Genomic DNA, 112,218 nt, shown 5'->3' on the forward strand with positions numbered 1-112,218 from the left:
AGCGATCAAACCACCCTGCGGACGGTTGCTGAGATCGATGCGGCCGCCATGGCTGTCGACCACGCGCTTGACGATGGCCAGGCCCAGCCCGGCGCCGCCGGACGGCGCGCCCTCGCCACGGGCGAAGCGCTCGAACACGCGTTCGGCATCGGCGGCGGCAATGCCAGCACCGTGGTCGGCGATGGTCAGCACGGCCTGCCCGCCTTCCACGGTCAATGCGATCTGCAACGGACCGTCGCCGCCGTACTTGAGTGCATTGTCGACCAGGTTCTTGATCGCCTCGCGCAGCAGCAGCGCATCGCCATGCACCTGTACCGGCTCGGCGGTCATCGCCAGCTGCACGCGCGGCGCCGGGCCGGCCTGCGGCAGCGCTTCATGCAGGGCCTGGTGCACGGTCTCGGCCAGATCCACTGCAGCAAAGCGCTGCAGATGCGAACGATGGATCACGCTGGCATCGCTGAGCAACTGATTCAACAACCGGCTCATGTGGGTGGCGTTGCGCTCGATCGCCTGCAGGCTGCGCCGCATGTCTTCGGGATCGTCGTCATCCAGCGCCAGCTGTGCCTGCGCACGCAATGCCGCCAACGGCGTGCGCATCTGGTGCGCGGCCTCGGCCATGAACGCACGCAAGGTCTCGTTGCTGCTGGACAGGCGTTCCATGAAGCGGTTCAACGCCGCCACCATCTGGTCCATCTCGCGCGGTACACGGGCATCCAGCGGCTTCAGGTCAGAGGGCTCGCGGCGTGACAGCTCGCGTTCCACCCGCACCAATGGCCGGAATGCGCGATGCACGCCAAAGGCCACCAGCGCCAGCAGCAGGCCGGACAGCACACCGATCGCCAGCAGTGCGCGGTTGACCATGTCCTGCGCGACCGCTTCACGCGCACGCCGGGTCTGGCCGACCTGCACCTGTACTTCGCCCTGCGCCGAGGCGGCGGCGAAACTGCGGCCGACCACCACGAAGCGCACGGTCTCGCCACTGTACGCCGCATCAAACAGCTGCGGTTGCGTGCCGGGCCGGCGCGGCGGCGCCGGCAGGTCTCCATAGCCGGTGATCAGGTTGCCACGGCTGTCGGCGACCCGATAGAACACGCGGTCTTCCGGGGCCATCGCCAGCAGGTCCAGCGCCGCATAGGGCAGATCGACCTGCCATTGGCCATCGACCAGGGCCACCGAATCGGCAATGGACAACGCCGAGGACACCAACAGGTGATCGTAGGAACGGTTGGCGGCGCGCTGGCCATAGCCGCGCGCGGCAAACAGCAGGGCCACCGCGAACACCGCCAGCAACGCGCCGAGGTAGACCAGCAGCGTGCGCCGCAGCGAGCCCGGTGCGGCATTCGCGGTACGCGCGTCAGCCATCGGCGTCGGCGCTGCCGTCACTGGCTTCCAGCAGGTAGCCAACGCCGCGCACCGTGGTGATGCGCAGCGGTGCGCCTGCCAGCTTCTTTCTCAGGCGACCCACATACAACTCGATGGCATTCGGGCCGGCTTCGTCGTCGAAGCCGAACAGGCCGTTGCCGATTTCGTCCTTCCCAACCACCTGGCCAATGCGCCCGACCAGGATTTCCAGCAACCGATATTCGCGGTTGGGCAGTTCGATCGGTTCACCGTCGAGGCTGACCCGGTGCGCGGCATTGTCGAACTGGAAGCCACCGATCTGCACCACTTCGCTGGCCTGGCCGCGCGCGCGTCGCAGCAGCACGCGGCAGCGCGCTTCGAACTCGCGGAAATCGAACGGCTTGCCCAGGTAATCGTCGGCGCCGACGTCCAGCGCCTGCACACGGTCTTCGATGCCGTCGCGCGCGGTCAGCATCAGCACCGGTGTGCTGTCGCCGCGCTCGCGCATGCCGGCCAGCACGCGCAGGCCATCGAGCTTGGGCAGGCCGATATCCAGAACCACCAGGTCGAAGCTCTGGTAGCGCAGCACGCTGGCGGCCGCCAGGCCATCGGCCTGCCAGTCCACGGCGTGCCCACTGCGGCGCATGCGGCGGATGATCGCATCGGCCAGATCCGGGTTGTCTTCGACCAGCAGCAGGCGCATGGGCACGGGGGTGGGAGGGGAAACGAATGCTACCGCATGCCGCCGCCGCGCTTGCCGGGCGTGGCCCAGTGAGCGCAGTGGCCGGTTTTACGCTGCACCGCACAATCCGTTGACAGGACGATGACAGCTACGGCAACCCAGACTGCGGCCGCGCACCGTCCGGTGCCCACGATTGCCGCGCGCCTGGCGCGCACCTGGGAGGGTTTGTGGAATTCACGTTTGCCTGGCGGCGCCCTGCCGCCATGATGGCGCTGGCTGCCCTGTCGGCGCCGGCCTTTGCCGCCGAAGACGATCGTCCGGTCACGGCCTCGCTCGGAGGCCGCCTGCACCTGGACTTCGCCACCTTCGACAACGACAACCGCGGTACGCCGAACAAGGATGACACCGAGATCCGCCGTGCCTGGGTCGATGTGTCCGGCAAGTTCTTCGTGGTCGACTACAAGCTGGAAGCCGATTTCTCCGGCGACCGCGTCGAGGCCAAGGACGTGTACCTGGCACGCAGCTTCGGCAAGGCCGGCAAGCTCACCGTGGGCCAGTTCAAGCAGTACTTCTCGCTGGATGACCGCACCAGCTCCAACTACGGCAGCTTCCTGGAGCGCGGCAACGCCGGCACCACGCTGGCGCCGCTGTATCGCCTGGGCGCATCGTGGCAGGCCAACCCCGGCGACTTCACCTGGGCGGCCAGCATCTACAGTCTGGAAAGCATCGACGCCTGGCAGGTGAAGGGCCGCGCCGCCGGTGGCCGCGTCACCTGGGCGCCCTCGCCCAGCGATGGCGACGTGCTGCACCTGGGCCTGTCGCTGGCCCGTGAGGCCTACGACAACCCGGGCGCCAACGGCGTCCCGGGCCTGAAGATCCGCCCGCGCCCGGCCGGCCACCTGTCCGACGAGAGCCGCCTGACCCTGGTCGACTTCTCCGCTGGCCGCGATACCGACGTCAACAAGTGGTCGCTGGAATACGCGCAGGTGCGCGGCCCGCTGTCGTGGCAGGGCGAGTTCAGTGGTGCCACCTTCGATGACGGCGCGCAGCGCGGTGACGTGATGGCCGCCTACGGCATGCTCAGCTGGTTCGTCACCGGCGAAAGCCGCGCCTACGACCGCAAGACCGGCCGCTTCGCGCGGGTGAAGGACATCCGCCACAAGGCCGGTGCCTTCGAAGTGGCACTGCGCTACGACCAGATGTGGGGCGCACAGCACCTCGACGGTGCAGCCGACCTGCGCCGCGGCAGCACCGAAGCGTGGACGCTGGGTGGCAACTGGTACCTGCGCGACAACCTGCGCTTCATGCTCAACGTGATCGAAAGCCGCAACCGCGACCGCCTCGCCGGGATCACGGTGGACCGCACGCGTGCGGTCACCGGCCGCCTGCAGTACGACTTCTAGACCTGATGTTCCGGGCATGCCGCCCGGGCCCCTTCCACTCCCCCACGTCCTGTTTTCGCAAGGAGTCCGCAGATGATGCTGAGCATCCTCGGCTTTGGCATGGTCATTACGTTCATGTACTTGATCATGAGCAAACGCCTGTCGCCGCTCGTCGCCCTGATCACCATCCCCATCCTGTTCGCGCTGATCGGCGGCTTCGGCGCCAACATCGACGAGATGATGCTGGAGGGCATCAAGAAGATCGCGCCGACCGGCGTGATGCTGATGTTCGCCATCCTCTACTTCGGGGTGATGATCGACGCCGGCCTGTTCGATCCGCTGGTGCGGGTGATCCTGCGCTTCGTGAAGGGCGATCCGATGAAGATCGTGCTCGGCACCGCGGTGCTGGCGATGCTGATCTCGCTGGACGGTGATGGCTCGACCACCTACATGATCACCGTCTCGGCGATGCTGCCGTTGTACCAGCGGCTGGGCATGAACGCGCTGAACATGACCTGCGTGACCATCCTCGCCGGCGGCGTGATGAACCTGACCCCGTGGGGCGGCCCGACCGCCCGCGCGGCCACCGCGCTGCACGTGGACCCCGCCGATGTGTTCGTGCCGCTGATCCCGTCGATGGTGATCGCCTGTGCTGGCGTGCTGCTGCTGGCCTGGTACCTGGGCCTGAAGGAACGCCGTCGCCTCGGCGTGGTGACCCTGCCCAAGGGCGACAGCTGGATGGACAACAGCGTGTCCGACGACAGCAACCCGCTGCCGACCGTGGAAGACGCCGAGGACATCAAGCGTCCGAAGCTGCTGTGGGTCAACCTGGCCCTGACCGTGGCGCTGATGACGGCGCTGATCATCGGCGTGCTGCCGATGCCGGTGCTGTTCATGGTCGGCTTCGCCATCGCCCTGGTGATCAACTACCCGAACCTGGCCGAGCAGCGCCGCCGCGTGGTCAACCACGCCGGCAACGTGCTGTCGGTGGTGTCGCTGATCTTCGCCGCAGGCATCTTCACCGGCATCCTCAACAACACCGGCATGGTCGAAGCGATGTCGCACAGCTTCCTGGCGGTGATCCCGGAATCGTGGGGCCCGTACCTGGCGGTGATCACCGCAGTAGCGTCGATGCCGTTCACCTTCTTCATGTCCAACGACGCGTTCTACTTCGGCGTGCTGCCGATCCTGTCCGAAGCCGCCGGCAACTACGGCATCACCCCGGTGGAAATGGCGCGCGCCTCGCTGGCCGGTCAGCCGGTGCACCTGCTCAGCCCGCTGGTGCCGTCCACCTACCTGCTGGTTGGCCTGGCCAAGGTCGAGTTCGCCGATCACCAGAAGTTCACCCTGAAGTGGGCCATCGCCATCTCGATGCTGCTGATGGTCGGCAGCCTGCTGTTCGGCCTGTACCCGCTCGCGGCCTGACCCCTTACCAAGGAGCCTTCTGCAATGACGCTTCGAATCGCTTACGTCACCAGCGGCATGGGCAGTGTCGGTACTGCCATCTGCCAGAGCCTGGCCCGCAGCGGCCACACCGTGGTTGCCGGTTGCGCGCCGAACTCACCGCGCAAGGCCAACTGGCTGCGCGAGCAGCGCGAACAGGGCTTCGACTTCATCGCCTCCGAAGGCAACGCGACCGACTGGGCCTCGACCAGCGCGGCGTTTGCCAAGGTCCGCGCCGAAGTCGGTGAAGTGGACGTGCTGGTCAACAACTCCGGTGGCAGCCGCGACCTGCTGTTCCGGCAGATGACGGTGGAGGACTGGAACGCGGTGATCGCCTCCAACCTCAATGCGCTGTTCAACCTCACCAAGCAGGTGGTCGATGGCATGGCCACGCGTGGCTGGGGCCGCATCATCAACATTGGTTCGGTCAGCGCCCACAAGGGCCAGATCGGCCAGGTGAACTACGCCACCGCCAAGGCCGCGATGCATGGTTTCAGCCGTGCGCTGGCCGCCGAAGTGGCCTCACGCGGGGTCACCGTCAACACGCTGTCGCCGGGCTACATCGCCAGCCAGGCGATCAGCAGCTTCCCGCCGGACGTGCTGGACCGGCTGGCCGCCTCGGTGCCGGTGCGACGCCTGGGCCGTCCGGAAGAAGTGGCCGGCCTGTGCGCATGGCTGGCCTCGGATGAAGCCTCGTACGTGACCGGCGCCGATTATCCGGTCAACGGTGGCCTGTACATGGGGTAAAGCCCTCGTCCACGCAGTACGTGGACCGCCTCCCCCACGGAGTGCGCGGGGCCGGTGAACCTTCGCTTGCGAGGGGGATCCGGCCCCTTTTTGTTTCTGCATTTCTGAGACGCACTTCCCGATGCATCGGCAGAACCGGTGCTATACCTGCCACCGCTTGCCGCGCCCAATGGACGAACGGCTGACATCGCGGATCAAGGAGGTTGGCATGCGTGCAATGCTGATTGCGCTTCTTGCGGTCGCCACCACGCCACTGGCGGCCACCCCACCCGCTGCCACTGCAGAAGAGGCGGACGCAACCTGGCGGCTCGTGGAGCGCTGGTCCTTCCAACTGGCACGCTCTGACCTTGTCGCGCAGCTGTCACCACTGGCTCCGGCCGGCTCGCGTTCGGAAGCAGGAAGGGGCCGGGGCGACAGCGCCACCATCGATCTGGCGCCATTCGTGGTCGCCGGAAGGATCAAGGGGCCTTCTGGCCAGATCCACACCGACGCGTCGGGGCGAATCATCAAAGGCATTACGCTGTCGCTGGGCGGCGCCTGCATCTCGCGAAAGCAGATGGGTCGTCGCTACCCCGACTTCAACGTCCTTTCCGTCCCGTCAGGGCATAGTCTGGACGAGTCGACGGTGTTCGGCACGGTACTGAACGGCATCCAGATCGGGTTCTCATTCTCCGAACATGATCGTGACTGCATGGACCAGCTCAAATTCAGCTGGCCCGGTGAGCGCTTCTGATTCTCTCCGGCATACCACCATGACGAACAGGTTGCAGGACGCACACGACTGCCCTGCACCGTTCGTTGGTTTTCCGTAAAGAAGGTTTCATGTTCCGTTCGCATAGTGGCCATGCACCGCGCACCCGTGCCGGTGACCACCCCCAATGCAACGGACCACCATGCAGACCCGACACCTGACGATCGCCGTGGCGATCGCGCTTTCCGCCGCCGCCAGCGCCCATGCTGCCACCGCCGCCGATACCGGCGCCAGCACCGATGCCGCGCTGAGCGCGCAGACGCTGGATACCGTCTCCGTGATCGGCCAGGGCGAGACCCGCCAGGTGCAGCGCATCACCGCCGTCGACAAGCAGGTGCTGCCGCCGGGCACCAGCGGCCAGAAGATCCTCGATCGCCTGCCGGGCGTGTCGGTGCAGTCCAACGACGCCTTCGGTGCCAACGAGGAATCGCAGACCATCAGCCTGCGTGGCTTCGACAAGAGCCGCCTGGGCTACACGCTGGACGGCATCCCGCTGGGCGACAACAGCTACGGCAACTACAACGGCCTGAGCATCGCCCGCGCGATCATCGCCGAGAACCTGGCCGGTGCCGAGCTGTCGCAGGGCATCGGTTCGCTGGGCGTGGCCTCGACCAGCAACCTGGGCGGCACCATCCAGTACTTCTCGATGGACCCGTCCACCGAATTCGGCGGCCGCGCCAGCGTCACCGTTGGCGACAACAGCCAGCGCCGTGGCTACCTGCGCGTGGATACCGGCGACATCAACGGCTTCTCGGCCTACGTGTCCGGCGTGCACCAGGACCAGGACATGTGGGCTGCGCCGTACCAGAACCAGACCACCCGCCAGTTCAACGCCAAGGCGGTGTGGAACGTGGGCGACCATCGTTTCGGTGCGTTCGTGGCCACCTCGCGCGCCAGCCAGGCCAACTACGCCTACCTGTCCAAGGACATGCTGGCCCGCGGCCTGGGCTATGACTGGAACATCTACGCACCGGACTGGGATCGAGCCGTGGCTGCTGCGTACTGCGCGCCGGGCACTCTGGACCGCAGCAAGTGCAGGTTCAGCGGTGGCGTCACCAGCATCGACGATGCGTACTACCAGAGCCGCGCACTGCGTGACGACAACCTGTACTCGGTGGATGCCGACCTGCGCCTGGGCGAGCAGGGTCGCCTGAAGCTGCTGGCCTATCACCACGACAACCGTGGCCAGGGCCACTGGTGGGCACCGGGCCAGCCGTCCTACCCGGGTACCGACAAGATGCTGCCGATTTCGATCCGCAGCACCAACTACACGATCAACCGCGATGGCCTGACCGCCGCGCTGTCGTGGACGGTGGGCATCCACGAACTGGAAGCCGGCCTGTGGTACGAGCAGAACGACCATAACGTTTCGCGCAACTTCTACTACATCAGCGGCCCGTTCCTGGACGACCTGTACCTGAAGAACCCGGACCGCCTGCTGTTCAACCAGGACTTCGACATCCGCACGCGCCAGTTCTACGTGCAGGACCGCATGCGCTTCCTGGACCAGCGCCTGACCGTGGACGTGGGCATCAAGAGCCCGAACACCCGCATGCGCGCCACCGCCAACCCCGGCGTGGAAACCAGCATCGCCTCGGGCACGCTGACCGCCAAGGAATCGGTGCTGCCGCAGGTGGGCCTGGGCTTCAAGCTCAACGCCAACAACGAGCTGTTCGCCTCCTACGCCGAGAACATCGCCGCCTTCGTCGGTGGTGGCAGCGGCGGCCCGCTGCAGGTGTCGCCGGAATCGTTCGCGGCCAGTGCCGGGCTGGAGCCGGAGAAGTCCAAGAGCCTGGAAGCCGGCTTCCGTACCTTCGGTGAGAAGTACCAGGCGTCGATCGCGGGCTACAACGTGAAGTTCGACAACCGCCTGCTGTCGCTGAACCCGTGCTCGAGCATCGAAGTCGGCACGCGTCCGGAGTGCGTGACGCGCTTCATCAACGTCGGTTCGGTGAAGAGCTACGGCGCGGAACTGACCTTCATCCTCAAGCCGATCGACGGCCTGCAGTGGTACAACGCGCTGTCCTGGAACAAGACCACCTACGAGGACGACTACCTGTCCGGCGGCGCGGTGGTGCCGGTGGCCGGCAAGATCACCGTGGATACGCCGCAGCGCATGGCCTCCAGTGAAATCAGCTGGAACCGCGATGGTTTCTTCGCCAGCCTGCGTGCCAAGTACACCGGCAAGCGCTACTACACCTACACCAACGACCAGTCGGTGCCGGGCGTGACCACCTTCGACGCCGGTGCGGGCTACGATTTCGGCCCGGGCCTGGGCCTGCGCAATGTGCGGGTGTCGTTGAACGCGACCAACCTGACCAACAAGCGCTACGCCGGCCAGCTGAGTTCGTTCGCACCGACCGATCCGGAGGGCAAGCGCTATGCGATCCATGCGAGCGCGCCGCGGCAGTTGTTCATGACGGTGGCGGCGGAGTTCTAAATCGAAAGCGGGCGCTGCGGCGCGTTGATTGTTCCTGCATAGCGTGGGTAGGCAGGCCCATGCAGGACACGCCGTAAACCCATCCATGGGGGCTCGATCGGCGCATCCATGCGCCTCACGGTCCTGCATGGGCCTGCCTACCCACGCTGGACAGTTCCCCGCGCCGGCGCGGAGGCAATTGAAAGCAAGAGCAAAAGCAAAAGCAAAAGCAAAAGCAAAGAGCCGGGCACTACCCGGCTCTTTGCTTTTCAAGCGCAATCCCTTCGGCGCGGTGATGTGCTGCCGCCCGCGCGGGAAACTGTCTGGCGGCGGTGGGGCACCCTGGCCAGGACCGTGAGGCGCATGGATGCGCCGATCGAGCCCCCATGGATGGGTTTACGGCGTGTCCTGGCCAGGGTGCCCCACCGCCGCCCAGCGATATCAATCGAGGCGCCAGCGCATCATCCCGCCAACGCATTTCATTCCGGCGCCAGCTGGTCCATCCGTATCCGGTTGGCGAACAGCGAGAACGCCAGCATCCCGGCCAGGCCATTCGCCCGGCTCATCCAGTGCGGCAGCCAGCGCGGCGGCTTCAACACCCTCGCCTCGAACAACGGCGCGAACGCGATCGCGTCGGTCAGGCTCATCTTGCCGGCAAACAACCAGCGGCAGACCTGCAACCGGTCCTCGGCCAGCATGTGGCGGAAGAACGTGTGCACCGACACCAGGCCGCGCAGGTACACCGTGTCCTTGGTGAAGGCCAGGCCGCCACTCGGCGGTACCCCACGGAACACGCGCTGCGCCGAAGCGAAACTCTCTTCCGCGTTCTGCCCGGCATCGCAGAAATAGCGGAACACTTCGATGAAATCAGCACCTTCGCGGGCCATCGCAATCGCTTCGGTACGCAGGCTGATGCGCTTGAGGCGCTCGATGTCGATGCTGCCGGTGATCTGCTCGGCGAAGGTGGCCAGCCCTTCCTGGGTTGCCGTCACCCGCGGCGAGGACAGTGCCAGGCTGGGCAGCACCGGCTGCTCGCGGCCGTTCAGGGCGGTCAGCGAATGCACCAGCGCTTCATGGTGGAACAGCTGCGCGCGGTCGTAGGCGCTGAAGCGTGCACTGGTGCGCAGGCGGATGCGGGTCGGGCCGGCGGCGGCCTTGGACACCAGCTCCGGGTCGAGCTGTACCTGGATGATGCGCGATTCGAAGAACGCGTCCAGATCGTTCTGCAGCTGCAGTTGCAGCGCGATGGCCGAGACCGGCACCTGTTCTTCCGGTGCCAGCAGTTCGTGCTCCAGCTCGGCGGCGATCTGGATGAAGTGGCGCGCCGCTTCGCGCGTGCTCGGGCCATTGCCCGGCAACGGCTGCTCGGGGGCGCCGAACAGCTGCACCGAACAGGTATCGACTGCAGCAGTGCCCAGCCCTTCCAGCAGCTGTGCGGCCAGGTCCCAGCTCTGCGCCGACTGCCGCACGTAGTGGCCCAGCGGGTGGCTGTCGTCGCAGTCGGCGGCGATCGCGGCCAGCGCGCGGCGTTCTTCGCTGAAGTCCAGCTTCGGGTAATCCACCTTCGGCAGTACCGGCTGGCCACGCGCCACGCTGTCCAGGAACGGTGCCTGCACCGTGGCTGGCCAGCTGGTCAGGCCCAGCAGGCGGATGCCTCCCACGGCCTCGACCAGGCGCGCATCGAGCGCTGCATGGTGGGCCACGTCACGGTCCAGCGTCGCAGTCGGTTCCATGCGCGGACTATAGCGCTCTGCCCGCACGTTGGTAGGTGCAATGGATCGGGTAGCTGCCAACCTTGGTTGGCATCCGCCGAAGGCGGACTTCGGATACATCCGTGCCAACCAAGGTTGGCACCTACCAGGAGCGGGCAGAGGCGGGCTTCGGATACATCCGTGCCAACCAAGGTTGGCACCTACCAGGAGCGGGCAGTTGGCACCCACCCGAAGCAGGCAGACGCAGGTTCATTGCAGGGGGCAGAGCCCATTGCGGTGCAATGGGATCCGACCCCGCGATACCGATCAACGCCTGCGCGGCTTGCCGGCCGGGCGGAACTGCTGGCCCTTGCCCTTCTTGCCGCCGCGTTCCTGCGCGGTTTCGGCCTGGCGGACCGCCAGCTTGGCGGCAGCGGCGGCCACTTCTTCCTTCAGCTTGAAGTAGTTCAGCAGCCGGCTCTCTTCAATCTCGCCAGCCTCGATCGCTGCACGCACGGCACAGCCCGGCTCCTGCTGGTGCTTGCAGTCGTTGAAACGGCACTGTGCGGCCAGCGCTTCGATGTCCGCGAACCCACCCTCGGACAGGGTCTCTTCGCCGGTCGGCTTCAGCTCGCGCATGCCGGGGGTGTCGATCAGGCAGGCGCCGGTCGGCAGCGGCATCAGCGCGCGGTGCGTGGTGGTGTGGCGTCCACGCGAATCGTTGGCGCGCACTGCGTTGGTCTTCATCCGCTGCTCGCCGAGCAGGGTGTTGGTCAGCGTGGACTTGCCGGCACCGGAGGAACCGACCAGCACCACCGTGCGGCCCGGGCCCAGCCACGGCTGCAGCACCGCCACGCTGTCGGCATCCAGGCCGTTGATCGCATGCAGCGCGATGCCCTGCATCTCCAGCTCTTCCAGCACCGCCAGCGCATCCTCGCTGTACTCGGTCTGGTCGGCCTTGGTCAGTACCACTACCGGTTCTGCACCGCCACCACCGACCAGCAGCAGGTAGCGTTCGATGCGGCGCGGATTGAAGTCGGCATCCAGGCCACAGACGATGAACACCGTATCGATGTTGGCGGCGATCACCTGCTGGTGGTAATGCTCGCCGGCCGCACCGCGCTTGATCGCGGTACGCCGCGGCAGCAGGGCGACGATGCGGATGCCATCGAGCAGCACCCAGTCACCCACCGCTGGCCGTTCATGGCTGGGGAAGCGCGGGCGCTGCCATTCCGGCAGCGACTCGGCCTTGATCGACGCATCCGGGCCATCGGCCACCACATAGTGGGTGCGGTGCTGTTCGATCACCCGCGCCGGGCGGGCCTGCGGGTGAGCGGCCATGGCGGCCTGCCAGTCGGCCTGCTGCGCCGGGCCCGGCCAGGGCCAGCCGATGGTCTGCAGGGCGATGAAATCGGGGGTCTGGGTCATCACTGCCATTCTACCTGTGCCGGCGCCCTGCCAGCCCAGCAATGACGGGCCCGGAGCCCTTGCCATGCATTGCAGCAATTCCGGTAGGATGGAAGCCCCATGCCTTTTGACGGCCCAGCTCCCATGTCCACCAACTCGCCCAAGCCCCTGGCCATCCGCGAGCGCCTTTCCGAAGTGCGCTACGAAATCCGCGGAGAACTGGCGCGGCGAGCCCGGGAGCTGGAGGCGCAGGGCCGCAAGCTGATCAAGCTCAACATCGGCAATCCCGGCGCCTTCGGTTTCCGCGCGCCGGAGCACCTTCAGCGTGCGATCGCCGACGACATGGGCCGCACCGACCCCTACACGCACCAGCAGGGCCTGCCGGTCGCGCGTGAAGCCATCGCCAGCTACTACGCCCGCCGTGGCGCGCCCGATGCGCACCCGGACCGCGTCTTCCTCGGCAATGGCGTCAGCGAACTGATCGACCTGTCGCTGCGTGCGCTGCTCAATCCCGGCGACGAAGTGCTGGTGCCCTCGCCCGACTACCCGCTGTGGTCGGCCTCGACCATCCTCAACGATGGCCGCCCGGTGTACTACCGCTGCGCACCGGAGAACGGCTTCCAGCCGGACCCGAGCGAGATCGAGACGCTGGTGTCCTCGCGCACCCGCGCCATCGTGCTGATCAACCCGAACAACCCCAGCGGCGCCAGCTACCCACGCGAACTGCTGGAGCGCGTGGTGGAGATCGCGCGCCGCCACAACCTGCTGTTGCTGGTTGATGAGATCTACGACCAGATCCTGTACGACGACGCGGTGTTCCAGCCGGTCGCGCCGCTGGCCGGTGATCATCCGTGCCTGACCTTCAGCGGCCTGAGCAAGGTGCACCGCGCCTGCGGCTGGCGCGTGGGCTGGGCCCACCTCAGCGGCGACGATGCCCGCCTGGGTGACTTCCGCGCAGCGCTGGACCTGCTCGGTGCGCTGCGCCTGTGCGCCAACGTGCCGGGCCAGTACGCCATCGAGGCCGCAGTGAACGGCCCGGACACCATTTCCGGGCTGTGCACGCCGGGCGGCCGCCTGTACGAAACCCGCCGTGCGGTGATCGAAGCCTGCGAAGCCAGCGAACACCTGTCGCTGGTCGCGCCGGCCGGTGCGCTGTACGCGTTCCCGGCCGTGGTCGGCGCTGCGGCAAAGGGCTTCGACGACCACAACTTCGCGCTGGACCTGATGAACAACGAGGGCGTGCTGGTGGTGCCGGGCTCGAGCTTCAACGTGCCCTACCGCCACCATTTCCGCGTGACCCTGATGCCGGAAGCCTCGGTGATGCGCGATGTATTCGCGCGCATTGACCGTGCCCTGGCCCGCCGTGCCGAGGACGCGACCAAGGTCGTGCCACTGAAGCCGCGCCGTTCGGTGGCCTGACCTGTGACCCTGTCCTACCTGGCGCTGGGCGATTCGTACACCATCGGTGAAGCGGTTGCAGTCGAAGGCCGCTGGCCGCACCAGCTGGCTGCCGCGCTGCGTGCACAGGGCACTGAGCTGTCCGATCCGCAGACCATTGCGACCACCGGCTGGACCACCGACGAACTCGATGCGGGCATCGATGCGGCCGCGCCGCAGGGGCCGTTCGATTTCGTCAGCCTGCTGATCGGCGTCAACAACCAGTACCGCGGGCGTCCGCTGGACGAATACCGCAGCCAGTTCCAGGCGCTGCTGCAGCGGGCGATCGGCTTCGCTGGCGGTGACGCCGGCCGCGTGCTGGTGCTGTCCTTCCCCGATTGGGGTGCGACCCCGTTCGGCGCCGGCAGTGGCCGCGACCTGGCCGCCATCGAGATCGAGACCGACGAGTTCAACGCGGCTGCCGAGGTGATCAGCACCCAGCAGGGCGTGGCCTTCGTCGACATCACCGATATCAGCCGCGCGCAGGGCGAAGACCCGACGATGATTGCCGAGGACGGCCTGCATCCTTCAGCGCGGATGTATGCGCTGTGGAGCGCGCGCGCTCTGCCGGTGGCCGCGCATCTGCTTGGCGGCACGGACTGAGGCGATGGACGGCACGCCACGGAACGGCCCGCCCCTGCCCTGCACGCCCCTGACCGCCCCGCAGGCCCGCTTGATCGCAGAAGCATTCCGGCCAGCGCAGGCCTGGGGCAGCCGCCGCGACTACTACTACACCCGCGGCAAGCTCGGCAGCGATCCGCTGTACGACGGCGTGCTGCAGCATCTGCCTGACGATGGGCAGCCTGTGCTGGACCTGGGCTGCGGGCTGGGCCTGTTCGCCCATGTGCTGCGCCAGCGCGGCGGTACCCAGCATTACCTGGGCGTGGACGTGGATGCCGGCAAGATCACCCGCGCGCAACGTGCTGCCGCCGACCTGCAGGACGTGCGCTTCGACTGCGTGGATGTGCAGGCGCCGCTGCCGGCGCAGGCCGGGCACGTCCTGCTGCTGGACGTGCTTCAGTATCTGGACGCGGGCCCACAGCAGGCCCTGCTGCGCGCGGCCAGCGCGCAGGTGGCCCACGGCGGCTGCCTGCTGCTGCGTACACCGCTGGCCACCGGCGATGGCCGCGACCGCACCACACGGGTGGCCGACCGGCTGGCCTGGCTGATCGGCTGGATGGGCACACGACCGCGCCACTATCCCGATCCGCAGGTGCTGCAGGCGACATTGATCGAGGCCGGATTGCAGGTGACGTCGCCCCGGCCGCTGCACGGGCGTACCCCGTTCAACAGCTGGCTGCTGGTGGCGCACCGCATCCGGTAGCGCCGGGCCATGCCCGGCGGATTCCATCCATGCCACCGCGCTCGCCGGGCGTGGCCCGGCGCTACCGGTTATCCGGCCGGCAGCTGCGCCTTCAGCCCGCGCTCGTCCAGCGCCTGCAGCACGCGCTCGATGATCACCAGGTTGTGCCCATGGGCGGCACCTTCGTGCAGCAGCACGATCGCGCCCGGGCGCAGGTCCGGCAGCAGCCGTGCCAGCACGCCGTCCGGCGTGCAGCCGACGCCGTCGTAGCCGCGCGCGCTCCAGCCCACCCGGACCAGCCCCAACCGCTGCAGCACCGGCGCCACGAACGGATTGGTCATGCCCACCACCGAGCGGTACCAGCGCACCGGCTGGCCGCTTACCGCCTGCAGGGCATGCTGGCAGCCCTCGATCTCGGCGCGCATCGCCGCCGGGCCCAGCCGCCAGAAGCGCGCCTGCGGGTGGCTGTGGCTGTGATTGCCCAGGTCGTGGCCACGGCGCAGGATCTCGGCGACCAGTTCCGGCTGCGCCAGCGCACGTTCGCCCACCAGGAAGAAGGTGGCGCGCGCCTGGTGGCGGTCCAGCAGGTCGAGCACGGCGCGGGTTTCCGGGCCAGGACCGTCATCGATCGTCAGCCATACCGTGTTGCCGGCCTCCGGCAGCCGGCTCAGCACCGGCGCATAGAAGCGGCTGTTGGGCAGGAACACCGGCACCATGAACAATGCGTGGCTGGCCACCATCAGTGGCAGCCCCCAGTGCCAGCCGGCCAGGGCCCAGACCAGGATCACGGCCAGCTGCGACGCCACCAGCCAGGGCAGCCAGCGCCAGGGGCGGGCCGGGATGCGATGCAATGTTCCTGCGTTGCTCATCCCCCATGATGCCATGGGGGTTAGAATTGATGATTCGAATTCCCGGAAACCCGACGTCCATGTCCCTCGATCCCGCCCTGCGTTCGCGCATCGAATCCATCCTCAACGCCAACCGCGTCGTGCTGTTCATGAAGGGCCAGCCGTCGATGCCGCAGTGTGGTTTCTCGGCCAAGGCCGTGGGCGCCCTGCAGGACCTCGGCGTCGAGTTCGCCCACGTCAACGTGCTGGCCGACCAGGAAATCCGTGAGGGTATCAAGGCCTACGGCGACTGGCCGACCATCCCGCAGCTGTACATCGACGGCGAACTGGTCGGCGGCAGCGACATCGTGCTGCAGATGGCCGCCAGCGGCGAGCTGAGCAGCGTGCTGGGCCTGGCTGCGCCGGACCGTACCCCGCCGAGCATCACCGTCACCCCGGCAGCCGTGGAAATGCTCAAGGGCGCGCTGGCCGATGCCCCGGGCGCGGCCCTGCAGCTGTCCATCGACGCCGGTTTCCAGCCGAACTTCCAGCTGGCCCCGCACGACGAAGGCGCGATTGCCGCCGAGTCCAACGGCCTGCGCGTGCAGTTCGACCTGGCCAGCGCCCGTCGCGCCAACGGCATCACCATCGACTGGGTGGACGACATCCGCGGCAAGGGCCTGGCCATCGACAACCCGAACGCGCCGAAGCCGGTACAGGAAATCAGCGTGCGCGATGCCGACGACCTGGTGCGCGCCGGCAACATCACCCTGGTGGACGTGCGCCCGGCCGACGAGCGCGCCATCGCAGCCGTCGGCGTACCGTTCAAGAGCTTCGACGGCAACGGCCGCGCCGCGCTGGAAGCCCTGCCGAAGGACACCGCACTGGCCTTCATGTGCCACCACGGTGGCCGCAGCGCGCAGGCCGCCGAGCAGTTCCGCGCCCTCGGCTTCACCAAGGTGTTCAACGTCACCGGCGGCATCAACGCCTGGTCGGAAGACGTGGACAACGGCGTGCCGAAGTACTGATCGGCACTGAAAAAGGGGACGGAGGGGATTAAGTCGTTTGTGCCTCAAACGACTTAATCCCCTCCGTCCCCTTTTTCTTAGCCGGCGAACCCGCCTTCGGCCAGGTAATCCAGTTCTTCCGGCGTGGGGATGCGGCCCAGCACGGCGTTGCGATGCGGGAAGCGCCCGAAACGGCGGATGATGTCGCGGTGCAGTTCGGCGTACTGCAGGTATTCCTTGTCACCCAGCACGTCGAACATCGCCACCGAGCGGTCCTGGTCCAGCGGATCCTCGGAGTGCTCGAACGGCAGGTAGATGAAGGCGCGCAGCTTCGGCACCAGCTGCAGGTCCAGGCCCTCCTCGATGGCACGCATGGCGTAATGCCGGGCCAGGCCATCGGTGGCGTAGGAATGGGCAGAGCCCCGGAAGCAGTTGCGCGGGAACTGGTCCAGCAGCAGCATCAGGGCCAGCGCCCCTTCGGCACTGCCCAGCCAATGCTCGCGCCCGCGCGAAGCGGCGGCGAAATGCTCATCCAGAAACAACTGGCGGAACTGCGCGTCGAACGCGTCGTCGCGGGCGAACCACTTCGCAGGGCCCGCCTCCTTCCAGAATTCCACCACTTGCGCGGCAACGTCCATTACCTACTCCCAGGCCCGGACGCCCCGCGCCCGGCCTTCATCATCATTCGTCGAAGCGCAGGTGGCGGACCGACTTGCCGTTGCGCCGGATAAGCTTAAGCGCCTCGATGCCGATCTGGATATGGTTTTCCACGAACTGGGAGCTGACCTTGGCATCGGAGGCCTCGGTCTTGACCCCGTCCGGGATCATCGGCTGGTCCGAAACCAGCAGCAGCGCGCCGCTGGGGATGTGGTTGGCGAAGCCGGCGGCGAACACCGTGGCCGTTTCCATGTCGATGGCCATGCAGCGCATTGCCCGCAGCCGCTCCTTGAAGGCCTCGTCGTGCTCCCAGACCCGGCGGTTGGTGGTGTAGACGGTGCCGGTCCAGTAATCGTGGCCGAGGTCGCGGATCATGGTCGAAACCGCACGCTGAAGCGCGAAGGCCGGCAGCGCCGGTACTTCCGGCGGCAGGTAGTCGCCCGAGGTACCCTCGCCACGGATCGCCGCGATCGGCAGCACCAGGTCGCCCAGCTGGTTCTTGCGCTTGAGACCACCGCACTTGCCCAGGAACAGCACCGCCTTGGGCATCACCGCCGACAGCAGGTCCATGATGATCGCGGCATTGGGACTGCCCATGCCGAAGTTGATCATGGTGATGCCATCGATGGTGGCACTGGCCATCGGCCGGTCCAGGCCGATGACCGGCGCGCCGGTCAGCTCGGAAAACGTATGCAGGTAGCCGCCGAAGTTGGTCAGCAGAATGTGCTGGCCGAACTGGTCCAGCGGTACGCCGGTATAGCGCGGCAGCCAGTTGTCGACGATTTCCTGCTTGCTCTTCATGGGCAGTCCGGTACGGCGGGGGACCGGGTATTTTCAGCCACCCGGCCGGTGCCGTCGAGCCACCGCCGGCAGGCCTGTGAAGAAGGTCACTTGGCAAGCCCGCTGCCTCCGGGCTAGCGTCGACGGTTGGACCAGCTGCAAGGGGAACTGCATGGCATCGACGTTGTTGCGCGCCGGGGTAGCCCTGGCACTGCTTTCATTGAGCACGGCTCCGGCGGTGGGCGCCTCGCGCTTCGTCGCCGATCCCTACCCCAGCACCTACCAGGCGCATCCCGATGCGCCGGTGCTGATCCAGAACGCCACCGTGCTGACCGGCACCGGCCAGCGCCTGGACAATGCCGACGTGCTGCTGCGCGAGGGCCGCATCGTCGCCGTTGGCCGCCAGCTGCAGGCCGATGCCGGTGTCACCCGCATCGATGCGCAGGGCAAGTGGGTCACCCCTGGCCTGATCGACGTGCACTCGCACCTGGGCGTGTACCCCAGCCCCGGCGTCGGCGCGCACAGCGACGGCAACGAGATGACCGCGCCGGTCACCGCCAACGTCTGGGCCGAGCACTCGGTGTGGCCGCAGGACCCGGGCTTCGCCACCGCACTGGCCGGCGGCGTGACCAGCATGCAGGTGCTGCCGGGCTCGGCCAATCTGGTGGGTGGCCGCGGCGTGACCCTCAAGAACGTACCCGCGGTGACCTACCAGGCGATGAAGTTCCCCGGTGCACCCTGGGGCCTGAAGATGGCCTGCGGCGAGAACCCCAAGCGGGTCTATGGCGAAGGCAAGGGCGTGACCCCAGCCACGCGCATGGGCAACGTGGCCGGCTACCGCGCCGCCTTCATCGATGCCGCCGACTACATCGCCAAGAACAAGCCGAAGCCGGCCAAGCGCAAGGGTTGGTTCGGCAGCGACAAGGGCGACAGCGCCGGTGATGCCGGCGGCAAGCGCGATCTCAAGCTGGACACGCTGGCCGGTGCGATCGAAGGCGACATCCGCGTGCACATCCACTGCTACCGCGCCGACGAGATGGCCACCATGCTCGATCTGGCCAAGGAATTCGGCTTCAAGGTAGCCGCCTTCCACCACGGCGTGGAGGCCTACAAGCTGGCCGACCGGCTGGCCGCCGACGGCGTCTGCGGTGCGCTGTGGGCCGACTGGTGGGGCTTCAAGATGGAAGCCTTCGACGGTATCCCGGAGAACATCGCGCTGGTCGACCGGCCGAAGAACAGCTGCGCCATCGTCCACTCCGACTCACCCGAAGGCATCCAGCGCCTGAACCAGGAAGCGGCCAAGGTGATGGCGTCCGCGCGCCGCGCGCGCATGCCGGAGATCACGCCCGAACATGCCATCACCTGGATGACCGCCAACGCCGCCAAGGCACTGGGCATTGAAGGCCAGACCGGCACCCTGGAGGTCGGCAAGATGGCCGATGTGGTGGTCTGGAACGGCAATCCCTTCAGCTCGTACGCGCTGGCCGAGCAGGTCTTCATTGATGGCCGCAGGTTGTACGACCGCAGTGCACCGGCAGCGACGCCGCGTTCCGATTTCCAGCTTGGCCAGGAGGTGCGCTGATGGGCGTGTTGAACAAGCGTCGCCGGGCATGGCACGGCGCTACCCTGGTGGCGTTGCTGTTGCTGGCAACCACGGCATCGGCGCAGGACCTGCTGGTGCGCAACGCAACGGTGCACACCGCCAGCGCACGTGGCAGCCTGCAGAACGCGGACGTGCTGGTGCAGGGCGGCATCATCCGTGCGGTGGGCAACGGCCTGTCGGCGCCGGCCGGCGCCAGCGTGGTCGAGGCCAATGGCCGTCCCCTGACACCGGCACTGTTCGGTGGCATCACCGAGACTGGCATCGAAGAAGTTTCCGGTGAATCGAGCACGGTGGACAGTTCTCTGAAGCTCGGTGAGCAGCCACTGCGGCCGGAATTCGACGTCACCCTCGCCTACAACCCGGCCTCAGTGCTGATTCCGGTCACGCGGCTGGAAGGCATCGGCTTCACTGCGCTGGGCGCTGCCACCGGCGGTGGTTTCGTGGCCGGCCAGGGCGGCGTGATGCGGCTGGACGGCAGCGCCGACCCGATCGGCCCGCGTGCCCTGTTCCTGCGCATCGGCGCGGCCGCCTCCGAACTGACCGGGCATTCGCGCGCCGCGCAATGGATGCTGTTGCAGCAGATGATCGACGAAGCACGCGGACAGGTGGCTGCGGACTCGCCGCACGCGCTGCTGACCCCGGCCGGACGCCGCACACTCAGTCGCTACCTGGCCGGCCAGGGCCGCATCGTGGTGGAGGTGGATCGCGCCTCCGATATCCGCCAGCTGCTGCGCTGGGCCACCCGCGAAAAGGTGAAGATCGCCATCGCCGGTGCCAGCGAAGCCTGGCAGGTAGCCCCAGAGCTGGCCGCTGCGCACGTACCGGTGTTCGTCGACGTGCTGGCCAACCTGCCGGCCAGCTTCGACCAGATCGGCGCCACCCTGGAAAACGCCGCGCGCCTGCAGCGTGCCGGCGTGCCGGTGTCGTTCGTGCAGCGCGGCGACGCCACCCACAACGCGCGCAAGATGCGCCAGCTGGCCGGCAACGCGGTGGCCAACGGCCTGCCGTGGGCCGATGGCCTGGCCGGGCTGACCCGGGTGCCTGCACAGGCGTTCGGGGTGGCCGACCAGATCGGCAGCATCGAGCCCGGCAAGCGCGCCGACCTAGTGCTGTGGGAGGGCGATCCGCTGGACGTGGCGCACTATGCCGAGCAGGTCTGGCTGGGCGGCCGTGCGATGCCGATGCGCTCGCGCCAGACCGAACTGCGTGACCGCTACCTGCAGCGCAACGCGCAGCCCTGACCGCACACGAGGACACACCGATGGCGACACTGCGCTGGTACTTCGACCTCATCTCGCCCTACTCCTACCTGCACTGGCAGAAGCTGAAGCAGCTGCCGCAGTTCGCGCAGATCCAGACCGTGCCGATTGCCTTCGGTGCGGTGCTGCATCACCTGGGCAACCTCGGGCCGGCCGAGATTCCGGCCAAGCGCCGCTTCATCTACCGCCAGCTGTTGTGGACCGCGCAGGCCGAGGGCACACCGCTGCGATTCCCGCCCGGCCATCCGTTCAACCCGCTGCCCGCCCTGCGCCTGTGCCTGGCCGCCGGTGCCAGCGTGCAGGCGGTGGACGTCCTGTTCGACTGGATCTGGCGCGACGGCAACGCGGCCGACAACCCTGACGCCCTGCGCGAACCGGCCGCACAGCTGGGTATTGACGATGTCGCCAGCGCCATCGCCGACCCGGCGGTGAAGGAGCAGCTACGCCGTAACACCGAGGCCGCAATTGGCGCCGGGGTGTTCGGTGTGCCGACCCTGGCTATCGATGAGGAGCTGTTCTGGGGCAACGACGCGCACCCGCTGATGGCGGCGGTGCTGGCCGATCCGGGCCTGCTGCGGCAGCCCGAATGGCAGCGCCTGGCCACCCTGCCGGTGGCGGTGCAGCGCAGTCGCTGAACAGGGCGTGGCGCGTTTCCCTCGCGCGCCCGGCTGGGATTTGAGATAGATTTCACGTTTCCGAACCTACAACCGCCCTGGAGGGGGAGCCGCGGATGCGCATCGGAATCGTCGTCGACTCGGCCTGCGACCTGCCGCCGGACTTCATCGCCACCCACAACATCGTGCTGCTGCCGATCACCGTACGCATCGGCGAAGCGGTGCTGGCCGATCATCGCGATGAACAGGCCACACTGAGCTTCCTGCACGCGCACGTGGCCGAACACGGTGCTGAAGCGGAAACCATCCCCTTCAGCGTCAACCAGATCCGCGACCTGTTCCTGCAGCAGCTGGTGATCGATTACGACCACGTGTTCTGCATGACCATCACCAAGACCCGCAGCCCGATCCATGACAACGCGCTGCAGGCCAGCTTCGCCATCCTCAACGACTACAAGCCGGTGCGGCAGGCAGCGGGTTACAACTCGCCGTTCGCGCTGCGCGTGCTCGACACCCAGAACCTGTTCGCCGCGCAGGCGGTGACCGCAGTGGAAGCGGTGCGCCTGCGCGACAGCAACGCCAGCGTGCAGCAGATCCGCGAGCGGCTGGAGGAGCTGGCCAGCAACGTGCACGGCTACATGGTCACCCGCGACCTGTACTACATGCGCGCGCGTGCGCGGCACAAGGGTGACCGCAGTGTCGGCCTGCTCAGCGCCGCACTGGGCAGTGCGCTGGACATCAAGCCGGTGCTGCACGGTTACCGCGGCGAGACCGGACCGGTGGCCAAGATCAAGGGCTTCGACAACGCCGTGCAGAAGTTGTTCGCGGTAGTTGGCCAGCGCGTACGCGCCGGGCTGATGACACCGACGGTGTGCGTCAGCTACGGCGGTGAGCTGGAAGAGCTGCGCACCTTGCCCGGCTATGCACAGCTGAAAGAGGTCTGCGCCACCCATGGCGTGACCGTGTACGAATCGGTGATGAGCCTGACCGGCATGGTCAACGTCGGCAAGGGCGCGGTCACCGTGGGCTTCGCCGATGGGCCGCATCGGTTCGAGTGAGGCCCCGACGCGGCGCGGATCTGCACATCGATTCCACCGCGGTTGTGCCAGTCTTCCCGCACTTCAAGGAGAACTCCATGCCTGCGCAGTACCACATCAGCCTGCCCGACCCGTCCAAGGCCCGCGGCAATGACCCTGACCTGTCCTTCCATTCGCAGGGCGCCGCCGGTTTCGCCGAAGAGCTGCAGGATGCGCTGCGCAATGGCAGCCTGTTCGAGCGCTGGAAGGCCAAGCAGCCTGACCCGGACGCGGTGGAACCGCAGTGGGGCGTGACCGATCCGGATGCCACCGTGACCGGCGAGCAGAAGGACCTGCGCATCAACCTGGTGGCCACCACCCGCATCGACAGTGACGTGTTCAAGCAGCGCCTGCGCCTGCTGGCCGGCCACCATTGGGAACTGCGCGACGTACGTTAAGGCCCCGCTCTGGTAGATGCCAACCTTGGTTGGCGCTTCCTAAAAGAGCTGCCAACCAAGGTTGGCAACTACCGGGGCACACGGTAGTGCCGGCCGCTGGCCGGCAACCGCAACATCCATGGAGGTGCCGGCCAGCGGCCGGCACTACCAGCCGCCGCCCAGCGCGCGGTAAAGCTCCACCCGCGCGATCGCGGCCGTGGCCTGGCTGTTGGCCAGCGCGGCCTGGTTGTCCAGCGCGATGCGCTGGGTGGTCAGCACATCCAGCATGTCGACCACGCCAGCCTGGTACTGCCGGCGCGCCGCGCCCAGTGCGCTCTCGCTCTCGTCCACCGCCACATGCAGCTGCACCGTGCGCTGCTGCTCGGCGGCATAGCCATCGATGGCGTCGTCCACTTCATGCCAGGCCCGCAGCACGGTACGGCGGAACTGCAGCGCCGACTGTTGCTGCTGCAGCCTGCTCAGCGCGAGGTTGGCCTTCAGCCGCCCGCCCTGGAAGATCGGTACGCTGATGGACGGCCCGATGCTGAAGCGGTGCGCGTTCCACCCATCCAGATCATCCAGCTGCTTGGCCTGGAACCCAGCGTCGCCATTCAAGGTGATGCGCGGCAGGAAACTGGCCTTGGCCACGCCGATGCCGGCGGTTGCCGCATGCAGTGCCGCTTCGGCACGACGGATGTCCGGGCGACGCTCGGCCAGTTCGCTGGGCACCCCCACCGCTACGGCCGGCAGCGCCGGCCAGTCGCGGCGTGCATCCTGCAGCTGCGCGTCCAGCGCCTGCGGCGGCTGCGCCAGCAGGAACGCCAGCGCATTGCGCAGCTGCGATTCACGATGCCGCAGCGGCGCGATGCGGGCCTGCAGCGATGCCACCTGCGCGGACGCGCTGGACACCTGCAGCGTGCTGGCCACGCCCTGTTGCTGGCGTGCCTCGGTCAGGCGCTTCATGTCGAGGGCAATGCTGAGGTTGTCCTCGGTGATCGCCAGCAGCTGCCGCGTCGCGCGCAGCTGCAGGTAATCACGCGCGGTTTCCGCCAGCAGCGCGATGCGCACCGCGTGTGCATCCTCCTCGGCGATCTGCACGCGTGCGTCGGCCGCTTCCACCTGGCGGCGCACACGCCCCCACAGGTCCAGTTCCCAGCTCAGGCCGATGCCGGCCTGGAACAGCCCGTAGTCATCACGGCCGCCGTTGCCGGACGGATCATTCAGGCCCACCTCGCTGTTGCGTGCACGCACGCCACTGGCGCTCGCGCTGACGCTGGGCAGGCGATCGGCGGCGGTGATGCCACGCGCGGCGCGGCTCTGCTGCACGCGGTTGGCGGCCAGCTGCAGGTCCAGGTTGGCCGCGAGCACCTGGCCGGCAAGCTGCCCCAGCAGTGGATCGTCGAAGCCGGCCCACCAGGCCGCGTCCTGGTCGATGGCGTTGCCGGCGACCGCCTCACCCTGCCAGTGGCTGGGCAGTTCCGCCTGCGGGCGTACGAAGTCCGGACCCATCGTGCAGGCAGCCAGGGCCGTGCACAGGCTGGCCGCAACGAAGGTGCGGAACACGGTGACTGCGCTCATGCACCCTCCCCGCTCTTGTGGCCCGGACTGTGCTGCACGCTCTGCGCGCGCGCGCGGCTGCCCAGGTCAACACTGGCTTCCACCGACATGCCAGCACGCAGCTGGTCCAGCAGCGGCTGGCCCGGTTCCAGCACGATCTTCACCGGAATGCGCTGCACCACCTTGGTGAAGTTGCCGGTGGCGTTTTCCGGTGCGACGGCGGCGAAGGTGACGCCGGTAGCCGGTGCGATGCTGTCGATGTGCCCGCGCAGCGGCTTGCCCGGGAACACGTCCACCTTCAGTTCGACCTGTTGGCCGGCCTGCATGCGGGTCATCTGCGTTTCCTGGAAGTTGGCGACCACGAAGGCGCGCTTCAGCGGTACCACCGCAGCCACCGGCGTACCCGGGGTCAGGTACGCGCCCACGCGTACCGCACGGCGGCCGACCATGCCGTCGATCGGCGCGCGCAGCACGGTGTGCGACAGGTCCAGTTCGGCACGCGCCTGCGCCGCTTCTGCACGCTGTACCGCCGCCTGCGCGGCCTGCACGCCAGCGCTGAGGATGTCGGTGCGCTGGCGTGCGGTCGACAGCGCGGCCTGGCCCTGCTGCAGATGCGCACTGGCCACGGCCTGCTTCGACTGCGCCTGCTGTGCGTTCTGCACGGTGCCGGCGCCATCACGGGCCAGTTCGCGGTAACGCTGCTGGTCGGCGCTGGCCAGGGTCAGTTCGGAACGGCTGACATCGACGCTGGCCCTGGCCTGTTCGATCAGCGAGTCCTGCTGGGCCAGTGCGGCCTGCGCGTTGGCCAGCTGTGCACGGGCGTTGGCGAGGTCGGCACGGGCCGCCTGCAGGGCCACCTGGTAGTCGCGGTCGTCGATGCGGGCAAGCACGTCGCCCGCCTTCACCGACTGGTTGTCCTCTACTTCCACGGCACTGACAAAGCCGGGAATCTTCGGCGCAACCAGCGTGTAGTCGGCAACGACATAGGCATTGTTGGTGGTCTGGTGACCGCCGTCGCGCAGCAGCAGCCAGGCACCGATGGCCAGGGCCAGCACGCCCAGGCCCAGGCCGGTATTGAGAGTGGTTCGATTGATCGTCATGAGGGGGTTCCTGCGAAAGGTTCAGGCCACGGCACGTGGCGGATGGATGCGGGTGGGCATCCAGGCAATGAGGGGAATGAAGGCCAGCGCCACCAGCGCGACCACCCAGTACAGGTCGGCCGAGGTCAGCGCCTGCACCTGCGCATGCAGGCGCGCGCCCAGCTGCGGGCCCTCGGCCAGCCACGGCTGCTCGCCAAGGCGGTCGACCAGCACGGTGGAATGGAAATGACGGCGGCCCTGGGCGACGGCATCCAGCACGCCGCTGGCGAGCACGGCAGCAAAGCCCTTGACCGTGTTGAACCACGCCGAGGCGAACGGACCGTCCTGCGGTGCCAGCCCGCCAGTGGCCAGCATCAGCAGCGGCAACACCGCCATCGGCTGGGCGAATACCTGCAGCAGCTGTACCCACAGGAAGTTGTCGCGGATCCAGGCCACATCCAGGTGCGAGCCCAGCCAGCAGGCCAGCGCCAGCATCGCCAGGCCGGTGGCCTGCACCCAGCGGCAATCCACTGCGCGGATGTTCAACAACGCCGCCACCAACGGCAGTGCGATCACCTGTGGCAGCGCCACCCACAGCAGCATCGGTGCGGTCTGCAATGGCCGGTAGCCCTGCACGCTGGCCAGGAATCCGGAGGGAATCGAGATCACCGCCAGCAGCACGAACAGCACGCCGCCCAGCGTCACCAGCGAGTAGCTGAGGTTGCGGTTGGCCAGCAGCTGCAGCTTGAAGAACGGCAGCGGGTGGAACCATTCATTGATCATGAACAGCACCATCAGGCCGGCGCCGCCACCAATCATCAGGGTGATCATCGGCGAGTCGAACCAGTTCAGGCGCGGGCCCTGCACCAGGCCCAGCACCAGCAGCACCAGCGCCGGCAGGCCCAGCGCCAGGCCCACGCCATCGAACTGGGCAAAACGCTCCAGCCGCAGCGGGTCCTGCGGCAGGCCCCAGCTGACCATCGCCATGGCAGCCAGGCAGTACGGCACGATCTGCCAGAACGCCCAGTGCCAGCCCACCTGCTCGACCCAGAACGCGGCCAGCGGCGTGCCCATGCTCGGGCCGAAGGTAGCGGTCAACGCGTAGCCCGCCAGGCCATACAGCTTGATGCCGGGCGGCAGGAAGCGCAGTGCCACGCTCATCAGCAGCGGCGGCAGCGCACCACCACACAGCCCCTGCAGCGCGCGCAGCAGCAGGAACACCTGCAGGTTCGGCGCAAGCGGGCAGAGCACGCCCAGCACCATGAAGCCACCGATCATCGCCAGCGCGAAGCGGCGCAGCGAGAAGGTGGCGGCACACCACGGGGCGAAGGCCATCGCGCTGACCGACATCGCGCTGTAGAGGGCGACGATCCAGCTGCCGTCATCGACGCTGAAACCCATCGCACCGCGGATGTCGGCCAGGGCGACCTTGGTGATGTTCTCGTTGAAGCCCGACACCAGCACCGTCAGCAGCACGCCACACAGGCCGACCAGAACGCGGCGGTCGAGCCCGGGGGCGGCGGCAGGACGGGGCGCAGCAGCGGCCGGGACAGCGGCGGCCGGCGTACTCATCGCCGGGCACCGATCCGTGCAGTGCACGGCATGTTGGGGGTCATTGGAATGCGCTCAGTGAAACTCCGGGGAGCGCAGTCTAGGGAGCTGGTACCCTGCGAAAAATGGCGCAACCCGCATCCCAGGCGTGCGTCACGCGCACGCATGAAAGTGTCAGCGCGGAGCCTCCCCTGCGCTTTCGCACATGGTCTTGATCGAGCGCCGCAGCCACTGGTGCGCAGCATCGTTGTCCAGCCGCGGGTGCCAGGCCTGGACGATGGCGGCGGTGCGCACCGGGATCGGCAGCGGGAACAGGCGCAGCGGCAGGCGCATGCTGACGATCCGCTCCAGCATCACGCTCGGCATCTGCGGCAGAATCAGGTCCGACTCGGCGGCAGCGAAGATCGCGCCGTGGAAGGTCGGGCTGATCAGCGCCACCCGCCGCTGCAGGCCCAGCGTGGCCAGGTCGTCATCGATCGGGCCACGCGGCAGCCCCCGCCGCGACACCGCGATGTGGTCGCAGGCAGCAAAACGCTCGGCGCTGATCTCCTCATCGAACAACGGATGATCTTCGCGCGCGGCGCCCATGAACGAGGTACTGAACAGGTTCTGCACCTTGGTATCGGGTGCATGCTTGCCGGCGGTGCTGATGTACAGGTCGATCCGGCCCTGCGCCATCGCGTCGTCGTCGGTATCGCCCTCGGGCACGAAGCGCAGCACCGCGCGCGGCGCCTGCTGGCGGAACAGTTCACGCAGGCGTCCGCCGAATCCACCGATGAAGACATCATTGGCGCGGACATTGAAGGTGCGCTCCAGGGTGCGCAGGTCGATCTCACGACCGGCGTTGAACACACGGTGGGCCTGCTCGATCACATCGCGGACCTGCTCACGCAGCTGCAGCGCGCGGGGCGTGGGGGCCAGACCGCGGCCGGCACGCACCAGCACCGGGTCGCCCAGCGCGGTGCGGATCCGGCCCAGGGTACGGCTCATCGCCGGCGCGCTCAGGTTCATCCGCCGCGCGGCGGCGGCCACGCTGCATTCGTCAATCAGCACGTCCAGTGCCAGCAACAGGTTCAGGTCCGGCAGGGGCATGACAGTCTCCAGTAAATCAGATGAATCTACGACACTTGTAACCACAGCGGATTGCGTTTTACGCATTCATTGACTGCCGCGCACGGCATGGGTGCGCGCAGTGACATCGGCGACCATCCCCGGCCTGCCAAGGAGACATCCATGTTCAATACCCTGCTGGTCGCCCTGGACGGTGGCCCCCAGCACGCACGCGTGCTGGACCTGGCCGCAGCCATCGCCGGCCCCCACAGCCGCCTGCACCTGCTGTGCGTGCTCGACCCCGAATTCGCGCTGGCGGCCGATGCCAGCGAAGCCGACCGCATCGAGTACCCGGAAGCCGCCCGCCAGCGCTCGCGGGCCGAAGCGGTGCTGGCCGAAGCCCTGGCCGAGCTGCGCGAGCGCGGCGTCGACGCCATCGCGCAGATTCCCTCGGGTGACCCGGGCGAAGTGATCAGCGAGCAGGCCCGGCGCCTGAAGTGCGACCTGATCGTCATCGGCCACCGCCACCTGTCCCGCCTGGAACGCCTGTTCGAACCCTCGATCGGGCAATGGACCATCGACCACGCGCCCTGTCCCGTGCTGGTGGAAACCCGCGACCCACAACCCTAGCAACCATGGCCTCCCGTTCCCCGTTGTTTCCCACCCGCGTCAACTACCGCGCCTTCGGCCGCCAGTTCGGCCGCGGCGAACAGGCACTGCTGGCGGCGATACGCCAGCTGCACGATCCTGATCAACAGGCCGATGGACTCGCCCAGCTGAGCAGCCTCGGTATTGATCCCGAAGGCTGCGACGCGTTCGTCGGCCTGCTGCCGCTGCTGGCCACGCCCACCGCCCCGATCGACCTGCTGCCCGCTGGCTCACCGTTCATCGCGGCCAGCGAACTGGACCTGCTGGTCTGCCTGCTGCGCATCGCCCAGTGGCGGCATGCACGCCCGCGCGAAGATGACACGCTGGCACCGTTGCGCCAGCAGCTGGCGCGCTGTGCGATGGCCGTGCAGGCGGCAAACCTGCCGTTGCGCCAGCGCTCGTTGTCACCGGTCGGGCTGAGGCTGCTCGATCCCACTGGCTGGTTGCGGCAGCGCTGACCCGGCCGCGCCGCCCGTGCGCAATCACGCACGGGGACCGGGCACCTGGCGCGCTCAGCAATCCATCCTGCCGTGCGCACTGCCTTCATCGTCGAGCACGTGCGCATGCAGGATCACCTGGTTGCGACCGGCACGCTTGGCGGCGTACAGGCCGGCATCGGCATCCGCCAGCAACTGGTCGGCGCTGGCCAGAGCCGGCGGGTGCAGGTAGCCCACGCCGATGCTGATACTGACCGACCCTTCGGGCAGTGGCAGCGCCGCCACCGCCTCACGCAGGCGCTCGGCCAGCGCCAGCACGCCCGACAGCGGGCTTCCGGGCACGATCACCGCAAATTCCTCGCCGCCGTAACGGGCAACACTGTCACCGGCACGGCCGGCACTGATCTTCAGGACCGTGGCCACGGCCTGCAGGCAGCGGTCCCCGGCCGGATGTCCGTGGCGGTCGTTGAAGACCTTGAAATGGTCGATGTCCAGCAACAGCAGCCCCAGCTCGCTGCCGCTGCGCCGCGCACGGTTCCATTCCGCCAGCAGCAGTGCATCGAACTCACGCCGGTTGGCCACACCGGTCAGGCCATCCTGCCGAGCGAGCTGGTCCAGCGATGCCTGCCGTTCCATCAGGTCCACCTGCAACAGGATGCTGCGCACGCCGAAGCCCAGCGTTGCCACCACGAAGCCAGTGACCGCCAGCGGCCGCGCATGGTCGACCACCAGGGTACCGACCACCAGCAGCAGCAATGGCAGGATCATCGGCCCCGCCGCCTGCACCGTTCTGCCCAGCCTCGGGTGCATCACGAACGTCGGCGCTGGCGCCTGGCTCATCGCCAGCAACGCCAGCAGCAGGAACGGCAGGTCGATCAGCAGATCGTTGTAGGCACCGAAGGACTGTTCCGAGGTGTAGTGGTTGATGTAGTACGCCACCATCAGGTAGCCCACCGCGTAGATCGCCAGCGCGCGGAAGAAGTTGCGCCGCTCCGGAACGTCGCCCACCAGCCAGCGCACCACCGCGAACCCGGCAATGCACAGATTCTGGATATCGAACATGCGCTGCATGTTGGACAACGCGTGGTCGTCGATGTCGACGCGCGCGGCGAACGACTGCGCATGCACGAAGAACAGCACGCCCAGCAACGCGGCCATCGCCGCGTCGATCAGGCTGATGCTCAGCCGCTCGCGGCGTGCACGGGCCAGGATGAACACCAGCGGCACGCCGTACAGCACATACAGGAACAGGCTGGCCTGCGGCGTGACATCGGCACGGCCGGCACCGAGCGCATCGATCATGTTGACGGCCATGCCACCCGCCCAGAGCAGCAGCGCCAGGGCGGTGGCGCGCCAGCCGAGCGCGGCACGGTCGCGGCGCGCCCGCCGCAGGCAGGCCGCCGCCGCCAGCAACGGGGCGCCCGTGAGGAACACGAAGGAACCCGCACCGGCCGGACCCGGCCACAGGGCCACGACCAGGCCGTGGCACAGCACATACAGCAGCGCCAGCACTACCGGCATGCATCCCCCGATCCGCAAGGCCGTATGGACGCACGATAGCCCCGCCCGCGCCACGGCCACGTGATCCAATACGGCAATACGACACTTCGCGTGCCCCGCCATGGCAGTGCCGGCCGCTGGCCGGCAATCCCGGGGAATCACAGGGCTGCAGGTTGCCGGCCAGCGGCCGGCACTACCTGAACGCCGTCAGCCGTGCAGGGCGCGGGCGTGGTGGGCGATGTGCTCGCCGATGAAACTGGCGATGAAGTAGTAGCTGTGGTCGTAACCAGGCTGCAGGCGCAGGGTCAGCGGATGGCCGGCGGCATCACAGGCCTGCTGCAGGCGCTGCGGTTGCAGCTGGGTCTGCAGGAATTCGTCCGCCTCGCCCTGGTCGACCAGCAACGGCAGGCGCTCAGTGGCCACGGCGACCAGTTCGCTGGCATCCCACTGCGCCCAGTCCGCCGGGTTGTCGCCCAGGTAGGCGTGGAAGGCCTTCTGCCCCCACGGCACGTGGCTGGGCGCAACGATCGGCGAGAACGCCGACACGCTGCGGTAGCGCCCCGGGTTGCGCAGCGCGATCACCAGCGCACCGTGACCGCCCATCGAGTGGCCGCTGATGCCGCGCGCATCGGTGACCGGGAAATTCGCCTCGATCAGTGCCGGCAGTTCCTGCGCCACGTAGTCGTGCATGCGGTAGTGCTTCGCCCACGGTGCACGGGTGGCATTGAGGTAGAACCCCGCCCCCTTGCCCAGGTCATAGCCCTCGGCATCGGCCACGTCATCGCCGCGTGGGCTGGTATCGGGCGCGACGATGATCACGCCATGCTCGGCCGCGTAGCGCTGCGCGCCCGCCTTGGTGATGACGTTCTGCTCGGTGCAGGTCAGCCCGCTCAGCCAGTACAGCACCGGCAGTTTCTGCGTTTCCCCCTGCGGCGGCAGGTACACGGCGAACTGCATGTCGCAGCCCAGCGTGGTGGAATGATGCCGGTAGACGTCCTGCCAGCCGCCGAAACAGGCGCGGTGTTCAATACGTTCCATGGTGCTCTCCTGCGCGGCGCGTCAGCGCACGCGTGCTTCTGGTAGATGCCGACCTTGGTCGGCTTATCCACGCGCGGCGTGGATGCCTTTGTTGATCCGTTCATCCAGCTGCGCCAGCAGGCGCAGCAACGATTCGACGCCAGACTGGCCATCAAGATTGCGCCAGGCCGCCACGGCCACATCGCTGCGCGGCGGCCACTGTCCGGCTGCGCGCGCTTCATGAAGGCGCGGCAGGAATACCTGCGCAAGCCACTGCTCGAACGGCATGCCATCGTCGCTGCCGAAGGCCGAGGTCACCGCACGCGGTGGCCCCACCTCCCCCACTACCCAACCCAGCGCACGCAACGCCTGCTCGATCGGAACCACCAGGGCCGCGCGCGGGTCTTCCGCACGCGGCCTGCGCAGGGCATCGAACCAGCCCATGCCGCGGCTCAGTAGTGGACCACCGACCGGATCGACTTGCCTTCGTGCATCAGGTCGAAGGCTTCGTTGATCTTGTCCAGGTCCATGGTGTGGGTGACGAACGGTGCCAGTTCGATATCGCCCTTCATCGCGTCCTCCACCATGCCCGGCAACTGGCTGCGGCCCTTCACGCCGCCGAAGGCGGTGCCCATCCACTTGCGCCCGGTCACCAGCTGGAACGGACGGGTGGAGATCTCCTGGCCCGAACCGGCCACGCCGATCACCACGCTCTGGCCCCAGCCACGGTGCGCGCATTCCAGCGCCGCGCGCATCACGTTGACGTTGCCGATGCACTCGAAGCTGTGGTCCACGCCCCAGGTGGTCATCTCGACGATGACCTGCTGGATCGGCTTGTCGTAGTCCTTCGGGTTGATGCAGTCAGTGGCGCCGAATTCGCGCGCCAGTTCGAACTTGGACGGGTTGGTGTCCACCGCGATGATGCGGCCGGCCTTGGCCTGGCGCGCACCCTGGATCACCGCCAGGCCGATGCCACCCAGGCCGAACACCGCCACGCTGTCGCCTTCCTGCACCTTGGCGGTGTTGTGCACCGCGCCGATGCCGGTGGTGACGCCGCAACCGAGCAGGCAGACGTGCTCCGGGTTCGCGTCCGGGTTGATCTTCGCCAGCGAGACTTCGGCCACCACGGTGTACTCGCTGAAGGTCGAGCAACCCATGTAGTGGTACAGCGGCTCGCCGTTGTAGCTGAAGCGGCTGGTGCCGTCGGGCATCACGCCCTTGCCCTGGGTGGCACGCACCGACACGCACAGGTTGGTCTTGCCGCTCTTGCAGAACAGGCACTCGCCACACTCGGCGGTGTACAGCGGAATCACGTGGTCGCCGGGCTTGACGCTGGTCACGCCCTCACCGACCTCCACCACGATGCCGGCGCCTTCATGGCCCAGCACCACCGGGAACAGGCCTTCCGGATCATCGCCGGACAGGGTGAAGGCATCGGTATGGCAGACACCGGTGTGGGTGATCTTGACCAGCACCTCGCCCTTCTTCGGCGGGGCGACGTCGATCTCGACGATCTGCAGCGGCTGGCCGGGACCAAAGGCGACGGCGGCACGGGACTTCATGGTGGCTTCTCCAGGATCAGGCGGAAAGGGAATGGCAGGATGATCGGCGCGATATGGCGCCGATGCTTATTTCAGGTACGAGCGGATCAACGCGCTCATGTCGCGCACGCGTTCGGCGCGTTGTTCGTCGGAGGCCGCGGGTTGCCCGAACTCCTCGCGCAGATGGGCCTCCATCACCTCGGACATCAGGCCGTTGACCGCGCCACGGATGGCGGCGATCTGCTGCAGCACCGGCCCGCAGTCGGCACCGGCTTCCAGCGCGCGATCCAGCGCATCGCACTGGCCGCGGATGCGGCGCACGCGGGCCAGGACCTTCTTCTTCTCTTCGGGGGAGTGCGGCATGACGGGGCCACCTCGGAACTATACTGGGGGATAGTATACACATAGGGGCAAATGAAGCCATCTGGTGCTGCCGAGGCATGCTCCAGGGACAGATCACCCCTGAATATGAATGAATAATAAATAGATTCATTTGTTACTTTTTCATGACGTAGGGTGCCTGCCTTCCGCCCGCGTTTACCCCCGAGTCACATTGGCGTGACCAGGGAGAAATCATGTACCGACCGTTGTTCGCCCGCAGTCGCTTGTCTGTCGCGCTGGGTTCGGCATTGGTGCTGGTGGCCGCCGCACCGGCCATGGCGCAGCAGGCCGCCACGCAGGAACAGAAGGCCGAGCCCGCCAGCAGCAAGACCCCCGTGCAGCTGGACCGGATGACCGTCACCGGCTCGCGCATCTACCGCGCCGGTTTCGACACGCTCGAGCCCGCCGCGGTGGTCAGCCGTGAATCGATCGAGAACTATGGCGACACCAACCTCATCGATGCCCTGACCCGGATTCCCGGGGTCAGTGCCGGCGTCAGTTCGCGCGGCGACCAGGCCGGCTTCGGTGCAGGCGTCAACTTCGCCAGCAAGTTCGGGCTGGGCAGCAATCGCCTGCTGACCCTGGTCAATGGACGCCGCTTCGTCACCTCTACGCCGCCCACCATCTTCGGAGCCGGCGGCGGCTCGGGCATCCAGGTCGACATGAACGCCATTCCCAGCGTCATGGTGCAACGCATTGAAAGCCTGAGCGTTGGCGGTGCCCCCACCTATGGCTCGGATGCGATCTCCGGCGTCAACAACATCATCCTGCGCGACCGGTTCGAGGGTGCCGAAGTCGAACTGGGCTACGGCAGGACCAGCAAGAACGACAACGAGCGCTACTCCTGGTCGGCCATCTTCGGTACCGACTTCGCTGATGGCCGTGGCCACATCGTGGTTGCCGCCGAGCTGGACAACGCCGATGGGGTGAACGCGCTGCAACGCGATTTCTACCGCCAGGGCTACAGCCTGCAGGCCAATCCCACGGCGGCCAATGCCACTGCCCAGCCCCTGCGCCGGCCGACCAATGATGGCCGCATCGACGGCAGCATTCCGTTCAACACCGGGCCCCGCGATGGTATCCCCGACCAGGTCTGGATCCGCAACCGGCGCATTGCCAGCATGACCTTCGGTGGCCTGGTGATGCCGGCAACCGGCAGCTACACGCGCAACGGCCTGGGCGACATCCTTGGCTTCGGCCCGAACAAAGACAAACTGTGGCAGTTCAACAACGAGGGCAAGCTGGTCGAGTTCAATCCCGGCACCAGCTACGCGGGCGGCAACGCCTCCGGCGGTGACGGCCTGAACCTGTTCGAGACGGTGCCGCTGATCGCCGACCTCGAACGACGCTCGGTATTCTCCACCGGCAGCTTCGACTTCACCGACAACGTGCGCGGCTTCTTCGAACTTTCGCGATACGAAGCGACCGCCCGCGAAACCCTCGACCAGAACGTCTACAACGCGGTGTCCTTCGGCAATGCGCGCCTGGACGGCGGCGGTACCGCCAGCGGTGCACTGACCTTCAGCGCCAGCAATCCGTTCCTCAGTGCGGAAACCCGCAAGATCCTCGCCGACAACGGCATCACCTCGTTCCGCCTGTCGCGATCTTCGCGCGACCTGTCGATGAACAACGCCAGCACCGAGACCCGCCTGACCCGTGCGGTGCTCGGCCTGAACGGCTTCTTCGAGGTCGGAAAGCGCAGCTTCAACTGGGAAGCCAGCGTCACCCACGGCCGCGGTGACTTCGACTACCTCGGCACCGGCCTGATCCAGCAGAACTTCATCAATGCGATCAACGTCACCACCGACGCCAGCGGGCGCATCATCTGTGATGCCACCCGCCCGGGCACCACGGCCGATGCGAACTGCCGCCCGCTGAATCTGTTCGGCGAGAACCAGGCGTCGCGCGAAGCCCTGGACTATGTCTCCACCCGGACCGTGGCCAAGGCGCAGACCCGCCAGACCGTCATCAATGCGTCGGTATCCGGCGGCCTGTTCGATCTTCCCGGCGGCGAGCTGTCCGCGGCGGCCGGCTTCGAGCACCGCCGCGAAGAAGGCTCCTTCACCCCCAGCGAGTACCAGCGCCTGGGCCAGGGCCGTTCGGTGCCGACCCAGGCGGCGGAAGGCAAGTACCACACCAATGAAGTGTTCGCCGAAGTGCTGGCACCGCTGTTCAATCCCGACTGGGATATCCCGGGCCTGCATCGCCTGGACCTGACCGCCAAGTTCCGCCGCGTCGACAACTCCGTCGCCGGCGCGTTCAATGCGTTCACCTACGGCATCCAGTACGAACCGATCGCCGGCCTGCAGCTGCGCGGCAACAAGACCCAGTCACTACGCGCGCCCTCCATCGCCGAGCTCTACACCACCCAGCAGCCGGCCTACTACAACATCCCGGAAGTGTGCTCGCTGGACAACATCAGCGGCGGCTCAAATCCGGCGGTGCGTCGCCGCAACTGCGAGGCGTTCTTCGCCGCCTACCCGGGTGCCGATCCGAACACCTTCCGCCAGCAGCCGACCAATACGCTGGGTTCGACCAACGGCAGCACCCGCCTGCAGAACGAAACGGCGAAGTCGTGGACGGCCGGCATCGTGTTCGCCCCAGAATGGATCCCGGGCCTGCGCGTCGCCGCCGACTGGTATGACATCAAGATCAACAACGTGATCACGTCGCTGAGCGCCAACGACATCATCACCGGTTGCTTCGACACTGCCGACTTCAACGCCGCCAACGTGCCCAACGCCAACCGCTTCTGCAGCCTGGTGACGCGTGATCCGAACACCGGCGTGGCTACCAGCATCAAGACCGAGTATGGCAACGGCCCGGTGCTGATGTTCCGTGGCTGGACCGCCGAAGTCGGCTACCGTTGGGACCTGTCGCGCTTCGGCGTACTGGACCTGGACTTCTACGGCTACATGCCGAAGAACCGTGGCCAGGCCGCGAACCGGGACGTGCCGTTCGTCGAACAGGCGGGCAGCTTCAACGAGCCCAAGCGCCAGTTCCGTTGGACGGCCCAGCATCGCATCGGCAACTGGAACTACGGCGTGGCCTCCAACTACACCAGCCGCGCCCAGTACACGATGACCGATACCCCGGAAAGCCGTCAGTACTTCTACCGCGACAGCTGGACCACCTGGGACGCCAACGTCACCTACCGCATCACCGACGCCGCGCGCGTGACGTTGTCGGTGATCAACGTGGGCGATGACATCGGGCCGTTCCCGTATGTACTGGATGCACTGGGCCGTCGCTACATGGCCAGCCTGCGCTACAACTTCAAGTAGGCCTGGCGCAGCGTTTCCACAGGCGGGGCCCGGTGTACGGGCCCCGCCTTTTTTCAGTTCGCCCTTGGATTCTGCAATGTTTCGTATGGACGTCCCCCTCTAGCGGGGCCGACCATCAAGGGAACATCACGCGGAATGAAAATCGATGAAGCACCACCAGAAGATCGCCTACATTCTGCCTGCAGCTCCGGCGAGTCATTGGGGTTCACGCGCATGACAGTCGGCATCCGGCTTGGACAGATCACCGATGAGATAGGAAGTTCCAGCTTCCTGTACGCGTTCTTCTCAACCATCTCCGGGAATCTCGAACCGGATGGATGGGGAAGCCGATTCCCTATCCTCATGAGGCAGCTATATGCCGGCAGACTGCAGCAATCAGATGCTGCCGACGCACTGGCCGAACTGCATATGGTTCGACGTGAGCTGGCCGATCTGCCGCCAGCCCGTGTCATCTGGTCGCTCGATGATCGAACCCAGCATCCACCGTGGGGAGACGATATCGCTCCCGACATCGACAGCCTGGCGACCTACTTCGTGACCGCACATGGACGCGATCTGATTGCTCTTCTGGCTGAGGTATTTGAAGCACTCCAGGAAGGCGAAGACACGTCCGCCCGGATCGTCGACTACTGATACCCAGCTCAGTCAAACACGCCCTCACCCGCCAACCGGGTCAGCTCATCCACCACGTAGCGCACCTTCGGCCGCAGGTGGCGCGTCGGTGGCCACAGCGCATGGATGTCGATGTGCCGCTGCATGTGTTCGTCCAGCACCGATTGCAGCACGCCGGAATCGAGATGGCGGCGCACCAGTGAAATGGGCATCTGGCAGATGCCGAGGCCGGCGATGGCCGCTTCGATCACCGCGTCGCCATCATTGAGTTGATAGGGCGCACTGGGAATGAACGTTCCCTCGTCCTCCTCGCTGCCGATCCGCCACCAGATCGGTTGCCCGTGGCGGAAGCCGACGATGCTGCGGTGCTGCGCCAGTTCCTGCACCGTGCGCGGCACGCCATGCGCCTGCAGGTACGCCGGCGATGCGCAGGTGACCAGGCGCTGGCGCCCCAGCCGGCGCGCGACCAGGTGCTCGGCCTGGTGCAGCCCACCGAAACGGATCAGCAGGTCGATGCCCTCTTCGACCGGATCGACGAAGTGATCGGTGAAGGTCATCGTCAACTGCAGGTCCGGATACTGGCGGCACAACCGCAGCAGCACCGGCAGCACCACCAGCCGCCCGAACGAGGACGGCATGTCGATGCGCAGCCGCCCGCTGGGCAGGCCCGCCGAACCCAGACAGGCCTCGGCCGCGGAGATTTCTTCCAGCGCCGCCGCACAGGAGGCGTAGTACGCCTCGCCATCAGTGGTCAGTGCGATGCGCCGCGTAGTGCGATGGAACAGGCGCACCCCCAGCCGCGCTTCCAGACGGGCGATGGCCTTGCCCACCGCCGAGCGCGAGATGCCCAGCGCGTCTGCCGCCTCGGTGAAGCTGCCCGAGCGTGCGGTCGTGACGAACGTCACCAGGCCATTCAAGGATTCCAGCGGCAGCATCGTTCGCACCCCATTGGGGACAAATAGTCCCCCACCAAGGGAGATCGAAGCGCTTTATGCGCCCACATGTCAACTCCATCCTGTGTGCATCGCGCCGCTGGCGCTCTTCCCCGCACCGAGATGACCAACATGACCGCCGCCCTGTTCCGTCCGTTCGACCTGACAGGCATCGCCCTGCGCAACCGCATCGCGATGGCCCCGATGACCCGTGCCCGCAACCCCGGCTCGGTCGCCAATGAGCTCACCGCGCAGTACTACCGGCAGCGTGCCAGCGCCGGCCTGATCATCAGCGAAGGCACGCCGGTCTCGCCGCAGGGCCAGGGCTACATCGACGTGCCGGGTATCTGGTCGGCCGAGCAGGTGGCCGGGTGGAAGCTCGTCACCGAGGCGGTGCATGCCGCGCAGGGCACGATCTTCGCCCAGCTCTGGCACGTCGGCCGCATGTCGCATTCCTCGCTGCAGCCTGAGGGCGGACAACCGGTCAGCGCCGGTACCCGCCCGGTGGCCAGCGCACCGAAGAACACCTCGTTCGTCTATCTGGACGACGGCAGCCGCGGCCATGCCGATCCCACCCCGGCACGTGCACTGGAGACTGCGGAGATCCCCGGCATCATCGACGACTTCGTACGCGGGGCGGACAACGCCATTGCCGCCGGCTTCGACGGCATCGAACTGCATGCCGCCAACGGCTACCTGTTCGAGCAGTTCCTCAACCCGCTCATCAACGAACGCGAGGACCGCTACGGCGGCTCGCTGCCGAACCGCGCGCGATTGATCCTGGAGACGGTGGATGCGATGGCCCAGCGCATCGGCGCGCACCGAATCGGCGTACGCCTGGCACCGAACAACCTCACCTTCGACATGCCGTTCTACCCCGACAACGAAGCCACCTATCTGTACCTGGCCGAGGAACTGGGCAAGCGCGGGCTGGCCTATGTGCATCTCAACGACAACCTGCAGGCGGGGCAGTCGGTGCTGGGCGAGGCGTTCCTGCAGCAGTTCAAGCAGGTCTACGGTGGCACGTTGATCCTGGCCGGTGGCATGACCCGCGAACGCGCCCTGCAGCTGGTCGAGGCCGGCACCATCGACCTGGCCGCATTCGGCCAGCCGTTCATCGCCAACCCGGATCTGGTCGAACGCCTGCAGCACAACGTCGCGCTGGCCACGCCCGACCGCAATACCTATTACGGTGGCGGCGAGGCAGGCTACCTCGACTACCCGCGCGCGCAGTAGAGCCACGCGATGCGTGGATGCGGGCGTACACTGCCCACCCGCATCCACCGGATCTGGCCATGGATACGCCCACCGCATCGTTCATCGTCAACCTCGATGTCCCCGATCTTGCCGCTGCCGAGGACTTCTACATCCGAGCCTTCGGCCTGCGCATCGGGCGCCGTCTAGGCCCGGGCGCCGTGGAGCTGCTCGGTGGGCCAACGCCGCTGTACCTGCTGCAGAACGAGGCCGGCAGCGCCGCCACCGAAGACGGCGACGTGCGCGACTACGAGCGCCATTGGACGCCGCTGCACCTGGACTGGGTGGTGGATGACATCGAAGCCGCACTGGTCCGTGCGGTTGCGGCCGGGGCGACGCTTGAGCAGTCCGTGCGCGAGCGCCGCTGGGGGCGCATCGCCGTGCTGGCCGATCCGTTCGGCCACGGCTTCTGCCTGATCCAGTTCAGTGGCGAAGGCTACGACGCGCTGGCCGAGTGACCGGCGCATCGTTCACCACGGCAATGGCGCCGCTTCACCGTTGGCGCGCTCACCGTAGTACAGCGACGGCAGCAGGCGCGAGAGGAAACTGAACTCCGTGTAGCAGTGCTTGAGCAGGCCCAGGCCGACCGCATCGCCGGCATCGCAGTGCGGATCGGTGCTGTCCAGGCCGAGCACGAAGCGGCTGCGCAGCACGCAGCCAAACGGCGTATCGCGCGCGACATGCAGCATCTGCCCGTCGCAGGGATCACCGTTTGCATCCAGGCGTACGTGATCTCCGAAGCCGATGCGCGCGGCGATCACCGCCGACACATCGCCTGCATCCTGTGCCACCTGCAGGCGCTCGGGCACCAGCAACGTGCGCGGGTCATGGAACTTCAGGCGCGCCGCCACCGGCGGAATGTCAGCCAGCGATTCCACGGCGTGGATGCTGGCACCGTGGTAGCTGCGTCCACGCTGCCAGGCCGCGTCCCAGCCGCGATGCTCGACATGATCGACCGGATGCCACCAGCGGATGTGCTGTGTGGTCTCGAAGAAGGTGAACCACCAGTCCAGCATGCGGCCCTTGCAACCGTGCAGATCGGTACGCACCGCCACCAGCAGGGTGCCATCTTCGCGGCGCTGGATGCCGGTTTCCAAGCGCATCGGTGCGGGGTCGAGCAGATCGTGGTGGTCCAGCCAGGCGCGGGCGTTCACAGCGGTATCCATCGGGGTCTCCTGCATGTCGGGAGACCTGACAATACGGAAACGCTCTTCGTTTCGCAATTATCCGAATGCGGTAAGATGGGCGCAATGAACAGCACCACCCTGCCCGAGCCACCCTCACCAATCCGCCGCCGCGGCCGCCCTGCGCGGCCGGAAGCCGAAGTCCGCCACGCCGTGCTGCAGGCCACGCTGGAGCTGCTGCTGGCACAGGGTTACGAGGCCACCACCATCGAAGCGGTGGCGGCGCACGCCGGGGTAGCGAAGAAGACCGTGTACCGCCACGCCAGCAACCGCGAAGAACTGGTCGGGTTGGCCGTGCGCGAGTGGACCGACGGCTTCGCGCCGCAGTTGCAGCGCGATGCGCACGACGCCGATGAGGTGATGCCGTTGCTGCAGGCCATCCTGCACGCGGTGTGCGCGCAGGCACTGTCGGCGCAGGCAGTGCAGGTATTCCGGCTGCTGGCCACCGACTTTCCCGGCAAGGACGCGCTGCTGCAGGCCTATCTGGACAATGGCATCGAACGCGGCCGTGCGCTGCTGGCCGACTGGCTGGCGCGTCAGCAGCAGCGCGGGCTGCTGCGCGAGGGAGATGCCGCGTGCATGGCACGGCTGATCCTGGCGATGGCCGTGGCCGAGCCGCTGCGCGAACGCGTGATCGGTGTGGTGGCCGAGGATGCGCCGGTAGAGGTGCATCTGCGTGAGTGCATGGCGTTGTTGGGGCCGGTGTTGCAGGCGCCGTAGTCAACCAGTAAGCCGCAGCTGTGTGCCACGCATTCAGGCGAAGCTACCTCGCAGGGCTCTTTGCAACTTCTTGTATGGCCTACTGGAAAGACTGCAGGGACTATTCGTGGTCGATCTCTTCGGCGCGGTCACATGCGATATCTCTTTTCCGAACTCTGCAATCTCCTGGGGCAACGAATCGATAGCGATCCGGTCCTTTCCATTGCCGAACGCATCGGAGCGAAGGAACCGAAGCCGACTTCCTTCGCGTACTCCAACTCTGTTGGCGGAATGTCTCACCGCCCCACGGGCCTGGAAATCAGCTGGAGTCACGAGGTTCTCGCACCCGAGTACTACCCGCCCCGGAAATCGGGCCGCCACTTCGTCTGCTGGGTAGACTCGATCTGGTTTGATCCGGCAACAGTAGACAACCTGCCTTTGCAGTTGTCTCCGACCTCCCTCGCTGAGGATTTGGTTGAGGCGGCTCCTCAACTCATTGTTGAAGATATGCCCAAGAGAACGGCCGCGATGCTCACAACTCGTCCAGACTGCGTGCTTGCCCTCCCCAGCACGCCTCGGCGCTGGCAGATCAAACTTGCACAGATGCACCGCTACTCCTTGCCAAGCTACGCTGCGGCTGGAAATGATCGTCCAGGGCAGAATGCCAATTCAGACAGGTGGGAATATTGGGATCAGGCTACCGCCTTCTTTCTCTACTGGTGCATTCTCAGAGGCTTCGCAAGCGAACGACATACCTGTGATCACGGCGCAGAAATCCAGAATCTACATCAGCAGCGCATGTCCGTGATGGACTACATCCGTGCGAACTGTTTTGAAGGCGAGCTGTGGAGCTGGGATATCCGCGAGCCCGTGCGCCATTTTACCTACATCTACTTTCATGCTCTCTGCAATCGCAACTCAGCACATCCTGGAATTGGAAGACCGGACAGGTGCCATCCCAACGACGATCTGAGCGCGGTGGTGAACCACCTGTCGAAGCGCGGGGTACCAAACGTAGATGACGAATGGCGGCTGTTCCGCCATTTCTCAACGATGCTGGACGCACGCTGGAAGGACTATCTTCTGACAGGACTTCAGACAGAAGTAAGCCGCCGCCAGACCGTCCAGCTCACGGCAATGTATCGGAAGATGGTGGACAACCTCTCCGCGGCCTCTGAACTGTCGTAGAAGTCCGAGTATTCATCGGTCCCCACGTATTGCGCGGAGATTCCTGGAGAGGCATCCACGCATGGCGTGGATCTACTGGTCTGGTCCTGGTGGACGCCATCCCGGTAGGTGCCGACCGTTAGTCGGCACCACATCATCCACCGCGATTCACTCGCGCAGCATATCCACGAACGCACGCAGCGCACCGGGCATCTGCCGCTGCTTCGGGTAGTACAGCGCGAAGCCGGCGAACGGCTCGCTCCAGTCTTCCAGCACCGCCACCATCTGCCCCGATTCGATGTAGGGCCGCGCGGTGTCTTCCAGCACGTAGGCCAGGCCGATGCCATCGAGTACCGCGCCGACCACGGTGCCCTGCTCGCCCAGCGTCAGCCGTCCGGGCACGTCGATTTCCAGCGCGTGCCCAGCGCGCTCGAACTGCCACTTGTACAGGTGCCCGCTGGCGAAGCGGAAGCGGATGCACTCATGCATGGCCAGGTCACGCGGATGCTGCGGGGCCGGACGTCGGCGCAGGTAGTCCGGCGAGCCGACAATCAGCCCGCGCAGTGGTGGCCCCATCGGCACTGCCACCATGTCCTCGGGCACGAACTCGTGCAGGCGCACGCCGGCGTCGTAGCCCTCGGCGACGATGTCGACCAGGCCGTCGTTCTCGGTCAGCTCCACCCGCACGTCGGGATGGGCGTGCAGGAAGCGCGCCAGCCGTGGTCCCAGCTGTGTCGCCACCGCAGCACGGGTGGCGTTGATGCGCAGCAGGCCAGCCGGGACAGCACGGAACTGGTTCATCTCCTCCAACGCATCGTGCACCTGCCCCAAGGCCGGCTGCAGGCGCTCCAGCAGGCGCTGCCCGGCCTCGGTCAGGGCCACGCTGCGGGTGGTGCGATGAAACAGGCCCACCCCCAACCGTTCTTCAAGCGCGCGGATCGCATAGCTCACCGCCGAGGTCGACAGCGCCAGCTCGGCGCCGGCACGGCGGAAGCTGCGGTGGCGGGCGACTGCGGCGAACGCAGCCAGGTGGGAGAGATTGTCAGTGGCCATGATTGTGCAGTTTCACTTGATGAATCATGCCGATATCCGGGCTTTCTGCCGTTGGGTACGGGGCGTATTGTAAAGCGCCTTTCGACAAACCCTGCCAAGGATTCCCCATGTCCCTCGCCCGTGGTTACGCCGCCTATTCACATACCGACCCGCTGATCCCCTACGAGTTCGAACGCCGCGCGGTCGGCCCGGACGATGTACGTATCGAGATCCTCTACAGCGGCATCTGCCACTCCGACCTGCACCAGGCCCGCGACGACTGGGGTGGCTCGATCTACCCGATGGTGCCGGGCCACGAGATCATTGGCCGCGTCACCGAGGTCGGCAGCAACGTCACCCGCTTCAAGGTGGGCGACCACGCCGGCGTGGGCTGCATGGTCGACTCGTGCCGCCACTGCGACGCCTGCGAGCACGACCTGGAGCAGTACTGCGCCGAAGGCGCGACCTGGACCTACAACGGCCGTGAGCGCGAAAGCGGCGCGCCGACGTATGGCGGCTATTCCGACCACGTGGTGGTCGAGCAGCGCTTCGTGGTGAAGGTGTCCGACACCCTCGACCTCAAGGCAGCCGCGCCGCTGCTGTGTGCCGGCATCACCACCTGGTCGCCGCTGCGCCACTGGAAGGTCGGCCCGGGCCAGAAGGTCGGCGTGATCGGCCTCGGTGGCCTCGGCCACATGGGCGTGAAGTTCGCCAAGGCCCTCGGCGCGCACGTGGTGATGATCACCACCACGCCGGAAAAGGGTGCCGACGCCAAGCGCCTGGGTGCCGATGAAGTGCTGGTCTCGCGCGATGCCGTGCAGATGAAGGCGCATGCCGGCAGCTTCGACTTCCTGCTCAACACTATTCCGGTTGGCCATGACACCAACCCGTACATGGGCCTGCTCAAGCGTGAGGCCACCATGTGCCTGGTCGGCGTGCTGACCGAACTGGATCCGCCGCTGACCGGCGGCAGCGTGATCTTCGGCCGCAAGCACCTGACCGGCTCGGCGATCGGCGGCATGGCCGAAACCCAGGAAATGATGGATTTCTGCGCCGAGCACGGCATCGTCAGCGATGTCGAGATGATCGACATCAAGAACGTCAACGAAGCCTGGGAGCGCATGGCGAAGAACGATGTGCGCTACCGCTTCGTGATCGACATGGCGACGATGAAGAACGCCGCCTGATCGATCGGCGACTGTGAACGAAGAACCCCGGCACTGCCGGGGTTTCTTGTTTGCGTTGCACGGCCCGTCCGCCGGGCCATGCCCGGCGAGCGAAGCGGTTGCCTCCCTCCTTGGGCATGACGAAGATCAAGGACCCGGCCAGCAGCCGGGCGCAGACTCGCTGCATGGCCCGCCTACCCTCCCCTGCGATGCTGATGCGCGCGCCGCACCGGCTGCTGTTCTTCATCGGCGCCAGCAACCTGCTGCTGGCAATGCTGTGGTGGGCGTTGTGGCTGGGCGCATTGCGCGGGTTGTGGACGCCGCAGCCACCGCCGCTGCCTCCGGCCTGGCTGCACGCGCTGCTGATGCAGTACCTGGTACTGCCCAGTTTCATCTTCGGCTTCCTGCTCACCGTGTTCCCGCGCTGGATGGCACAGCCGGAGCTGCCACGCAGCCGTTATGCGCCGGTCGGCATCGGCCTGTTTGGTGGGCAGGCGTTGCTGATTGCCGCCGCCTGCGGGTGGACACCCGGGCTGTGGCCCGGCCTGCTGCTGGCACTGGCCGGCTGGAGCGCCGGACTGATCGTGCTGGGACGCGTGCTCAAGGCCGCCGGTCCCAACCGCAACTGGCATGCGCGCGCCTGCTATGCCGCACTGCTGCTGGGCTGGCTGGGGCTGCTGCTGTTCATGGCGGTGGGGCGCGGACACGCCACGCTGATGCCGGTCACGGTGGCACTCGGCACCTTCGGCCTGCTGCTGCCGGTCTACCTCACCGTCGCGCACCGGATGATCCCGTTCTTCGCCAACAACGTGGTGGATGGCTATGTGGCGTGGCGCCCGCTGCGCTGGTTGGCTGCGATGTGGGCGCTGCTGATGCTGCGCCTGCTGTTGAGCGCGTTGCAGATCGACCACCTGCTGTGGCTGGCCGATGCGCCGCTGCTGATGTTATCGCTGCAGGCGCTATGGCACTGGTGGCCACGCGGGCCGATGCCGGGCCTGCTCGCGGCCCTGTTCCTGGCACTGGCGTGGCTGCCGATCAGCTTCGCGTTGTATCTGCTGCAGGACATCGGCCAGATGCTGGGCCATCCGCAACTGCTCGGCCGCGCGCCGCTGCATGCCCTCGCCGTGGGCCTGTTCGGCAGCCTGCTGGTGGCGATGGTGACCCGGGTCACCCAGGGCCATTCCGGCCGACCGCTGGTGATGCCGGCAGTGGCCTGGTTTGCGTTCGTCGCGCTGCAGGCGGTGGCGATCATGCGCATCGCTGCCGAACTGATGCCCGACGCCTATGCGTGGCATTTCGCCGCAGCCATCGGCTGGTTGCTGGCCCTGGCACCGTGGGTGGCACGGCTGGGCTGGATCTACCTGAGCCCACGGCGCGACGGCAAGCCGGGCTGACATCGACGCCGGGCATGGCCCGGCGCTACCGCAATCGAATCAATACGCGAATTCGCGGAACACCGGATCAACGTCGCCGTGCCAGCGGCCATGGAACAGCGCCAGCTTGCGTTCGGCCGGGGTCAGGCCGGACTCGACGATCTCCTGCAGCACGTCCAGGAACTTGCTCTCGTCCTGGCCGTCGGCATTGCGCGCCGCGCGGCGCTTGAGGCCTTCGACGGAAATCTTCACCGCTTCACGGGCCAGGTCGCGCACGCTGCCAGTGCGGAACGGCAGGTTCATCGCATGCTTCGGCACGCCGTCGCGCAGTGCATGGCGCTCGGCCAAGGTAAAGTCACGCACCAGGTCCCAGGCCGCATCCAGTGCGGTGTCGTCGTACAACAGGCCCACCCAGAATGCCGGCAGCGCACACAGGCGGCTCCACGGGCCACCGTCGGCACCGCGCATTTCCAGATACTTCTTCAGGCGCACTTCCGGGAACGCGGTGGTCATGTGGTCCGACCAGTCGCGCAGCGTCGGCAGCGCGCCCGGCAGCACCGGCAGCTTGGCCTGCATGAAATCGCGGAAGCTCTGCCCGCTGGCGTCGTGGTAGATGCCATCGCGGTAGGAGAAATACATCGGCACGTCGAGCAGGTAATCGACATAGCGCTCGTAACCGAAGCCATCCTCGAACACGAAGTCGAGCATGCCGGTGCGGTCGGCGTCGGTGTCGGTCCAGATATGCGAGCGGTAGCTCAGGTAGCCGTTCGGCTTGCCTTCGGTGAACGGCGAATCGGCGAACAGCGCGGTGGCGATCGGCTGCAGCGCCAGCGACACGCGGAACTTCTTCACCATGTCCGCTTCGGTGGCGTAGTCCAGGTTCACCTGCACCGTGCAGGTGCGGGTCATCATGTCCAGGCCCAGCGAACCGACCTTGGGCATGTACGCGCGCATGATCTTGTAGCGGCCCTTCGGCATCCATGGCATCTCATCGCGCTTCCACTTCGGCTGGAAGCCCATGCCGAGGAAGCCGAGCTGCAGCTCACCGGCCACCTGTGCCACTTCGTTGAGATGGGTGCCGGTCTCCACGCAGGTCTGGTGGATGGTCTCCAGCGCCGCGCCGGACAGTTCCAACTGACCGGCAGGTTCCAGCGTGACCGAGGCACCATCGCGCAGCAGGGCGATGGTGTTGCCGTTCTCCTGCACCGGCTCCCAGCCGAAGCGGACCAGGCCGTTGAGCAGTGCCTCAATGCCGCGCTCGCCCTCGAAGGTCGGCGGGCGCAGGTCATCCAGGCGGAACCCGAACTTCTCGTGCTCGGTGCCGATGCGCCACTGCGCGCGGGGTTTCTCGCCGGAGGCGATCACCTCCACCAGCTGCGAGCGGTCGGTAATGGGTGTATCGGCGACGTGGCTGGGGCTCGACAAGGGGAAGGCTCGCTGGACAGTGGCGGGGGATGTGGGGCCCGGGGCCTTCCATCGCAAGGGCGCACTATAGCGTGGCGACCCGTTGCGTCATGCGACGGAGACGGTTTTCAGCATCCTACCGACGCCCTCTTGACCCTCGTACACTCGGGGCCATGAGCCGCCATTCACGACACCCCGAACTGCACCGCTCCGAGCGCGTCGGCTGGCTGCGTGCCGCCGTGCTGGGGGCCAACGATGGCATCGTCTCGGTGGCCGGCCTGGTGGTCGGCGTGGCCGCCAGCGGCGCCTCCGTGGCGACCATTCTGGCCACCGGCGTGGCTGGCACCGTGGCCGGCGCGATGTCGATGGCTGCTGGAGAGTATGTCTCCGTGCAGACCCAGGCCGACACCGAAGACGCCGACCTGGCGATGGAAAAGCGCGAACTGCACGAAGATCCGCACAGCGAGCTGGAAGAGCTGGCCGCGATCTACCGCCACCGCGGCCTGGAGCCGGCGCTGGCGCGGCAGGTGGCCGAGCAGCTCACCGCCCACGACGCACTGGGCGCCCACGCCCGCGACGAGCTGGGCATCACCGATACCCTGCGCGCGCGCCCGCTGCAGGCAGCGCTGGCCTCGGCCGGCGCCTTCACCTGTGGTGCGGCACTGCCGGTGCTGACCGCGCTGCTCGCGCCGGTCGACAAGGTCGCGATGATGACCACCGCCAGCACTCTGCTCGGCCTGTGCCTGACCGGCGCGATGGCGGCCCAGGCCGGTGGCGCACCGCCGGTACGCGGCGCGATCCGGGTGATGTTCTGGGGCGCGTTGGCGATGGCCGCGGCCGCCGGCGTCGGTCGCCTGCTCGGCGCACACGTGACATGACCGCCATGCTGCCCCCGGCCACCGCACTGCTGGCCGAGATGGCCAGTCTGGCGGGCTGTGAGCGCGCCGAAGGCTATGCCTGCATCACCGCCCGTCGCGAGCATGGCGCCAGCTCGGTGGAGATTCCGCAACCGCAGTTCGCGATCCTGCTGGAGGGCCGCAAGCAGGTGCGCACCGCGCACCAGTCGCTGGAATTCATCCCCGGCGACATCCTGCTGCTGACCCAGCGCTGCCGCATCGATGTGGTCAACACGCCCGACCCGGGGACCGGCCGCTACCTCAGTGCCATCGTGCCGCTGTGTGCCGAAGTGCTGGCGGCCGCACGCACGCTGTGGAGCGAGGACCTTCCCGCCCCTGGCCAGGCGATGGCACGTCTGCCGTTGATCGACCATGGCCCGGTGCTGCGCCAGTGGCGGCAATCGCTGCAGGACGGCCGTTACAGCGAGGCACGATTGGCCCTGGCCTCGCTGGTATTGACCCTGTGCCGGCAGGGCCACGGCAACCTGCTGCTGCCGCAGGCGCCGAGCCTGGGCGAACAGATCCGCGACCGCATCGCCGCCGAACCGGCACGCGACTGGCAATCGCGTGATGTGGAAGAACAGTTCGCGCTGAGCGGTGCGACCCTGCGTCGTCGTCTCGCCGCCGAGGACACCAGCCTGCGCCAGCTGCTTACCGAGGCCCGGCTGGCGCATGGCATGCAGCTGCTCTACACCACGGACCTGCCATTGAAGACCGTCGCAGCACGCGCGGGCTACCGGTCTGCGGCGAGTTTCAGCAAGCGCTTCGCCGAGCAGTACGGACTGGCTCCCACAGACATTTGAAGGGGGTTCGGCAGGGCTGCGCCCTGCACCCGCAGAGGCAACAGCAACGTCCGAAGCAACAGCAACAGCGGCTATCCGAGGGATGGCGGGGCGGTGTGGGTGGGCAGGACACGCCGTAAACCCATCCATGAAGTGACCCCCGGGAGTTGGACACCAGATCCAACCCCGAGGGATACATGAACAAATACGACGCGCGTTTCAAACTGCAGGTCGCCAAAGAGGCCTGCAAGACCTCCACATCGGTCAAAGCCATTGCCCGTCGCCACGGCCTGGAGTTCTCCACGGTCAGGCGCTGGGTGGCGACCTATCGGCTGCATGGTAGGCGGGGATTTCATCGCCAGGCCCGGTCCTATGACCTCCCGTTCAAACTGGCTGTCCTGGAGAAGATGAGCCAGGACGGCTTGTCCGGGCGGGAGGCCACCACCTACTTTCAAATTGGCGATGCCGGCGCGGTGGGACGATGGCGGCGCCTGTATGCTCAAGGTGGTGCCCAAGCGTTGGCACCCCCTCCGCCGCCGCCCCGAAAGCCGATGAAAAAGACCCGTTCGTCCAAGCCGCCTGAAGATATGAGCCGCGATGAGCTGCTCAAGGAAGTCGCCTATCTGCGTGCGGAGACCGACTACCTAAAAAAACTCGATGCCTTGATCCGGGAAGAGCAGGCGGCGCAGGACGCAAAGCGCAAGCCGTCCAAGGATTGAGGCAGGTTCATACGCTGTCGCTTCTGCTTGAAGCAGCTGAGCTGTCACGCAGTACGTTCTATTACCAGAACCATGTCCTGGCCCATCCGGATCAGGATGAGGCAGCCCTGTGCGAGCGCATCCGTGCAATCTACGATCAAAGCCAAGGGCGCTATGGCTATCGCACGGTGACGCTGGAATTAGCCAATCAGGGTCATCGGACCAATCACAAGCGGGTTCAGCGCCTGATGGGGGAGATGGGACTGAAATCGCGGGTGCGTGTGAAGCGCTACCAGGCCTTCAAGGGGGCGGCCAATGTTGTGGTTGGCAATGACCTCAATCGCCAGTTCCATGCCGAGCGGCCCAACCAGAAGTGGGTGACTGACGTGACCGAGTTCAAGGTGCAGGGTATGAAGCTGTACCTGTCGCCGATCATGGACCTCTACAACGGCGAAATCGTGGCTTATCAGATCAAGCGTCGGCCCGTATTTGATCTGGTGGGTCAAATGCTGGAGGAGGCCATCAAGAAGCTTTCCCCGGATGAGCGCCCCATGATCCACTCCGACCAGGGCTGGCAGTACCAGCATGAAAACTACCGGCACATGCTGGAAAAGCACTCGTTGAAGCAAAGCATGTCCCGGCGCGGCAACTGCCTGGACAATGCGGCGATGGAGAGCTTCTTTGGAACGCTGAAGTCGGAGTTCTTCTACCTGAACAGCTTTGACAGCCTCGAGAGTCTGGAGGCTGGGCTGGTGGAATACATCCAGTACTACAACGAAGAACGCATCAAACTGAAACTGAAAGGTCTGAGCCCGATAAAGTACCGGGAGCAGGCCCAATCGGCCGCCTGACCCCGTCCAAGTCTCGGGGGTCACCTCACCATGGGGGCTCGATGGCGCCATCCATGGCGCCAACGGTCCTGCCCACCCACACCACCCCGCCTCTGACAGATTCCGTGTGCTGTTGGTAGGTGTCGACCTTGGTCGACACATCTGTCAGATATCGAATGATCCATCCACGCATGGCGTGGATCTACTGTGTCGACCAAGGTCGACACCCACCAGAGCAGTTTGCCGTTCCGACAGATCGCAGAAAACTGTCGAAGGCGGGGTGGGTCCGGTTGCGGGGGCGTGAGCCGCATGGGCCCGAGGCATGCCTCGGGCGGGTTGGGCAGGACGCCCAACCCCGGTCTTGCCGTGTGCGCAGGACTGCGCACACGAGCAAGCGGCGACCGAGCTTACATGGGTGAGGGCGCTTTGCTTGCGAAGCATTGCTTCGCAAGCGCCCGAACGCACAGCCGCCAGCGGCTGGGCCGGGCCCCGGAGGGGTACTTGCAGCGGCCCCCCGCAACCGGACCCACCCCGCCATCCCACGGATAGCCCGCTGTTGCTGTTGCTTCGGCTGTTGCTGTTGCTTCGGCCGTTGCCGTTGCCTCTGCGGGTGCAGGGCGCAGCCCTGCAGACAACACCCCTTCCCTGAGCATTCCGCGTAGTGGTTTGAGCGCCGCACACACGTCGGCCACGGCACGCTATGCGGCAACGGAACCACCCGTCGTCCACCGAGAACCATCATGTCCCTGCGTCCCCTGCCGCTGCACCACGCCCTGCTGTTGGCCCTGTCATCCCTGCCACTGGCCGCGCTGGCCGAAACCACGTCGCCTGCCCCCACCCAGCAGGTCCCCGGCGTCTACCACCAGCGCGTCGGTGCGCTGCAGGTCACCGCTCTGTTCGATGGCGTGGTCGCGCTGGGCCGGCAGGAAGTCGTGGGCGTGCCGCCGACGCTGGTCAGCCGCCTGCTGGAAGGCCGTTACGTGCCCGAAGACAAGAAGGGCCTGCAGACCGCGATCAATGCTTTCCTGGTGCGCCAGGGCAACCACCTGACCCTGGTCGATACCGGTACCGCGCAGTGCTTCGGCCCCGGCCTGGGCCAGGTGCTGGGCAACCTGCGCGCCTCCGGCGTGGACCCGGCCGAGGTGGATGAGGTGCTGCTGACCCACGCCCATCCGGACCATCTGTGCGGCGTGCTCGACGCGCAGGGCAAGCCGGCCTACCCGAATGCCACGGTGTGGCTGTCCAAGGCCGATGCCGACTACTGGCTCAACCCGGCCAGCGAGGCCACCGCGCCGAAGGGCGTGCGCTTTGCCTTCCCGCTGGCGCGCAACGCGGTAGCGCCCTATCAGGCCAGCGGCCACCTGCGCACCTTCAGTCCCGGCGATGCCCTGCCCGGTGGCGCGGTGGCGATGGACACCCATGGCCATACGCCTGGCCATGTCTCCTACCGGTTCGACAGCCAGGGCCAGTCACTGCTGGTGTGGGGCGATGTGCTGCACTTCCACGCGGTGCAGTTCGCGCACCCGGAGGCGGCCTTCGAGGCCGATTCGGACCGCAAAGCGGCCATCGCCAGCCGTCGCGGCCTGCTGCAGCAGGCCACCGCCAACGGTTGGTGGGTGGCCGGTGCGCACCTGCCGTTCCCCGGTCTGGGCCATGTACGTGGCGAGGGCAAGGCCTATGCGTGGGTGCCGGCGGAGTACTCGCCGTTGAAATGAGGTATTGCCGACCAGTGGCCGGCACTACCCGGAAGCAGACCGCTAGGGCCGGGTCATGCCCGGCCCTAGCGGCCGGGTGCCAGACGCGGCGCGTCTCGTAGTTCGTCCAGGTACGGCAGCAGTTCCTGCAACGCCAAGTACGAACCCGCTTGCCGCGCGTCCATACGGATCGCCTGCCACTGCGCGTGTTCGAAGATCCGGGAATCAGAACAGTTGAGCGAGGTCGCATCGAGCTCAGCGCAGGATGCGCGAAGCCTCAGCAGCGCCTGCTGGCCCAATGGCGGCACCTGATCGGCCAGACCGTCCATGACGACCACCAGAGGCATCAGGACCGATGACTGGACCTCACAGGCAAGACACTGCGGCAGCCTTGCGGCTTGGCCCAATGCGTCCTGCTGGAGGAAATCGAGGGCAGAGAGCAAGGTGCAGGCCGCTTCGACGCGAGCACCGTCACCCGCCCCGTGCCGTTGCCAGAGCGTTGCAGCAAATCCTTCCATCCGTACACCCCGACGAAAAGGCAGGCCGACCGCAGGCCGCCTTACTCCAGCCCCAGCCAGCCGCCGATCACGCCGCGGGCTTCGTCCACGCCGGTACGGTCTTCGCCGGAGAACACCTGCACGCTGACGCTGTCGCCGTATGCCGACTGCAGCTCCTTGCGCACCTTCTGCAGGGACTGCATCTGCTGGCTGCGGCTTAGCTTGTCGGCCTTGGTCAGCAACGCATGCGCCGGCAGGCCACGCTGCACGGCATAGGCCAGCATCTGCCGGTCGTAGTCCTTCAGCGGGTGGCGGATATCCATCACCACCACCAGGCCCTTGAGGGCTTCGCGGGTGCGGAAATACCTGTCGATGAAGGCCTGCCAGTGCGCCTGCAGGTCCAGCGGCACCTTGGCGTAACCGTAACCGGGCAGATCGACCAGATGGGCTTCCGGGGTGACCTGGAAGAACACCAGCTGCTGGGTGCGGCCGGGCGTCTTGGAGACACGGGCCAGGGCGTTCTGGCGGGTCAGCGCGTTGAGCGCACTGGACTTGCCGGCGTTGGAGCGGCCGGCGAAGGCCACTTCGGCCCCTTCGTCGGGCGGCAGCTGCCGCACGTTATGGGCCGAAAGGTGGTAACGGGCGCGTTCGATGAGCAATGACATGTGCCTAGGATCGCATGTTGCGGCGCCGCGCGCCCGTGCCGGCGGCCTTTGCGGGCATTTTGCTGCACTGCTGCGTTGACCGTGCGCGGAAACGGCGTTGATAATCCGGGCGATGCCGGCGGCCACCGCCCGGCCCGGTCCATACGGAGCTTTAGCATGCGCCACGCTCGCGTTCTTGCCGTATCCGCCCTTGCCACTGCCGTAGTTGTTGCCGCTGCTGCGTTCGCGCAGACCACGTTGACCCCGCTGCCCGACAACGGGCCGATCAACACCGCCTCGCTGGAGGTCGATTTCAGCAAGACCCACTGGGGCGATGCCAAGGCCGGCCAGACCAAGGCCTCGGCCTGCGCGGCCTGCCATGGCGCCGACGGCAATTCCACGGTGGAGATGTACCCGTCCATCGCCGGCCAGAGCGAACGCTACGTCGCCCAGCAGATGGCCCTGATCGCCAACGGGCAGCGCAGCTCCGGCGCGGCGGTGGCGATGGTGCCGTTCGTACAGAACCTCACCCCGCAGGACATGCGCGACATCGGCGCGTTCTTCGCCACGCAGAAGGCCACTGCCGGCATCGCCGATGACACGGCGGTCACCGACGGCCCCTACAAGGGCATGAAGTTCTACGAGATCGGCCAGCAGCTGTACCGTGGCGGCGATGCCAAGCGTGGCCTGCCGGCCTGCATGGCCTGCCACGGCCCCAGTGGCGCCGGTAATCCGGGCCCGGCCTATCCGCACATCGGCGGCCAGCACGCCAGCTATGTCGCGCGCCGCCTGCAGGAATACCAGGCCGGCCAGACCAACGAGACCGACAAGGCGCACTTCCAGATCATGGCTACGGTTGCGCAGAAGCTGAGCGAGCAGGAGGTGCAGGCGCTGTCGAGCTACCTGCAGGGCCTGCACAACAAGGCCGACGACGTGGCCGTTGCCACCGCGCCGGCACAACCGGCTGCCGCCCCCTGACCACCACTGGTCGGCCCGGGTCGCCACGCCGGCCCGCGGCTGCGGTATGTTTCCTTCACGCCGGCGACCGCGCCGGCGTTGCTTTTTTCAACGGAGATGCGTGTCGATGAGGTTGATTTCCCGCCTGCTGTTGTCTGTGCTGGTGCTGCTGCCGCTGGTAGCCTGCGCCGCCACCCCCGCCAATGCCCCGCTGGTCGAAGGCAAGGACTACGAGCGCATCGCCCAGCCGGGCCCGTTCCAGCCGCTGGCCGGCAAGATCGAGGTGGTCGAGGTCTTCGGCTACACCTGCCCGCACTGCGCCCGTTTCGAACCGCAGCTGGAAGCCTGGGCAGCCAAGCTGCCGGCCGATGTGCGCTTCACTCCTGTTCCGGCAGCCTTCGGCGGCGCCTGGGATGCCTGGGCACTGGCCTACTACGCCGCCGACGAAGTCGGCGTGGCCAAGCGCAGCCATGGCGCCGTGTTCAAGGCCCTGCACCAGGACGGCTCGCTGCCGATGCAGAACGTCTCGGCCGATGAGCTCGCCACCTTCTACAAAGCCTATGGCGTGACACCGGACCGTTACCTGCAGGCCCTGCGCGGCGATGCCGTACAGAAGAAGGTCGATGCCGCCCGCGCGTTCGCCCAGCGCACCAAGATCCCCGGGACCCCGGCGCTGATCATCAACGGCCAGTACCTGGTCCGTGGCGACAGCTTCGACGACCAGCTGCGCATCGCCTCGGCGCTGATCGCCCAGGCCCGCGCCGCCCGCGGCCGCTGAACCAACACCCACCACCGACACGGCGCTGTCGCCGCCGCGTGTCATCATTTCCCCCTGGCCGGCGCATGACGCCGGCCCCACCTTTCCAGATGCTGGAGACGTTTCCATGAAGATCCGTTACGCCCTCGCCCTCGCAGCGCTGCTGCCGATCCTGGCGGCCTGCAAGGCCGACGACGGCAGCACCAACACCACCGCGGCCCCGGCCGAACCGGCTGCAGCTCCGGCGACCACCGAACCGGCCGCTCCGGCAGCGGGTACCGAAGGCGCCGCCCCGGCCGCTGCCGAAGGCGAGAAGGCCGCGGCTGAATCCGCCCCGGCCGCTGCACCGGCCCCGACCACCACCGCACTGACCGGCCCGGCCCCGGTGGAAGGCGCCGACTACCAGGTGATCCCGAACGGCCAGCCGTTCCAGCCGGCCGCCGGCAAGATCGAAGTGACCGAGATCTTCGGCTATGTCTGCCCGGCCTGCGCCGCGTTCCAGCCGCTGGTCGGCCCGTGGAAGGCCGGCCTGCCGAGCGACGTGAACTTCGTCTACGTGCCGGCCATGTTCGGCGGTACCTGGGACAACTACGCCCGTGCCTTCTACGCCGCGCAGACCCTGGGCGTGCAGGAGAAGACCCACGAAGCCCTGTACGCTGCCATCCATTCGCAGAAGACCCTGCAGGGCGAGCGCGGCACCGATTCGGTTGACGACATCGCCAAGTTCTACGGTGCCTACGGCGTGGATCCCAAGCAGTTCGCCGCCACCATGGGCAGCTTCGCGGTGAATGCCAAGACCAACTCGGCCAAGCAGTTCGCCCAGCGCAGCCAGATCAGCGGCACCCCGTCGATCATCGTCAACGGCAAGTACCTGGTGAAGGGCAAGAGCTTCCCGGACATGCTGCGCATTGCCGACCACCTGATCGCCCGCGAACGCGGTGCGGCCCAGGCTCACTGATCCAAGAGAAGCGTTTCCCGGCCGTGAATTCCCCCCGTACACGGACCCTGCGCTTGCTGACGGCCAACATCCAGGCCGGCTCAAGTACCCGCCGCTACAGCGACTATGTGACCCGCAGCTGGTCACATGCGCTGCCGGCGGGCCGCAAGCGCAGCAGCCTGGACGCGATCGCCACCCTGGCGCGCGAACATGACATCGTCGGCCTGCAGGAGGCCGACCCGGGCAGCCTGCGCTCGGGCTTCACCAACCAGACCCACTACCTGGCCCAGCGTGCCGGCTTCAACTACTGGAGCCACCAGCCGAACCGGCGCATGGGCGGGGTCGCCTCCAGCGCCAACGGCCTGCTGAGCAAGCTGGAACCGGTGGAAGTGCAGGATCACGCCCTGCCCGGCCGCATCGGCGGGCGCGGCGTGCTGCTGGCCAAGTTCGGCGACGGCGCCGATGGCCTGGCGGTAGCGGTAGCCCATCTGTCGCTGGGCGCGGGTTCGCGGATGTCGCAGCTGGGCTTCATTGCCGAGCTGCTGTCCGACCATCCCAACGCCGTCCTGATGGGCGACTTCAACTGCCTGGCCGAACGCCCGGAAATGCAGGTGCTGTACCAGAAGACCCGGCTGCAGCCCCCCGGCTGCATCGTGCCGACCTTCCCCAGCTGGCGCCCCGATCGCGCCATCGACCACATCCTGGTCAGCAGCGGCCTGCAGACCCGTACCGTGGAAGCCGTACCGGCCGCGTTCTCCGATCACCTCGCCCTGGCGATGCAGATCGACGTCCCGGCCGACGCCCTGCGCTGAAAAAAGGGGACGGAGGGGATTAAGTCGTTTGTGGCACAAACGACTTAATCCCCTCCGTCCCCTTTTTTCATGCGGTGACCGGCACCTTCAGCCGCCGCGCGGTCATCGTGCTGCCCACCGAGGCCAGCACCGTGCAGCCGATCGCCAGCCACTGCAGCCCATGCAGGTGCTCGTGCAGCAGCAGCATCGCCCACAGCGCGGCCACTGCCGGCTCCATGCTGATCAGGATGCCGAAGGTCTCCTTGGGCAGGCGCTTGAGCGCCATCATCTCCAGCGACATCGGAATCGCGCTGGACACCAGCGCCACCAGCAGGCCGGCCGCCAGGATCTTCGGATCGAGCAGTGCGGCGCCGGCATGCACCACGCCCACCGGCACCACCACCAGCGACGCCGCCAGCAGCCCCAGCGACACCGAATGCCCGGCGTGCAGATGGCCGGCACGCTTGCCGAACACGATGTACAGGCCCCAGCACGCCGCCGCACCCACGGCATACAGCACGCCGGCCGGGTCCAGCGCCGGGCCGCCACCGATCGGCAACAGCAACAGCAGCCCCATCGCCGCGCAGCCTACCCACAGGAAGTCGATCGGTCGTCGTGATGACAGCATCGCCACCGTCAGCGGCCCGGTGAACTCGATGGCCACCGCGATGCCGAAGGGAATCGTGCGCAGGGCCATGTAGAACAGCAGGTTCATCAGGCCCAGGGTGAGCCCGTAGCGCAGGATGGTGATCGCATCCACGCGGCTGGTCTTCCAGCGCCATGGCCGCCAGAACAGCAGCAGCAACAGCGCCGAAAAGCCCACGCGCAGCGCGCTGGTGCCCTGGGCACCGATCAGCGGGAACAGGTGTTTTGCGTAGGAGGTGCCGATGGCCAGCGAGGTGACCGAGCCGAGCACCGCCAGCGCCGGCAACATCGGCGCGAGTCGTGAGGTCTGCATGCGCAAAGTCTATTGCGCCGGCGCCGAGCACTTGGCTCAATTGACGGCCCGTTCGTGCAACTTCTGCTCGCCATGGCCACCGCCCCCGTGCTCGACAGTTTCGACCGCGCCATCCTCGACCTGCTGCAGCGGGACAACACCCTGCCGCAGCGCGAAATCGCCGAGGCCGTGCACCTGTCCACCCCGGCCGTGCAGCGCCGCATCAAGCGCCTGCAGGACAGCGGCGTGATCGCGGCCAATGTAGCGGTGGTCGCCGCCGCCAAGGTCGGGCGGCCGCTGACCATCATCGTCGAGGTGCGCGTGGTCAGCGAGCAGCGCGAGCGGGTGGCGCCGTTCAAGCGCCGCGTACAGGACGACCCGGCCGTGCAGCAGTGCTACTCGATCACCGGCGATGGCGATTTCCTGCTGTTGCTTTCGGCGGCGTCGATGGAGGAGTACGAGGCGATCACCGAGCGCTTGTTCGGTGGCGATGACAACATCGAGCGCTTCCGTACCTCGGTGGCACTGGGCACCTTGAAGCGGAGTTTCGAGGTCCCGCTGGCACCGGTTCTGTAGCGTCGAGCCATGCTCGACTGCGCTTTTACCGCAGAGCAACAGCCGTCGAGCATGGCTCGACGCTACAGTCGGAGACCATGAGCACTCCGTCCTCTCCTGCCGGTCGCCTGCGCCGCTGGCTGCTGCGCGGTCTGTGGCTGGCCATTGCCGTCGTTGCCGCGATGGCGCTGTGGAACAGTCCCTGGGCCGCCGCACCAAAGATGCTGTGGACACTCGCGCAGATGCCGCCGGCCACCGAACTCCCGGTGCCGGTGGAGGGTGTGCGCCCCCGCCAGATCGCCGATACCTTCGGCGCGCCGCGCGGCCGCGACCGCTCCCACGCCGGCATCGATATCTTCGCCCAGCGCGGCACGCCGGTGCGCAGCGTCACTGCCGGCGTCATCGCGGATGCCAGCGAACGCGGCCTCGGTGGTCGCCAGGCCTGGGTGATCGGGCCCGGGCGGGAACGCTACTACTACGCGCATCTGGAAGGCTGGGCCGAGGGCCTGGCGCGCGGCCAGGTGGTCCAGGCCGGTGACCTGCTCGGCCACGTGGGCGACAGCGGCAATGCCAAGGGCACGCCGCCGCATCTGCACTGGGGCATCTACGGCACGAACGGCCCCCGCAACCCGTTGCCGTTGCTGCGCTGATCGCCACGGCGCACCCGCGCACCGAACCGTTCATGATTTGTAAATAGGAATAGTTCGTATTACCATTTCTTTCGTTTCCGGTGGTGCCAGGACGGCCTGCCCGCCCTTCCCCTACCCGTAGCGCCTCGCCTCCTGGATGCCGGCCGAACGCGCGTGCTCGTCCAGGACCCCCATGACCCGTCCCGCCTTCCGTACCCTGCAGCCGCAGCGGCTGTCCGTTGCCGTGCTTGCCGTTCTCTGCGCCGTGGCCCCGGCCGCCTTCGCCGACACCGCCGCCGATCCGACCACGCTGGACAAGGTGGTGGTCAAGGGCGAACGTGCCGAAGGCTATTCGGTGCGCCGCACCTCGGCCGGTACCCGCTTCGATCTGGCACCGCGCGAGATCCCGCAGTCGGTCAGCATCATCAGCCACCAGCGCATCGAAGATCAGAAGCTGGACGACATCATCGACGTGCTGGCCAACACCACCGGCGTGACCAGCACCCAGTCCGACAGCGAGCGCACCGAGTTCTACGCGCGTGGCTTCTACATCGATGCCTACCAGTTCGATGGCCTGCCGACGCAGATGGTGCAGAACTGGAGCTACGGCGATTCCGGCCTCGATCTTGCGCTGTACGACCGCGTGGAAGTGGTACGCGGCGCTACCGGCCTGCTCAGCGGTGCCGGCAATCCGTCCGCCTCGGTGAACCTCATCCGCAAACACGCCGACAGCGCAGAACTGACCGGCAGCGTCTCGGTGAACGTCGGCAGTTGGGGCCGCACGCGCACCACCGTGGACGTGGGCACCGCGCTGAACGCCAGTGGCACGGTGCGCGGCCGGGTGATCGGCAGCTACCTGGACACCGATGGTCAGATGGACCGCTACAACCAGCGCAAGACGCTGGGTTATGCCGTCATCGACGCCGACCTGACCCCGGACACGCAGCTCAGCGTGGGCTACGACTACCAGCAGAAGCGCGCCAACGGCGCGACCTGGGGCGGCTTCCCGATGTGGTACGCCGATGGCAGCCCGACCAACTATCCGACCTCGTTCAATCCGTCGCCGGACTGGACCTACTGGGACACCACCAGCAAGCGTGCGTTCGCCACCCTGCAGCATGCCTTCAGCAACGGCTGGAAGTTCAAGATCGGCGCCACCCACGACCGCACCAAGGCCGACGACAAGCTGTTCTATCCGGCCTACACCGCGTTCAACAAGACCACGGGCGCCGGCATCACGCCGATGGCCGGCTTCTACAACACCGAGCGCAAGGTTGATGGCATCGATGGCTACATCGATGGGCCGTTCCAGCTGTTCGGCCGCGAGCACCAGTTCATGGCCGGCCTGAGCTACAACAAGCGTGAGTTCGCCAACTATGGTGATTTCCAGCCTGACTTCAACGATCCGAATGCACAGTACCTGCCGCTGGCCAGCTACTTCGGCTGGACCGGTGATTTCCCGCAGCCGAACTGGCGACCGCTGAAGCTTGCCAGCCAGGGCACCATCACCCAGAAGGCCGGCTATGCCGCCGCACGCCTGTCGCTGGCCGATCCACTGAAGCTGATCATCGGTGCGCGCTACACCGACTGGAAGAGCGAAGACGAAGGCAACGACCGCTCGCACAAAGTGACCACGCCGTATGCCGGCCTGGTCTACGACATCAACGATACCTACTCCGCCTACGCCAGCTATACCGAGATCTTCCAGCCGCAGACGCTGCGCAACAAGCAGGGCAGCTACCTCGATCCGGTCGATGGCAAGAGCTACGAAGTCGGCGTCAAGGGCGCGTGGTTCGACAACCGGCTGAATGCATCCGTGGCAGTGTTCCGCATCGAGCAGGACAACGTTGGCCAGGAAACCATGGACAAGGTCGACGGGCAAATGAACGAGACCGCCTACATCGCTGCACGTGGCACCGTCAGCCGCGGCTTCGAGTTCGAAGTGAACGGCGAACTGGCACCGGGCTGGAACGCGACCTTCGGTGCTTCACGTTACGTGGCCAAGGACATCAACGGCGCCGACATCAACACCAACCTGCCGCAGACCGCGCTGAAGCTGTTCACCAGCTACACCCCGCAATCGCTGCAGGAACTGACCGTCGGCGGCGGTGCCAACTGGCAGAACCGCATCTACTACGCTGCGCCGGTAGTGGGCCGCTTCGAACAGGAAGGCTACGCGCTGGTCAGTGCCTTCGTGCGCTACCGCATCTCGCCGGAGTTCAGCGTGCAGGCCAACCTCAACAACCTGCTGGACAAGAAGTACTACTCGCAGATCACCGGCTACGGTGCCTACGGCGACGGCCGCAATGGCTCGCTGACGTTCACCTGGGCGTTCTGATCCAACCGGCCTTGTAGCGTCGAGCCATGCTCGACTCGATCACACGGGGTCGTCGAGCACGGCTCGACACCACAACGGGGGCGCCCAGCGCCCCCGTTGCCGCGCTGCCCTTGCAGGTGTAGCGTCGCGCAGACGGATACCTCGCGCCTTCCCCCTCCAGGACGACCGGCCATGCGCACCCGCACGAAACTCGGTCTATCGCTCGTGGCCCTGTTCTCTTCGCTGCCGCTGATGGTCGCTACAGGCAATGGCTACTTCATCCTGCTTCTGCTGATCGGCCTGCCCGCAGCGATCCTGTTCTGGTTCGATCTGGGCCGTGAACTGCGCGCCATCCCCACTCCCACCCGCTCCGAGCGCGCGCTGGGATTGGCAATGGGCATTCCACAGGTGCTGTTCGGACTGTTGTGCGCGGGGATCGGCCTGATCCTGGTGGCCTGGATCCTGTACAACCTGCTGGTCCAAACGCTGCCACAGTTCCGCATTCCCTCACTGCCCGCCTTCGCGGTCGGGCCGATGATGATCGTGGCCGGACTGGGATGGGCACGCACCGCGTTCCGCCGTGCCAGCCTTGAACAGGATGGCCCGGAACAGGACATTCCGGATTGACCGCCTTCATGGAGTCGAGCATGGCTCGACGCTGCAACGGCGCCGGGCTGAGCCCGGCGCCGTCCCTTCATCAGAAACGCAGGTCCGCGCGCAGGTACCAGTAGCGGCCACGCGGGATGTCATAGGTCGAAGCGTCGTAACCGTTCAACGAGCACGACAGGCAGATCGGCGGATCCTTGTCGAACACGTTGTTCAGGCCAGCGGTCAGCTGCAGCCCCTTCATCCAGTCGATCTTGTAGCCCACCTGCATGTCATGGAAGGTGGTGGCCGACAGCGTATTGGTGCCTGCGGCCTGGTTGCTGCAGACCGGGAATACAGAGGCGTCACCGCAGTTCTCGGTCAATTCGGAGATATGCCGAACGGTCCAGTTGGCACTCCAGCGGTCCAGCGTCCAGCCGATGCTGGCATTGCTGGTCCATTCCGGAATCGAGCTGTCGGCCACTTCCACGCCCGGCTTCTGCGGCTGCTTCTGGCCCGCCGCACCGGTGGCCTCGTAGCGGCCGACGAACGTGTTCTTCCAGCCCAGCTTGAACTGGCCGATCGAGCTCTGCGGCAACGTCCAGAACAGATCCACGTCCCAGCCATCGGTCTTGATCGAGCCGAGATTGGTCAGGCGGTTGTTGAAGCTGCTCACTGCACCGGTATTGGCGCGGGTGATGCCATCGCAGTAGATCGGATCCAGCGTTTCCACGCACAGGTCCAGCTGGGTCTGCGCGTTGATTGCTTGGATCGCGCCATCGATGGCATGGCGATAGAAGGTCACCTCCACGTCGAAGCGCTCGGACCACGAGGTGTTGTTGCCAAACCACGGGCTCCACACGAAACCGGCACTGAAACTGCGCGAGCGCTCCGGATCCAGCTCGCGGTTGCCGCCGGTGGTCACCGAGATCTGCGAGTTGGCCTGCTGGAAGCCGGCCGGCACGCCCAGCGCGGCACAGTTGGCGGCGCTGCCGCGCGGCGGCGTACCGCCCAGGCCCACCGAGCATGGATCGAACAACTGCAGGTCGGCACGCGCGGCCGAACCGTACAACTCACCGATCGACGGTGCACGGAAGCCCTCGGCATAGGTCGTGCGCAGCACGAAATCGTCGGTCACCTGCCAACGCAGGCCGTACTTGGGCGTGAATTCGCCACCGAAGGTGGAGTAGTCCGAATAGCGGCCGGCCAGGCTCAGGTCCAGCTTCTTGCCGAATGAAGAGTCGGCGAAGATCGGCACGCTCAACTCCAGATAGGCCTCGTTGACGTCATACGAGCCGGACGTCGGCTGCGAAGGCACGCCGTTGTAGTGGCCCGCCACCGTCAGCGGATCGGGCTGGTACGAACCCTCGTACTTGCGATACTCGAAGCCGGTAGCGAACGACACCGGGCCGGCCGGCAGCGTGAACAGGTCGCTGGACAGGTTGGCGGTGAACAGGCTCAGTTCGTTCTGGCTGCGGTCACGCACCACCGGCTGGATCCACTTCAGCATGTCCGGCGTGATCGAACCGGCACCGCCGAAGATGTTCAGCGGCACGCAGCCCGGCGTCGCCGCACAGACGGACGGATCGCCCAGCGCCATGTTGACGTTGTAGATGTTGTAGCTGCCGTAGTTGGTCTGTTCGGCCTTGTTCTTGCTGTACATGCCGTTGACGTCCCAGTACCAGCTGCGGTCAGCCGCCTGGAAGTTGCCGACGAAGCCGGTGGCGAAATACGTGGTGTCCACTTCCTGCTTGAACACGCGCGCGCCGCCTTCTACTGGACGGCGACCGATCAGGCTCAGGTTGTCACCCGAGACCAGGTCGAAGCCGAACGGGTTGTACGGGTTGAGTGCAGACACGGTGATGTTGTCGGCCAGCGGATTGCCGGTGGCGCCATCGGGACCGAAGAACAGCGGCTCCGGGCCGGCCTGGTTGGTCGACTCACGGCGGTTGCCCAGTGCCTTGACGTACCACTGCACGTTGTCGGTGATGTCGAAGCGGAACTGACCGAACAGGCCCTTACGCTCCGACGGTGTCAGCACCATGTTGTATTCGGCGAAGTTGAAGCGATCAGCACTGGTGAAGCAGTGATAGTCATCGGTGCGCGCGCAGCCGGCACTGCCGTCGTAGCGCGGGTTGCTCACGCCGGTATTGGGCACGATGTTCTGCACCGCACCGGTGTTCGGGTCGGTGAACATGAAACGGCCCTGCGGAATGCCACCGCTGCCGAAGGCCAGGCCGGTGCCGGGAATCGGGAAGCGCGACTGCTCGCGGTCCTTGGCGAACACCGGATCCTGCTTGGTCCAGCTGGCGCCGAGGAACAGGCTGAAGCGGTCGCCGCTCTTGCCCCAGGCCAGATCCACGCCCTTCTGCGTGCCATCGCCCTTGCTGTACTCGCCGTAGTTCAGGGTCACCTGGCCGCCATCGAAATCACGACGGGTGATGATGTTGACCACGCCGGCAATGGCATCGGAGCCATACAGCGACGACGCGCCATCTTCCAGCACTTCGATGCGCTCGACGATGGCCAGCGGAATGGTGTTGAGGTCGGTGGCCGAGCCCACACCGGAGGCGGACGACTCATTGACCCAGCGGATGCCGTCAACCAGCACCAGCACGCGCTTGGCGCCCAGATGGCGCAGGTCCACCTGCGCCGAGCCAGCACCTACACCACTGCCATCGGGCGGGAAGCCGAAGTTGCCGGACGAATTGAACTTGGCATTGAGCGCGGAACCGGAACCGGTGAGCTGCTGCAGCACTTCGCCGATCGAGGTCAGGCCGGTGCGTTCGATATCACCGCGGGTCAGCGTCTGGATCGGCACCTGGCCTTCGACTTCAGCGCGCTTGATGCGGGTACCGGTGACTTCCACCGCATCGAGGTTGGTGGTGGATTGTGCAGCGGCACCCAACGGTGCCAGGGTCATCACGCACAGCGCGACGGCAACCGCCAAAGGGCGGTGGTGCAGGTGATTCATTCGCTCTCTCTCCAAAGGAATGTCGGGACATGGGCTGCCGCACTCCCTCCCTGCATGGCGGCGCCGTCTCCTTTGTAAACAAGTGGTAAAAATCGCGGCGTGATGATCGACACTCTTTCACGCGGAATTGACGCAATTGCAGGCCGATTGCGTCAGATGGCTGCAGGTTATGACCGGACGATATTGTTCACGACAGGCAGCCTTGATGCCGGCTGCGACAGCGCGCGCCGGGGGCTGCCACATTCATGGAGAAGGTCTTTGCCGGACCGTTTCAGGAATGGTTTGAAATTCCCTCTTTCAGAAGGCGCCGCTAGTCGATCCAGCGCAGACTCGCACCTCCAGCCATTCGCGGGAGGGTCGATCATGAAAGCGGTGAGTGCGGTGCTGGGTGTCACGACGGTGATGACGCTGCTTTTTTCCCTGGCGGGCGAATCGAGAGCAGGCGGCGTGATCGAGTGCAACAACTGCCCCTCCCCCAGCGATGCGGCCTTGGCCTCGGGAGAGGGATTGACGGTTGTGGTGGATTTCGAGAGAGCCGAGTTGACTGCTTTCGACGTTGAACGTGCCCCTGGGACCGGAAGGTGGCGAGCACATCCAACCCCGGTTCCAGCGCAGATTGAAATGGCCTTTCTGCGGATCCTGGATGCGACGCTGTCAGCAGGGGAAGCGCCGCTCATGCAGCAATCACCGCATGAGCGGCAGTGAGACATCGCACTACCGCACGAACGCAATGCGCTCCATGCCGGTCGCCTCGGCTGCGGCCAGAATCCTCGCCATGCCTTCGTATTCGGCCGCCGGATCGGTGGCGATACGCAGCTCCGGCAGGTTGCCGGCATGTTCGCCCGCCTGTGCCTGCAGGCGCGCCTGCAGCTCACTGATCACCATCGGCTGACCATTCCAGCTGAGCTGGTTGGCAGCGTCCAGGCGCAGCTCGATCGGCGGTGGCGGTTCGGGACGGTCGACCACGCGATCGGTGGCCTGTGGCAACTGCACGGCTATCGGCCGGGCCACGATCGGCGCGGTCACGATGAAGATGATCAACAGCACCAGCATCACATCCACCAGTGGCGTGACATTGATGTCCGCCAGCGGGCCGCTTCTTCCTGCGCTACTGAACGCCATGTGCCGCTCCCTGCAGCCGGGCCGTTCGCCCAAGCTCGACACTACGTCGCCCGCAGGCTCGCGAGGCAGTGCCTGCAGCACGAGCATTCAGCTGCCGTTGCCGACCCATCGCGTGCACGCAATGCGAAACTGAATTCAGCCATTGCCCGCTATGCTGCCCGCCATGACCCGACGCTCTTCGACCGCCCTGTCCCTGCTGCCCTTGGCCACCACGCTGCTGATCGGCTGCGCCAATGCCCAGTCCCTCGACGCCCAGAACGCGCAGCTGAAGGCCGCGATCGCTGCCGCCGAACGCGGCCAGTTCGATCCCGGCCAAGCCGCCGCACTCAGCCGCCATCCTGCATACGGCTGGCTGGAGTACGCCAACCTGCGCCGCAACATCGACACCGTCGATACCGCGCAGGCGCAGGCCTTCCTCAAGCGCTACGACGGCCAGGCCGTGGCTACCACCTTCCGCAGCGTGTGGCTGCCCTCGGTCGCACGCCGCCAGGACTGGCCGACCCTGCTCGCCAACTGGGCGCCCACCGACAACGCCGGCCTGCGCTGTGCGCAGCTGACCGCGCGCCAGGTGACCGGTAAGGTCGATCCGCAGTGGATCAGCGAAGCGCAGGATCTGTGGCGCAAGAACGGCAAGTCGCTGCCGGACGGCTGTGATGCCGTTTTCGCCGTGCTGCAGGCGCAGGGTGGTCTGAGCGACGCGCTGCGCTGGGAACGCATCGATGCCGCCGCCGACGCCCAGCAACCCGCTGTGATGCGCAGCGCCGCACGGGGCCTGCCTGCCACCGACCTGGCGCTGGCCAACAATTACGCGGCCTTTGTCGACAAGCCCAATGCCAGCGCATTGAACTGGCCGCGCACCGAGCGCAGCCGGCGCATCGCCACTGATGGCCTGGCCAAGCTGGCCAAGGCCGATCCCGGCGCCACCGAACAGCAGCTGCCGCAGTACGCGCAGGCACTGGGCCTGAGTGCCGACCAGCAGGGCCAGGTGCTGTACCAGATCGCACTGTGGACGGTGGCGTCCTACCTGCCCGATTCGGCGCGCCGTCTCAATGCGGTGCCGGAATCGGCGTACGACGAACGCCTGCACGAATGGCGCGTGCGCGAAGCGATGTCGCGCGGCGACTGGCCGGCAGCGCTTACCGCGATCCGCAAGATGGGCAGCAAGCAGCGCAGCGACCCGCGCTGGCGCTACTTCGAAGGCCGCATGCTGGAGAAGACCGGCCAGGCCCAACAGGCGCAGCCGCTGTTCCGCGAGGCCGCGCGCGCACCGACCTTCCATGGTTTCCTCGCCGCCGACAAACTGCAGCAGGGCTACACGCTGTGCCCGTGGAAGCCGAACGACAGCGCGCAGGCACAGGCGGTGATCGCGCGCGACCCAGCCATCCAGCGCGCGATGGCGCTGTACCAGATCGACCGCGCCGGCTGGGCCGTGGCCGAATGGAACAGTGCGCTGTCGCGCTTCGATGACACCCAGCGCCGCCTCGCCGTTCGCGTGGCGCAGGACAATGGCTGGTTCGACCGCGCCGTGTTCGCACTCGGCAAGCAGCCGCAGGAACAGCGCCTGTATGACCTGCGCTTCCCGCTGCACCACGACGCCACCATCCGCCGCGAATCGGCACGCAACGCGATCGATCCGGCCTGGGTGGCGGCAGAGATCCGCGCCGAGAGCACCTTCACCGCGCGCGCGCGCTCGCCTGCCAACGCCATGGGCCTGATGCAGGTGCTGCCGGCCACCGGTGCCGGCGTGGCCAAGTCGATCGGCCTGACCGGCTATGGCGGCGCCGACAGCCTGTACGACCCGGACACCAACATCGCCATCGGTACCGCCTATCTGCGCCAGCTGATGAACAAGTACGACGGCCTGCCGTACGTGACCATCGCCGCCTACAACGCCGGCCCGACCCCGACCGCGCGTTGGCAGGGCCAGCGCCCGGGTTATGACCCGGACCTGTGGATCGAGACCATCAGCTACAAGGAAACCCGCGAGTACGTCGCCCGCGTGCTGGCCTTCAGCGTGATCTACGACTGGCGCCTCAATGGCGATGCATTGCCGCTGAGCGACCGCCTGATGGGCCGCCTGGTGGACAAGCGCAAGAGCTTCAGCTGCGCCGCCAACACGGACCAGGGCGGCGATTGATCGCACTGCGGTCGTGCCGGCCGCTGGCCGGCACGACCCGATCTCCATTCCCTGGGGAGGGAACGCAATGAGCCTGCTGGCCTGGATCGGGATGTTCGCCGCCTGGAGCCTGTTCGCCACCTGGGTACTGCGCTGGGGTGGCGCGGCCTGGATGGAAGGCTGGAAGTCGCTGGCCTTCGTCGACAGCTGGGGCAGCCTGTGGGACGAAGCGCAGATCAAGCTGTACTTCCTCTGCCTGTGGATCGTCTACGGCCTGTGGTTCCTGGCCGGCCTGTTCGTGCCGGAGTGGCGCGGCCTGCCGTGATTCCTCTTCATCGGTAGTGCCGGCCGCTGGCCGGCAACCGCCATTGTCCAAGGGTTGCCGGCCAGCGGCCGGCACTACCGATGCTCATGCACCTACCGTGCGATCATCCCCCCATGAAGATCTATCTTGTCGGCGGCGCCGTACGCGACCGCCTGCTGCAGCGCCCTGCCGGCGACCGTGACTGGGTGGTGGTCGGTGCCACGCCCGCGCAGATGGAAGCGCAGGGCTACACCGCCGTCGGCCGTGATTTCCCGGTGTTCCTGCACCCGAAGACCGGCGAGGAATACGCGCTGGCGCGCACCGAGCGCAAATCCGGCCGTGGCTATCGCGGCTTCGTGGTCGATGCCGATCCGGCGGTGACGCTGGAAGAGGACCTGCAGCGCCGCGACTTCACCATCAACGCGATCGCCTGCGATGAGGAAACCGGCACGCTGGTCGATCCTTACGGTGGCGTTCGCGATCTTGAGCAGCGCGTGCTGCGCCACGTCGGCCCGGCGTTCGTGGAAGATCCACTGCGCGTGCTGCGCGCGGCGCGCTTCATGGCGCGCTTCGCGCCACTGGGCTTCACCGTCGCCGAAGAGACCATGGCGCTGATGCGCGAGGTCGCCGCCAGTGGCGAGCTGGACGCGCTGGTGCCGGAACGCGTCTGGCAGGAACTGCGCAAGGCGCTGGTCAGTGAACGGCCCTCCGCCTTCCTGCGCACGCTGCACGCTGCGCATGCGTTGGGCCCGATCCTGCCCGAGCTGGAAGCGCTGTATGGCGTGCCGCAGCGTGCCGAATTCCATCCGGAAGTCGACACCGGCATCCACCAGGAAATGGTCAGCGACATGGCCGCGAAACTGGCACCGGGTGATGACCTGGTCGGCTTCGCTGCCCTCACTCACGACCTCGGCAAGGGCCTGACCCCGCCGGAGGAATGGCCACGCCACATCATGCACGAGCAGCGCGGCATCAAACCGCTGAAGGCATTGTGCGCGCGGTTGAAGATTCCCACCGAGCACCAGCAACTGGCCGAAGCAGTCTGCCGCGAGCACTTGAACGTGCACCGCATCGACGAACTGCGCGATGCCACTGTGCTGGAACTGCTGGGCCGCTGCGATGCACTACGCCGGCCGGAACGCGTGGCCCGCATCGCACTGTGCTGCGAGGCCGACAAGCGCGGCCGGCTCGGTTTCGAGGATGCCGACTACCCACAGGGCGAAACGCTCAAGCGCCTGCACCAGGCGGCGCTGTCAGTGCAGGCGCGGGATCTGGATACCACGCATCTGAAGGGCCCCGCCATCGGCGAAGCACTGGCCAAGGCGCGGGTGAAAGCCATCGCCGCCGCCCGCTGAAGCACCTGGTAGTGCCGGCCGCTGGCCGGCACCTTCACGTCGCCCGTCTATCGACGGCGCTTGCGCGAGAAGTGGTCGACAGCATGAGCACCCAACAAGACGGGTTGCATCAAGAGGAACAGCCATCCACCCAACCGGAGCGTCTCCACCGGATTGAACCGGGTGATGAACGCAGCTGCCAGTGCCAAACCCGCAAGAAGGCCGATCTCATAGACCCACAGCGATCGGCTAGAACGCTTGCCCACGATGCTCCTCTCCATTGAACAGGGCGCACTTGCAAGCCATCGCCGCCGTCCGGCACCACGGGGAGTGCCGGCCGCTGGCCGGCAACCAGACAGTCCCTGGATTCAGTGCGTCATGCCGCGGGTGATCGCCGCCGCACGCTGCTTCAGCTGGGCCACGGCATCGGGAATCATCTCCATGCCCACGTCCAGGCCCGGGTTCAGCACCAGGCCGACGCCGTCGCCGATACCGGCCAACAGCGCGTGCACCGCAATCGGCATGGCATGCGCAAACTGCGGCAGCTGCTCGTGCCACAGGCCGGCGCGCTCGTGGGCGGTGAACACCGCGAACATCGGCTCACCGCTCTCGCTGGTCAGCACCAGCGGCGAGATGCTCTCGTCCCAGGCGCCGTCTTCGCCAATGGCCTTGTCCAGCAGCACGAACGCCGTCGAGGTCAGCAGGCCGTCGAGGAACTGCGCTGCGGTCAGCGTGCCGTCCTGGGCCTGCAGCAGGCGCACCTCGAGGTCGTTGAGGGGTTCGAACGGGGTGTCGTGGTCCATGGTCGGTTCCGGTACGTGATTGCAGGCTGCAACTTTAGCAGGCCGGGGGTGAGGCACGGCAGCGCATCGGCAGGGACTCTCAGGGCTTCAGCGGCCGATGAGACTTTCCGCGGGAATGCCCAGGTTGCGGTGAAGCTTCCGGATCATTTCCAGAGTCAGACCGCGCTTGCGATTCAACACCTCGTAGACACGGTTGAGCTGGCCGATGGACGGCACCAGATCCTTCACTGTCAGACCGCCCTGCTCCATGCGGAAGCGGATTGCGTCGATGGGATCTGGCGGGTCGATCGGGTAGTGCTTCGCTTCGTAGGCTTCAACCAGCGTTACGAGAATTTCGAATCGATCGCCATCCTCGCTCCCCGGCTCCGGCTCGTTGTCCACATAGGCCGAAATCTCGCGCAGAGCGTTTTCGTAGTCGCTTTCCGTACGGATGGGCTGGATGTTCATAGAAGCTCCACAGTGTCGGCGTCGATCCGGTCGTACTCGGCGTGGGTGCCAATGAACTTGATGTAGACCACTTGAAACCTGTAACCCACAGCGACGATGAGCCGGTAGCTGTTGCCCTTTATGTTGAACACCACACGACTGTTCGCCACGAAACTTGCGCTTGCATAACGTTGGCGTACGTCGTGCGGCGTGTCCCATACGGCGTGCCTGACTTCGTCGTACCAGGACCTCAGCGCTGCTTCCGAATCAGGGTGGCGTTCCCAGAATCGTTTCAGCGTCGCCAAAGCAACCACTTTCATTCGCGCATCCTAGTCCCAATATGGGACATAAGCAACCCTCTCATCTTCATCAGCGGTCGATGTATCCGTGCCGCCACAGCCAGCCCAGCGCGGCCAGCCCGGCCACAACCACCAGCATCAACGGCAGGCCGAAGCGGTGCCGCCACGGGATCGGTACCCCGCCCAGCTGCTGGTCCATGGTCTCGGTATCCAGCACCCAGCCGTGCTCGCACCGGGTGCAGGCCAGTTCGTAGCGGCGCTGGTAGGTGAAGCCAAACAGCAGGTCGATGCGCGCCATCTTGTAGCGCAGCTGCGGGGCGAACTCGGTTTCCGTCTGGCAGCGCAGGCAGTGATGCGCTTCGGTGGGGCCGACGATCACCACCCGTTCCTGTTGGCCGATCAGGATCATGGCTCAGTGGCCCTGGCAGGCGGGCTGGGCCAGTAGCCACGCTTGGGCGGCAGCCACGGTGGCCGGTCCGCTGGCCGTAGCCTGATCCGGCTGCATTCTGCCGCCGTCACCCTGCCCGTTGCGGTCAGTCATCACATTGTGGGTCATCAACAAAGTAGTACCGTCCACCAGCGTCATGGGTCGATTGCCGGTAGAAAAGCCTGCGCTGGGCTGACCGAAACTGCGACTCCCTGGTTGCCCTCGAAACGCGAGTGCCACTGCTTCGCCGGAGCTTGCCGTACCGGCCCCCATCACCACCGCCACCGGTGCTGTGCCCGCACGCAATCGATACGCGCCCTGTCGTGAACGCAGCATCGAGGCATTGCCTTGCACAACTTCTCCTTCCGCCTGCCGCCACCACAGCAATCCATTGGCACTACGGAAGGCGCCGATCAACGCCCCCTGCGTATCCGGCGTTCCATGCAGCAATGGCAACAAACCCAACAACATCGGCCACATGTTGCCGCCACCATTACTGCTTACATCCACTACCCAGCCGCACCGCGTGCCGTCATCCAGGCCGGCGATACGCTCCTGCAACGCCAGCGCGTAGACCTTGCGTGCTTCATAGCGTTCCGGTTCGCTGCGTTGCAGGTCTTCCACAAAGGGGCTGACCCGCAACACGCCGATGCGGGGATTGACATGACTGGGGGCAGCGAGTTCGGTGGCCTGAGCGGCATTCAAGCGCTGAGCACGTTCGGAGCGCTGACGCTGCTCGCTTGGTGAAAACCAGCGGCCGTGGCCTCCGCTGCTGCGTGCGGCGGCCTCATCCAGGACACGGCGCTGTTGCGCGCGGTCATCGCCTGCGGCGGTCAGGCGGGCGCGCACGTCGTTCCAATCGACGCGGCCACGGTACAAAGACTGGGTTTCCAACAATTGCAGCATCTGCTCACGCGCTTCGGGCGACGGCAGCTCCACTGTTTCCTCTGCAACAGCGACCGAAGATGAAAGCAGCAGCGTGGCGAGCATGGTGGCACGAACATTCCTTGGGTCCAGCATCGACGACTCCTTGTCATGTATCGAAGCCATAGGATAGTCGTGGCGGGATCGATCTCGCCACGCACCGTTGTCCTATAGAGCCGAGCCCATGCTCGGCTCTGTGGGATTGGACCGAAGCAGCCGAGCATGGCTCGGCTCTACAGGGTCATGACAGCGGCAGGATTCGTGTCGACCAAGGTCGACACCTACCAAAGCGGGTCAATGCCGTCAGTTGGGTATGTGTGCCGACCTTGGTCGGCACACGCCAGAGCACGAGACTCACCAATCCGCGCGCAGGCCGATGTTGCCTTCGATGATGCGGCGCTTCTCGTTGCGGTCACCGCCCAGCTCGCGTGTGTAGTCGGCCACGGCATAGGCGCTGATGGTGCGGTTGAAGCGCCCGACCACACCTACCCCGGCTTCCAGTGCACGCGAGCGCTGCGAATTGATGATCGTGTCGTTGTCGAAGCCGACGCGGTCCTCGCCGGAACGGCCATGCCAGTAATTGAGCTTGAAGTATGGTTGCCAGCCGTTGTCGGCCAACTGGTAGTCGCCGGCCAGGCGCAGGCCGATGCGGCCGGTCCAGGCATTGTCGTTGTCGAAACGCACGCTCGATACTTCATCGCGGCGGTCGTCCAGCGCGGTGCGCTGCCAGATCACCTGTACCTGCGGTTCCAGCCACCATGCGGACTGGCCGACGTGCAGCAGCGGCTTGCCGGCTTCCACCGATACGCTGGTGCCATCGCCCTTGATCCCGAAGCCGAGTCCACGCGAAGAACGCGCGCGGCCGTCGTAGCGGCTCTGCATCGCCACGGCGTCGATGTAGCCCCCGCTGCTGTCGGTGAAGGTCCAGTACAGGCCCACGTGCTTGTCGTCCAGGCGGCTCTGGCCTACCTGCACGTTCTCCCAGCCCAGTGCCAGGCCGGTGGTCTTGCCCTGCGCGCGGGTGCGGCCGACGAACACGCCGATCTGGTTGCGGTGGTTGTCAGAGGCAGCAGCCCACACATCGAGGCCAGCCTGCAGGCCCATCACATCGCCATCAAAGCCGGGCTGCGCATCACCCTTCCAATGGATCTCGCTGCTCTGGCCCACCAACCGGCCCCAGGCGGTGCGGAATGCACCCTGGTTGTACAGCAGGCGTTGTTCGCCCTGCCGCTCGTGGAAGGTACCGAGGCTGGCCAGCGAGGTCTCGCGCAGCAGCGGCGGCACCACAGCATAGGTGGCAGTCTCCACGCGGTATAGCGGTACCACTGCGCCCTCGGCGGGACGTGCACCCGGCGTCGGCGGCGCACCGGTTCCGGGCAGCGCTCCGCCAGCCACCGGCACATCCGGCACCGCCGGATCACTGGGCGGCGCCACCGGCACGGGTTCCGGCGGCGGTGGTGGCGGCGCGGTCTCGCCTGCGGTCAGATCCGGATCGGTGGCGCCTTCGGGCGGCGGTGGCGGTGCCGGGGTGATCGGTGGTGGGGGTGCGACGGGTGGCGTCGGCGGCGGCGGCACGCCATTGATACCGCTTCCGTTGGGCGCCGGTGCAGGCCCGGCCACCACGGTCGAGCGCAGGTACCAGTTCTCGCTGGTACCGGCACTGACACCGCCCTTGAACAGGAAGTACTCGTAGGCACCGGCCGCAACCGGTGCGAACAGCGAGAACGCGCCCGGCGCGGTACGGCCACCATTCAACGCCTGCACCACCAGGATGCCATCGGCCAGCGTGGCCGCGCCGCTGCCGCCGGCATTGAGCACGCCGATGCCGGTGGTGCCGGTGGCGGTACCGCCATCGATCACCAGGCGGTCGCTGGTGGAATTGTCCGCGCCGAGCACGGTACGCAGGTACAGGCCACCGCCGTCACCACGATAGTTGCCACGCACGGTAAACACGTCGCCAGCACCGGTACCGGTCAGGTCGATACGCCCGGCATTGACCATCTCCACCAGTGCGCCACTGTTGAACGGACGGACGGCATGGCCGCCACTGCCCGCGTAGACAGTGCTGGTGTCATCCACCGTGAGCGTGCCGGTGCCGGTTCCGCTGTCACCCAGCACCAGATCGCCATCGAAGGTCAGCTCGGTGCTGTTGGCCAGGCTGATTGTCTCCCAGTTCTGGAAGCGTCCCATGCCTGCAGCCTTGACGTTGTTGAAGTTGAGCTGATCGATGCCACTGCCACCGTCGAACAGCGGCACTGCACCAAGGTTGCCCTGGTTGAGGCTGGCGAGATTGGCCACGTCGTTGTCAGGACCCATGTCGATCGCGCCATAGACGATGCCGCCACCTCTCCAGTTGAAGATGTCGTTGCCGGTACTGAGCAGCACCTGGCCACGCACGGTGCCATCGGTGATGGTCACGCTGTCGGCACCACCACTGACACTGATGTTGCCGCCGATGTAGGCCGTACCCGAGATGATGATGGTGTCGGTGTCGAAGCCGGTGACCACGTTGCCCTCAACGATGCCGCCGGACTGATCCCACAGATTCTTGTCCAGCTTCATGTTGACGCGGCCGATGCGGCCAGCGGTCATCCAGGCCTGGTCGCCATCCTCGAACGCACCGACGATGCGGCCACCGCTCATGCGGAAGGTATCGATGTTGTCGCCCTGCTGCAGCGCGCCGATCGTGCCGCCACTCATGACGAAATCATCGCGGCCACTGCCCTGCACCACCACGCCGGTGACGGTGCCGCCGGTGACAGTCATCTGGTCATCGCCACCGCCCTGGTCGACGCTGTCGATCGTGCCGTCACTGAGCAGCAGCACATCGTTTCCATCGCCCTGCAGTACGCCTCCGGTGATGCTGCCGGCCTGCATCTCGAAGCGATCGTTGCCCGCATCGAACTGCACGCCGGTCTGACCACTGATCGTTCCCCGATTGACCAGCACGCTGTCGCCTGCGCCGATGAACTGCAGGGCAATGTTGTTGCCGGTGCTGATGCTGCCGGTGTTGTCGACGCGGCTGCCACCCCCAAGCTGCACGGCCACACCGCCCACCGAACTGATCGCGCCCTGGTTTGACAGCAGGTGACCACCGGCACCGACCAGCGCGAGGGCCGATCCACCACCACTCTGCTGCAACTGGGCACCATTGCCGACGTTGACGGTGACGCCAGCCGCGCCACTGGCGGTAACGGGAGTGGTCTGCGGATTCGGTGCGTTGGCATCACAGGTGACCGTCTGGCCGGCGGTCGGTGCCGGGTTGTTGCAGCCCGCCCAGGCGACGCTGGCGGTCGTCAGAAGCAGGGACGGAACGGCGAGGGCCTGCAACACGGAAACAGCAAGGCGGCGCGGGCGGAACGCACGCGGAACGGCACGGGACATGGGGCACTCCTGGACGGGAAATCAGGAACTGCGTATGTGCGGCACTGCGCTTGCAGTCTGCCGTGTGGTGAACCGTTTCGACAGGTGAACTTGCGTGCAGAGAATCACAGTTCAGATGTGAAATCGCCCGGTCCTCACGCCAATGTGATGTGGCTGAAATCGTTCATTTTTTGGCACATGGGGATCACGCGCAAAGCATCCACGCATGGCGTGGATCTACTGACCCTGCATCGCCAATCGATTCACTCATGGCACCTGGTAGATCCACGCCATGCGTGGATGCCGTTGGCGGATGGGGTCAGATCTTCAGATAGATCTTCCGCCGGTCCAGCCACCACGCCACGCCCCACCACAGTGCGACGAACACCAGCGCCTGCAGCATCGACGCCAGTTCCAGCGCCTGCGGCATCGCCGTGGCCAGATGCTGCCAGATCCAGCCCCAGGCGCCGGTCGCCATCAACACCACCGACATCACCGATGCGCCCAGATAGGCGGTGATTGCATTGACCCCGAAGCGCCGGCCCAGCGCGGGCCAGCCCTTCTGGTCGATCAGCACGTGGCCCAGCCACAGCACCAGCGCCGCAAGACCGCCCGTCCACAGCACGTAACTGGGCGTCCACAGCTGTTTGTTCAGCGGCAACACGATGGCCAGCAACAGGCCGAGCACAGCGGTCGCCACGCCCAGCCCGGCCAATGCCGCCGAACGCCCGTTGCGCAGCAGGCCACCGGCAAGCAGGCCGAGCACCGTGCTGGCCAGCGCGCCCAGCGTACTCAGCAATCCTTCCGGGTCATGTCCGAGCCCGGTATCGGCATGCCACTGGTAGATCCACGGTGCGAACAGCGCGGTATCCAGACGACTGGCCGGATTGGTCCACGACGCCAGATCGCCGACGCCCAGCAGCAGTACGGTATACCCCACCAGCAGACTGACCAGTACGGCCGCCTGTGCGCGCGGACGCGCATACACCGCCAGTACGCCCACCAGCGCCGCGCATACCGCGATCCGCTGCAGTACGCCCCATATGCGGAAGTGATGGGTATCCAGCGCCCACCAGATCAGCAGGTGCAGCAGCGCACCGGCCACCAGGATGCGCAGTGCGCGCTCCAGCACGCCGCGTGCCAATGCCGGTCGCGCCGACGCGTCCAGCGCGCGTGGCGCCACGCTGAAGGCCATCGACACGCCCACCAGGAACAGGAAGAACGGGAACACCAGGTCGGTAGGCGTGCAGCCATGCCATTCCGAATGACGCAGCGGCGCGAACACCGCGCTCCAGTCACCCGGGTTGTTGACCAGCAGCATTGCCGCCACGGTAATGCCGCGCAGGGCATCGATCGAGCCCAGCCGGCGTGGCGGCATGCTTCCCTTCAAGGGATCGGCCATCAAGCGGCCTCGTATTGTCCGGCAATCCAGGTGCCACGCACCTGCAGGGCATCGTCCAGCAGCACCAGGTCGGCCTGGTAGCCCTCGGCGATGTGGCCCAGACGATCGTCAACGTTGAGGAACTGCGCCGGATAGGTCGAGGCCATGCGCGCGGCTTCGGCCAGTGGCTGGCCGAGCAGCTGCACGGTGTTGCGCACCGCGGTGGCCATGTCCAGCGCCGAGCCGGCCAGCGAACCGGCGGCATTGCGCACCACGCCGTCGATGGCGGTGATGGTTTCGCCGTACAGCACGTAACTGGGATCGTCGGCGCCAACCGGCGGCATCGCATCGGTGACCAGCAGCAGGCGACCACGCGGTTTGGCTGCCAGCGCCACGCGCAGGCTGGCCGGATGCACATGCACGCCATCGACGATGATGCCGATCCAGCTGTCGCGGTCTTCCAGCGCAGCGCCCACCGCGCCGGGCTCACGGCCCTGCAGCGGCGACATCGCGTTGTACAGGTGGGTGAAGCCACGCACGCCTGCATCCAGACCGGCGCGGATCTCTTCGTAGGTGCCTGCGGTATGCCCAGCGGCAACGATCACGCCGCGCTCGACCAGCGCGCGAATGGTCTCCAGCGGCACGCGTTCCGGTGCCAGCGTCAGCAGGGTCACGCCGTTGTCCAGCGATGCGGCCAGCGCGATCTCTGCTTCGTCTGGCACACGGAACTTGCTGGCATCGTGCGTACCCTTGCGGGCCGGCGCGATGTACGGTCCTTCCAGATGGATGCCGATCACGCCGGGCACACCCTGCGCGATCGCCTCGCGCATCGCATCGATGGCTTCACGCATCACGCCCACGTCGTCGCTGATCAGCGTCGGCAGCATCGCGGTGGTACCGAAGCGGCGGTGCGCCTGCGCGATGGTCCGCAGCGACGCCACGTCCGGCGTGTTGTTGAACAGCGCGCCGCCGCCACCATTGACCTGCACATCGATGAAACCGGGCAGCAGCCAGCCACCGCCCAGATCAACCTGCTCGGCGGCCTGGCCCAGCTGCGGCGCTGCATCGGGCAGCAGCGCGCTGATGCGGCCGTGCTCGATCACCACCGCCAGATCATCGCGGAATTCGTCGCCTGCCAGGATGCGGGCATTGCGCAGGACCGTGGCCATCACACCGTCTCCGTGACCTTGTTCAGGTGCGGCGGCAGATCCGGGTTGAAGCCACGACGCAGCGCCAGCGCGTTGATCGCGCGGTAGAAGCTCTGCACGGTCAGCAGAGGTGCGCACAGCGGATGCGGCGCGGCCGCTACCGGCAGGTTGCCACCGGCACCGGCCATCCACACCTGTGCACCGCGCGCGGTGAATTCCTCGACGACGGCACGGGTTCCGGCGCCGGTTTCGTCGGGCTGGGCAAAGGCCAGCACCGGGAAACCGCGGTCGACCAGCGCCATCGGGCCATGCTTCACTTCAGCCGAGCTGTAGGCTTCGGCATGCAGGCTGCAGGTTTCCTTGAACTTCAGTGCAGCTTCCTGCGCCGCGCCCAGGCCCAGGCCACGGCCGAGCACGAACAGGTTGGTCGCCTCGACCAGGCCCTCGGTCACCGGCGTCCAGTCGCACTGCCAGGCCTCGCGCATCGCGTCCGGCAGCAGGTCCAGCGCCGCACGCAGGCTTGCGTCCTGCTTCCAGTAGGCAGCCAGCTGCAGCAGCGCAGCCAGCGACGCCAGGTAGCTCTTGGTCGCCGCCACACTCTTCTCGGCACCGGCGTGCAGCGGAATGACCGTATCGGCCAGCTGCGCCAGCGGCGAATCCTCGACGTTGACCAGTGCGATCACGCGCGCGCCGGCGGCCTTGGCAGCTTCCGCGTTGCGCAGCAGGTCCGGGCTCTTGCCCGACTGCGAGATGACGATGAACAGCGCGCCACGCAGCTGCAGCGGTGCGGCATAGACCGAACCCACCGACGGCGAAGCCGATGCGACCACCAGGCCCAGCTGGGTTTCCAGCAGGTACTTGCCATAGGTGGCGGCATGGTCGGAGCTGCCGCGTGCGCAGGTGACCACGAACGGCGGCGGCGCCGCACGCAGGCTGGCAGCCAGGGTTTCCATGGTGGCGTGGTTGCGCGAGAACTGGCGCGCGACCACGTCGGCCGCTTCAGCGGCTTCGGCGAACATCAGGGTGGACGTGGGGTCTGACAGCGACATGGCAGGCTCAGGCAGGATCGGAAGGAAGGGGGCGTGCGCCGGCCGGGCGCATCGGCGCGGTCGAACCGCGCACCACCAGCTGCGGCACGAAGCCCTGGTTGTGCAGCGGTGCCGGCGCATCGTCATAGGCGTCGCTGCGCAGCTGTGCGATCAGCAGGCGCGCGGCATGGCGGGCGATGTCTTCGGTGGCCTGCTTGGCGGTGGTCAGCGGCGGCCACGACTGGCGCGAGAACGGGCTGTCCTCGAAACCGGCGATGGACAGGTCATACGGCACGTTCATGCCCGCCGACTTCGCGGCGGCCAGCACACCGGCGGCGATTTCGTCGTTGGAACCGAAGATGGCCGTGGGCGGCTCGCGCAGCGCCAGCAGGCGGCGTGCGCCCCGGAAACCATCGTCGAAGGTGTAGTCGCCCTGCACCACCAGGTGCTTGTCCACGGTCATGCCGTAGTCCTTCAGTGCGGCTTCGTAACCGGCATAGCGCTCGCCCGATGAGCGGTGCGAGATGCCGCCCCAGAGGAAGCCGATGCGCTGGTGACCCAGCTGGATCAGGTGCTCGGTGATCTCGTAGGCGGCCTCGCGGTCGTCGACGAACACGCAGGCGCCGTCGGCCGGGTCTTCGGTGGCGGCAATGATGCGCACCAGCTTGATGCCGCGCGCGGTCAGTGCCTGGATCAGGTCGCGGCGCTCGGACATCGGTGCGGTCAGCACCAACCCGGCCAGGCGCGAACGCTGCACCCAGTCGGCCAGCTCATCGGCCAGCAGCGGCGAGCTGGAATCGCAGGGATGGATCTGCAGGCCGAAACCGGTCTCGCGGCACGCGGCCAGTACGCCGTTCTGCACGCCGATGATGTGGTACGGGTTCGGGTTGTCGTAGACCAGCCCGATCACGAAGGTGGTGCCGCTGCGCAGGTTGCGCGCGGATGGATCGGGTTCGTAATCGAGTTCAGCGATGGCACGCAGCACCCGCGCACGGGTGGCCTGCATCACCGAAGGCTCGTTGTTGATCACCCGCGAGACCGTCTTCAGCGAGACCTTGGCCTTTTCCGCAACGTCCTTGATGGTCGCTCTGCGCATGGGTTTTCCCTGGGGTTGGCTGCCGTCCATCATCGCCGATCAGGCCTTGTCCTGCGGCAGGCCGGCGCGGTGGCCGACCACCGAGTAGAACAGGATGTACAGGTAGCACGGCACCATCAGCAACACGAACACCAGCTGGAAGTCGATGTGCTGCTTGAGCACGGCGAACAGCTGCGGAATGATCGCGCCACCGGCAATGCCCATCACCAGCAGGGCCGAGCCGGTCTCGGTGAAACGGCCCAGGCCGCGGATCGCCAGCGGGAAGATCGCCGGCCACATCATGGCGTTGGCGAAGCCCAGCAGGGCCACGAAGGCCACCGATACATAGCCGTGGGTGGCCCAGGCGCCCAGGCAGAACACCACGCCCAGCACCGCCGAAATGGTCAGGTAGCGCGACTGCGAAACGACCTTGGGGATCAACAGCAGGCCGACCACATAGCCGACCAGCATCGCGCCAAGGGTAAGCGAGGTGAACATCTTGGTCTGGTCCAGCGGCAGGTCGAAGCCATGCCCGTAAGTACCAATCGCATCACCGGCCATCACCTCCACGCCCACGTAGACGAACAGGCACAGCACGCCCAGCCACAGATGCGGGAACTGGAAGATGCTGCGGCGCTCGGCGGCACCGGCAGCCGCCGGCGTGGCGTTGGCTTCGGACGACTTGATTTCCGGCAGCGGCGAGAACAGCACGGCCACCGCCAGCACCACCAGCAGCGCAGCCATCGCCAGGTACGGGGTGTGGATCTTGGCGGCAAACTCGTTCAGCAGCGCGGCCTTTGTGACCGCATCTGCGGCCTGCACCTGTGCATCGAGGTCACCGATGCCGTGCAGCACCAGCGTGCCGATCAGCACCGGCGCCAGCATGCCGGCGATCTTGTTGCAGATGCCCATCAGCGCGATGCGGCGTGCCGCCGTCTCGATCGGGCCGAGGATGGAGATGTAGGGGTTGATCGCGGTCTGCAGCAGGGCCAGGCCGCTGCCGATCACGAACAGGCCGCCGAGCGCCCCCGGATACCAGCGCTGGGTGGCAAACTCACCGAACAGCGCAGCACCACCGGCCATCACCAGCAGGCTCAGGCTGAGGCCCTTCTTCATGCCGGTGCGGCGCAGGATCCACGACGCCGGCAGGGCCAGGAAGAAGTAGGACAGGTAGAACACCATCAGCACCAGGAAGGCACCGACCTCGCTGAGTTCGAAGGCGAGCTTGACGAAGGTGATCAGCGGGCCGTTGAGCCAGGTGAAGAAGCCGATCAGGAAGAACAACACGCCAACGATGGCGATGGAGGTGGCCACGTTCGGGCGCGCGCTTGCAGCGGGGACGGCGGACATCAGGAGGGCTCCTGCGGCGACGGCCGCAGAACACGGCGTCGGAGAGTGGCTGGGAACAACGTTGTCACATTCTTTCGATGGACAACCGCGGTTTGTCAACTTCCATGCGCAGCCCCGTGAACCTCGTGCTGCACTGCGCAACCCGATCACAGCGCCGTGTGCTGAATGCGCCACAGCCCTTGAGCCCCTTGCAGCAACGGTTCCCGCGTGAAACCCATGCTCACGCCATGTAAACGTTTACTGCATGTCGCATTCGTTGCGCCGCAGCAACGAAAGTGTCACGAACTCGTTGACATCGTTGTCAGCGGGGTTACAGACTCCGCCCCAATCGCCGCCCCCGATCCCGGGTCCGGCCCCACCTGCAGCAGGAGCCCGCGTGACCGCCAGCCACCCCGCCCCGGCCCATGTCCTGTCCCGAGTCGCGCCCTCGTTCCTGGCCGCCGACGTCGGTGGCACCCATGTGCGCGTGGCCCGGGTCCAGGCCAGCGGTGATGCCGCCCACCCGGTGCAGGTGCTGGAGTACCGCAAGTACCGCAATGCCGACCATGCCGGCCTCAGCGCGATCCTGTCCGACTTCCTTGGCGAAGGCCCGCGGCCCACGCATTGCGTGGTCGCCAGTGCCGGCTACGCACGCGAGGACGGCACGGTGATCACCGCCAACCTGCCCTGGCCGCTGTCGGCGCGCCAGGTGGAAGCCGACGTCGGCCTGCAGCGGGTCTACATCGTCAACGACTTCGAAGCCGTGGCCTACGCCGCCGCGCAGGTTGACGCCAGTGGCGTGCTGCACCTGTGCGGACCGGAAACCGCCGCCCGCGGCCCGACCCTGGTGGTCGGCCCCGGCACCGGCCTCGGCGCCGCGCTGTGGATCCCCACCGCGCACGGCCCGGTGGTGCTCCCGACCGAAGCCGGGCAACCGACCCTCGCCGCCAGCACCGAACTGGAAATGGCCATCGTCCGCCACATGCAGCGCGACCGCGCGCACGTGTCGATCGAACACGCGATCTCCGGCCCGGGCCTGATGAACCTGTACCGCGCGGTGTGCGCACTGCAGGGCCAGGCGCCGACCCTGGCCAGCCCCGACGCGGTCACCGCTGCGGCCATGGCCGACAGCGATGCACATGCGCGCCAGGCGCTGGATGTGTTCTGCGGCCTGCTCGGCAGCACCATCGGCGACATGGCGCTGTTCTACGGCGCCCACGGTGGCGTCTACCTGGCCGGCGGCATCCTGCCGCAGATCCGTGAATACCTGCACGCCAGCACTTTCGTCGACCGCTACCTGCAGAAGGGACCGATGGGCGAAGCGCTGGCACGCATCCCGGTGAAGGTCGTCGAGCACGGCCAGCTGGGCGTGGTCGGCGCTGCCAGCTGGTACCTGCAGCAGTCGGCCGCCTGACACCGCAACAGGCTTCAACGCAATCGCAGCACGCAGTACGTGGCACGCCAACGCACGGGACTTCGCCGCCGCCCCGCGCATGTCATCGCAACCGTAATCGAACACCGCCGCCGGCATCCAATCGAGTGATGAGGAGAGACATCATGAACACCCGCAAGACCCTGCTTTCGGCCGCCATCGTCAGCTGCCTCGCCTTCAGCGCGCACGCGCAGCAGGCCACCCAGACCGCCACCGACCTGGATACCGTGCAGGTCACCGGCATCCGTGGTTCGATGGAAAAGTCGCTGGATACCAAGCGCGAAGCCAATGCGCGCGTGGAAGTGGTCACCGCCGAAGACGTGGGCAAGCTGCCCGCGCACAACGTCGCCGACACCCTGCAGCGCCTGCCGGGTGTGAACATCAGCTCGTCCAGCGCCGACGAAGGCGGCTTCGACGAAGCCGACCGTGTCAGCCTGCGCGGCACCAGCCCGAGCCTGACCCAGACCCTGATCAACGGCCATACCGTCGGCTCGGCCGACTGGTTCGTGCTCAGCCAGGGCAACAACGTCGGCCGCAGCGTCAGCTACTCGCTGCTGCCATCGGAACTGGTCAGCTCGGTGGAAGTCAACAAGTCCTCGCAGGCCAAGCTGCAGGACGGCGGCACCACCGGTACCGTCAACATCATCACCCGCAAGCCGCTGGAATTCTCCAAGCAGTTCACCGCGGAAGGCTCGATCGGCGCGGTGCGCTCGGACCAGGCCAAGTCGAACGACCCGCAGCTGTCGGCGCTGTTCAACTACAAGAACGATGAAGGCACCTTCGGCGTGATGCTGCAGGCCTTCAGCCAGAAGCGCGAGCTGCGCCGCGAAGCGCAGGAAATTCCGGGTGGCTTCTTCAAGATCGGCGCAGGCGATCCGGTGGCCAAGACCAATCCGGACCTGATCGGCGTCAATGTTCCGGGCCTGCTCGGCTCGACCCTGTTCGAACAGACCCGCAAGCGTACCGGCGGCCTGGTCTCGCTGCAGTTCAAGCCGACCGACGACCTGAGCTTCGTGCTCAGCGGCTTCAGCTCCAAACTGGAAGCCAACAACTACAACCGCAACTTCATGATGTACGGCAACAGCTTCGCCAAGTCGCAGGCGCCTGATCCGGGCTATGTGGTGAAGGACGGCGTACTGACCCAGGCCAGCTACAAGGGCATGCCGGACACCAACTACGCGGTGTACGACATGATCTACCGCGAATCGACGGCCAAGACCAACTACATCACATTGGATGCCGATTGGCAGGTCAGCGAGAACCTGACTGCCAAGTTCCAGGCTGGTACCACCAAGGGTACCGGTGAGACCCCGCGCCAGTACATCGCCGAACTGCTGAGCGCCAAGGGTGGCGGTGCCAGCTGGAGCACCCATGGCAACAGCTCGCCGATCGACTGGAATGTCGGCGGCGACCTCACCCCGGCCGGCGCCAGCTGGAATGGCACCTGGGGCAACCAGCAGGTCACCGCGATCGACAAGGAAAAGTGGGCCAACGTTGACTTCAGCCAGTACTTCAACGCCGGCGTGCTGAGCTCGATCGATTTCGGTGCCCGCTATGCCGACCACAAGCGCGAGGCCAAGTCGCCGGAAGGCGCAACCCCGGGCAACATCTGGGATGCGCTGCGTGGCAGCGCGACCGCGAACTATCCGGGTGGTTTCGCCAGCAGCATCGGCGGCAGCTTCCCGCGCAACCTGTGGTACTACACCCCGGCCGCCCTGAAGGACGCGGTGACCAACAACTCCGAATGGCTGTCGGGCAATGACGGTCCGGATGGCCGCCACAACTATGGCGCCGAATGGAAGGTGACCGAAAAGAACTTCGCCGCCTACGTGCAGGGCAACTTCAGCGGCGATCGCTGGAGCGGCAACGTCGGCCTGCGCTACGTCAACATCAAGCAGGACATCGATACCTACGCCACCGCCATGGGCTCGACCGTGCCGGACGTGAAGAGCCTGTTCGGTGCCTGGACCCGCGAAGCCTTCGAGAACAAGCACAACCGCGTGCTGCCGAGCGCCAACTTCAAGTACGACCTGCGTGACGACCTGGTGCTGCGCCTGGCCGCCTCGCAGACCCAGACCCTGCCCGACTACTCCGCACTGGGTGCGTCTTCGTACGGCTCGGATCTGAACCGCACCGGTGGCGGCGGCAATCCGAAGCTGAAGCCGGTGATCTCGACCAACTTCGACGCCAACCTGGAGTGGTACTTCATGCCGCGCGGCATGCTGTCGGTCGGTGCGTACTCGATGCGCCTGAAGGACTACGTGGCCTTCAGCACCGAGAAGCAGATGCTGTTCAGCGAGCTGACCAACCGGCTCGAAGAGTACGACATCTCGCGTCCGAAGAACGCCGACGGCAAGGTGCGCGGTATCGAAGTGGCCTACGAGCAGCCGATCGGCGAGTACTTCGGCGTCAACGCCAACTACACCTACGCCGATGGCAGCACCGAGCACACCTGGGCCGATGGAACCGACAACCTGCTGGGCACTTCGAAGAACACCTACAACGTGGGTGCCTACTTCGAGAACGACACCTTCGGTGCACGCGTCAGCTACACCCGCCGTTCGTCGTTCCTGATCGGCCTGTCCGGTGCCAACCCGTATTACCAGGATGACTTCGGCACCCTGTCGGCATCGCTGAGCTACAAGGCCACCGACTGGCTGAGCATCAGCTTCGATGCGCTCAACCTCAACAACCCGACCTACAAGTACTACCAGACCGCGGCCATCCCGACCTCGTTCTACAGCAACGGCCGCCAGTACTACCTCAACTTCCGCTTCAAGTACTGATCCAGCGGCGGCAACATCGCCGAGTCGTGCACGCACGCCGGGCCTGGGTCATTCCGGGCCCGGCGTTTTTCATGTATAGCGTTCATCGCACCGTTCCAAGGAGTCGTTCCGATGGTCAAGCCTTCCCGCGCCCGGATGCGCAGCGCAGTGCTGCTGGGCAGCCTGCTCGCCCTGCTGCCGGCACTGCCGGCACTCGCCGCTGATCCCACGCCTGCCGCTGAAGCACCCGGCCCGCAGCTGCGCGCCGGCAGCCTGATGCTGATTCCCGCCCCCAGCAATGTGCAGGCCGGCCAGGGCAGCGGCATCACCGTTCGCGCCGACACCGTGCTGCAGGCCGAAGGCGAAGTCGCGCAGCGCGTCGCCGCCCAGTTCGCCGACCTGCTGGCCCGCAGCGGCGGTCCGCGCCTGGTCCTGGCCAAGGGCAAGGCTGCAGCCAAGACCGGCAGCATCCGCTTCCAGATCGTGCCCACCTTCCGCGACAGCGGCGAAAGCTACACGCTGGAAAGCACCGCAGAAGGCGTGCTGGTGCAGGCCGGCAACGAGACCGGCCTGTTCTACGGCGCGACCACCCTCGCCCAGCTCGCCACCGGCGGCAGTAACGGCGTGCTGCCGGCGGTGCAGATCCAGGATGCACCGCGCTTCAGCTGGCGCGGCTTCATGCTCGACTCGGCACGGCATTTCCAGAGCCTTGACGAGATCAAGCACGTGCTCGACGCAATGGCTGCGCACAAGCTCAACACCTTCCACTGGCACCTCACCGATGACCAGGGCTGGCGCATGGAGATCAAGCGCTACCCGAAGCTGACCGAAGTGGGCAGTTGCCGCCTGCCGGCCGGCGACGGTGGCATCGATCCGGTCAGTGGCCAGGAACATCCGTACTGCGGCTTCTACACGCAGGAGCAGATCCGCGAGGTGATCGCCTACGCCGCCAAACTGCATATCCAGGTGATTCCGGAAATCGACGTGCCCGGCCATGCCACTGCCGCGATCGCCGCGTATCCGGAGCTGGGTTCGATCAGCACGCCGCTGAAGCCGCTCAGCGAATGGGGCGTGTTCCCCAACCTGTTCAACGTCGAAGACAGCACCGTCACCTTCCTCGAGAACGTGCTGGAGGAAGTGATCGAACTGTTCCCGGCCAGGTACGTGCACGTAGGTGGCGACGAGGCAGTGAAGGACCAGTGGGAAGCCTCCAGGCAGGTGCAGCAGCGCATGCGTGCACTGGGCATCAAGGATGAGATGGCCATGCAGAGCCACATCATCAAGCGCCTGGAGACCTTCCTGGAGGAACACGACCGGCGCCTGATCGGCTGGGACGAGATCCTCGAAGGCGGGCTGCCGCCCCAGGCCACGGTGATGTCCTGGCAGGGCACCGAAGGTGGCCTCGCTGCGGCCAGTGCCGGCCACGACGTGATCATGTCGCCGGTCGGCTACCTGTACCTGGACTACCTGCAGACGGCCTCACCGAACGAGCCGCCTGGTCGCCCGACCCAGGTCAATCTCGGCAAGCTGTACAACTTCGAGCCGGTGCCGGCAGAACTGGCCGCCGACAAGCGCGGGCACATTCTCGGCCTGCAGGCCAACATGTTCACCGAGCACACGCGCAGCTATGCGCGCCTGCAGCACAACCTGTTCCCGCGCCTGGCCGCTGTGGCCGAGACCGGTTGGAGCACGCCGGAACATCGCGACTTCCGCGATTTCCTCGCACGCCTGCCGGCACAGCTGCAGCGCTACCGTGCCTGGGGCCTGGCCTATGCGCAGACCCCGTTCGAAGTAGTCGTGGACTACACCGATGATCGTGCGAAGAACACCGTGACCGTGTCGCTGGCCAATCCGCTGGGCTATGAAGTGCGCTACAGCACCGATGGCCAGCCGGTGAGCGCGCAGTCGCCGCTGTACCAGCAGCCGCTGACGGCGCAGCTGCCCGCCGCCGTGCAGGCCGCCGCGTTCTACCAGGGCCAGATGCTGGCGGCGAAACCGACCATCGCCGCCTTCACCGCACAGTCGCTGCTTAGCCGCCGTAGCGATGAGCTGCTCAGCTGCGTGGGCAAGAAGGGTCTGGTGCTGCGCCTGGAAGACGATGGTCCCCGCGAAGGCAACCGTGCGGTGTTCAACGTGGACATCTTCCAGCCGTGCTGGCGCTGGCCGCAGGCGCAGCTGGACGGTATCGGCAGCGTGGAAGTGCGTGCAGGTCGCATCCCGTACTACTTCCAGCTGGCCCACGACGAGCCCAAGCGTCGCTTCGAGAAGGCCAAGCGCGCGCATGGCGAGATGCAGGTGCGTCGCGGCGACTGCAGCGGCAAGGTGCTGGCTGAGGTACCGCTGCCGGCCAAGCCCGATGCCGATGGCTTCGTGACCCTGCGTGCGACGCTGCCGAAGGGCACCCAGGGTAACGGCGACCTGTGCATCAACTTCACCGGCAACACGCGCCCGGCGATGTGGGTGCTGGATGAGGTCACGCTGGGGAAATGACGGCAGGTCTGTCCTGGTGGGTGCCGACCTTGGTCGGCACCCCGGGCAGTTCATCCACGCATGGCCACGCATGGCGTGGATCTACGGATTCCATCCACGCATGGCGTGGATCTACAGGTGGGTGCCAACCTTGGTTGGCACGCCTTTACCCGCGCCAGCGCAGCAGCAGGTCGCGCAGCGGGGTCAGCGCGGTGACCATACCGGCCAGCACGCCGATCGTATTGGCGATGGCATCCATTGGGTCGGCCATGCGATTGCTGGTCAGCGCGCCCTGCGCGAACTCGATGCCGATACCCATCAGCACCAGGCCCACGCCCACCCACAGCAGCGGGCGGCCCCGACGGAACAGCTGCACCGCGCTGCCGGCCAGGATGAAATAGGCGAGGAAGTGTTCGCCCTTGTCGCTGTTTTCCGGCAACGGAATCGGCGGTGGTGGGATCAGGCAGACCACGATCACCAGCAGTACTGCCGCCGCCCACAGCGCGGCCCAGAGCCGGGGCCGCCGCAGCGGCTTGATCACCGGCAACGCGTGGCTCACAGGCGCCAGCTCAGGTCACCCAGCTCGAACGCCGGCTCGAAGTCGACGCCACGCTGCAGGCCGATAGCCTGGAAGCGCTCGCCCATCTCCGTCGGCAGGGTCAACTTCTTCACCTGGTCGCGCAGCTGGATGCGGCCGACCTCATCGGTGCGTTCCTCGGCCAGCAGCAGCACCTGGTCCAGGCCGTTGCCAAGCAGGAAACTGGCCTGGCTGCAGTAACCGGCCAGCTCGAAACCGCCGTGCATGCCGGCCTCGGCCATCGCGGTGAAATCCACCGACGCGGTGATGTCCTGCAGGCCCGGCCAGCGGTGCACGTCGTTGTGCACGTGGTGGCGGTAGAACGCACGCACGGTGCCATCGTCGCGGTCGTGCTGGTAGAACTCGCCGCGGTTGTAACCGTAGTCGACGAACAGCATCGCGCCACGCTGCAGGCCACCGGCGACCGCTTGCAGCCAGTACGGCAGCTGCGGCAGCACTTCGGAACGGTAGCCCTCGGCGAAGGGCTTTTCCAGATAGCGCTCGATGTGGCGTACCGCGCCATTGAGCAGGATGTCGGCCGGCTGCGCGCCGCGGATGAAGTTGCCTTCGGCATCCAGCTCCACGGTTTCCTCGTAGACCTCGCCATCCCGGATCAGGAAGCGCGGGGTCGGCAGCGCGTCGATCACCTCGTTGGCAAACACCACGCCCTCCCAGTCCTCCTCGAACGGGCGGTCGACCCAGTCCACGCGCGCGGCCAGCTCGGCCGGCAGGTTCTGCTGCAGGCGCTGCTGCTGGCGCTCGCGCAGGTCGGCGCTGGGTTCAAGGATCGCGTAGCGCGCCGGCAGTGCGTCCAGCTCGGCCAGGCGCAGCAGCACCGCTTCGGCGAAGGCGCCGGTACCACCGCCCAGTTCCAGCATCCGCGCCTGCGCACCCAGCTGGGCGAACACCGGTGCCAGCGCATTCGCCACGCTGCCGGCGAACAGGCTGCCGAGCTCGGGCGCGGTGGTGAAGTCGCCACTGCCGCCGAATTTGCTGGCGCCGGCGCTGTAATAGCCCCAGCCGGGGGTGTACAGGCACAGCTCCATGAAGCGCGAGAACGGCATTGCCCCGCCCTGCGCAAGGATTTCGGCGCGCAGGGCGGCGGCCAGATGGTCGCTGTGGGCCAGGGCATCGGCTTCGGGCAGGGGGAAGGTGGGCTGCATGGCGTCTTCGAATGCGGTGACAATGGTGCACAGGATAGCCGAGCCTTGGAGGACCCTCGATGAGCGACACCCACCCCGTGGTCCTGATCACCGGCAGCGCGCGCCGGATCGGTGCGGCCATCGCCCGCCAGTTCCACGCCTGCGGCTGGTCGGTGGTGCTGCACGCCAACACCTCCAGCGCCGAGCTGCAGCAGGCCGCGTTCGATTTCGACAACGTGCGCCCGGGCAGCGTGCTGGCCCTGCAGGCCGACCTGCGCGACGCCGACGCCCTGGCCGACCTGGTGGAGCAGGCCGTCACCCACTTCGGCCGGCTGGATGCACTGGTCAACAACGCCTCCAACTTCTTCCCCACCCCACTCGGCCAGGTCACCGCCGAGGCGATGGACGAGCTGTATGCGGTCAATGCGCGCGCGCCGCTGCTGCTGTCACAGGCGGCGGCGCCCTACCTGCGCCGCCAGCAGGGCTGCATCATCAACCTGACCGACCTGCACGGCACCGACCCGATGCGCGACCACATCGCCTACACCATGGCCAAGGCCGCGCTGGAGATGGCCACCCGCTCGCTGGCGCTGGAGCTGGCGCCGAAAGTGCGGGTCAATGCGGTAGCGCCGGGGGCGATCCTGTGGCCGGAACAGGGCAAGGACGATTTCGCCCGCGAAGCGCTGCTGGCACGCACGCCGCTGGCACGGATCGGCACGGTCGAGGAGATCGCCGAGGCGGTCTACTGGCTGGTGGCCGAAGCCAGCTTCGTCACCGGCCACACCCTGCGCGTGGATGGTGGGCGAACGGTCAGTTGAGGTAGTGCCGGCCGCTGGCCGGCAACCTCCGTCATTCGAGGTCCACCACCTCGAACGCCTCGCCAAACTGTCTGTGCGCACGCCACAGCGTTGCCAGGTCCTGCCCGCTGACCGGGTCGATGAAGCCCGGCGCGATGTCGGCCAGCGGCTTCAGCACGAAGGCGTGCTTCAGCTCCGGGCGCGGAATGCGCAGGTGGCCGGGACCTTCCACCACCAGATCCCCGTAGAACACCACGTCGATGTCCAGGGTCCGATCGGAGAAGCGCGGCCCGCTGCGGTCGCGGCCGTGCGCGTCTTCCAGCGCATGCAGCCAGTCGTCCAGTTCCTGCAGCGGCAGGTCGGTTTCGATCGCCACCGCATTGTTGAGGAAGGCCGGGCCATCGAAACCGACCGCGGCGGTACGGTAGGCCGGCGATACCTGCAGTGCGCCGAAGCGCTCGCGCAGGGCCGCCACCGCGGCGTGGAGGTAGCGACGGGGCTGGACGTTGCTGCCCAGGCTCAGGAGCACGGTGGTCATGCGGTTCAGGTGACGGCACTTGGGGGGGGCGTGGACATGCCGTCGTCACGGCGGCCTGCCTACAATCCGGGACGCACATGATAGGGCACCGACATGACCTATTGCGTTGGAATCGAGGTGGACGAGGGCCTGGTCTTCGCTGCCGACACCCGGACCAATGCCTCGCTGGACGATGTGCGCGTGCACCGCAAGCTGCACGTGTTCGAGTACCCCGGCCAGGCAGCCTACGTGCTGATGGCGGCTGGCAACCTGGCCACCACCCAGCTGCTGGTGTCGCGCCTGGGGCGCGATGCCGGCGAACGGCGCACGCCCAACCTGCGCGACATGACTCACCTGTTCGAAGCCGCCGAGTACGTCGGCCAACTGCTGGTGGACAGCCAGGTGCACAGCAGCCACAGCGAACATGGCCATGACGGGGTCAATACCCAGGCCACGCTGATCTTCGGCGGCCAGATCGCCGGCGAGCGGCCCGGGCTGTACATGATCTACCCGCTCGGCAACGCCATCGCTGCTTCGCCGGAAACGCCCTACCTGCAGATCGGTGAGTCCAAGTACGGCAAGCCGATCCTCGACCGCATCCTCAGCCCGGCCACACACCTGGAGGATGCCGCGCGCACGGCGATCGTCTCGCTGGACTCCACCATCCGTTCCAACCTGTCGGTGGGCCTGCCGATCGATCTGGCGCTGCTGCGCGACGGCGAGCTGCGCATCGGCCAGCAGCTGCGGCTGGGCGCGGATTCGGCGTTGTATGCCGATATTCACCAGAACTGGTCGCAGCGGCTGGAACAGGCGGTGGACGCGCTGCCGCGGTTCCCCTGGGAAACCCTGGACCGGTAGTGCCGGCCGCTGGCCGGCAACCGCAGTGATCCCATCGCACGGGAATGCCGGCCAGCGGCCGGCACTACCGGGGCGTCAGCCCAGCGCTTCGGCCACCGCGCGGAACACCTGCTGCATCGGCAGCGGCCAATACCAGCCACGCATCGCCAGGGAAACCGGGGACCGGTAGTGCCGGCCGCTGGCCGGTAACCGCAGTGATCCCATCGCACGGCGATGCCGGCCAGCGGCCGGCACTACCGGGGCGTCAGCCCAGCGCTTCGGCCACCGCGCGGAACACCTGCTGCATCGGCAGCGGCCAATACCAGCCACGCATCTCCAGGGAAACCGGGGACCGGTAGTGCCGGCCGCTGGCCGGCAACCGCAGTGATCCTACCGCACGGCGATGCCGGCCAGCGGCCGGCACTACCGGGCATCAGCCCAGCGCTTCGGCCACCGCGCGGAACACCTGCTGCATCGGCAGCGGCCAATACCAGCCACGCATCTCCAGAGAAACCGGGGACCGGTAGTGCCGGCCGCTGGCCGGCAACCGCAGTGATCCCATCGCACGGCGATGCCGGCCAGCGGCCGGCACTACCGCGGCATCAGCCCAGCGCTTCAGCCACCGCGCGGAAGACCTGCTGCATCTGCAGCGGCTTGTGCAACACATGCACCTCCACACCGGCCGGGAACGCGTCCGCCGCGACTGGCACCGCCGGATCCTCCAGCACCAGCGCCGGACCGCGGTAGCCAAGCGTGGCCATCTCGCCCAGCAGCTGGCTGGCCGGCAGCAGTTTGGAGCCGGCATCGGCAATCACCAGCGCCGGCATCGCCTCCTGCTGCATCCAGCGCAACGCCGCCGGGCCATCGGAGGCCAGCTGCAACTGGTAACCCTGGCTGGACAGCGCGTTGCCGAGCAGCGACAGGCGCGTGGCTTCGCCGTCAACCACCAGGATCGACTGGCCACTGCCCAGCGCCACCAGCTGCTCGATCGGCTCGCTGCCATCGATGGCCTCATGCATCGGCAGCCGCAGTTCGAAGCAGGTGCCCTGCCCCGGCTGGCTGTTGACGTGGATGCTGCCACCGGCGCCTTCAACGATGCGCTTGCAGGAAATCAGCCCCAGGCCGGTGCCATCGGCCTTGGTGGTGAAGAACGGATTGAACAGGTGCGACAGCGTGTCCGCATCCATGCCGATGCCTTCATCGGCCACGCAGATCTGCATCCAGTCCACGCCATCGCGCTGGCCGGCATGGCTGGCAGTCAGGCTCAGGCGCCCGCCGTTGGGCATCGCCTGGATCGCGTTGAGCGCCAGGTTCAGCATCACCTGCTGCAGTTCGGTGTAGTTGGCGTCGACCACCAGGCCTTCGTCCTGCACCTGCAACTCCAGGCGCACCGCATCGGGCACGTTGCTGCGCAACAGCAGCGCCACCGCATCGAACAGGCCATCGATCTCGATGCGCTCGCTCGGCTTGCGCGAGCCGCGCACGAACGACAGCATCGACTCGGCCATCTCGTGGCCACGGCGGCCGCACTCGGCGATGACGTCGGCCAGGTGGTGCAGCTGCGGATCCTCGGTGCGTGCCTTCAGCAGGTCCGGCATGATCAGCAGCGGCTGCAGGATGTTGCGCAGGTCGTGGCTGAGGCCGGCGGCAAGCAGCGACAGGCTTTCCAGGCGCTGCGCGCGCATGAGTTCGGTTTCCACCCGCGCGCGCTCTATGGCGCTGCGTGCATCGCGGATCGCACGCGCCACCGCCGACGGCAGGCGCGCCGGCAGGTGCTTGATGATGTAATCGTTGGCGCCCTTCTGCAGCGCCGCCACCGCGTTCTCCTCACCCATGGTGCCGGAGACGAAGATGAAGGGCACTTCCGGTGAGGTCTCGCGCACGATGCGCAGCGCGTCATCACCGGAGAACCCCGGCATGCTCAGGTCGGACAGCACGATGTCCGGCTGGAACGCGACCAGTGCCTGGCGCAGTTCGGCCTCGCTTTCGACGCGCTCGAAACGGGCCTCCAGGCCCGCGTCGAGCATCTGTTCGGACATCAGCTCGGCATCTTCCGGTGAGTCCTCCACCAGCAGGATGCGCAGCGCCCCCAGGGCGGGACCGGTCAGGGGCATGGGCTCACTCGAGTTCCGGTGCCTGGTTGATCAACGCCCAGAACTTGCCCAGGGTCTGCACCGCGCCGAAGAACTGGTCCACGTCCACCGGCTTGACCACATAGGCGTTCACGCCCATGTCCCAGCTGCGGGCCAGGTCGCTTTCCTCGCGCGAGGACGACAGGATCACCACCGGCAGGCGCTTGAGCTCTTCGTGCTCGCGGATCTGCCGCAGCACCTCCAGGCCATCCATGCGCGGCATCTTGATGTCCAGCAGCAGTACCGCCGGCAGGCCTTCCTCGCGATTGGCGAAGGCACCACGGCGCAACAGGTAGTCCATCACTTCCACGCCATCCTCGACGTGCACGATGGGGTTGGCCAGACGCGCCTCTTCCAGGGCGTCGATCGCCATTTCGGCATCAGCCGGGCTGTCTTCGGCGAGAAGAATGGTGCGCAGAGTGGTCATGCAGAAGGCCCTTGTTTGTCCGCATCGATCGCGGGAGGCAGGTAGAAGTGGAAGGTGGCGCCGACGTCCGGTTCAGCCTCGGCCCAGATACGGCCGCCATGACGGGTGAGCACGCGGCGCACGCTGGCCAGGCCGATGCCGGTACCCGGGTAGTCGCTGGCCTTGTGCAGGCGCTGGAAGACACCAAACAGCTTGCCGGCGTAGGCCATGTCAAAGCCTGCACCATTGTCGCTGACCGTGAACTGATGACCGCCGTCAGGCTGTGGCTGGTAGTCCACGCGGATCTTCGCTGGTTCGCGGTTGCCAGAGTACTTCACCGCGTTGCCGAGCAGGTTCAGCCAGACCTGGCGGATCATGTTCTCATCGCCCACCACGATCGGCAGCGGCGCGATGCTCCACTCCACGTGGTGCGCATGGCCGCTGTTCTCGGCCTCGGCCTGCAGGTTGGAATCGAGCATGGCGCGGGTATCGGCCACCAGCGACTGCATGTCCACCGCCTGCTGGCGCATTGCCGCGCGGCCCAGCCGCGAGTAGACCAGCAGGTCGTCGATCAGTGCCGCCATGCGCCGCGCCGAACTGGAGATCACCTCCAGGTAATGGCGGCTCTTGTCATCGGCGGCGTCGCCCAGATGGCGCGACAGCTTGTCGGAGAAACCGGCCACGTGGCGCAGTGGTGCACGCAGGTCGTGCGACACCGAGTAGCTGAAGGCTTCCAGTTCCCTGTTGACCTCGGACACCTGCGCAACCTTGCCTTCCAGCTGGCGGTTCAGTTCCTCCACCCGCAGCTGCACGGCACGCTGCACGGTGACGTCGCTGACCGTGAGCAACACCACTTCGTCGTCGGTGTCCGGCAGCGGCATGCGCCGCGCGTTGAGCAGCATGTAGCGCACCATGCCATCGGCGGCGCGCTGTTCATGCTCGAAGTCCCACAGTTCGCGGCCGCGCAACAGCACATCGGACAGTCGCTGGCGCATCACGGGGTCTTTCCATGCACCGTCGCCGACAGTGTCCAGCAACAGGCCATCGGCGCGTTCATCCTGCAGCCCGTACAGCTCGGCGAAGGCAGGGTTGTGCAGCTGCACACGCAGGTCGCGGTCGAGCAGCACGATCGGCTCACGCACGGTCTGCAGCACCGAGGCTGCACGCGCGGCCGAACGCAGCGACTGTCGTTCGGCATGCAGGCGGCGACCGATCTGCCGCTGCAGCAGCCACAGCACCAGGCCAAGCAGCGCCAGCTGGATCACCAGCGAACTCCACGACACCAGCTCGGTCTGCTTGCGCTGGCGTGCGGCCTGCTCGGCGCGCTGTGTCAGCAGCGTCTGCTCGCTCGCCTGCAGTTCCTCCACCAGGCCACGGATCGGATAGCGCGTGCTCAGGTCCTGCACCAGCTCGCGCTGATCACTGTTGGGTTCGGACTTTGCCAGTTCGCGGGCAAGCGCCATGCGCCCTTCCAGCATCGACTCGATACGGCCGATGCGGATCAGCTGCTCAGGATTGTCGCGGGTCATCCGGCCCAGTTCAGCCAGGCGACCGGGAAGGTCATTGGCTTTGGCCATGCGCTCGCGCAGGCCAGGCGCATCCACACCCTTGGACAGGGTCAGCGCAGCCGATTCGACATCGCGTACATCAGCCTGCAGCTGCTGCAGGGCCACACCCACGGCCTGGGTATGATTGACCCAGGCCATCGCATCTTCGCTGTCCTGCTGCAGTTGGCGCAGGGTCAACCACGGCACCACGATGATCGCGGCAGCAGCCAGCGCCAAGGCCGGCAACCGCCAACGGTCCCAGATGTCATCACTGAAAACCAGCGCCATAGTTCCTCGTCAGCACAGCCGCGGAGCGTAGGCCGATACCGGCCCGGCTGCGGCGGAACGGGCAATATAGCGCAGGCGGTCACAACTCTGGAGTTTCCCGCCTGGTTGGCTGAACGGGTTGCGGAAACCCACGGTAGAGCCGAGACGTGCTCGGCTGCAACCCAAAGGGCAGTCGAGCAAGCTCGACTCTACCCAGGCAGCGGGCGCCCCATGCGGGGCGCCCTCCGGGGTCAGCGCTTGGCAGCAGCGCTGACCTTCAATGCAGCGGCATCGACGCGGGTCACGCCCTTGATGCCCTTGGCGGTGGTGACCGCCTTGTCCTTCTCGGCCTGGGTGGCCACGGCACCACTCAGGCTGACCACGCCGTTCACGGTTTCCACCTTGATTTCAGTGCCCGGAACGTTGCTGCTGGCCAGCAGATCGGCCTTCACCTTGGTGGTGATCCAGGTATCGGTCACCGGCTCGTTGGAGTCATGGCGATCAGCATGGGTTGCCGGATGGGTGCTGGTCGGCGGGCTCTTCGCGGCCGGGTCCTTGGCGAAGGCAGCCGAGGAGGACAGCGCCAAGCCCAGGGTCAGGGCGGAAGCAATCAGCGTGCGGGTGGTATTGCTCATCGTGTCGTACTCCTTCGGAATGTGCTGCCAGTCTGGACAAGCCGCCGTAGAGCAGGCGTGGCGTTGCGGTCATGCCGCTGTGAATCGAGGCGTTTCCAACGGCAACGGTTCAGTTTTGGCCTGTACGCAGGTGTCGTTTACCCTGCCCTTCCCCATTGCCGGAGCCGTCTCATGCGCCCCGACCTGCAACTGGCCCTGATCGGCTACGGCCTCGCCGGCCGCGTCTTCCATGCGCCGCTGATCCAGCACACGCCCGGGCTGGTGCTGCACAGCATCGTCAGTTCGCAGCGCGACACGTTGCTGCGCGCGTTCAGCGACGTGCATGCGCGTGCCACGCCGCAGGAGGTGTTCGACGACCCGGCGGTGGACGCGGTGGTGATCGCCACTCCGAACGCACAACACGCACCGCTGGCGATCGCGGCGTTGGCCGCGGGCAAGCATGTGCTGGTCGACAAGCCGTTCGCGCTGGATGTCGCTGAAGCCGAAGCGGTGCTGGCTGCGGCACGTGATGCCGGACGCATCGCGACCGTGTTCCAGAACCGGCGCTTCGATGCCGACTTCCTCACCCTGCAGGCGCTGCTGGCCGAAGGCGCGCTCGGTGACGTGGCCGAGTGCCATGCGCACTTCGACCGCTACCGGCCGCAGGTGCGCGACCGCTGGCGCGAGCAGGACGGGCCGGGCAGCGGCCTGTGGTACGACCTCGGACCGCACCTGCTGGACCAGATGCTGGTGCTGTTCGGCTGGCCCGAGGCCATCGATGCCGATCTGGCCGTGCAACGCGAAGGTGGCAGCGGCATCGATTACTTCCACGCGGCACTGCACTACCCGCGGCATCGCGCGATCGTGCATGCCGGTTCGCTGGTGGCGGCCCCCACGCCTCACTTCAGTGTGCATGGCAGTCGTGGCAGCTGGATCAAGCATGGGCTGGACGTGCAGGAGGCACAGCTGCGGCGCGGTGTTGCGCCAGGAGCGCCAGGCTGGGGCATCGACCCACGGCACGGCGAGCTGGTGCGCTGCGATACTGAGGACAATGTGCAGCGCAGTACCGTGGACAACCTGCCGGGCGACTACCGGCGGCTGTATTCGCAGTTCGCGGCGGCGATGCACGGCGATGGCGAGCCGACGGTCAGCCCGGTGCAGGCACTGCAGCTGATGCGGTTGCTGCAGGCCGGCATGGACAGCGCGCGCGAAGGGCGGCGAATCGCGTTGGGGTGACCGGCAGGGCTGCGCCCTGCACCTGCCGATTCAACGGCAACGTCAACGTCAAAAGCAAGCTATCCGTGAGATGGCGGGGTGGGTCCGGTTGCGGGGGACGGCGCAAGTACGTCCATGTGGCCTCGATCGCGCCATCCATGGCGCTCACGCCCCCGCAACCGGACCCACCCCGCCTTCGACAGATTCCCGCGCCCGACGGTAGGTGTCGACCTTGGTCGACACATCCACGCCATGCGTGGATGACGTGGAAACGATCGGAGAACGCTTTTGTAGAGTCGAGCCATGCTCGACTGGCTGCAAGGGGTCAGAGCCCTTTCCTGCGGAAAGGGCTCCGACCCCACCGCGGTGCTTACGATTTCTTGATGGCGTGGCCGCCGAACTCGTTGCGCATCGCCGACAGCAGGCGGTCGGTGAACGAATTCGATTCGCGCGAGCGCAGGCGTTCCAGCAGCGACAGGGTGATCACCGGTGCCGGTACATCCAGTGCGATCGCTTCGGCAACCGTCCAGCGGCCTTCGCCGGAGTCTTCCACGTACGGTGCAATGCCATCCAACGATGGATTGCGCTTGAGGGCTTCGGTGCTCAGGTCCAGCAGCCACGAGCGCACCACGCTGCCGTGGCGCCACACCTCGGCCACCTGGGCCAGGTCCAGCTCCATTTCCTGCTTGCGCTCCATCAGTGCGAAGCCTTCGGCGTAGGCCTGCATCATTCCGTACTCGATGCCGTTGTGGACCATCTTGGTGAAGTGGCCAGCGCCGGACGGGCCGACACGACCCCAGCCACGATCTTCGGCCGGTGCCAGCGTGCGCAGCAGCGGTGCGATCTGCTCCACCACCGACGCTTCGCCACCGACCATCAGGCTGTAGCCCTCCTGCAGGCCCCACACGCCACCACTGGTGCCGCAGTCGACGTAGCCCAGATCGTCTTCGGCCAGGGCCTTGGCGCGGCGGATCGAGTCCTGGTAGTTGGAGTTGCCGCCGTCGATGACGATGTCACCTTCGGCCAGGTGCGGGGTCAGCTGGCCCAGGGTCTGGTCGACGGTTTCGCCGGCCGGCACCATCAGCCACACCACGCGCGGCACCGGCAGCGCGGCAACCGCGGCGGCCAGCGAATCAACCACCTCCAGGCCAGCCTCGGCGGCGCGCTGGCGGGCGCCTTCGCCCGGGTCGTAGCCGACCACGCGGTGGCCGCCACGATGCAGGCGCTGGGCCATGTTGGCGCCCATGCGGCCGAGGCCGATCATTGCAATGTCCATTGTTTCACCTTCAGTTGGGGTCTAGGGTCAGGCTGCCTGGCCTGCCGGTAGCCGCGCAGTGGCGCAGCTGCGCCTCGCGCCAACGCCGGTAGAGCGTGGTATGCAGATTGTGCACCGCCAGGTCGATCGAAAACGGCGTTCGCGGGTTGCGATCGAGCAGGCGGGCGATGTGGTAGCCGATGGGACGTATACCGCGTGGATGCACATAGATCACGAACTGCTGGTAGAACGGATCGTCCAGCAGCTGGTCCATGCGTGCCAGCGTGTCGTGGTAGCGCGGTTCCAGCCGTGCACGAAGGTTGGGATCACGCTCGAACAACAGGCGCTCGAAGTAGCGCTGGCCGATGCGCGGGATGCCCTGCGCGAGTTTCCAGAGTTCGGCATTGCGCTGGTCGTACCAGGCCAGGCCGCCATGCGCAGCCAGTGCCTGCGCGGCGCCCTCGCCCACCTCGACCACGACGAAGTTCTCGGCCTGGTTGCTCAGGTCGTCCAGCGTGCCCTTGTCGTACACGTGCTCGATGAAGCCGGGCACGCCAACGAAGGCCTGCCGTCCCATCGCCGAGGTGCGCACCGCCTTGCCATCAGCGAAGAAATCACCCGCGTGGGCACCGAGCAGGATGCTGTCGGTCTCGTGCAGGGCGAGGAAAGTGCCGATCGACAGTTCATCCGCTGCGAACTCCGTATCGAACGTGGCATCACCATAGAGCTCTCGTTGCGCGGCCAGCTGCGCGACCTGGCGGCCGACCCCGCATTCGGCACGCACGGCACCGCTGTAGAACGCCTCCAGTGCATGACTGTTACCCGCGCTCGGCACGAAGCCACGACCGAAACTGCGTGTGCGCTGCCAGCCTTGCGCGCGTGGGCCCTGCAGGCCGAAGCCGATCCAGCCCAGCTGCGGGCCGGAGAAGCGGAAGGTGGGGTTGTCCTGCAGTGCCGAAGCCGCACGTTGCGTGGCCGCGCCCAGTTCGAAGGCATAGGCGCAGACCGTGGCTGGCTCGTCCAGCAACTGTTGCAGCAACGCCTGGCGTGCTGCAGCGGACATTCCGGCCGGCCACCCCACGCGCAGATCGCCTGCCGCCTGTGCTTCAGCCAGCGAGGCACGTGTACACACCGGGCCGCCGTGCACCTGTGGTACACCGGCCGTGACCTCGTCAAAGCGCCATCCCAGCCGCTGCAGCAGGCCCTGCGTGCAGTCCGGCGTTGCGGACGCAATGCCCAGCGCGGGCATCAGCAGGAGTGCCACACCCATCAACCTGCCGCGCACGATCACCCTTGATCCGTGCTGCGGGCCGGTGCGGGCTCGGACGATGCAGGCTCGGGCGGCGCGAGCGCAGGCGGTGCGGGTTTGCCGGCATCCGCCGGCAGGTACTGTTGCAGACGCTGGAAGAAGCGCTGATAGAACCCGGCATCGGTGACGGTGCTGCTGGCCACTTTCACCAGCGAATCGTCATTGCTGCCGAACGGCAGCGACACCGAGCCCAATGCACCCACGCCCACGCTGGCCGACGTCGGGCTCTTCTTCAGCGCATAGCGGTCCTGCACCGCGCTGACGAATACCAGCGTCTGGCTGCCACGCGGGGCACACGAGATGCGCAGCACCAGCTGCTCGTGGTCGTCCTCGCGTGGCTGGAAGTTCTTGTTGCCTTCCACCTGCGCTTCGTCGGAGCGGGCGATGGCGTAGCCCTGGCTGAGCAGGGTACGCCGCGCGGCCTCGCAGGCGTCACCGGGGCGGCCATCGACGGTACGCGAGAAGGTGTCGCCGGAATCAAAGGATTCGCGCAGCAACGTGCTGTCGGCGGCGCGGCCACCACAGGCCGACAGGATCAGGGCGCTGGCGAGCGCCACGGCAGCACTGGAAAGACGGGAGGCCCGCATGGGTACTCCTGCGAGGACGGTACCGCCAAGGGTAGCCCTGCGGCCGTGTGCGGCAGGTTGAAACCGGCGTGACCGAGCCACCCCGTTGCTGCCGGTTCATGCACAGAAAAGGGGACGGAGGGGATTAAGTCGTTTGTGCCACAAACGACTTAATCCCCTCCGTCCCCTTTTACGCAGAAGGGCCGGCAATGCCGGCCCCTCGGGTATCACATGCCGTCGCCGGCTCAGTCCGCCCAGCGACCAGCGCCGGTCGACTGCGGCAGCACCTGCGCCGACAGCGGGCGGTCATTGGCCAGCAGGTTCACCGCATCGGCCAGGATCGAGGCCGACTCGCGCAGCAGCGGGTCCGGACGCTTCTCGGCAGCCTTCTCGCGGGCGGCATCCTTGACGATGTCGCGCTCGTTGCCAGTCAGGCCGTCGTCGTTGCTGTCATCGGCCAGCGGGTCCAGGGCCAGGCCCAGTTCCTTGCGCATCGCCTGGCGTTCCTTGCGTTGGGTGTCCTGGCGCTCACGCTCGGCGCGGCGGGTGGCCTCGTTGAGCGAGATGTACTTCTTCGCGGCCTCGGTGCGGAACTGCTGCACGTCCTCGTTCCACCACTGGAATTCCTTGTCGGCGGCGATGCGCGCGTCATGGCGGGTTTCCAGCTTCGGCAGCAGCGGCGCGAAGTTGCCGTACTGGGTGTGCGGCACGGCAGCGATGCGGGTCCACGGCAGCGCGTTGTCGTAGGTGCTCTCGCCGAACTCGGTGGCATCGACACTGGCCGGGAAGGCCAGGTCCGGCACCACACCCTTGTGCTGGGTGCTGCTGCCGCTGATGCGGAAGAACTGGGCGATGGTCAGCTTCACCTGGCCGAAGCGCTGGGTCTCGCCACTCGGCCAACGGTCCAGGTCGACGATGTTCTGCACGGTGCCCTTGCCGAAGCTGGTCTCACCGATCACCAGGCCACGGCCGTAATCCTGGATGGCACCGGCAAAGATTTCCGAAGCCGAGGCCGAACCGCGGTTGATCAGCACTGCCAGCGGGCCATCCCATGCCACGCCCTGGTTGCGGTCGCTGTTGACGGTGACGCGGCCACCGGACTCGCGCACCTGCACCACCGGGCCCTGCTCGATGAACAGACCGGTCAGTTCAATGGCTTCATCCAGCGAACCACCACCGTTGTTGCGCAGGTCCAGCACCACGCCGTCCAGCTTGTCGTTCTTGAAGCCGGCCAGCAGCTTGGCCACGTCGCGGGTGGCCGAGGCGTAGTCGGCCGCGTTGCGGCGACGGCCTTCGAAGTCCTGGTAGAAGGTCGGCAGCTTGATCACGCCGACCTTGCGCGCCGGCTCGCCATTGGCGGCCGGAATGGTCATGGTCTCGCCCTTGGCGGCCTGTTCGGCCAGGCGCACCTTCTGGCGGGTCAGCACCAGAGTGTGGTGCTTGCCGTCGGCGCCCTCAGCAGCCGGGATGAACTCCAGCTTGACCTGGGTATCCTTGGCGCCGCGGATCTTGGCCACGACGTCGTCGATGCGCCAGCCGATCACGTCCTCGACCAGGCCGGACTTGCCCTGGCCGACGCCGACGATACGGTCACCCGGCTTCAGCGTGCCATCCACTGCGGCCGGGCCACCGGCGATGATCTCGCGGATCACCACTACGTCGTCCTGGCGCTGCAGCTGCGCACCAATGCCTTCCAGCGACAGCGACATCGCCTGGTTGAAGTTCTCGGCGGTGCGCGGCGTGAAGTAATCCGTGTGCGGGTCAACGGCGCTGGTGTACGAGTTCATGAAGAACTGGAAGACGTCTTCGCCCTTCAGTTCATTGACCGACTTCTCCAGCGTCGCGTAGCGCTTGTCCAGCGTCTTGCGGATGTCGTCCGGCTTCTTGCCGGCCAGCTTCAGGCGCAGCCAGTCGTTCTTGACCGACTTGCGCCACAGCTCATCCAGTTCAGCGCTGCTGGCCGCCCACGGCACCTTCTTGCGGTCGTATTCGAAGCGCTCGTCGGTGGTGAAGTCCGGCTCCTGCTTGAGCAGCTTGCGCGCGTAGGCCACACGTTCGCCGACGCGCTGCTTGTAGACCGCGAACACCTGGAACGCCGGCTCCAGCTCGCCGCCACGGATGGCCGAGGAAATGTTGGCTTCGAACGGCGCGAAGCGCGCCACGTCGGCCTGGGTGAAGTACTGCTTGCCGCCGTCCAGCGTCTCCAGGTAGCGCTTGAACACGTCCTTGGAGGTGGCCTCGTCCAGCGCACGCGGGCGGTACGCGTAGCGGCTGTCGGACAGCAGGCCGTACACCAGCTTGGAGGTGGTCACCTGATCGGCGGTTGCCGCAGCGGGCAATGCCGGCGAATCGGCCTTGGCCGCCAGCGCCAGCGGCGCGACCAGCGCCAGGGCCATCAGGAATGCGGGGGCTTTGAATTTCATTGACGTGCTCGAAGGCGCCTTGCCAAGGGGGAGACTGCAGGGTGTTAAGACACCACGACAGTGCCGAAAGTTGCCGGGTTTGTCACCCGGCCGCGCTCGGTGGAAAACCAGCCTAGCCGGGCCGGTGTAGCAAATTGTGAATGGCTGAAGAGCGGCGCACCCAGCGGCGCCGTCTGTCCGGTTGCAGAGGGCATGGGGTTGCAAGCCCCCTGAGTCAGGGGGCGGCCGCGAAGCGGCGGGGGTGTGGGTGGTGGTAAGCCGGGGCCCACGGTGTGCGCAGCGCAGCGTGGGAAGCGGTAGCGCGCATCGCGCAACCGCTTACCGGACGCCGGCGCCCTTGGCCTGCACGTCGGCGTGGTACGACGAGCGCACCATCGGGCCGGAGGCCACGTGGCTGAAGCCCAGCTCGTAGCCGTAGTCTTCCAGCGCCTTGTAGTCCTCGGGGGTCCAGTACTTCAGCACCGGGTGGTGGTGCGCGGTCGGCTGCAGGTACTGGCCGATGGTGATCATGTCCACGTCGTGCGCGCGCAGGTCACGCATGGTGGCCTTGATCTGTTCGAACTCTTCGCCCAGGCCCAGCATGATGCCGCTCTTGGTCGGCACGTCCGGATGCTGCGCCTTGAAGTTCTTCAGCAGGTTCAGCGACCACTGGTAGTCCGCACCCGGGCGCACGTTGCGGTACAGGTCCGGCACGGTTTCGATGTTGTGGTTGAACACGTCCGGCGGGTTCTGCGCCAGGATCTCCAGCGCGCGCTCCATGCGGCCCTTGCCGCGGAAGTCCGGGGTCAGCACTTCGATGCGGGTGCCCGGCGACTTCGCGCGGATGGCACTGATGCAGTCGACGAAGTGCTGGGCACCGCCGTCGCGCAGGTCATCTCGGTCGACGCTGGTCACCACCACGTACTTCAGCCCCATGTCGGCCACGGTCTGGCCGAGGCTGGCCGGTTCGTTGGCATCCGGCGGCTTCGGGCGGCCGTGGGCGACGTCGCAGAACGAGCAGCGGCGGGTGCAGACCTCGCCGAGGATCATGAACGTTGCCGTGCCGTGGCCGAAGCACTCGTGGATGTTCGGGCAGCTGGCTTCCTCGCACACCGTCACCAGGCGGTTCTCGCGCAGCTTGGCCTTCAGGTTCTGCACGGCATTGCCCGAAGGAATGCGCACGCGGATCCAGGACGGCTTGCGCAGCACCGGCGCGTCGGCGAACTGCACCGGCGAGCGGTTGATCTTGTCACCGCCCAGCTGCTTGACCCCGGCCTGCAACGGCGCGGCGGACGGAGAGTCGCCCTGCACGATCTGCAGGGGAATGGAACGGGCGGTGGTTTCAGTCATGGCAGTTCCGGGGGGCGGTCAGGCGGCCGCAGAAAGATCAGGCAGTTCGGGCGTGGGCTGCAGCAGCAGGCCGAACTGGCGGGCCAGGTGGTCCAGCAGCACCGGCTTGACGGCCTCCATCCCGGAGGGCCCGCCCAAGTCTACTACCGAGGTCACCTGCAACCCCTGATAGCCACAGGGGTTGATGCGGTGGAAAGGTTCCAGGTCCATGGCCACGTTGAAGGCCAGGCCATGGAAGGTACAGCCGCGGCGCACGCGGATGCCGAGCGCGGCGATCTTGGCGCCACCGACGTAGACGCCCGGGGCGCCCTCGCGGCGTTCGGCGCCGATGTTCCACTCGGCCAGGGTATCGATGATGGCCTGCTCGATGCGGCACACGTAGTCGCGCACACCGATGCCCAGCCGTGGCAGGCGCAGCAGCGGATAGACCACCAGCTGGCCGGGGCCGTGATAGGTCACCTGGCCGCCGCGGTCCACGTGCAGCACCGGGATCTCGCCCGGCGCCAGCACATGCTCGTCCTTGCCGGCCTGGCCCAGGGTGAATACCGGGTCGTGCTCGACCACCCACAGCTCATCGGCGTCGGCCTCGCTGCGCTGGTCGGTGAAGCGCCGCATGGCGCGCCATACCGGTTCATAGGCCTGGCGGCCGAGGTCGCGGACCAGCGCCGGGCGCGGCGCGCGGTCTTCCGGGGCGGCTTCGGCCGGGCAGCTGTCGGCTACAGCGTCCACTTCACTTCCGGGTGGTCGCGCAGTGCCTGGTGCGCCAGGTCGTACTGTTCGCGGCTCTCGGCCTTGAACACGATGCGCACGGACACGTACTTGCCGTTGGAGGAATGCTTCCAGCTGATGCGTTCATTCACCACATCGATGCCGGCAGCCAGCAGCAGGCGGGGAAGCTCATGTTCCAGGCCGCGGTTGGCCGGGCCCATGGCACTGAGCTCGAACTGGCCGGGGAACTGGAAGCCGTGGTCGGGGTTGTCGGACTTGATTTCCATGCCCCCATTATCGGGCCGCAGGCCAACAAACCCAAGAGTATTCATCAACGTCAAACAGTGCACCGGTGAGTCGCTGCGTTGCAGCTGAACGGCCGTTCAGCATTGGCCGTTGCCCCTTGGGGCGCCGCAGGACAGTGCAGGATTGTCTTCACGAGACAATGTCGTTTTCGGAACAGACAAGTGATTCGAACGCGCTCGTTCCATCACGCCCGCACGAGTACCGTGTCGCGGCATATAACGACAGACAGAAAAAACCTCCACATGAGCCCCCCTTCCCAACGCCGCCTTGCAGCCCTCGGGCTGTCCGGCCTGCTGGCTGCTGCCCTCCCCCTCGCCGCCCAGGCGGCCGAACAATGTGGCCCGGACGCGATGCGCGACCACCCTCCGCAGGTCAATTTCCGCGTTGACAACGACCTGTTCGGCGGCCGCCACCAGGACCAGGGCTATACCAATGGTGCACTGTTGACCCTGGTCTCGCCCAATCTGGTCGATTACACCGACGACCCCTGCCTGCCACGCATGGCCCGCTGGGTGAACCAGTACCTGGAAGGGCTGCATCCGGGCAAGTTCGAACAGCAGAACATGATCTTCAGCATCGGCCAGGGCATCTTCACCCCGACCGATTTCAGCCGCAGGGACCTGATCGAGGACGACCGCCCTTACGCCGGCGTACTGATCGCAAACTTCGGTTTCAATGCGCGCAGCGGCGACCGCCTGCAGACCACCCAGCTGACGCTGGGCGTGGTTGGCCCGTGGGCACAGGGCAAGCAGGTGCAGAATGCCGTGCACGAAGTGCTGGGTGACGAGAAATTCAAGGGCTGGGACAACCAGCTGCACAACGAGCCGCTGTTCATGCTGACCCATGAGCGCATGCGCCGCTGGCCGGGCGATGCCAGCGTCAATGCCGACGGCTGGGGTTGGGACGCGATCAGCCACTACGGTGGATCGATCGGCAACCTGGAAACCAAGGCCAACCTTGGCGGTGAAGTGCGCTTCGGCTGGAAGCTGCCGGACGACTTCGGCAGCACGCCGTTGCGCCCGGCCGGTGAGAACACTGCGCCGACCCGAGGCGGCCGTCCGAATGGCTGGTCCTGGCACCTGTTCGCGACCTCGGACGCCGCCTGGGTGATCCGTGACATCACGCTGGATGGCAACACGTTCCGCAACAGCCACAGTGTGGACAAGCGCCATGTGGTGGCCTACGGCGGCTATGGCGTGGCGGTGATGTACGGACGCTGGAAGTTCGCCGCGGCGCGTTACCACAGCACGCGCGAGTTCAACGGCCAGCGCGAAGCGCCGGTGTTCGGCAGCTTCACCATCAGCCGCTCGCTGTAGGTAGGTGCCGACCGTTGGTCGGCACACCGGGGCCGGCATATCCGGATGGATCCATGGGGAGCCGGCCAGCGGCCGGCACTACCCACATCCGGCAGGATTCATGCGCAAGCGGCATCCCGAAACAGAAAAGGCCGGCATTTGCCGGCCTTTTCCTTCACCACGCCGGGGCGTGGATCATTCCGATTCCCACCACATCCAGAAGCTGTCCCACAGGCGCTTGAAGAAGCCGGCCTGTTCGACGGCAGCCACCGCCACCAGCGGCGCTTCGGCCACCAGCTTGCCATCCAGCATCACCTTCACGGTGCCGATCTGCTGGCCGGCGGTGAACGGTGCTTCCAGGGTCTTGGGCACGTCGATGCTCGGCTTCAGGTCGTTGTAACGGCCGCGCGGCACGCTCACCAGCATCGGCTGGGCCACGCCCAGCTGCACCTTGTCGGTGGTGCCCTTCCAGACCTTGTGCTCGGCCACGGCCTTGCCCGGCTCGTACAGGCGGTGGGTCTCGAAGAAGCGGAAACCCCAGTTCAGCAGGGCCAGGCTGTCATCGGCACGCTGCTTTTCCGACTGGCCGCCCAGCACCACGGCGATCAGGCGCTGGTCGCCGCGCTGGGCCGAGCTCATCAGGCAGTAACCGGCTTCCGAGGTGTGGCCGGTCTTGATGCCGTCCACGCTGCCATCGCGCCACAGCAGCAGGTTGCGGTTCGGCTGCTTGATGTTGCCGACCTGGAATTCCCTGATCTTGTTGTACGCGTAGGTTTCCGGGTAATCGCGCACCATCGCGCGGCCCAGCAGCGCCAGGTCGTAGGCGGTGCTGTGGTGGCCCTGCGCAGTCAGGCCATGGGCGTTGACGAAGTGCGAATTCTTCATGCCGATCTTGGCGGCATAGCTGTTCATCAGCGACGCAAAGGCTTCCTCGCTGCCAGCCACGTGCTCGGCCAGGGCGATCGCGGCGTCGTTGCCGGACTGGATCGCCATGCCCTTTTCCATGTCTTCCAGGCGCGCGGTCTGGTTGACCGGGAAGCCGCTGTAGCTGCCATCGGTACCCGCGCCACCTTCGCGCCAGGCGCGTTCGCTCATCATCACCTGGTCATCCGCACGGACCTTGCCGTTCTTGACCTCGGCGGCGATCACGTAGGACGTCATCACCTTGGTGATGCTGGCCGGAGCCAGCTGTTCGTTGATGTTTTCACCGGCCAGCACCTGGCCGGTGGCGTAATCCATCAGCACCCAGGCCTTGGACACGCTCGGCGCCGGCGCCGGCGGAGTGGCGACGGTGGCCGGGGCGGCAGCGGCGGCGGCAGGCGCCGGCGTGGCCGGAGTCGGCAGCGGCGTCTGGGCGGAAGCCAGGCCCACCACCAGGGTGGCGGCCAGGGCGGTGGCGGCGGAACGGAAATTCATTGGACAGCAGGCTCCAGGGGACGGCCGGGAATGGAGGGTGGAACGTAGCGGCCATTGTAAGGCCGGGGCAGCATGGGCCGGCAGCACCGGCCCGGGTGGATCAATCCTTGACGATCTGCGGCGAACCCAGCCCCAGACCGGCGATGCGGCCGACAAGTTCCGCGGCACTGGCATGGTCGCTGGCGGGAACGCGCAGGCGGAACAGCGTACGGCCACCGGCGGCGATGTCACTGATGGTGGCACCGACGATGCCCGCGGCGTTGAGCTGGCCCATCGCGCGGTTGGCGTTGTCACGGTTGGAGAAGCTGGCAACCTGCACCATGACTGCGCCCACCACCTGCTGCGACAGGCTGGGGGTAGCGGCGGCGGTGCGGACCGGTGCCTGCGCAGCGGCGCGCGGCGTGGTGCTGGCAACGACCGCCGGAGCTGGCGCGTATGTGGTGCTGCGCACCGGCGGAGCACTCGGCGGCAGGCTGCTGACCGCCACATCCGGCACGGTGCTGGCCACGCCCTGGGTGGTGGCCGGCTGGCCACGCGCCGGCATGCCATCGGCCGGCAGCCCCTTGACCAGGCGATCGATGTCGCTGTCGGCGGCGGCACGCGCGGTCGGTGCCGGGCGCGCACTGGCTACAGCGCTGGCGGCGGCCGCTTCCGCAGCACGACGCTCGCGGCGCGACGGCTTCTGCGCCAGCAGGTTGCCCTCACCCGGCTGCAGCGCGCGCACTTCCACGTTGCCGGTGCCGCGCTGGGTGATGCCCAGGCGCACGGCAGCGGCATAACTGAGATCGACCACGCGGCCATCATGGAACGGACCGCGATCGTTGACGCGCACGATCACCGACTCACCGTTGTCGAGGTTGGTCACGCGGGCGAAGCTGGGCAGCGGCAGCGTCTTGTGCGCAGCGGTGAACTGGTACATGTCGTAGACCTCACGGTTGGAGGTCAGGCGGCCATGGAACTTGGCACCGTAGTACGACGCAGTACCACGCTCGACATAGTTGCGGGTGTCGTCGAGCACTTTGTACGACTTGCCCAGCACCACGTACGGCGTCTTGTTGCCGATCGCCGAGCGTTCTTCCGCGGTCACTTCCGGCTCGGGGATGCAGGCCACGTTGGGAATGTAGTCCGGCGTGCTGTCACGCACGCCCGGCTTGTACAGGCCACCGGCGGTGTAGTTGCCGCGGGTGCTCAGGTCTTCCTTGGCCGCCGCGTAGGGCGATCCTTCCGGGCAGTGTGCCGGGCGCGAGCCACGACCCTGCACCAGAGTGCCGCCGGACTTGCCACCATGGCCGGCCGTGGCCGGCTTCTTCGGCGCGCTGCTGCAGGCAGCCAGTGCGAGGACGATCAAGCCTGGGACCAGCCATCTGATGTTCATGCCGGGGGCAGCTCCTGTCCGGCGATGGCCTGGGACAACTGGAACACGGCCATCGCGTACATCTTCGAGAGGTTGTAGCGGGTGATCGCGTAGTAGTTCTGGAAGCCCAGCCAGTACTGCTTGCCGGTGCTGCCTTCAAGCGTGATCGGCGTGGCGGTGGCGCCCGGCTGCACCGCTGCGCTGGGCTGGTAGCCACGCTTCGCCAGGTCGGCCAGCGACCAGGTCGGCATCCATTCGGTCGGATTGAATTCCTCGCGGCCCGGCGCCAACGTGGCCGGCACGGCCACCTGCCCGCCACGCACCCAGCCACCCTTCTTCACGAAGTAGTTGGCGATGGACGAGAACACGTCGTCGTAGCTGGTGAACAGGTCGCGACGGCCGTCGCCATTACCGTCCACCGCGTAATCGAGGTAGCTGGACGGCATGAACTGGCCCATGCCCATCGCGCCGGCATAGCTGCCCTTGAGCGTGGTGATGTCCAGGTTTTCTTCGCGGCCCAGCTCGAACAGCTTGGCCAGCTCATCGCGGAAGAACAGCTCGCGGCGCACTTCGCGCTCCAGCTTGGCCGGGTCGCCACTGCGCGGGTAATAGAACGCCAGCGTGTACAGCGCATCGAGCACGCGATGGCTGCCGGCATTCTTTCCGTAGCTGGTTTCCACGCCGATGATTGCCACGATCACTTCGGCCGGGACCCCGGTGCGCTGCTGCACGCGGTCCAGTTCGGCACGGTGCTGGGCCAGGAACGCGCGGCCGCCATCGATGCGCGCCTTGCTGATGAACATCGGCCGGTATTCGTTCCACGGCTTGACCCGCTCGGCCGGGCGCGACATCGCGGCGATGATCGGTTGGCGCACCTGCGCCTGGTCGAGCACGCTGCTGATCTGCTCCGGCTTCAGGCCATAGCGCTTGGCGGTATCGGCAATGAAGCGGGCCCGTGCGACCTCGAACGGCACCGGGGTGAGATCGACCGGCGGCGCGGTGGCGGCAGCGGCTTCGGGCGCGGCCTCGGCCGGGCCATGGGCCTTGGCGGCGGGCTGGCGCGGCGTACTGCTGGCCTGGGGCGAAGACGGTGGGGACTTCGGCTGGGTCGCGCAGGCGACCAGGCCGAGGGTGAGCATGCAGGCCAGAGTGCGTCGAATCATCGTCGCAGGTTAGCAGGTCATGGATGAATTAAAACCCCTAACACCATGAATCACAACGATTTGCCTGCGAGCAGCGGGAAATGTGAAGACGTCGTGATCACACCTCCCCATTCAGATAGAGGTTGCCGGTTGCGTCCCCATCCCCGC

104 protein-coding genes (1 of these 104 only partly in view) are annotated in these 112,218 nt (G+C 66.7%); 47 read left to right on the forward strand and 57 right to left on the reverse strand.

What is annotated here, in order from left to right:
• On the reverse strand, positions 1-1,362 hold the 5' portion of the coding sequence (locus ACZLIB_RS19180; protein WP_478468438.1) for a sensor histidine kinase N-terminal domain-containing protein. It extends 30 nt beyond the left edge of the window; 1,362 of the gene's 1,392 nt are visible here — the first part of the coding sequence; its start codon is at positions 1,360-1,362; its stop codon lies off the left edge, out of view.
• On the reverse strand, positions 1,355-2,044 hold the full coding sequence (locus ACZLIB_RS19185; RefSeq protein WP_005414431.1) for a response regulator: 690 nt from the start codon (positions 2,042-2,044) through the stop codon (positions 1,355-1,357). The genes ACZLIB_RS19180 and ACZLIB_RS19185 overlap by 8 nt, the downstream gene beginning before the upstream one ends.
• A 242-nt stretch (positions 2,045-2,286) precedes the next feature.
• Here ACZLIB_RS19185 and ACZLIB_RS19190 point away from each other — a divergent pair, with 242 nt between their 5' ends.
• From ACZLIB_RS19190 to ACZLIB_RS19210, 5 genes are all read left to right on the forward strand, one after another.
• Positions 2,287-3,426, forward strand: coding sequence for an OprO/OprP family phosphate-selective porin (locus ACZLIB_RS19190; RefSeq protein ID WP_032130484.1), 1,140 nt, complete (start codon positions 2,287-2,289; stop codon positions 3,424-3,426).
• Between the two features lie 75 nt (positions 3,427-3,501).
• Positions 3,502-4,830: a CitMHS family transporter gene (locus tag ACZLIB_RS19195; protein WP_478469945.1), complete on the forward strand. Its 1,329-nt coding sequence runs from the start codon at positions 3,502-3,504 to the stop codon at positions 4,828-4,830.
• A gap of 24 nt (positions 4,831-4,854) precedes the next feature.
• Positions 4,855-5,595, forward strand: coding sequence for an acetoacetyl-CoA reductase (phbB, locus tag ACZLIB_RS19200; RefSeq protein WP_005419193.1), 741 nt, complete (start codon positions 4,855-4,857; stop codon positions 5,593-5,595).
• Between the two features lie 208 nt (positions 5,596-5,803).
• Entirely contained in the window at positions 5,804-6,328 is a 525-nt protein-coding gene (locus ACZLIB_RS19205) for a hypothetical protein (protein WP_478468440.1), read from the forward strand.
• Positions 6,329-6,488: 160 nt separating this feature from the next.
• A complete protein-coding gene (locus ACZLIB_RS19210; protein WP_049400241.1) occupies positions 6,489-8,786 on the forward strand; it encodes a TonB-dependent receptor in 2,298 nt (765 codons plus the stop codon).
• Between the two features lie 458 nt (positions 8,787-9,244).
• Here ACZLIB_RS19210 and ACZLIB_RS19215 read toward each other — a convergent pair whose 3' ends face one another.
• Both ACZLIB_RS19215 and rsgA read right to left on the reverse strand, forming a co-directional pair.
• Complete coding sequence (locus ACZLIB_RS19215) at positions 9,245-10,498, reverse strand: flavohemoglobin expression-modulating QEGLA motif protein (RefSeq protein ID WP_478468442.1); 1,254 nt, start codon at positions 10,496-10,498, stop codon at positions 9,245-9,247.
• A gap of 285 nt (positions 10,499-10,783) precedes the next feature.
• Positions 10,784-11,893: a ribosome small subunit-dependent GTPase A gene (gene rsgA / locus ACZLIB_RS19220; protein ID WP_478469946.1), complete on the reverse strand. Its 1,110-nt coding sequence runs from the start codon at positions 11,891-11,893 to the stop codon at positions 10,784-10,786.
• A 114-nt stretch (positions 11,894-12,007) separates the two neighbouring features.
• Between rsgA and ACZLIB_RS19225 the strand changes: the two genes are divergently transcribed.
• The 3 genes from ACZLIB_RS19225 to ACZLIB_RS19235 are packed head-to-tail and all read left to right on the forward strand — an operon-like array spanning position 12,008 to position 14,624.
• Complete coding sequence (locus ACZLIB_RS19225) at positions 12,008-13,282, forward strand: pyridoxal phosphate-dependent aminotransferase (protein ID WP_478468444.1); 1,275 nt, start codon at positions 12,008-12,010, stop codon at positions 13,280-13,282.
• 3 nt (positions 13,283-13,285) lie between these two features.
• Positions 13,286-13,903 carry an SGNH/GDSL hydrolase family protein gene (locus tag ACZLIB_RS19230; RefSeq protein WP_071229632.1) on the forward strand — a complete coding sequence of 206 codons (618 nt, stop codon included), beginning with the start codon at positions 13,286-13,288 and terminating at the stop codon, positions 13,901-13,903.
• Between the two features lie 4 nt (positions 13,904-13,907).
• A complete protein-coding gene (locus tag ACZLIB_RS19235) occupies positions 13,908-14,624 on the forward strand; it encodes a class I SAM-dependent methyltransferase (RefSeq protein ID WP_049400245.1) in 717 nt (238 codons plus the stop codon).
• A gap of 68 nt (positions 14,625-14,692) precedes the next feature.
• Here ACZLIB_RS19235 and ACZLIB_RS19240 read toward each other — a convergent pair whose 3' ends face one another.
• Positions 14,693-15,472: a polysaccharide deacetylase family protein gene (locus ACZLIB_RS19240; protein ID WP_478468446.1), complete on the reverse strand. Its 780-nt coding sequence runs from the start codon at positions 15,470-15,472 to the stop codon at positions 14,693-14,695.
• Positions 15,473-15,531: 59 nt separating this feature from the next.
• Here ACZLIB_RS19240 and grxD point away from each other — a divergent pair, with 59 nt between their 5' ends.
• Positions 15,532-16,458: a Grx4 family monothiol glutaredoxin gene (grxD, locus tag ACZLIB_RS19245; RefSeq protein WP_049421809.1), complete on the forward strand. Its 927-nt coding sequence runs from the start codon at positions 15,532-15,534 to the stop codon at positions 16,456-16,458.
• Between the two features lie 77 nt (positions 16,459-16,535).
• Here grxD and ACZLIB_RS19250 read toward each other — a convergent pair whose 3' ends face one another.
• Together ACZLIB_RS19250 and ACZLIB_RS19255 are read right to left on the reverse strand one after the other, a co-directional pair.
• A complete protein-coding gene (locus ACZLIB_RS19250) occupies positions 16,536-17,075 on the reverse strand; it encodes a DUF924 family protein (RefSeq protein ID WP_182266680.1) in 540 nt (179 codons plus the stop codon).
• Positions 17,076-17,118: 43 nt separating this feature from the next.
• Positions 17,119-17,895: an AMP nucleosidase gene (locus ACZLIB_RS19255; protein ID WP_005414446.1), complete on the reverse strand. Its 777-nt coding sequence runs from the start codon at positions 17,893-17,895 to the stop codon at positions 17,119-17,121.
• Between the two features lie 151 nt (positions 17,896-18,046).
• Between ACZLIB_RS19255 and ACZLIB_RS19260 the strand changes: the two genes are divergently transcribed.
• From ACZLIB_RS19260 to ACZLIB_RS19280, 5 genes are all read left to right on the forward strand, one after another.
• The gene (locus ACZLIB_RS19260) at positions 18,047-19,456 is read left to right on the forward strand and encodes an amidohydrolase (protein WP_317218047.1); all 1,410 of its coding nucleotides are present in this window, start codon (positions 18,047-18,049) and stop codon (positions 19,454-19,456) included.
• Entirely contained in the window at positions 19,456-20,718 is a 1,263-nt protein-coding gene (locus ACZLIB_RS19265) for an amidohydrolase family protein (protein ID WP_478468447.1), read from the forward strand. The genes ACZLIB_RS19260 and ACZLIB_RS19265 overlap by 1 nt, the downstream gene beginning before the upstream one ends.
• Positions 20,719-20,738: 20 nt before the next feature.
• Positions 20,739-21,371, forward strand: coding sequence for a DsbA family protein (locus ACZLIB_RS19270; RefSeq protein ID WP_478468449.1), 633 nt, complete (start codon positions 20,739-20,741; stop codon positions 21,369-21,371).
• 95 nt (positions 21,372-21,466) lie between these two features.
• Positions 21,467-22,408 carry a DegV family protein gene (locus tag ACZLIB_RS19275; protein ID WP_032129875.1) on the forward strand — a complete coding sequence of 314 codons (942 nt, stop codon included), beginning with the start codon at positions 21,467-21,469 and terminating at the stop codon, positions 22,406-22,408.
• A gap of 77 nt (positions 22,409-22,485) precedes the next feature.
• Entirely contained in the window at positions 22,486-22,824 is a 339-nt protein-coding gene (locus ACZLIB_RS19280; protein WP_032129876.1) for a hypothetical protein, read from the forward strand.
• A 144-nt stretch (positions 22,825-22,968) separates the two neighbouring features.
• Here ACZLIB_RS19280 and ACZLIB_RS19285 read toward each other — a convergent pair whose 3' ends face one another.
• The 4 genes from ACZLIB_RS19285 to ACZLIB_RS19300 all read right to left on the reverse strand — a co-directional run bounded on the left by ACZLIB_RS19285 (position 22,969) and on the right by ACZLIB_RS19300 (position 28,082).
• Positions 22,969-24,381 carry an efflux transporter outer membrane subunit gene (locus ACZLIB_RS19285; RefSeq protein ID WP_478468450.1) on the reverse strand — a complete coding sequence of 471 codons (1,413 nt, stop codon included), beginning with the start codon at positions 24,379-24,381 and terminating at the stop codon, positions 22,969-22,971.
• Entirely contained in the window at positions 24,378-25,460 is a 1,083-nt protein-coding gene (locus tag ACZLIB_RS19290; RefSeq protein ID WP_006384446.1) for an HlyD family secretion protein, read from the reverse strand. The genes ACZLIB_RS19285 and ACZLIB_RS19290 overlap by 4 nt, the downstream gene beginning before the upstream one ends.
• 21 nt (positions 25,461-25,481) lie before the next feature.
• On the reverse strand, positions 25,482-27,011 hold the full coding sequence (locus tag ACZLIB_RS19295; RefSeq protein WP_478468452.1) for an MFS transporter: 1,530 nt from the start codon (positions 27,009-27,011) through the stop codon (positions 25,482-25,484).
• 153 nt (positions 27,012-27,164) lie between these two features.
• Positions 27,165-28,082, reverse strand: a complete 918-nt coding sequence (locus tag ACZLIB_RS19300; RefSeq protein ID WP_032129879.1) for a LysR family transcriptional regulator — start codon at positions 28,080-28,082, stop codon at positions 27,165-27,167.
• 141 nt (positions 28,083-28,223) lie between these two features.
• Between ACZLIB_RS19300 and ACZLIB_RS19305 the strand changes: the two genes are divergently transcribed.
• Together ACZLIB_RS19305 and ACZLIB_RS19310 are read left to right on the forward strand one after the other, a co-directional pair.
• Positions 28,224-28,670 (forward strand): universal stress protein, encoded by a 447-nt coding sequence (locus ACZLIB_RS19305; RefSeq protein WP_032129880.1) that lies wholly within the window; start codon positions 28,224-28,226, stop codon positions 28,668-28,670.
• 5 nt (positions 28,671-28,675) lie between these two features.
• A complete protein-coding gene (locus tag ACZLIB_RS19310; RefSeq protein ID WP_049400257.1) occupies positions 28,676-29,146 on the forward strand; it encodes a hypothetical protein in 471 nt (156 codons plus the stop codon).
• A gap of 54 nt (positions 29,147-29,200) precedes the next feature.
• Here ACZLIB_RS19310 and ACZLIB_RS19315 read toward each other — a convergent pair whose 3' ends face one another.
• The 5 genes from ACZLIB_RS19315 to frmR all read right to left on the reverse strand — a co-directional run bounded on the left by ACZLIB_RS19315 (position 29,201) and on the right by frmR (position 33,546).
• Positions 29,201-30,646: a GGDEF domain-containing protein gene (locus ACZLIB_RS19315; protein ID WP_423162507.1), complete on the reverse strand. Its 1,446-nt coding sequence runs from the start codon at positions 30,644-30,646 to the stop codon at positions 29,201-29,203.
• A 186-nt stretch (positions 30,647-30,832) separates the two neighbouring features.
• The gene (gene fghA / locus ACZLIB_RS19320) at positions 30,833-31,663 is read right to left on the reverse strand and encodes an S-formylglutathione hydrolase (RefSeq protein WP_049400259.1); all 831 of its coding nucleotides are present in this window, start codon (positions 31,661-31,663) and stop codon (positions 30,833-30,835) included.
• A 63-nt stretch (positions 31,664-31,726) separates the two neighbouring features.
• Complete coding sequence (locus tag ACZLIB_RS19325) at positions 31,727-32,086, reverse strand: YqcC family protein (RefSeq protein ID WP_478468454.1); 360 nt, start codon at positions 32,084-32,086, stop codon at positions 31,727-31,729.
• A gap of 8 nt (positions 32,087-32,094) precedes the next feature.
• Positions 32,095-33,204, reverse strand: coding sequence for an S-(hydroxymethyl)glutathione dehydrogenase/class III alcohol dehydrogenase (locus ACZLIB_RS19330; protein WP_012512082.1), 1,110 nt, complete (start codon positions 33,202-33,204; stop codon positions 32,095-32,097).
• Positions 33,205-33,270: 66 nt separating this feature from the next.
• Entirely contained in the window at positions 33,271-33,546 is a 276-nt protein-coding gene (gene frmR / locus ACZLIB_RS19335; protein ID WP_005411009.1) for a formaldehyde-responsive transcriptional repressor FrmR, read from the reverse strand.
• A gap of 212 nt (positions 33,547-33,758) precedes the next feature.
• Here frmR and ACZLIB_RS19340 point away from each other — a divergent pair, with 212 nt between their 5' ends.
• Together ACZLIB_RS19340 and ACZLIB_RS19345 are read left to right on the forward strand one after the other, a co-directional pair.
• Positions 33,759-36,848 carry a TonB-dependent receptor domain-containing protein gene (locus tag ACZLIB_RS19340; protein ID WP_121504397.1) on the forward strand — a complete coding sequence of 1,030 codons (3,090 nt, stop codon included), beginning with the start codon at positions 33,759-33,761 and terminating at the stop codon, positions 36,846-36,848.
• A gap of 135 nt (positions 36,849-36,983) precedes the next feature.
• Positions 36,984-37,481, forward strand: coding sequence for an Imm70 family immunity protein (locus ACZLIB_RS19345; protein ID WP_478468455.1), 498 nt, complete (start codon positions 36,984-36,986; stop codon positions 37,479-37,481).
• Positions 37,482-37,489: 8 nt separating this feature from the next.
• Here the strand turns inward: ACZLIB_RS19345 and ACZLIB_RS19350 are convergent, their stop codons facing one another.
• Positions 37,490-38,395 carry a LysR family transcriptional regulator gene (locus ACZLIB_RS19350; RefSeq protein WP_121504395.1) on the reverse strand — a complete coding sequence of 302 codons (906 nt, stop codon included), beginning with the start codon at positions 38,393-38,395 and terminating at the stop codon, positions 37,490-37,492.
• A gap of 129 nt (positions 38,396-38,524) precedes the next feature.
• Here ACZLIB_RS19350 and ACZLIB_RS19355 point away from each other — a divergent pair, with 129 nt between their 5' ends.
• On the forward strand, positions 38,525-39,628 hold the full coding sequence (locus ACZLIB_RS19355; protein ID WP_478468457.1) for an alkene reductase: 1,104 nt from the start codon (positions 38,525-38,527) through the stop codon (positions 39,626-39,628).
• A gap of 59 nt (positions 39,629-39,687) precedes the next feature.
• Positions 39,688-40,104 carry a VOC family protein gene (locus tag ACZLIB_RS19360; protein ID WP_329810798.1) on the forward strand — a complete coding sequence of 139 codons (417 nt, stop codon included), beginning with the start codon at positions 39,688-39,690 and terminating at the stop codon, positions 40,102-40,104.
• A 12-nt stretch (positions 40,105-40,116) separates the two neighbouring features.
• Here the strand turns inward: ACZLIB_RS19360 and ACZLIB_RS19365 are convergent, their stop codons facing one another.
• Entirely contained in the window at positions 40,117-40,812 is a 696-nt protein-coding gene (locus ACZLIB_RS19365) for a DAPG hydrolase family protein (protein WP_201117311.1), read from the reverse strand.
• Between the two features lie 75 nt (positions 40,813-40,887).
• Here ACZLIB_RS19365 and ACZLIB_RS19370 point away from each other — a divergent pair, with 75 nt between their 5' ends.
• Together ACZLIB_RS19370 and ACZLIB_RS19375 are read left to right on the forward strand one after the other, a co-directional pair.
• Positions 40,888-41,550: a TetR/AcrR family transcriptional regulator gene (locus ACZLIB_RS19370; RefSeq protein ID WP_478468459.1), complete on the forward strand. Its 663-nt coding sequence runs from the start codon at positions 40,888-40,890 to the stop codon at positions 41,548-41,550.
• A 132-nt stretch (positions 41,551-41,682) separates the two neighbouring features.
• The gene (locus ACZLIB_RS19375) at positions 41,683-42,717 is read left to right on the forward strand and encodes a DUF7832 domain-containing protein (protein WP_478468461.1); all 1,035 of its coding nucleotides are present in this window, start codon (positions 41,683-41,685) and stop codon (positions 42,715-42,717) included.
• 147 nt (positions 42,718-42,864) lie between these two features.
• On the opposite strand, the gene ACZLIB_RS19380 is transcribed toward ACZLIB_RS19375, so the two are convergent.
• On the reverse strand, positions 42,865-43,749 hold the full coding sequence (locus ACZLIB_RS19380; RefSeq protein WP_478468463.1) for a LysR family transcriptional regulator: 885 nt from the start codon (positions 43,747-43,749) through the stop codon (positions 42,865-42,867).
• 107 nt (positions 43,750-43,856) lie between these two features.
• Between ACZLIB_RS19380 and ACZLIB_RS19385 the strand changes: the two genes are divergently transcribed.
• Positions 43,857-44,915 (forward strand): NAD(P)-dependent alcohol dehydrogenase, encoded by a 1,059-nt coding sequence (locus ACZLIB_RS19385; protein ID WP_478468465.1) that lies wholly within the window; start codon positions 43,857-43,859, stop codon positions 44,913-44,915.
• 116 nt (positions 44,916-45,031) lie between these two features.
• A complete protein-coding gene (locus ACZLIB_RS19390; protein ID WP_478468467.1) occupies positions 45,032-46,288 on the forward strand; it encodes an NnrS family protein in 1,257 nt (418 codons plus the stop codon).
• A 39-nt stretch (positions 46,289-46,327) separates the two neighbouring features.
• Here ACZLIB_RS19390 and ACZLIB_RS19395 read toward each other — a convergent pair whose 3' ends face one another.
• Positions 46,328-47,692, reverse strand: coding sequence for a glutamate--cysteine ligase (locus ACZLIB_RS19395; protein ID WP_032129893.1), 1,365 nt, complete (start codon positions 47,690-47,692; stop codon positions 46,328-46,330).
• Between the two features lie 152 nt (positions 47,693-47,844).
• On the opposite strand from ACZLIB_RS19395, the gene ACZLIB_RS19400 reads away from it, so the two are divergent.
• The 4 genes from ACZLIB_RS19400 to ACZLIB_RS19415 all read left to right on the forward strand — a co-directional run bounded on the left by ACZLIB_RS19400 (position 47,845) and on the right by ACZLIB_RS19415 (position 52,592).
• The gene (locus ACZLIB_RS19400) at positions 47,845-48,549 is read left to right on the forward strand and encodes a VIT1/CCC1 transporter family protein (protein ID WP_478468468.1); all 705 of its coding nucleotides are present in this window, start codon (positions 47,845-47,847) and stop codon (positions 48,547-48,549) included.
• A complete protein-coding gene (locus ACZLIB_RS19405) occupies positions 48,546-49,370 on the forward strand; it encodes a helix-turn-helix transcriptional regulator (protein WP_049400270.1) in 825 nt (274 codons plus the stop codon). Before ACZLIB_RS19400 ends, ACZLIB_RS19405 begins: the two co-directional genes overlap by 4 nt.
• A 176-nt stretch (positions 49,371-49,546) precedes the next feature.
• A protein-coding gene (locus ACZLIB_RS19410) for an IS3-like element ISStma2 family transposase (RefSeq protein WP_132810585.1) occupies positions 49,547-50,898 on the forward strand; the annotation gives its coding sequence in 2 pieces (ribosomal slippage) (positions 49,547-49,994 and positions 49,994-50,898; 1,353 coding nt in all).
• 719 nt (positions 50,899-51,617) lie between these two features.
• Positions 51,618-52,592: an MBL fold metallo-hydrolase gene (locus ACZLIB_RS19415; protein ID WP_478464403.1), complete on the forward strand. Its 975-nt coding sequence runs from the start codon at positions 51,618-51,620 to the stop codon at positions 52,590-52,592.
• 65 nt (positions 52,593-52,657) lie between these two features.
• Here the strand turns inward: ACZLIB_RS19415 and ACZLIB_RS19420 are convergent, their stop codons facing one another.
• Both ACZLIB_RS19420 and yihA read right to left on the reverse strand, forming a co-directional pair.
• Entirely contained in the window at positions 52,658-53,089 is a 432-nt protein-coding gene (locus tag ACZLIB_RS19420) for a hypothetical protein (protein ID WP_478468470.1), read from the reverse strand.
• Positions 53,090-53,130: 41 nt separating this feature from the next.
• Positions 53,131-53,733, reverse strand: coding sequence for a ribosome biogenesis GTP-binding protein YihA/YsxC (gene yihA / locus ACZLIB_RS19425; protein WP_478468471.1), 603 nt, complete (start codon positions 53,731-53,733; stop codon positions 53,131-53,133).
• A gap of 156 nt (positions 53,734-53,889) precedes the next feature.
• Between yihA and ACZLIB_RS19430 the strand changes: the two genes are divergently transcribed.
• The 4 genes from ACZLIB_RS19430 (at position 53,890) to ACZLIB_RS19445 (ending at position 57,175) form a co-directional block, all read left to right on the forward strand.
• Positions 53,890-54,690 (forward strand): c-type cytochrome, encoded by an 801-nt coding sequence (locus ACZLIB_RS19430; RefSeq protein ID WP_478468472.1) that lies wholly within the window; start codon positions 53,890-53,892, stop codon positions 54,688-54,690.
• Positions 54,691-54,796: 106 nt separating this feature from the next.
• Positions 54,797-55,447, forward strand: a complete 651-nt coding sequence (locus ACZLIB_RS19435; RefSeq protein WP_049400466.1) for a thiol:disulfide interchange protein DsbA/DsbL — start codon at positions 54,797-54,799, stop codon at positions 55,445-55,447.
• Between the two features lie 106 nt (positions 55,448-55,553).
• Entirely contained in the window at positions 55,554-56,384 is an 831-nt protein-coding gene (locus tag ACZLIB_RS19440) for a thiol:disulfide interchange protein DsbA/DsbL (RefSeq protein WP_478468473.1), read from the forward strand.
• Between the two features lie 53 nt (positions 56,385-56,437).
• Positions 56,438-57,175, forward strand: coding sequence for an endonuclease/exonuclease/phosphatase family protein (locus ACZLIB_RS19445; protein WP_005419292.1), 738 nt, complete (start codon positions 56,438-56,440; stop codon positions 57,173-57,175).
• Positions 57,176-57,242: 67 nt separating this feature from the next.
• Here ACZLIB_RS19445 and ACZLIB_RS19450 read toward each other — a convergent pair whose 3' ends face one another.
• Positions 57,243-58,112 (reverse strand): EamA family transporter, encoded by an 870-nt coding sequence (locus ACZLIB_RS19450; RefSeq protein ID WP_478468475.1) that lies wholly within the window; start codon positions 58,110-58,112, stop codon positions 57,243-57,245.
• 72 nt (positions 58,113-58,184) lie between these two features.
• Here ACZLIB_RS19450 and ACZLIB_RS19455 point away from each other — a divergent pair, with 72 nt between their 5' ends.
• The 4 genes from ACZLIB_RS19455 (at position 58,185) to ACZLIB_RS19470 (ending at position 62,219) form a co-directional block, all read left to right on the forward strand.
• Positions 58,185-58,667: an Lrp/AsnC family transcriptional regulator gene (locus ACZLIB_RS19455; RefSeq protein WP_049400468.1), complete on the forward strand. Its 483-nt coding sequence runs from the start codon at positions 58,185-58,187 to the stop codon at positions 58,665-58,667.
• 77 nt (positions 58,668-58,744) lie between these two features.
• Positions 58,745-59,296 (forward strand): M23 family metallopeptidase, encoded by a 552-nt coding sequence (locus ACZLIB_RS19460; RefSeq protein WP_478468476.1) that lies wholly within the window; start codon positions 58,745-58,747, stop codon positions 59,294-59,296.
• A 172-nt stretch (positions 59,297-59,468) separates the two neighbouring features.
• Positions 59,469-61,613: a ferric-rhodotorulic acid/ferric-coprogen receptor FhuE gene (gene fhuE / locus ACZLIB_RS19465; RefSeq protein ID WP_121504386.1), complete on the forward strand. Its 2,145-nt coding sequence runs from the start codon at positions 59,469-59,471 to the stop codon at positions 61,611-61,613.
• Between the two features lie 171 nt (positions 61,614-61,784).
• Entirely contained in the window at positions 61,785-62,219 is a 435-nt protein-coding gene (locus ACZLIB_RS19470) for a hypothetical protein (protein WP_478468477.1), read from the forward strand.
• A 70-nt stretch (positions 62,220-62,289) separates the two neighbouring features.
• On the opposite strand, the gene ACZLIB_RS19475 is transcribed toward ACZLIB_RS19470, so the two are convergent.
• The gene (locus tag ACZLIB_RS19475) at positions 62,290-65,151 is read right to left on the reverse strand and encodes a TonB-dependent receptor (RefSeq protein ID WP_032128961.1); all 2,862 of its coding nucleotides are present in this window, start codon (positions 65,149-65,151) and stop codon (positions 62,290-62,292) included.
• A gap of 102 nt (positions 65,152-65,253) precedes the next feature.
• Here ACZLIB_RS19475 and ACZLIB_RS19480 point away from each other — a divergent pair, with 102 nt between their 5' ends.
• Complete coding sequence (locus ACZLIB_RS19480) at positions 65,254-65,856, forward strand: hypothetical protein (RefSeq protein WP_478468478.1); 603 nt, start codon at positions 65,254-65,256, stop codon at positions 65,854-65,856.
• A gap of 9 nt (positions 65,857-65,865) precedes the next feature.
• Here the strand turns inward: ACZLIB_RS19480 and ACZLIB_RS19485 are convergent, their stop codons facing one another.
• On the reverse strand, positions 65,866-66,273 hold the full coding sequence (locus tag ACZLIB_RS19485) for an ExbD/TolR family protein (protein ID WP_071229521.1): 408 nt from the start codon (positions 66,271-66,273) through the stop codon (positions 65,866-65,868).
• 151 nt (positions 66,274-66,424) lie between these two features.
• Here ACZLIB_RS19485 and ACZLIB_RS19490 point away from each other — a divergent pair, with 151 nt between their 5' ends.
• The 3 genes from ACZLIB_RS19490 to ACZLIB_RS19500 all read left to right on the forward strand — a co-directional run bounded on the left by ACZLIB_RS19490 (position 66,425) and on the right by ACZLIB_RS19500 (position 70,048).
• Positions 66,425-68,410: a transglycosylase SLT domain-containing protein gene (locus tag ACZLIB_RS19490; RefSeq protein WP_478469948.1), complete on the forward strand. Its 1,986-nt coding sequence runs from the start codon at positions 66,425-66,427 to the stop codon at positions 68,408-68,410.
• 67 nt (positions 68,411-68,477) lie between these two features.
• Positions 68,478-68,714 carry a hypothetical protein gene (locus tag ACZLIB_RS19495; RefSeq protein WP_008267778.1) on the forward strand — a complete coding sequence of 79 codons (237 nt, stop codon included), beginning with the start codon at positions 68,478-68,480 and terminating at the stop codon, positions 68,712-68,714.
• Between the two features lie 113 nt (positions 68,715-68,827).
• Positions 68,828-70,048: a multifunctional CCA addition/repair protein gene (locus tag ACZLIB_RS19500; RefSeq protein ID WP_478468479.1), complete on the forward strand. Its 1,221-nt coding sequence runs from the start codon at positions 68,828-68,830 to the stop codon at positions 70,046-70,048.
• Positions 70,049-70,095: 47 nt separating this feature from the next.
• Here ACZLIB_RS19500 and ACZLIB_RS19505 read toward each other — a convergent pair whose 3' ends face one another.
• The 12 genes from ACZLIB_RS19505 to ACZLIB_RS19560 form a co-directional block, all read right to left on the reverse strand.
• On the reverse strand, positions 70,096-70,293 hold the full coding sequence (locus ACZLIB_RS19505) for a hypothetical protein (protein WP_197612314.1): 198 nt from the start codon (positions 70,291-70,293) through the stop codon (positions 70,096-70,098).
• Positions 70,294-70,395: 102 nt separating this feature from the next.
• On the reverse strand, positions 70,396-70,830 hold the full coding sequence (locus ACZLIB_RS19510; protein ID WP_478468480.1) for an SseB family protein: 435 nt from the start codon (positions 70,828-70,830) through the stop codon (positions 70,396-70,398).
• Between the two features lie 87 nt (positions 70,831-70,917).
• Positions 70,918-71,277: a helix-turn-helix domain-containing protein gene (locus tag ACZLIB_RS19515; protein WP_197612315.1), complete on the reverse strand. Its 360-nt coding sequence runs from the start codon at positions 71,275-71,277 to the stop codon at positions 70,918-70,920.
• Positions 71,274-71,576, reverse strand: a complete 303-nt coding sequence (locus ACZLIB_RS19520; protein WP_065178056.1) for a type II toxin-antitoxin system HigB family toxin — start codon at positions 71,574-71,576, stop codon at positions 71,274-71,276. Before ACZLIB_RS19520 ends, ACZLIB_RS19515 begins: the two co-directional genes overlap by 4 nt.
• 49 nt (positions 71,577-71,625) lie before the next feature.
• Positions 71,626-71,964 carry a hypothetical protein gene (locus tag ACZLIB_RS19525; protein ID WP_478468482.1) on the reverse strand — a complete coding sequence of 113 codons (339 nt, stop codon included), beginning with the start codon at positions 71,962-71,964 and terminating at the stop codon, positions 71,626-71,628.
• A gap of 3 nt (positions 71,965-71,967) precedes the next feature.
• Entirely contained in the window at positions 71,968-72,972 is a 1,005-nt protein-coding gene (locus ACZLIB_RS19530) for a S41 family peptidase (RefSeq protein WP_478468483.1), read from the reverse strand.
• Positions 72,973-73,260: 288 nt separating this feature from the next.
• Positions 73,261-76,290 carry an autotransporter family protein gene (locus ACZLIB_RS19535; RefSeq protein WP_478468484.1) on the reverse strand — a complete coding sequence of 1,010 codons (3,030 nt, stop codon included), beginning with the start codon at positions 76,288-76,290 and terminating at the stop codon, positions 73,261-73,263.
• Between the two features lie 298 nt (positions 76,291-76,588).
• A complete protein-coding gene (locus ACZLIB_RS19540; RefSeq protein ID WP_478468486.1) occupies positions 76,589-77,671 on the reverse strand; it encodes an acyltransferase family protein in 1,083 nt (360 codons plus the stop codon).
• Positions 77,671-78,819 carry an N-acetylglucosamine-6-phosphate deacetylase gene (nagA, locus tag ACZLIB_RS19545; protein WP_197615778.1) on the reverse strand — a complete coding sequence of 383 codons (1,149 nt, stop codon included), beginning with the start codon at positions 78,817-78,819 and terminating at the stop codon, positions 77,671-77,673. Before nagA ends, ACZLIB_RS19540 begins: the two co-directional genes overlap by 1 nt.
• A complete protein-coding gene (locus ACZLIB_RS19550) occupies positions 78,819-79,847 on the reverse strand; it encodes an SIS domain-containing protein (RefSeq protein WP_049400482.1) in 1,029 nt (342 codons plus the stop codon). Before ACZLIB_RS19550 ends, nagA begins: the two co-directional genes overlap by 1 nt.
• A 7-nt stretch (positions 79,848-79,854) precedes the next feature.
• On the reverse strand, positions 79,855-80,922 hold the full coding sequence (locus tag ACZLIB_RS19555) for a LacI family DNA-binding transcriptional regulator (protein ID WP_006391719.1): 1,068 nt from the start codon (positions 80,920-80,922) through the stop codon (positions 79,855-79,857).
• Between the two features lie 39 nt (positions 80,923-80,961).
• Complete coding sequence (locus ACZLIB_RS19560) at positions 80,962-82,251, reverse strand: sugar MFS transporter (RefSeq protein ID WP_032128949.1); 1,290 nt, start codon at positions 82,249-82,251, stop codon at positions 80,962-80,964.
• A 376-nt stretch (positions 82,252-82,627) separates the two neighbouring features.
• Between ACZLIB_RS19560 and ACZLIB_RS19565 the strand changes: the two genes are divergently transcribed.
• From ACZLIB_RS19565 to ACZLIB_RS19575, 3 genes are all read left to right on the forward strand, one after another.
• Positions 82,628-83,644 (forward strand): glucokinase family protein, encoded by a 1,017-nt coding sequence (locus ACZLIB_RS19565; protein ID WP_478468487.1) that lies wholly within the window; start codon positions 82,628-82,630, stop codon positions 83,642-83,644.
• Positions 83,645-83,787: 143 nt separating this feature from the next.
• A complete protein-coding gene (locus tag ACZLIB_RS19570; RefSeq protein ID WP_478468488.1) occupies positions 83,788-86,448 on the forward strand; it encodes a TonB-dependent receptor in 2,661 nt (886 codons plus the stop codon).
• Between the two features lie 111 nt (positions 86,449-86,559).
• Positions 86,560-88,917, forward strand: coding sequence for a beta-N-acetylhexosaminidase (locus tag ACZLIB_RS19575; protein WP_478468490.1), 2,358 nt, complete (start codon positions 86,560-86,562; stop codon positions 88,915-88,917).
• 145 nt (positions 88,918-89,062) lie between these two features.
• Here the strand turns inward: ACZLIB_RS19575 and ACZLIB_RS19580 are convergent, their stop codons facing one another.
• Positions 89,063-89,455, reverse strand: coding sequence for a VanZ family protein (locus tag ACZLIB_RS19580; protein ID WP_478468491.1), 393 nt, complete (start codon positions 89,453-89,455; stop codon positions 89,063-89,065).
• Positions 89,452-90,636 (reverse strand): class I SAM-dependent methyltransferase, encoded by a 1,185-nt coding sequence (locus tag ACZLIB_RS19585; protein WP_478468493.1) that lies wholly within the window; start codon positions 90,634-90,636, stop codon positions 89,452-89,454. The genes ACZLIB_RS19580 and ACZLIB_RS19585 overlap by 4 nt, the downstream gene beginning before the upstream one ends.
• A 59-nt stretch (positions 90,637-90,695) precedes the next feature.
• Between ACZLIB_RS19585 and ACZLIB_RS19590 the strand changes: the two genes are divergently transcribed.
• Complete coding sequence (locus tag ACZLIB_RS19590; protein WP_478468494.1) at positions 90,696-91,433, forward strand: pteridine reductase; 738 nt, start codon at positions 90,696-90,698, stop codon at positions 91,431-91,433.
• Between the two features lie 31 nt (positions 91,434-91,464).
• Here the strand turns inward: ACZLIB_RS19590 and folK are convergent, their stop codons facing one another.
• Complete coding sequence (folK, locus tag ACZLIB_RS19595; protein WP_032130416.1) at positions 91,465-91,950, reverse strand: 2-amino-4-hydroxy-6-hydroxymethyldihydropteridine diphosphokinase; 486 nt, start codon at positions 91,948-91,950, stop codon at positions 91,465-91,467.
• Between the two features lie 93 nt (positions 91,951-92,043).
• Here folK and ACZLIB_RS19600 point away from each other — a divergent pair, with 93 nt between their 5' ends.
• Positions 92,044-92,787 (forward strand): proteasome-type protease, encoded by a 744-nt coding sequence (locus tag ACZLIB_RS19600; protein WP_478468496.1) that lies wholly within the window; start codon positions 92,044-92,046, stop codon positions 92,785-92,787.
• Between the two features lie 75 nt (positions 92,788-92,862).
• Here the strand turns inward: ACZLIB_RS19600 and ACZLIB_RS19605 are convergent, their stop codons facing one another.
• From ACZLIB_RS19605 to ACZLIB_RS19635, 7 genes are all read right to left on the reverse strand, one after another.
• Positions 92,863-92,991: a hypothetical protein gene (locus ACZLIB_RS19605; protein WP_430346452.1), complete on the reverse strand. Its 129-nt coding sequence runs from the start codon at positions 92,989-92,991 to the stop codon at positions 92,863-92,865.
• Positions 92,992-93,031: 40 nt separating this feature from the next.
• Entirely contained in the window at positions 93,032-93,190 is a 159-nt protein-coding gene (locus ACZLIB_RS19610; protein WP_478468498.1) for a hypothetical protein, read from the reverse strand.
• A gap of 9 nt (positions 93,191-93,199) precedes the next feature.
• On the reverse strand, positions 93,200-93,328 hold the full coding sequence (locus ACZLIB_RS19615; RefSeq protein ID WP_262975182.1) for a hypothetical protein: 129 nt from the start codon (positions 93,326-93,328) through the stop codon (positions 93,200-93,202).
• Positions 93,329-93,368: 40 nt separating this feature from the next.
• Positions 93,369-94,880, reverse strand: a complete 1,512-nt coding sequence (locus ACZLIB_RS19620; protein WP_149908681.1) for a hybrid sensor histidine kinase/response regulator — start codon at positions 94,878-94,880, stop codon at positions 93,369-93,371.
• A gap of 4 nt (positions 94,881-94,884) precedes the next feature.
• Positions 94,885-95,325 (reverse strand): response regulator, encoded by a 441-nt coding sequence (locus ACZLIB_RS19625; protein ID WP_005411057.1) that lies wholly within the window; start codon positions 95,323-95,325, stop codon positions 94,885-94,887.
• Complete coding sequence (locus ACZLIB_RS19630) at positions 95,322-97,139, reverse strand: sensor histidine kinase (protein ID WP_164081145.1); 1,818 nt, start codon at positions 97,137-97,139, stop codon at positions 95,322-95,324. The genes ACZLIB_RS19625 and ACZLIB_RS19630 overlap by 4 nt, the downstream gene beginning before the upstream one ends.
• A 230-nt stretch (positions 97,140-97,369) precedes the next feature.
• Complete coding sequence (locus ACZLIB_RS19635) at positions 97,370-97,753, reverse strand: BON domain-containing protein (protein WP_006470382.1); 384 nt, start codon at positions 97,751-97,753, stop codon at positions 97,370-97,372.
• A 171-nt stretch (positions 97,754-97,924) separates the two neighbouring features.
• On the opposite strand from ACZLIB_RS19635, the gene ACZLIB_RS19640 reads away from it, so the two are divergent.
• A complete protein-coding gene (locus tag ACZLIB_RS19640) occupies positions 97,925-98,968 on the forward strand; it encodes an oxidoreductase (protein ID WP_478468499.1) in 1,044 nt (347 codons plus the stop codon).
• Between the two features lie 349 nt (positions 98,969-99,317).
• Here the strand turns inward: ACZLIB_RS19640 and gnd are convergent, their stop codons facing one another.
• The 7 genes from gnd to ACZLIB_RS19675 form a co-directional block, all read right to left on the reverse strand.
• Positions 99,318-100,223, reverse strand: coding sequence for a phosphogluconate dehydrogenase (NAD(+)-dependent, decarboxylating) (gnd, locus tag ACZLIB_RS19645; protein ID WP_014648435.1), 906 nt, complete (start codon positions 100,221-100,223; stop codon positions 99,318-99,320).
• Positions 100,224-100,233: 10 nt separating this feature from the next.
• Positions 100,234-101,472 carry a hypothetical protein gene (locus ACZLIB_RS19650; RefSeq protein ID WP_478468500.1) on the reverse strand — a complete coding sequence of 413 codons (1,239 nt, stop codon included), beginning with the start codon at positions 101,470-101,472 and terminating at the stop codon, positions 100,234-100,236.
• Positions 101,473-101,489: 17 nt separating this feature from the next.
• The gene (locus ACZLIB_RS19655; RefSeq protein WP_032130308.1) at positions 101,490-102,098 is read right to left on the reverse strand and encodes a DUF2242 domain-containing protein; all 609 of its coding nucleotides are present in this window, start codon (positions 102,096-102,098) and stop codon (positions 101,490-101,492) included.
• Positions 102,099-102,322: 224 nt separating this feature from the next.
• Positions 102,323-104,500 (reverse strand): carboxy terminal-processing peptidase, encoded by a 2,178-nt coding sequence (locus ACZLIB_RS19660; protein WP_032130309.1) that lies wholly within the window; start codon positions 104,498-104,500, stop codon positions 102,323-102,325.
• A gap of 318 nt (positions 104,501-104,818) precedes the next feature.
• Positions 104,819-105,829, reverse strand: coding sequence for a lipoyl synthase (gene lipA, locus ACZLIB_RS19665; RefSeq protein ID WP_032130310.1), 1,011 nt, complete (start codon positions 105,827-105,829; stop codon positions 104,819-104,821).
• Positions 105,830-105,847: 18 nt separating this feature from the next.
• Positions 105,848-106,558, reverse strand: a complete 711-nt coding sequence (gene lipB / locus ACZLIB_RS19670) for a lipoyl(octanoyl) transferase LipB (RefSeq protein ID WP_478468501.1) — start codon at positions 106,556-106,558, stop codon at positions 105,848-105,850.
• Positions 106,546-106,824, reverse strand: coding sequence for a YbeD family protein (locus ACZLIB_RS19675; RefSeq protein WP_005411067.1), 279 nt, complete (start codon positions 106,822-106,824; stop codon positions 106,546-106,548). Before ACZLIB_RS19675 ends, lipB begins: the two co-directional genes overlap by 13 nt.
• A gap of 261 nt (positions 106,825-107,085) precedes the next feature.
• Between ACZLIB_RS19675 and ACZLIB_RS19680 the strand changes: the two genes are divergently transcribed.
• Positions 107,086-108,159: a lipid A deacylase LpxR family protein gene (locus tag ACZLIB_RS19680; protein ID WP_032130312.1), complete on the forward strand. Its 1,074-nt coding sequence runs from the start codon at positions 107,086-107,088 to the stop codon at positions 108,157-108,159.
• 174 nt (positions 108,160-108,333) lie between these two features.
• Here ACZLIB_RS19680 and ACZLIB_RS19685 read toward each other — a convergent pair whose 3' ends face one another.
• The 3 genes from ACZLIB_RS19685 to mltB form a co-directional block, all read right to left on the reverse strand.
• Positions 108,334-109,554, reverse strand: coding sequence for a D-alanyl-D-alanine carboxypeptidase family protein (locus ACZLIB_RS19685; protein WP_478468502.1), 1,221 nt, complete (start codon positions 109,552-109,554; stop codon positions 108,334-108,336).
• A 100-nt stretch (positions 109,555-109,654) separates the two neighbouring features.
• Complete coding sequence (locus ACZLIB_RS19690) at positions 109,655-110,929, reverse strand: septal ring lytic transglycosylase RlpA family protein (RefSeq protein ID WP_049400490.1); 1,275 nt, start codon at positions 110,927-110,929, stop codon at positions 109,655-109,657.
• The gene (mltB, locus tag ACZLIB_RS19695) at positions 110,926-112,071 is read right to left on the reverse strand and encodes a lytic murein transglycosylase B (protein ID WP_049400491.1); all 1,146 of its coding nucleotides are present in this window, start codon (positions 112,069-112,071) and stop codon (positions 110,926-110,928) included. The genes ACZLIB_RS19690 and mltB overlap by 4 nt, the downstream gene beginning before the upstream one ends.
• Between the last annotated feature and the right edge of the window lie 147 nt (positions 112,072-112,218).

It is taken from the genome of Stenotrophomonas sp. 220_Sma (assembly GCF_056487375.1).

What these genes read in the sequence shown, in the direction of transcription:
- ACZLIB_RS19185 (WP_005414431.1), bottom strand. Translation starts at nt 2,044, where the DNA reads ATGCGCCTGCTGCTGGTCGAAGACAACCCGGATCTGGCCGATGCGATC.
- ACZLIB_RS19190 (WP_032130484.1), top strand. Translation starts at nt 2,287, where the DNA reads ATGATGGCGCTGGCTGCCCTGTCGGCGCCGGCCTTTGCCGCCGAAGAC.
- ACZLIB_RS19195 (WP_478469945.1), top strand. Translation starts at nt 3,502, where the DNA reads ATGCTGAGCATCCTCGGCTTTGGCATGGTCATTACGTTCATGTACTTG.
- phbB (WP_005419193.1), top strand. Translation starts at nt 4,855, where the DNA reads ATGACGCTTCGAATCGCTTACGTCACCAGCGGCATGGGCAGTGTCGGT.
- ACZLIB_RS19205 (WP_478468440.1), top strand. Translation starts at nt 5,804, where the DNA reads ATGCGTGCAATGCTGATTGCGCTTCTTGCGGTCGCCACCACGCCACTG.
- ACZLIB_RS19210 (WP_049400241.1), top strand. Translation starts at nt 6,489, where the DNA reads ATGCAGACCCGACACCTGACGATCGCCGTGGCGATCGCGCTTTCCGCC.
- ACZLIB_RS19215 (WP_478468442.1), bottom strand. Translation starts at nt 10,498, where the DNA reads ATGGAACCGACTGCGACGCTGGACCGTGACGTGGCCCACCATGCAGCG.
- rsgA (WP_478469946.1), bottom strand. Translation starts at nt 11,893, where the DNA reads ATGGCAGTGATGACCCAGACCCCCGATTTCATCGCCCTGCAGACCATC.
- ACZLIB_RS19225 (WP_478468444.1), top strand. Translation starts at nt 12,008, where the DNA reads ATGTCCACCAACTCGCCCAAGCCCCTGGCCATCCGCGAGCGCCTTTCC.
- ACZLIB_RS19235 (WP_049400245.1), top strand. Translation starts at nt 13,908, where the DNA reads ATGGACGGCACGCCACGGAACGGCCCGCCCCTGCCCTGCACGCCCCTG.
- ACZLIB_RS19240 (WP_478468446.1), bottom strand. Translation starts at nt 15,472, where the DNA reads ATGAGCAACGCAGGAACATTGCATCGCATCCCGGCCCGCCCCTGGCGC.
- grxD (WP_049421809.1), top strand. Translation starts at nt 15,532, where the DNA reads ATGTCCCTCGATCCCGCCCTGCGTTCGCGCATCGAATCCATCCTCAAC.
- ACZLIB_RS19250 (WP_182266680.1), bottom strand. Translation starts at nt 17,075, where the DNA reads ATGGACGTTGCCGCGCAAGTGGTGGAATTCTGGAAGGAGGCGGGCCCT.
- ACZLIB_RS19255 (WP_005414446.1), bottom strand. Translation starts at nt 17,895, where the DNA reads ATGAAGAGCAAGCAGGAAATCGTCGACAACTGGCTGCCGCGCTATACC.
- ACZLIB_RS19260 (WP_317218047.1), top strand. Translation starts at nt 18,047, where the DNA reads ATGGCATCGACGTTGTTGCGCGCCGGGGTAGCCCTGGCACTGCTTTCA.
- ACZLIB_RS19265 (WP_478468447.1), top strand. Translation starts at nt 19,456, where the DNA reads ATGGGCGTGTTGAACAAGCGTCGCCGGGCATGGCACGGCGCTACCCTG.
- ACZLIB_RS19270 (WP_478468449.1), top strand. Translation starts at nt 20,739, where the DNA reads ATGGCGACACTGCGCTGGTACTTCGACCTCATCTCGCCCTACTCCTAC.
- ACZLIB_RS19275 (WP_032129875.1), top strand. Translation starts at nt 21,467, where the DNA reads ATGCGCATCGGAATCGTCGTCGACTCGGCCTGCGACCTGCCGCCGGAC.
- ACZLIB_RS19280 (WP_032129876.1), top strand. Translation starts at nt 22,486, where the DNA reads ATGCCTGCGCAGTACCACATCAGCCTGCCCGACCCGTCCAAGGCCCGC.
- ACZLIB_RS19285 (WP_478468450.1), bottom strand. Translation starts at nt 24,381, where the DNA reads ATGAGCGCAGTCACCGTGTTCCGCACCTTCGTTGCGGCCAGCCTGTGC.
- ACZLIB_RS19290 (WP_006384446.1), bottom strand. Translation starts at nt 25,460, where the DNA reads ATGACGATCAATCGAACCACTCTCAATACCGGCCTGGGCCTGGGCGTG.
- ACZLIB_RS19295 (WP_478468452.1), bottom strand. Translation starts at nt 27,011, where the DNA reads ATGAGTACGCCGGCCGCCGCTGTCCCGGCCGCTGCTGCGCCCCGTCCT.
- ACZLIB_RS19300 (WP_032129879.1), bottom strand. Translation starts at nt 28,082, where the DNA reads ATGCCCCTGCCGGACCTGAACCTGTTGCTGGCACTGGACGTGCTGATT.
- ACZLIB_RS19305 (WP_032129880.1), top strand. Translation starts at nt 28,224, where the DNA reads ATGTTCAATACCCTGCTGGTCGCCCTGGACGGTGGCCCCCAGCACGCA.
- ACZLIB_RS19310 (WP_049400257.1), top strand. Translation starts at nt 28,676, where the DNA reads ATGGCCTCCCGTTCCCCGTTGTTTCCCACCCGCGTCAACTACCGCGCC.
- ACZLIB_RS19315 (WP_423162507.1), bottom strand. Translation starts at nt 30,646, where the DNA reads ATGCCGGTAGTGCTGGCGCTGCTGTATGTGCTGTGCCACGGCCTGGTC.
- fghA (WP_049400259.1), bottom strand. Translation starts at nt 31,663, where the DNA reads ATGGAACGTATTGAACACCGCGCCTGTTTCGGCGGCTGGCAGGACGTC.
- ACZLIB_RS19325 (WP_478468454.1), bottom strand. Translation starts at nt 32,086, where the DNA reads ATGGGCTGGTTCGATGCCCTGCGCAGGCCGCGTGCGGAAGACCCGCGC.
- ACZLIB_RS19330 (WP_012512082.1), bottom strand. Translation starts at nt 33,204, where the DNA reads ATGAAGTCCCGTGCCGCCGTCGCCTTTGGTCCCGGCCAGCCGCTGCAG.
- frmR (WP_005411009.1), bottom strand. Translation starts at nt 33,546, where the DNA reads ATGCCGCACTCCCCCGAAGAGAAGAAGAAGGTCCTGGCCCGCGTGCGC.
- ACZLIB_RS19340 (WP_121504397.1), top strand. Translation starts at nt 33,759, where the DNA reads ATGTACCGACCGTTGTTCGCCCGCAGTCGCTTGTCTGTCGCGCTGGGT.
- ACZLIB_RS19345 (WP_478468455.1), top strand. Translation starts at nt 36,984, where the DNA reads ATGAAAATCGATGAAGCACCACCAGAAGATCGCCTACATTCTGCCTGC.
- ACZLIB_RS19350 (WP_121504395.1), bottom strand. Translation starts at nt 38,395, where the DNA reads ATGCTGCCGCTGGAATCCTTGAATGGCCTGGTGACGTTCGTCACGACC.
- ACZLIB_RS19355 (WP_478468457.1), top strand. Translation starts at nt 38,525, where the DNA reads ATGACCGCCGCCCTGTTCCGTCCGTTCGACCTGACAGGCATCGCCCTG.
- ACZLIB_RS19360 (WP_329810798.1), top strand. Translation starts at nt 39,688, where the DNA reads ATGGATACGCCCACCGCATCGTTCATCGTCAACCTCGATGTCCCCGAT.
- ACZLIB_RS19365 (WP_201117311.1), bottom strand. Translation starts at nt 40,812, where the DNA reads ATGGATACCGCTGTGAACGCCCGCGCCTGGCTGGACCACCACGATCTG.
- ACZLIB_RS19370 (WP_478468459.1), top strand. Translation starts at nt 40,888, where the DNA reads ATGGGCGCAATGAACAGCACCACCCTGCCCGAGCCACCCTCACCAATC.
- ACZLIB_RS19375 (WP_478468461.1), top strand. Translation starts at nt 41,683, where the DNA reads ATGCGATATCTCTTTTCCGAACTCTGCAATCTCCTGGGGCAACGAATC.
- ACZLIB_RS19380 (WP_478468463.1), bottom strand. Translation starts at nt 43,749, where the DNA reads ATGGCCACTGACAATCTCTCCCACCTGGCTGCGTTCGCCGCAGTCGCC.
- ACZLIB_RS19385 (WP_478468465.1), top strand. Translation starts at nt 43,857, where the DNA reads ATGTCCCTCGCCCGTGGTTACGCCGCCTATTCACATACCGACCCGCTG.
- ACZLIB_RS19390 (WP_478468467.1), top strand. Translation starts at nt 45,032, where the DNA reads ATGACGAAGATCAAGGACCCGGCCAGCAGCCGGGCGCAGACTCGCTGC.
- ACZLIB_RS19400 (WP_478468468.1), top strand. Translation starts at nt 47,845, where the DNA reads ATGAGCCGCCATTCACGACACCCCGAACTGCACCGCTCCGAGCGCGTC.
- ACZLIB_RS19405 (WP_049400270.1), top strand. Translation starts at nt 48,546, where the DNA reads ATGACCGCCATGCTGCCCCCGGCCACCGCACTGCTGGCCGAGATGGCC.
- ACZLIB_RS19415 (WP_478464403.1), top strand. Translation starts at nt 51,618, where the DNA reads ATGTCCCTGCGTCCCCTGCCGCTGCACCACGCCCTGCTGTTGGCCCTG.
- ACZLIB_RS19420 (WP_478468470.1), bottom strand. Translation starts at nt 53,089, where the DNA reads ATGGAAGGATTTGCTGCAACGCTCTGGCAACGGCACGGGGCGGGTGAC.
- yihA (WP_478468471.1), bottom strand. Translation starts at nt 53,733, where the DNA reads ATGTCATTGCTCATCGAACGCGCCCGTTACCACCTTTCGGCCCATAAC.
- ACZLIB_RS19430 (WP_478468472.1), top strand. Translation starts at nt 53,890, where the DNA reads ATGCGCCACGCTCGCGTTCTTGCCGTATCCGCCCTTGCCACTGCCGTA.
- ACZLIB_RS19435 (WP_049400466.1), top strand. Translation starts at nt 54,797, where the DNA reads ATGAGGTTGATTTCCCGCCTGCTGTTGTCTGTGCTGGTGCTGCTGCCG.
- ACZLIB_RS19440 (WP_478468473.1), top strand. Translation starts at nt 55,554, where the DNA reads ATGAAGATCCGTTACGCCCTCGCCCTCGCAGCGCTGCTGCCGATCCTG.
- ACZLIB_RS19450 (WP_478468475.1), bottom strand. Translation starts at nt 58,112, where the DNA reads ATGCAGACCTCACGACTCGCGCCGATGTTGCCGGCGCTGGCGGTGCTC.
- ACZLIB_RS19455 (WP_049400468.1), top strand. Translation starts at nt 58,185, where the DNA reads ATGGCCACCGCCCCCGTGCTCGACAGTTTCGACCGCGCCATCCTCGAC.
- ACZLIB_RS19460 (WP_478468476.1), top strand. Translation starts at nt 58,745, where the DNA reads ATGAGCACTCCGTCCTCTCCTGCCGGTCGCCTGCGCCGCTGGCTGCTG.
- fhuE (WP_121504386.1), top strand. Translation starts at nt 59,469, where the DNA reads ATGACCCGTCCCGCCTTCCGTACCCTGCAGCCGCAGCGGCTGTCCGTT.
- ACZLIB_RS19470 (WP_478468477.1), top strand. Translation starts at nt 61,785, where the DNA reads ATGCGCACCCGCACGAAACTCGGTCTATCGCTCGTGGCCCTGTTCTCT.
- ACZLIB_RS19475 (WP_032128961.1), bottom strand. Translation starts at nt 65,151, where the DNA reads ATGAATCACCTGCACCACCGCCCTTTGGCGGTTGCCGTCGCGCTGTGC.
- ACZLIB_RS19480 (WP_478468478.1), top strand. Translation starts at nt 65,254, where the DNA reads ATGATCGACACTCTTTCACGCGGAATTGACGCAATTGCAGGCCGATTG.
- ACZLIB_RS19485 (WP_071229521.1), bottom strand. Translation starts at nt 66,273, where the DNA reads ATGGCGTTCAGTAGCGCAGGAAGAAGCGGCCCGCTGGCGGACATCAAT.
- ACZLIB_RS19490 (WP_478469948.1), top strand. Translation starts at nt 66,425, where the DNA reads ATGCTGCCCGCCATGACCCGACGCTCTTCGACCGCCCTGTCCCTGCTG.
- ACZLIB_RS19495 (WP_008267778.1), top strand. Translation starts at nt 68,478, where the DNA reads ATGAGCCTGCTGGCCTGGATCGGGATGTTCGCCGCCTGGAGCCTGTTC.
- ACZLIB_RS19500 (WP_478468479.1), top strand. Translation starts at nt 68,828, where the DNA reads ATGAAGATCTATCTTGTCGGCGGCGCCGTACGCGACCGCCTGCTGCAG.
- ACZLIB_RS19510 (WP_478468480.1), bottom strand. Translation starts at nt 70,830, where the DNA reads ATGGACCACGACACCCCGTTCGAACCCCTCAACGACCTCGAGGTGCGC.
- ACZLIB_RS19515 (WP_197612315.1), bottom strand. Translation starts at nt 71,277, where the DNA reads ATGAACATCCAGCCCATCCGTACGGAAAGCGACTACGAAAACGCTCTG.
- ACZLIB_RS19520 (WP_065178056.1), bottom strand. Translation starts at nt 71,576, where the DNA reads ATGAAAGTGGTTGCTTTGGCGACGCTGAAACGATTCTGGGAACGCCAC.
- ACZLIB_RS19525 (WP_478468482.1), bottom strand. Translation starts at nt 71,964, where the DNA reads ATGATCCTGATCGGCCAACAGGAACGGGTGGTGATCGTCGGCCCCACC.
- ACZLIB_RS19530 (WP_478468483.1), bottom strand. Translation starts at nt 72,972, where the DNA reads ATGCTCGCCACGCTGCTGCTTTCATCTTCGGTCGCTGTTGCAGAGGAA.
- ACZLIB_RS19535 (WP_478468484.1), bottom strand. Translation starts at nt 76,290, where the DNA reads ATGTCCCGTGCCGTTCCGCGTGCGTTCCGCCCGCGCCGCCTTGCTGTT.
- ACZLIB_RS19540 (WP_478468486.1), bottom strand. Translation starts at nt 77,671, where the DNA reads ATGGCCGATCCCTTGAAGGGAAGCATGCCGCCACGCCGGCTGGGCTCG.
- nagA (WP_197615778.1), bottom strand. Translation starts at nt 78,819, where the DNA reads ATGGCCACGGTCCTGCGCAATGCCCGCATCCTGGCAGGCGACGAATTC.
- ACZLIB_RS19550 (WP_049400482.1), bottom strand. Translation starts at nt 79,847, where the DNA reads ATGTCGCTGTCAGACCCCACGTCCACCCTGATGTTCGCCGAAGCCGCT.
- ACZLIB_RS19555 (WP_006391719.1), bottom strand. Translation starts at nt 80,922, where the DNA reads ATGCGCAGAGCGACCATCAAGGACGTTGCGGAAAAGGCCAAGGTCTCG.
- ACZLIB_RS19560 (WP_032128949.1), bottom strand. Translation starts at nt 82,251, where the DNA reads ATGTCCGCCGTCCCCGCTGCAAGCGCGCGCCCGAACGTGGCCACCTCC.
- ACZLIB_RS19570 (WP_478468488.1), top strand. Translation starts at nt 83,788, where the DNA reads ATGAACACCCGCAAGACCCTGCTTTCGGCCGCCATCGTCAGCTGCCTC.
- ACZLIB_RS19575 (WP_478468490.1), top strand. Translation starts at nt 86,560, where the DNA reads ATGGTCAAGCCTTCCCGCGCCCGGATGCGCAGCGCAGTGCTGCTGGGC.
- ACZLIB_RS19585 (WP_478468493.1), bottom strand. Translation starts at nt 90,636, where the DNA reads ATGCAGCCCACCTTCCCCCTGCCCGAAGCCGATGCCCTGGCCCACAGC.
- ACZLIB_RS19590 (WP_478468494.1), top strand. Translation starts at nt 90,696, where the DNA reads ATGAGCGACACCCACCCCGTGGTCCTGATCACCGGCAGCGCGCGCCGG.
- folK (WP_032130416.1), bottom strand. Translation starts at nt 91,950, where the DNA reads ATGACCACCGTGCTCCTGAGCCTGGGCAGCAACGTCCAGCCCCGTCGC.
- ACZLIB_RS19600 (WP_478468496.1), top strand. Translation starts at nt 92,044, where the DNA reads ATGACCTATTGCGTTGGAATCGAGGTGGACGAGGGCCTGGTCTTCGCT.
- ACZLIB_RS19605 (WP_430346452.1), bottom strand. Translation starts at nt 92,991, where the DNA reads ATGGGATCACTGCGGTTACCGGCCAGCGGCCGGCACTACCGGTCCCCG.
- ACZLIB_RS19615 (WP_262975182.1), bottom strand. Translation starts at nt 93,328, where the DNA reads ATGGGATCACTGCGGTTGCCGGCCAGCGGCCGGCACTACCGGTCCCCG.
- ACZLIB_RS19620 (WP_149908681.1), bottom strand. Translation starts at nt 94,880, where the DNA reads ATGCCCCTGACCGGTCCCGCCCTGGGGGCGCTGCGCATCCTGCTGGTG.
- ACZLIB_RS19625 (WP_005411057.1), bottom strand. Translation starts at nt 95,325, where the DNA reads ATGACCACTCTGCGCACCATTCTTCTCGCCGAAGACAGCCCGGCTGAT.
- ACZLIB_RS19630 (WP_164081145.1), bottom strand. Translation starts at nt 97,139, where the DNA reads ATGGCGCTGGTTTTCAGTGATGACATCTGGGACCGTTGGCGGTTGCCG.
- ACZLIB_RS19635 (WP_006470382.1), bottom strand. Translation starts at nt 97,753, where the DNA reads ATGAGCAATACCACCCGCACGCTGATTGCTTCCGCCCTGACCCTGGGC.
- ACZLIB_RS19640 (WP_478468499.1), top strand. Translation starts at nt 97,925, where the DNA reads ATGCGCCCCGACCTGCAACTGGCCCTGATCGGCTACGGCCTCGCCGGC.
- gnd (WP_014648435.1), bottom strand. Translation starts at nt 100,223, where the DNA reads ATGGACATTGCAATGATCGGCCTCGGCCGCATGGGCGCCAACATGGCC.
- ACZLIB_RS19650 (WP_478468500.1), bottom strand. Translation starts at nt 101,472, where the DNA reads ATGGGTGTGGCACTCCTGCTGATGCCCGCGCTGGGCATTGCGTCCGCA.
- ACZLIB_RS19655 (WP_032130308.1), bottom strand. Translation starts at nt 102,098, where the DNA reads ATGCGGGCCTCCCGTCTTTCCAGTGCTGCCGTGGCGCTCGCCAGCGCC.
- ACZLIB_RS19660 (WP_032130309.1), bottom strand. Translation starts at nt 104,500, where the DNA reads ATGAAATTCAAAGCCCCCGCATTCCTGATGGCCCTGGCGCTGGTCGCG.
- lipA (WP_032130310.1), bottom strand. Translation starts at nt 105,829, where the DNA reads ATGACTGAAACCACCGCCCGTTCCATTCCCCTGCAGATCGTGCAGGGC.
- ACZLIB_RS19675 (WP_005411067.1), bottom strand. Translation starts at nt 106,824, where the DNA reads ATGGAAATCAAGTCCGACAACCCCGACCACGGCTTCCAGTTCCCCGGC.
- ACZLIB_RS19680 (WP_032130312.1), top strand. Translation starts at nt 107,086, where the DNA reads ATGAGCCCCCCTTCCCAACGCCGCCTTGCAGCCCTCGGGCTGTCCGGC.
- ACZLIB_RS19685 (WP_478468502.1), bottom strand. Translation starts at nt 109,554, where the DNA reads ATGAATTTCCGTTCCGCCGCCACCGCCCTGGCCGCCACCCTGGTGGTG.
- ACZLIB_RS19690 (WP_049400490.1), bottom strand. Translation starts at nt 110,929, where the DNA reads ATGAACATCAGATGGCTGGTCCCAGGCTTGATCGTCCTCGCACTGGCT.
- mltB (WP_049400491.1), bottom strand. Translation starts at nt 112,071, where the DNA reads ATGATTCGACGCACTCTGGCCTGCATGCTCACCCTCGGCCTGGTCGCC.